Origin of the sequence: Marinospirillum sp. (assembly GCF_035271045.1) — a bacterium.
In the GTDB taxonomy this organism is placed as follows: domain Bacteria; phylum Pseudomonadota; class Gammaproteobacteria; order Pseudomonadales; family Halomonadaceae; genus Marinospirillum.
The window spans coordinates 115,344-230,686 of sequence record NZ_DATESC010000007.1 but is presented as its reverse complement, the minus strand read 5'-3'; the positions used below and the strand labels follow the sequence as shown (position 1 = coordinate 230,686).

112 protein-coding genes and 5 tRNA genes (2 of these 117 cut by a window edge) are annotated in these 115,343 nt (G+C 43.1%); 56 read left to right on the top strand and 61 right to left on the bottom strand.

Features of this window, described 5'->3' with window-relative positions:
* Positions 1-765: the beginning of a DNA topoisomerase IV subunit A gene (parC, locus tag VJY63_RS03775; RefSeq protein ID WP_324048415.1), read on the bottom strand. It extends 1,497 nt beyond the left edge of the window; the window shows 765 of its 2,262 coding nt (coding positions 1-765); it begins with the start codon at positions 763-765; its stop codon lies off the left edge, out of view.
* 224 nt (positions 766-989) lie between these two features.
* Between parC and VJY63_RS03770 the strand changes: the two genes are divergently transcribed.
* Positions 990-2,255, top strand: a complete 1,266-nt coding sequence (locus tag VJY63_RS03770; RefSeq protein ID WP_324048414.1) for a nuclease-related domain-containing protein — start codon at positions 990-992, stop codon at positions 2,253-2,255.
* Positions 2,256-2,379: 124 nt separating this feature from the next.
* Here the strand turns inward: VJY63_RS03770 and parE are convergent, their stop codons facing one another.
* Genes parE through VJY63_RS03725 form a run of 9 tightly spaced genes read right to left on the bottom strand, consistent with a single transcriptional unit; the run spans position 2,380 to position 11,644 of the window.
* The gene (parE, locus tag VJY63_RS03765) at positions 2,380-4,278 is read right to left on the bottom strand and encodes a DNA topoisomerase IV subunit B (RefSeq protein ID WP_324048445.1); all 1,899 of its coding nucleotides are present in this window, start codon (positions 4,276-4,278) and stop codon (positions 2,380-2,382) included.
* A 6-nt stretch (positions 4,279-4,284) separates the two neighbouring features.
* Entirely contained in the window at positions 4,285-4,980 is a 696-nt protein-coding gene (locus VJY63_RS03760) for a paraslipin (protein ID WP_324048413.1), read from the bottom strand.
* Positions 4,977-5,204: an SPFH domain-containing protein gene (locus VJY63_RS03755; protein ID WP_324048412.1), complete on the bottom strand. Its 228-nt coding sequence runs from the start codon at positions 5,202-5,204 to the stop codon at positions 4,977-4,979. The genes VJY63_RS03760 and VJY63_RS03755 overlap by 4 nt, the downstream gene beginning before the upstream one ends.
* 12 nt (positions 5,205-5,216) lie before the next feature.
* The gene (locus tag VJY63_RS03750; RefSeq protein WP_324048411.1) at positions 5,217-5,681 is read right to left on the bottom strand and encodes an NfeD family protein; all 465 of its coding nucleotides are present in this window, start codon (positions 5,679-5,681) and stop codon (positions 5,217-5,219) included.
* A 37-nt stretch (positions 5,682-5,718) separates the two neighbouring features.
* On the bottom strand, positions 5,719-6,936 hold the full coding sequence (locus VJY63_RS03745; RefSeq protein WP_324048410.1) for an NnrS family protein: 1,218 nt from the start codon (positions 6,934-6,936) through the stop codon (positions 5,719-5,721).
* Positions 6,930-7,754, bottom strand: a complete 825-nt coding sequence (locus VJY63_RS03740; RefSeq protein ID WP_324048409.1) for an ABC transporter ATP-binding protein — start codon at positions 7,752-7,754, stop codon at positions 6,930-6,932. The genes VJY63_RS03745 and VJY63_RS03740 overlap by 7 nt, the downstream gene beginning before the upstream one ends.
* Positions 7,751-8,542 (bottom strand): ABC transporter permease, encoded by a 792-nt coding sequence (locus VJY63_RS03735; RefSeq protein WP_324048408.1) that lies wholly within the window; start codon positions 8,540-8,542, stop codon positions 7,751-7,753. The genes VJY63_RS03740 and VJY63_RS03735 overlap by 4 nt, the downstream gene beginning before the upstream one ends.
* Before the next feature lie 13 nt (positions 8,543-8,555).
* Positions 8,556-9,575 (bottom strand): ABC transporter substrate-binding protein, encoded by a 1,020-nt coding sequence (locus VJY63_RS03730; RefSeq protein ID WP_324048407.1) that lies wholly within the window; start codon positions 9,573-9,575, stop codon positions 8,556-8,558.
* Positions 9,575-11,644, bottom strand: coding sequence for a TonB-dependent receptor (locus VJY63_RS03725; RefSeq protein WP_324048406.1), 2,070 nt, complete (start codon positions 11,642-11,644; stop codon positions 9,575-9,577). The genes VJY63_RS03730 and VJY63_RS03725 overlap by 1 nt, the downstream gene beginning before the upstream one ends.
* A gap of 163 nt (positions 11,645-11,807) precedes the next feature.
* Between VJY63_RS03725 and VJY63_RS03720 the strand changes: the two genes are divergently transcribed.
* Positions 11,808-12,977, top strand: a complete 1,170-nt coding sequence (locus tag VJY63_RS03720) for a cytochrome-c peroxidase (protein WP_324048405.1) — start codon at positions 11,808-11,810, stop codon at positions 12,975-12,977.
* Positions 12,978-13,057: 80 nt separating this feature from the next.
* Here VJY63_RS03720 and VJY63_RS03715 read toward each other — a convergent pair whose 3' ends face one another.
* Entirely contained in the window at positions 13,058-14,203 is a 1,146-nt protein-coding gene (locus VJY63_RS03715) for a hypothetical protein (RefSeq protein WP_324048404.1), read from the bottom strand.
* A gap of 44 nt (positions 14,204-14,247) precedes the next feature.
* Positions 14,248-16,275, bottom strand: coding sequence for a TonB-dependent receptor (locus tag VJY63_RS03710; protein ID WP_324048403.1), 2,028 nt, complete (start codon positions 16,273-16,275; stop codon positions 14,248-14,250).
* 264 nt (positions 16,276-16,539) lie between these two features.
* On the opposite strand from VJY63_RS03710, the gene VJY63_RS03705 reads away from it, so the two are divergent.
* From VJY63_RS03705 to VJY63_RS03690, 4 genes are read left to right on the top strand one after another with little or no spacing between them, the layout of a single operon-like run.
* The gene (locus tag VJY63_RS03705; RefSeq protein ID WP_324048402.1) at positions 16,540-17,610 is read left to right on the top strand and encodes a ChuX/HutX family heme-like substrate-binding protein; all 1,071 of its coding nucleotides are present in this window, start codon (positions 16,540-16,542) and stop codon (positions 17,608-17,610) included.
* Between the two features lie 16 nt (positions 17,611-17,626).
* Positions 17,627-18,469, top strand: coding sequence for a heme/hemin ABC transporter substrate-binding protein (locus tag VJY63_RS03700; RefSeq protein WP_324048401.1), 843 nt, complete (start codon positions 17,627-17,629; stop codon positions 18,467-18,469).
* Positions 18,466-19,485: an iron ABC transporter permease gene (locus VJY63_RS03695; RefSeq protein ID WP_324048400.1), complete on the top strand. Its 1,020-nt coding sequence runs from the start codon at positions 18,466-18,468 to the stop codon at positions 19,483-19,485. The genes VJY63_RS03700 and VJY63_RS03695 overlap by 4 nt, the downstream gene beginning before the upstream one ends.
* Positions 19,482-20,276 carry a heme ABC transporter ATP-binding protein gene (locus tag VJY63_RS03690; protein WP_324048399.1) on the top strand — a complete coding sequence of 265 codons (795 nt, stop codon included), beginning with the start codon at positions 19,482-19,484 and terminating at the stop codon, positions 20,274-20,276. The genes VJY63_RS03695 and VJY63_RS03690 overlap by 4 nt, the downstream gene beginning before the upstream one ends.
* A 10-nt stretch (positions 20,277-20,286) precedes the next feature.
* Here VJY63_RS03690 and VJY63_RS03685 read toward each other — a convergent pair whose 3' ends face one another.
* Together VJY63_RS03685 and VJY63_RS03680 are read right to left on the bottom strand one after the other, a co-directional pair.
* Positions 20,287-20,664 (bottom strand): holo-ACP synthase, encoded by a 378-nt coding sequence (locus VJY63_RS03685; protein ID WP_324048398.1) that lies wholly within the window; start codon positions 20,662-20,664, stop codon positions 20,287-20,289.
* Between the two features lie 13 nt (positions 20,665-20,677).
* Complete coding sequence (locus VJY63_RS03680) at positions 20,678-21,163, bottom strand: YajQ family cyclic di-GMP-binding protein (RefSeq protein WP_324048397.1); 486 nt, start codon at positions 21,161-21,163, stop codon at positions 20,678-20,680.
* Positions 21,164-21,317: 154 nt separating this feature from the next.
* On the opposite strand from VJY63_RS03680, the gene rfaH reads away from it, so the two are divergent.
* The gene (gene rfaH / locus VJY63_RS03675; protein ID WP_324048396.1) at positions 21,318-21,806 is read left to right on the top strand and encodes a transcription/translation regulatory transformer protein RfaH; all 489 of its coding nucleotides are present in this window, start codon (positions 21,318-21,320) and stop codon (positions 21,804-21,806) included.
* On the opposite strand, the gene VJY63_RS03670 is transcribed toward rfaH, so the two are convergent.
* The 13 genes from VJY63_RS03670 to rpoE form a co-directional block, all read right to left on the bottom strand.
* A complete protein-coding gene (locus tag VJY63_RS03670; protein WP_324048395.1) occupies positions 21,790-22,701 on the bottom strand; it encodes a 2-dehydropantoate 2-reductase in 912 nt (303 codons plus the stop codon). The two genes, rfaH and VJY63_RS03670, sit on opposite strands and share 17 nt — an antisense overlap.
* 2 nt (positions 22,702-22,703) lie before the next feature.
* Positions 22,704-24,608 (bottom strand): hypothetical protein, encoded by a 1,905-nt coding sequence (locus VJY63_RS03665; protein WP_324048394.1) that lies wholly within the window; start codon positions 24,606-24,608, stop codon positions 22,704-22,706.
* The gene (locus VJY63_RS03660) at positions 24,605-26,002 is read right to left on the bottom strand and encodes an AmpG family muropeptide MFS transporter (protein ID WP_324048393.1); all 1,398 of its coding nucleotides are present in this window, start codon (positions 26,000-26,002) and stop codon (positions 24,605-24,607) included. Before VJY63_RS03660 ends, VJY63_RS03665 begins: the two co-directional genes overlap by 4 nt.
* Positions 25,996-26,736 (bottom strand): pyridoxine 5'-phosphate synthase, encoded by a 741-nt coding sequence (gene pdxJ, locus VJY63_RS03655; RefSeq protein ID WP_324048392.1) that lies wholly within the window; start codon positions 26,734-26,736, stop codon positions 25,996-25,998. The genes VJY63_RS03660 and pdxJ overlap by 7 nt, the downstream gene beginning before the upstream one ends.
* 49 nt (positions 26,737-26,785) lie before the next feature.
* Positions 26,786-27,508, bottom strand: a complete 723-nt coding sequence (gene recO / locus VJY63_RS03650; RefSeq protein ID WP_324048391.1) for a DNA repair protein RecO — start codon at positions 27,506-27,508, stop codon at positions 26,786-26,788.
* A gap of 5 nt (positions 27,509-27,513) precedes the next feature.
* Positions 27,514-28,419, bottom strand: a complete 906-nt coding sequence (era, locus tag VJY63_RS03645; protein WP_324048390.1) for a GTPase Era — start codon at positions 28,417-28,419, stop codon at positions 27,514-27,516.
* Complete coding sequence (rnc, locus tag VJY63_RS03640) at positions 28,416-29,099, bottom strand: ribonuclease III (RefSeq protein ID WP_324048389.1); 684 nt, start codon at positions 29,097-29,099, stop codon at positions 28,416-28,418. The genes era and rnc overlap by 4 nt, the downstream gene beginning before the upstream one ends.
* Before the next feature lie 5 nt (positions 29,100-29,104).
* Positions 29,105-29,944, bottom strand: coding sequence for a signal peptidase I (gene lepB, locus VJY63_RS03635; RefSeq protein ID WP_324048444.1), 840 nt, complete (start codon positions 29,942-29,944; stop codon positions 29,105-29,107).
* A gap of 20 nt (positions 29,945-29,964) precedes the next feature.
* The gene (gene lepA, locus VJY63_RS03630; RefSeq protein WP_324048388.1) at positions 29,965-31,776 is read right to left on the bottom strand and encodes a translation elongation factor 4; all 1,812 of its coding nucleotides are present in this window, start codon (positions 31,774-31,776) and stop codon (positions 29,965-29,967) included.
* Positions 31,777-31,913: 137 nt separating this feature from the next.
* Positions 31,914-33,320 (bottom strand): DegQ family serine endoprotease, encoded by a 1,407-nt coding sequence (locus VJY63_RS03625; protein WP_324048387.1) that lies wholly within the window; start codon positions 33,318-33,320, stop codon positions 31,914-31,916.
* A 3-nt stretch (positions 33,321-33,323) separates the two neighbouring features.
* Positions 33,324-33,785 (bottom strand): SoxR reducing system RseC family protein, encoded by a 462-nt coding sequence (locus VJY63_RS03620; RefSeq protein WP_324048386.1) that lies wholly within the window; start codon positions 33,783-33,785, stop codon positions 33,324-33,326.
* Between the two features lie 19 nt (positions 33,786-33,804).
* The gene (locus VJY63_RS03615; protein ID WP_324048385.1) at positions 33,805-34,455 is read right to left on the bottom strand and encodes a sigma-E factor negative regulatory protein; all 651 of its coding nucleotides are present in this window, start codon (positions 34,453-34,455) and stop codon (positions 33,805-33,807) included.
* A 125-nt stretch (positions 34,456-34,580) separates the two neighbouring features.
* Entirely contained in the window at positions 34,581-35,177 is a 597-nt protein-coding gene (gene rpoE, locus VJY63_RS03610) for an RNA polymerase sigma factor RpoE (RefSeq protein WP_324048384.1), read from the bottom strand.
* 150 nt (positions 35,178-35,327) lie between these two features.
* Here rpoE and nadB point away from each other — a divergent pair, with 150 nt between their 5' ends.
* Positions 35,328-36,968, top strand: a complete 1,641-nt coding sequence (gene nadB, locus VJY63_RS03605) for an L-aspartate oxidase (RefSeq protein ID WP_324048383.1) — start codon at positions 35,328-35,330, stop codon at positions 36,966-36,968.
* A gap of 14 nt (positions 36,969-36,982) precedes the next feature.
* Here the strand turns inward: nadB and VJY63_RS03600 are convergent, their stop codons facing one another.
* Together VJY63_RS03600 and VJY63_RS03595 are read right to left on the bottom strand one after the other, a co-directional pair.
* Entirely contained in the window at positions 36,983-37,381 is a 399-nt protein-coding gene (locus VJY63_RS03600; RefSeq protein ID WP_324048382.1) for a hypothetical protein, read from the bottom strand.
* Positions 37,341-37,652, bottom strand: coding sequence for a succinate dehydrogenase assembly factor 2 (locus VJY63_RS03595; RefSeq protein ID WP_324048381.1), 312 nt, complete (start codon positions 37,650-37,652; stop codon positions 37,341-37,343). Before VJY63_RS03595 ends, VJY63_RS03600 begins: the two co-directional genes overlap by 41 nt.
* Positions 37,653-37,841: 189 nt before the next feature.
* On the opposite strand from VJY63_RS03595, the gene VJY63_RS03590 reads away from it, so the two are divergent.
* The 3 genes from VJY63_RS03590 to lapB are packed head-to-tail and all read left to right on the top strand — an operon-like array spanning position 37,842 to position 39,661.
* Complete coding sequence (locus VJY63_RS03590; protein WP_324048380.1) at positions 37,842-38,123, top strand: integration host factor subunit beta; 282 nt, start codon at positions 37,842-37,844, stop codon at positions 38,121-38,123.
* 24 nt (positions 38,124-38,147) lie between these two features.
* Positions 38,148-38,453 carry a lipopolysaccharide assembly protein LapA domain-containing protein gene (locus tag VJY63_RS03585; RefSeq protein WP_324048379.1) on the top strand — a complete coding sequence of 102 codons (306 nt, stop codon included), beginning with the start codon at positions 38,148-38,150 and terminating at the stop codon, positions 38,451-38,453.
* Between the two features lie 26 nt (positions 38,454-38,479).
* The gene (gene lapB, locus VJY63_RS03580) at positions 38,480-39,661 is read left to right on the top strand and encodes a lipopolysaccharide assembly protein LapB (protein ID WP_324048377.1); all 1,182 of its coding nucleotides are present in this window, start codon (positions 38,480-38,482) and stop codon (positions 39,659-39,661) included.
* Here the strand turns inward: lapB and pyrF are convergent.
* Positions 39,639-40,340, bottom strand: a complete 702-nt coding sequence (gene pyrF / locus VJY63_RS03575) for an orotidine-5'-phosphate decarboxylase (protein ID WP_324048375.1) — start codon at positions 40,338-40,340, stop codon at positions 39,639-39,641. The two genes, lapB and pyrF, sit on opposite strands and share 23 nt — an antisense overlap.
* Positions 40,341-40,499: 159 nt before the next feature.
* On the opposite strand from pyrF, the gene VJY63_RS03570 reads away from it, so the two are divergent.
* Positions 40,500-40,826 (top strand): ComEA family DNA-binding protein, encoded by a 327-nt coding sequence (locus VJY63_RS03570; RefSeq protein ID WP_324048373.1) that lies wholly within the window; start codon positions 40,500-40,502, stop codon positions 40,824-40,826.
* A 72-nt stretch (positions 40,827-40,898) separates the two neighbouring features.
* Here the strand turns inward: VJY63_RS03570 and VJY63_RS03565 are convergent, their stop codons facing one another.
* Positions 40,899-41,660: an SDR family oxidoreductase gene (locus VJY63_RS03565; protein ID WP_324048371.1), complete on the bottom strand. Its 762-nt coding sequence runs from the start codon at positions 41,658-41,660 to the stop codon at positions 40,899-40,901.
* A 247-nt stretch (positions 41,661-41,907) separates the two neighbouring features.
* Between VJY63_RS03565 and VJY63_RS03560 the strand changes: the two genes are divergently transcribed.
* The 3 genes from VJY63_RS03560 (at position 41,908) to groL (ending at position 44,580) form a co-directional block, all read left to right on the top strand.
* Positions 41,908-42,405 (top strand): FxsA family protein, encoded by a 498-nt coding sequence (locus VJY63_RS03560; protein ID WP_324048370.1) that lies wholly within the window; start codon positions 41,908-41,910, stop codon positions 42,403-42,405.
* A gap of 156 nt (positions 42,406-42,561) precedes the next feature.
* A complete protein-coding gene (locus tag VJY63_RS03555; RefSeq protein ID WP_027847802.1) occupies positions 42,562-42,849 on the top strand; it encodes a co-chaperone GroES in 288 nt (95 codons plus the stop codon).
* Between the two features lie 72 nt (positions 42,850-42,921).
* Entirely contained in the window at positions 42,922-44,580 is a 1,659-nt protein-coding gene (gene groL / locus VJY63_RS03550; RefSeq protein WP_324048367.1) for a chaperonin GroEL, read from the top strand.
* 105 nt (positions 44,581-44,685) lie between these two features.
* On the opposite strand, the gene VJY63_RS03545 is transcribed toward groL, so the two are convergent.
* Positions 44,686-45,945 carry a 6-phosphofructokinase gene (locus VJY63_RS03545; protein WP_324048366.1) on the bottom strand — a complete coding sequence of 420 codons (1,260 nt, stop codon included), beginning with the start codon at positions 45,943-45,945 and terminating at the stop codon, positions 44,686-44,688.
* A 148-nt stretch (positions 45,946-46,093) separates the two neighbouring features.
* Here VJY63_RS03545 and mpl point away from each other — a divergent pair, with 148 nt between their 5' ends.
* Positions 46,094-47,476 carry a UDP-N-acetylmuramate:L-alanyl-gamma-D-glutamyl-meso-diaminopimelate ligase gene (gene mpl, locus VJY63_RS03540; protein ID WP_324048364.1) on the top strand — a complete coding sequence of 461 codons (1,383 nt, stop codon included), beginning with the start codon at positions 46,094-46,096 and terminating at the stop codon, positions 47,474-47,476.
* Positions 47,473-48,102, top strand: a complete 630-nt coding sequence (locus VJY63_RS03535; RefSeq protein ID WP_324048363.1) for a flavin prenyltransferase UbiX — start codon at positions 47,473-47,475, stop codon at positions 48,100-48,102. The genes mpl and VJY63_RS03535 overlap by 4 nt, the downstream gene beginning before the upstream one ends.
* A 19-nt stretch (positions 48,103-48,121) precedes the next feature.
* On the opposite strand, the gene VJY63_RS03530 is transcribed toward VJY63_RS03535, so the two are convergent.
* Together VJY63_RS03530 and VJY63_RS03525 are read right to left on the bottom strand one after the other, a co-directional pair.
* Positions 48,122-49,108: a GGDEF domain-containing protein gene (locus tag VJY63_RS03530; protein ID WP_324048361.1), complete on the bottom strand. Its 987-nt coding sequence runs from the start codon at positions 49,106-49,108 to the stop codon at positions 48,122-48,124.
* Complete coding sequence (locus VJY63_RS03525) at positions 49,098-49,841, bottom strand: hypothetical protein (protein ID WP_324048360.1); 744 nt, start codon at positions 49,839-49,841, stop codon at positions 49,098-49,100. The genes VJY63_RS03530 and VJY63_RS03525 overlap by 11 nt, the downstream gene beginning before the upstream one ends.
* Positions 49,842-50,219: 378 nt before the next feature.
* Between VJY63_RS03525 and VJY63_RS03520 the strand changes: the two genes are divergently transcribed.
* The 14 genes from VJY63_RS03520 to VJY63_RS03455 all read left to right on the top strand — a co-directional run bounded on the left by VJY63_RS03520 (position 50,220) and on the right by VJY63_RS03455 (position 62,479).
* Positions 50,220-51,476, top strand: a complete 1,257-nt coding sequence (locus VJY63_RS03520; protein ID WP_324048359.1) for a glutamate-5-semialdehyde dehydrogenase — start codon at positions 50,220-50,222, stop codon at positions 51,474-51,476.
* Positions 51,457-52,128, top strand: coding sequence for a nicotinate-nucleotide adenylyltransferase (gene nadD, locus VJY63_RS03515; protein ID WP_324048358.1), 672 nt, complete (start codon positions 51,457-51,459; stop codon positions 52,126-52,128). Before VJY63_RS03520 ends, nadD begins: the two co-directional genes overlap by 20 nt.
* Before the next feature lie 40 nt (positions 52,129-52,168).
* Positions 52,169-52,534 carry a ribosome silencing factor gene (rsfS, locus tag VJY63_RS03510; protein ID WP_324048357.1) on the top strand — a complete coding sequence of 122 codons (366 nt, stop codon included), beginning with the start codon at positions 52,169-52,171 and terminating at the stop codon, positions 52,532-52,534.
* A gap of 9 nt (positions 52,535-52,543) precedes the next feature.
* Positions 52,544-53,014, top strand: coding sequence for a 23S rRNA (pseudouridine(1915)-N(3))-methyltransferase RlmH (rlmH, locus tag VJY63_RS03505; protein WP_324048356.1), 471 nt, complete (start codon positions 52,544-52,546; stop codon positions 53,012-53,014).
* Between the two features lie 20 nt (positions 53,015-53,034).
* Complete coding sequence (gene mrdA, locus VJY63_RS03500) at positions 53,035-54,912, top strand: penicillin-binding protein 2 (protein ID WP_324048355.1); 1,878 nt, start codon at positions 53,035-53,037, stop codon at positions 54,910-54,912.
* Positions 54,902-56,041, top strand: coding sequence for a rod shape-determining protein RodA (gene rodA, locus VJY63_RS03495; RefSeq protein ID WP_324048354.1), 1,140 nt, complete (start codon positions 54,902-54,904; stop codon positions 56,039-56,041). Before mrdA ends, rodA begins: the two co-directional genes overlap by 11 nt.
* Before the next feature lie 17 nt (positions 56,042-56,058).
* The gene (mltB, locus tag VJY63_RS03490) at positions 56,059-57,042 is read left to right on the top strand and encodes a lytic murein transglycosylase B (RefSeq protein ID WP_324048352.1); all 984 of its coding nucleotides are present in this window, start codon (positions 56,059-56,061) and stop codon (positions 57,040-57,042) included.
* Between the two features lie 3 nt (positions 57,043-57,045).
* Positions 57,046-57,921 carry a septal ring lytic transglycosylase RlpA family protein gene (locus tag VJY63_RS03485; protein WP_324048351.1) on the top strand — a complete coding sequence of 292 codons (876 nt, stop codon included), beginning with the start codon at positions 57,046-57,048 and terminating at the stop codon, positions 57,919-57,921.
* Between the two features lie 60 nt (positions 57,922-57,981).
* Complete coding sequence (locus tag VJY63_RS03480; protein ID WP_324048349.1) at positions 57,982-59,154, top strand: D-alanyl-D-alanine carboxypeptidase family protein; 1,173 nt, start codon at positions 57,982-57,984, stop codon at positions 59,152-59,154.
* Between the two features lie 49 nt (positions 59,155-59,203).
* Positions 59,204-59,491, top strand: coding sequence for an HP0495 family protein (locus VJY63_RS03475; RefSeq protein ID WP_324048347.1), 288 nt, complete (start codon positions 59,204-59,206; stop codon positions 59,489-59,491).
* On the top strand, positions 59,491-60,156 hold the full coding sequence (gene lipB / locus VJY63_RS03470) for a lipoyl(octanoyl) transferase LipB (protein ID WP_324048345.1): 666 nt from the start codon (positions 59,491-59,493) through the stop codon (positions 60,154-60,156). Before VJY63_RS03475 ends, lipB begins: the two co-directional genes overlap by 1 nt.
* The gene (gene lipA / locus VJY63_RS03465; RefSeq protein WP_324048344.1) at positions 60,153-61,118 is read left to right on the top strand and encodes a lipoyl synthase; all 966 of its coding nucleotides are present in this window, start codon (positions 60,153-60,155) and stop codon (positions 61,116-61,118) included. Before lipB ends, lipA begins: the two co-directional genes overlap by 4 nt.
* A gap of 117 nt (positions 61,119-61,235) precedes the next feature.
* Complete coding sequence (locus tag VJY63_RS03460; protein ID WP_324048343.1) at positions 61,236-61,826, top strand: TerD family protein; 591 nt, start codon at positions 61,236-61,238, stop codon at positions 61,824-61,826.
* A 74-nt stretch (positions 61,827-61,900) separates the two neighbouring features.
* Entirely contained in the window at positions 61,901-62,479 is a 579-nt protein-coding gene (locus tag VJY63_RS03455) for a TerD family protein (protein ID WP_324048342.1), read from the top strand.
* A 93-nt stretch (positions 62,480-62,572) separates the two neighbouring features.
* Here the strand turns inward: VJY63_RS03455 and VJY63_RS03450 are convergent.
* From VJY63_RS03450 to rpsU, 4 genes are all read right to left on the bottom strand, one after another.
* A tRNA-Ile gene (locus tag VJY63_RS03450) sits at positions 62,573-62,649 on the bottom strand.
* Positions 62,650-62,726: 77 nt separating this feature from the next.
* Positions 62,727-64,592 (bottom strand): RNA polymerase sigma factor RpoD, encoded by a 1,866-nt coding sequence (gene rpoD, locus VJY63_RS03445; protein ID WP_324048341.1) that lies wholly within the window; start codon positions 64,590-64,592, stop codon positions 62,727-62,729.
* Between the two features lie 137 nt (positions 64,593-64,729).
* Entirely contained in the window at positions 64,730-66,541 is a 1,812-nt protein-coding gene (dnaG, locus tag VJY63_RS03440; protein WP_324048340.1) for a DNA primase, read from the bottom strand.
* Between the two features lie 135 nt (positions 66,542-66,676).
* Entirely contained in the window at positions 66,677-66,892 is a 216-nt protein-coding gene (gene rpsU, locus VJY63_RS03435) for a 30S ribosomal protein S21 (RefSeq protein ID WP_072325212.1), read from the bottom strand.
* A 146-nt stretch (positions 66,893-67,038) separates the two neighbouring features.
* Between rpsU and tsaD the strand changes: the two genes are divergently transcribed.
* The 3 genes from tsaD to folK are packed head-to-tail and all read left to right on the top strand — an operon-like array spanning position 67,039 to position 68,995.
* A complete protein-coding gene (tsaD, locus tag VJY63_RS03430; protein WP_324048339.1) occupies positions 67,039-68,097 on the top strand; it encodes a tRNA (adenosine(37)-N6)-threonylcarbamoyltransferase complex transferase subunit TsaD in 1,059 nt (352 codons plus the stop codon).
* Entirely contained in the window at positions 68,097-68,489 is a 393-nt protein-coding gene (gene folB / locus VJY63_RS03425; RefSeq protein ID WP_324048338.1) for a dihydroneopterin aldolase, read from the top strand. The genes tsaD and folB overlap by 1 nt, the downstream gene beginning before the upstream one ends.
* Positions 68,486-68,995: a 2-amino-4-hydroxy-6-hydroxymethyldihydropteridine diphosphokinase gene (gene folK, locus VJY63_RS03420; RefSeq protein WP_324048337.1), complete on the top strand. Its 510-nt coding sequence runs from the start codon at positions 68,486-68,488 to the stop codon at positions 68,993-68,995. The genes folB and folK overlap by 4 nt, the downstream gene beginning before the upstream one ends.
* Here the strand turns inward: folK and VJY63_RS03415 are convergent.
* Positions 68,982-70,073 carry a polynucleotide adenylyltransferase gene (locus VJY63_RS03415; RefSeq protein ID WP_324048336.1) on the bottom strand — a complete coding sequence of 364 codons (1,092 nt, stop codon included), beginning with the start codon at positions 70,071-70,073 and terminating at the stop codon, positions 68,982-68,984. The genes folK and VJY63_RS03415 overlap by 14 nt on opposite strands.
* 84 nt (positions 70,074-70,157) lie before the next feature.
* Here VJY63_RS03415 and VJY63_RS03410 point away from each other — a divergent pair, with 84 nt between their 5' ends.
* Together VJY63_RS03410 and VJY63_RS03405 are read left to right on the top strand one after the other, a co-directional pair.
* Positions 70,158-70,724 carry an LPP20 family lipoprotein gene (locus VJY63_RS03410; RefSeq protein WP_324048335.1) on the top strand — a complete coding sequence of 189 codons (567 nt, stop codon included), beginning with the start codon at positions 70,158-70,160 and terminating at the stop codon, positions 70,722-70,724.
* Between the two features lie 93 nt (positions 70,725-70,817).
* A complete protein-coding gene (locus VJY63_RS03405; RefSeq protein ID WP_324048334.1) occupies positions 70,818-72,023 on the top strand; it encodes a flagellar assembly protein T N-terminal domain-containing protein in 1,206 nt (401 codons plus the stop codon).
* 32 nt (positions 72,024-72,055) lie between these two features.
* Here VJY63_RS03405 and glpE read toward each other — a convergent pair whose 3' ends face one another.
* From glpE to VJY63_RS03375, 6 genes are read right to left on the bottom strand one after another with little or no spacing between them, the layout of a single operon-like run.
* Positions 72,056-72,370 carry a thiosulfate sulfurtransferase GlpE gene (glpE, locus tag VJY63_RS03400; protein WP_324048333.1) on the bottom strand — a complete coding sequence of 105 codons (315 nt, stop codon included), beginning with the start codon at positions 72,368-72,370 and terminating at the stop codon, positions 72,056-72,058.
* Positions 72,371-72,384: 14 nt separating this feature from the next.
* Entirely contained in the window at positions 72,385-73,212 is an 828-nt protein-coding gene (locus VJY63_RS03395; RefSeq protein ID WP_324048332.1) for a symmetrical bis(5'-nucleosyl)-tetraphosphatase, read from the bottom strand.
* 1 nt (position 73,213) lies between these two features.
* Positions 73,214-74,023 carry a 16S rRNA (adenine(1518)-N(6)/adenine(1519)-N(6))-dimethyltransferase RsmA gene (rsmA, locus tag VJY63_RS03390; RefSeq protein ID WP_324048331.1) on the bottom strand — a complete coding sequence of 270 codons (810 nt, stop codon included), beginning with the start codon at positions 74,021-74,023 and terminating at the stop codon, positions 73,214-73,216.
* Positions 74,024-74,080: 57 nt separating this feature from the next.
* The gene (pdxA, locus tag VJY63_RS03385; RefSeq protein WP_349254591.1) at positions 74,081-75,058 is read right to left on the bottom strand and encodes a 4-hydroxythreonine-4-phosphate dehydrogenase PdxA; all 978 of its coding nucleotides are present in this window, start codon (positions 75,056-75,058) and stop codon (positions 74,081-74,083) included.
* A 5-nt stretch (positions 75,059-75,063) separates the two neighbouring features.
* Complete coding sequence (locus VJY63_RS03380) at positions 75,064-76,347, bottom strand: peptidylprolyl isomerase (RefSeq protein WP_324048330.1); 1,284 nt, start codon at positions 76,345-76,347, stop codon at positions 75,064-75,066.
* 13 nt (positions 76,348-76,360) lie between these two features.
* On the bottom strand, positions 76,361-78,985 hold the full coding sequence (locus tag VJY63_RS03375) for an LPS-assembly protein LptD (RefSeq protein WP_324048328.1): 2,625 nt from the start codon (positions 78,983-78,985) through the stop codon (positions 76,361-76,363).
* 196 nt (positions 78,986-79,181) lie between these two features.
* Here VJY63_RS03375 and VJY63_RS03370 point away from each other — a divergent pair, with 196 nt between their 5' ends.
* From VJY63_RS03370 to djlA, 3 genes are read left to right on the top strand one after another with little or no spacing between them, the layout of a single operon-like run.
* Entirely contained in the window at positions 79,182-80,228 is a 1,047-nt protein-coding gene (locus VJY63_RS03370) for an aminoglycoside phosphotransferase family protein (RefSeq protein WP_324048326.1), read from the top strand.
* Positions 80,221-80,937, top strand: coding sequence for a nucleotidyltransferase family protein (locus VJY63_RS03365; RefSeq protein ID WP_324048325.1), 717 nt, complete (start codon positions 80,221-80,223; stop codon positions 80,935-80,937). The genes VJY63_RS03370 and VJY63_RS03365 overlap by 8 nt, the downstream gene beginning before the upstream one ends.
* Positions 80,938-80,961: 24 nt before the next feature.
* Positions 80,962-81,810 carry a co-chaperone DjlA gene (gene djlA / locus VJY63_RS03360; protein WP_324048323.1) on the top strand — a complete coding sequence of 283 codons (849 nt, stop codon included), beginning with the start codon at positions 80,962-80,964 and terminating at the stop codon, positions 81,808-81,810.
* Here the strand turns inward: djlA and VJY63_RS03355 are convergent.
* Positions 81,805-82,821, bottom strand: coding sequence for a DUF3530 family protein (locus VJY63_RS03355; protein ID WP_324048322.1), 1,017 nt, complete (start codon positions 82,819-82,821; stop codon positions 81,805-81,807). The two genes, djlA and VJY63_RS03355, sit on opposite strands and share 6 nt — an antisense overlap.
* A 159-nt stretch (positions 82,822-82,980) precedes the next feature.
* Here VJY63_RS03355 and rpe point away from each other — a divergent pair, with 159 nt between their 5' ends.
* Both rpe and trpE read left to right on the top strand, forming a co-directional pair.
* On the top strand, positions 82,981-83,679 hold the full coding sequence (gene rpe, locus VJY63_RS03350) for a ribulose-phosphate 3-epimerase (protein WP_324048321.1): 699 nt from the start codon (positions 82,981-82,983) through the stop codon (positions 83,677-83,679).
* A 3-nt stretch (positions 83,680-83,682) separates the two neighbouring features.
* Positions 83,683-85,179, top strand: a complete 1,497-nt coding sequence (gene trpE, locus VJY63_RS03345) for an anthranilate synthase component I (RefSeq protein WP_324048320.1) — start codon at positions 83,683-83,685, stop codon at positions 85,177-85,179.
* Here the strand turns inward: trpE and VJY63_RS03340 are convergent.
* From VJY63_RS03340 to VJY63_RS03300, 9 genes are all read right to left on the bottom strand, one after another.
* Positions 85,176-88,352 carry a translocation/assembly module TamB domain-containing protein gene (locus VJY63_RS03340; RefSeq protein WP_324048319.1) on the bottom strand — a complete coding sequence of 1,059 codons (3,177 nt, stop codon included), beginning with the start codon at positions 88,350-88,352 and terminating at the stop codon, positions 85,176-85,178. The two genes, trpE and VJY63_RS03340, sit on opposite strands and share 4 nt — an antisense overlap.
* 103 nt (positions 88,353-88,455) lie before the next feature.
* On the bottom strand, positions 88,456-90,231 hold the full coding sequence (locus VJY63_RS03335) for an autotransporter assembly complex family protein (protein WP_324048318.1): 1,776 nt from the start codon (positions 90,229-90,231) through the stop codon (positions 88,456-88,458).
* Positions 90,206-91,033: a DUF2797 domain-containing protein gene (locus tag VJY63_RS03330; RefSeq protein WP_324048317.1), complete on the bottom strand. Its 828-nt coding sequence runs from the start codon at positions 91,031-91,033 to the stop codon at positions 90,206-90,208. Before VJY63_RS03330 ends, VJY63_RS03335 begins: the two co-directional genes overlap by 26 nt.
* Positions 91,034-91,051: 18 nt before the next feature.
* On the bottom strand, positions 91,052-91,312 hold the full coding sequence (locus tag VJY63_RS03325; protein ID WP_324048316.1) for a YeaC family protein: 261 nt from the start codon (positions 91,310-91,312) through the stop codon (positions 91,052-91,054).
* A gap of 29 nt (positions 91,313-91,341) precedes the next feature.
* Positions 91,342-92,199, bottom strand: coding sequence for a rhomboid family intramembrane serine protease (locus VJY63_RS03320; RefSeq protein WP_324048315.1), 858 nt, complete (start codon positions 92,197-92,199; stop codon positions 91,342-91,344).
* A 136-nt stretch (positions 92,200-92,335) separates the two neighbouring features.
* On the bottom strand, positions 92,336-93,352 hold the full coding sequence (locus VJY63_RS03315; protein WP_324048314.1) for a metallophosphoesterase: 1,017 nt from the start codon (positions 93,350-93,352) through the stop codon (positions 92,336-92,338).
* A 27-nt stretch (positions 93,353-93,379) separates the two neighbouring features.
* Positions 93,380-94,270, bottom strand: a complete 891-nt coding sequence (locus VJY63_RS03310) for an NAD(+) kinase (protein ID WP_324048312.1) — start codon at positions 94,268-94,270, stop codon at positions 93,380-93,382.
* Positions 94,267-94,770 carry a porin family protein gene (locus VJY63_RS03305; protein ID WP_324048311.1) on the bottom strand — a complete coding sequence of 168 codons (504 nt, stop codon included), beginning with the start codon at positions 94,768-94,770 and terminating at the stop codon, positions 94,267-94,269. The genes VJY63_RS03310 and VJY63_RS03305 overlap by 4 nt, the downstream gene beginning before the upstream one ends.
* 50 nt (positions 94,771-94,820) lie before the next feature.
* A complete protein-coding gene (locus tag VJY63_RS03300; RefSeq protein WP_324048310.1) occupies positions 94,821-95,702 on the bottom strand; it encodes an EamA family transporter in 882 nt (293 codons plus the stop codon).
* Between the two features lie 130 nt (positions 95,703-95,832).
* Between VJY63_RS03300 and VJY63_RS03295 the strand changes: the two genes are divergently transcribed.
* Both VJY63_RS03295 and gshA read left to right on the top strand, forming a co-directional pair.
* The gene (locus VJY63_RS03295; RefSeq protein WP_324048309.1) at positions 95,833-97,254 is read left to right on the top strand and encodes a dihydrolipoyl dehydrogenase; all 1,422 of its coding nucleotides are present in this window, start codon (positions 95,833-95,835) and stop codon (positions 97,252-97,254) included.
* Positions 97,255-97,410: 156 nt separating this feature from the next.
* Positions 97,411-98,973, top strand: coding sequence for a glutamate--cysteine ligase (gene gshA, locus VJY63_RS03290; protein WP_324048308.1), 1,563 nt, complete (start codon positions 97,411-97,413; stop codon positions 98,971-98,973).
* Here gshA and VJY63_RS03285 read toward each other — a convergent pair whose 3' ends face one another.
* From VJY63_RS03285 to VJY63_RS03265, 5 genes are all read right to left on the bottom strand, one after another.
* The gene (locus VJY63_RS03285) at positions 98,974-100,998 is read right to left on the bottom strand and encodes an NADPH-dependent 2,4-dienoyl-CoA reductase (protein WP_324048307.1); all 2,025 of its coding nucleotides are present in this window, start codon (positions 100,996-100,998) and stop codon (positions 98,974-98,976) included. It abuts the gene before it with no gap.
* A 167-nt stretch (positions 100,999-101,165) separates the two neighbouring features.
* Positions 101,166-101,241: transfer RNA gene (locus VJY63_RS03280), tRNA-Val, on the bottom strand.
* Positions 101,242-101,264: 23 nt separating this feature from the next.
* Positions 101,265-101,341 (bottom strand) — tRNA-Asp (locus VJY63_RS03275).
* Positions 101,342-101,380: 39 nt separating this feature from the next.
* Positions 101,381-101,457 (bottom strand) — tRNA-Asp (locus VJY63_RS03270).
* Positions 101,458-101,522: 65 nt separating this feature from the next.
* Positions 101,523-101,598 (bottom strand) — tRNA-Val (locus VJY63_RS03265).
* A gap of 402 nt (positions 101,599-102,000) precedes the next feature.
* Between VJY63_RS03265 and ccoN the strand changes: the two genes are divergently transcribed.
* From ccoN to VJY63_RS03205, 12 genes are all read left to right on the top strand, one after another.
* Positions 102,001-103,422, top strand: coding sequence for a cytochrome-c oxidase, cbb3-type subunit I (ccoN, locus tag VJY63_RS03260; protein WP_324048306.1), 1,422 nt, complete (start codon positions 102,001-102,003; stop codon positions 103,420-103,422).
* 16 nt (positions 103,423-103,438) lie between these two features.
* On the top strand, positions 103,439-104,074 hold the full coding sequence (gene ccoO / locus VJY63_RS03255) for a cytochrome-c oxidase, cbb3-type subunit II (protein WP_324048305.1): 636 nt from the start codon (positions 103,439-103,441) through the stop codon (positions 104,072-104,074).
* Between the two features lie 4 nt (positions 104,075-104,078).
* The gene (locus tag VJY63_RS03250) at positions 104,079-104,276 is read left to right on the top strand and encodes a cbb3-type cytochrome c oxidase subunit 3 (RefSeq protein ID WP_324048304.1); all 198 of its coding nucleotides are present in this window, start codon (positions 104,079-104,081) and stop codon (positions 104,274-104,276) included.
* Positions 104,260-105,267, top strand: a complete 1,008-nt coding sequence (ccoP, locus tag VJY63_RS03245; protein WP_324048442.1) for a cytochrome-c oxidase, cbb3-type subunit III — start codon at positions 104,260-104,262, stop codon at positions 105,265-105,267. The genes VJY63_RS03250 and ccoP overlap by 17 nt, the downstream gene beginning before the upstream one ends.
* Positions 105,268-105,439: 172 nt before the next feature.
* Positions 105,440-106,885 carry a cytochrome c oxidase accessory protein CcoG gene (ccoG, locus tag VJY63_RS03240; protein WP_324048303.1) on the top strand — a complete coding sequence of 482 codons (1,446 nt, stop codon included), beginning with the start codon at positions 105,440-105,442 and terminating at the stop codon, positions 106,883-106,885.
* Positions 106,885-107,391: a FixH family protein gene (locus VJY63_RS03235; protein WP_324048302.1), complete on the top strand. Its 507-nt coding sequence runs from the start codon at positions 106,885-106,887 to the stop codon at positions 107,389-107,391. The genes ccoG and VJY63_RS03235 overlap by 1 nt, the downstream gene beginning before the upstream one ends.
* Before the next feature lie 79 nt (positions 107,392-107,470).
* Positions 107,471-109,945 (top strand): heavy metal translocating P-type ATPase, encoded by a 2,475-nt coding sequence (locus tag VJY63_RS03230; protein ID WP_324048301.1) that lies wholly within the window; start codon positions 107,471-107,473, stop codon positions 109,943-109,945.
* Between the two features lie 10 nt (positions 109,946-109,955).
* Complete coding sequence (gene ccoS / locus VJY63_RS03225; protein WP_324048300.1) at positions 109,956-110,159, top strand: cbb3-type cytochrome oxidase assembly protein CcoS; 204 nt, start codon at positions 109,956-109,958, stop codon at positions 110,157-110,159.
* Entirely contained in the window at positions 110,156-110,836 is a 681-nt protein-coding gene (locus VJY63_RS03220) for a sulfite exporter TauE/SafE family protein (protein WP_324048299.1), read from the top strand. The genes ccoS and VJY63_RS03220 overlap by 4 nt, the downstream gene beginning before the upstream one ends.
* A gap of 32 nt (positions 110,837-110,868) precedes the next feature.
* The gene (gene hemN, locus VJY63_RS03215) at positions 110,869-112,266 is read left to right on the top strand and encodes an oxygen-independent coproporphyrinogen III oxidase (protein WP_324048298.1); all 1,398 of its coding nucleotides are present in this window, start codon (positions 110,869-110,871) and stop codon (positions 112,264-112,266) included.
* Positions 112,267-112,390: 124 nt separating this feature from the next.
* Entirely contained in the window at positions 112,391-113,170 is a 780-nt protein-coding gene (gene fnr / locus VJY63_RS03210; protein ID WP_414674808.1) for a fumarate/nitrate reduction transcriptional regulator Fnr, read from the top strand.
* A 53-nt stretch (positions 113,171-113,223) separates the two neighbouring features.
* The gene (locus VJY63_RS03205) at positions 113,224-113,763 is read left to right on the top strand and encodes a purine phosphoribosyltransferase family protein (RefSeq protein WP_324048296.1); all 540 of its coding nucleotides are present in this window, start codon (positions 113,224-113,226) and stop codon (positions 113,761-113,763) included.
* A gap of 14 nt (positions 113,764-113,777) precedes the next feature.
* On the opposite strand, the gene ttcA is transcribed toward VJY63_RS03205, so the two are convergent.
* The gene (gene ttcA / locus VJY63_RS03200) at positions 113,778-114,638 is read right to left on the bottom strand and encodes a tRNA 2-thiocytidine(32) synthetase TtcA (protein WP_324048295.1); all 861 of its coding nucleotides are present in this window, start codon (positions 114,636-114,638) and stop codon (positions 113,778-113,780) included.
* 137 nt (positions 114,639-114,775) lie between these two features.
* On the opposite strand from ttcA, the gene VJY63_RS03195 reads away from it, so the two are divergent.
* Positions 114,776-115,343, top strand: partial view of a DNA-J related domain-containing protein gene (locus VJY63_RS03195; RefSeq protein WP_324048294.1) — the 5' portion only. The gene runs 32 nt beyond the window's last position; only the first 568 of its 600 coding nucleotides appear in the window; its start codon is at positions 114,776-114,778; the stop codon falls past the right edge of the window.

The window sequence follows — 115,343 nt, the reverse complement described above, 5'->3', positions numbered from 1 at the left end:
TTCTAAATGCCAAGTTGCACGGCTTTTCACTGTGCCACGACCAGTCGAATAAATTTTATGCAGGTCTTCTGTTGAAGTAATAATGTCGGCACCGGTAGGAAAGTCAGGTGCTGGAATGAACTGTATTAAATCACTAATGCTAGCATTGGGGTTTTTCAGTAGATACAAGGTCGCTTGTACCACTTCTGTTACGTTGTGCGGCGGCATATCAGTTGCCATGCCCACCGCAATACCGCTACCACCATTTAATAAAATATGCGGTAAACGTGCAGGCAAAACCTCGGGTTCATCCATTGTGCCATCAAAATTGGGTACCCAATTTACCGTGCCTTGCCCAAGCTCTTTTAGTAGCACCTCTGAAAAACGCGCCAAACGTGATTCGGTGTAACGCATAGCAGCAAATGACTTAGGATCATCGGGGCTACCCCAGTTACCTTGCCCATCAACCAAAGGGTAGCGATAACTAAAATCTTGCGCCATTAACACCATAGCTTCATAACAGGCTGAATCACCATGCGGGTGAAATTTACCTAAAACATCACCCACGGTACGCGCCGATTTTTTATATTTAGCGGTAGCAGAAAGACCTAGCTCACTCATGGCATAAACAATGCGACGTTGCACAGGTTTTAGACCATCGCCTAGATGCGGCAAAGCACGGTCTAAAATGACATACATAGAATAATCTAGGTAAGCTTTTTCAGTGTATTCCCTAAGGCTTTGGCGCTCAAAATTGTCATCAACAAATTCGTTGTAGCTGGTCATTCAGTAACAATCCTTCTATACAAATTGGGCGGCTAGTGTAACCTGAAGCAGGTTAAGCGCAAAATAATTAACTGCATAGATATACAGACTTTTGAGTTTTTTTGAATAGACTGTATTTTTTTAATTGTTTCCTTCTGTTGCAGTGGCTATCGGTCAGCTAAGTCACTGGTTATAATCAAGTCCATATTAGCTAGATTACAATTTGTGGGTCGGGAGATTTAATAATGATTTTAAAAGACTATGTACACCGCCCAGATGCAGATCCTCGCTCTGAAGAAACCTGTGCAGAATCAGCAACGCGCTTACGCAATGCATTTAAAACCAATGAAGATGTATTGTTGTTAAATGATATACGAATGCAATTTGAAGAAGACCGTACCGTTAACGTTGACCATGTTGTTTTGCATAGCTATGGTATTACGCTGATTAATAGCCGTGCAATTTACGGAAAAATTGATGTTAACTATCGAGGTGAGTGGAGTCGCAATGCTAAAGGCCGCGACATTGCGATGCAAAACCCCATTGATCTTTATAAATACATTAGTAAAAACTTACGCGAAAATCTCACCAACAATATTGGTGAATTATTAACACGCACTAAAGGTGCCCAACGTACGTTTGATAATATGCCTATTGATGTGTTATTTATTCAAGCGCTTAAAAGCAGTATTATTGGCACAGGTATTAATCAATCAAATATTATTTTTGTTGAGGCATTAACTCAAAATATTAACCGTACTTTTGTGGCTTATAAAAAGCGTGAATTTCAGATGTATGGTGGCTTAGATACCTTTAAAGTATCTCAACCTGATATGTATGCCATTGCCAACTTTTTAATGGGCAATGAAATAGATCGCAGCAGCTATCCCGACTCTGATGAACACACACCCAGCCAAGTGGCAGTACCAGCAGTTTTGGGTCGCACTGGCATTATTCGCGCACACAGCACCTTGGGTGTAAAAATCATCAAAGGCAAAAACATTAAACCCGGTAGAGAAACACTAGCATTATTAAAAAAGCAGCGTGAAGAACAGCAAGAAATAGCCGCAAGAAAACAACAGCTAGCAAAAGAAGACGAGCTGGCAAAAGAACAAGCGTTAGCAGAACAAATACCAACAAAACCTTTAAACTTAGATAAACCAACATCAGTCACTGATGACGATATCGCCAGTATGTTTGATGACGCGGAACTAGAACCTATGGCAGAACTAGAGGACGCTTTGGTGGAAGAAAAGTTAGCAGAACAAGCCTTAGATGAGTTACCAGAAATAGATGAATTACCAGAAATAGATGAATTACCAGAAATAGACGAACAACTTGAAGCTGAAAACTTGCCTGAACCTGCCAGCTATTCAGCATTAGAAGACTTTACAGCGATTGATGAAGTAACAGAACTTGAAGAACAGCCAGCAATGACTGATGATGATATGGACAGCTTCTTTAACGAAGTAGAAGAACCAGTGATCGAAGAGTTAGAGAAAAAAGCCTAGCCATTTTAAATACGCAACGGCAAACAATTAAGGATAGAAGGTGGCGTTAAACTAAAATCCACCTTCTATCGCTAAGCAGAAAAATGGCTTTATTTGCCTGAATAAAGCCTAAATAAAAACCAACCTAAACCTCGGCTAAATTCCCTTTAGATTCTAGCCAGTTTTTACGATCAGGTGAGCGTTTTTTAGCCAGCAGCATATCCAGCATTTCCATCGCCTGATCGCCGTCTTCCCGCACTAATTGCACTAGGCGACGGGTTTCGGGTGCCATAGTCGTTTCGCGCAGTTGTGAAGGGTTCATTTCACCCAAGCCTTTAAAGCGCTGTAGGTTTATTTTTGCTTTACGGCCACTTAAACGATCAAACACAGCATCTTTTTCACTTTCATCCAAGGCATAAAAAACTTCTTTACCACAATCAATTCGGTACAAAGGTGGCATGGCAACAAAAACATGACCCTTGTTAACCAAAGCTGGAAAATGACGTAGAAACAACGCACAAATTAAGGTGGCGATGTGTAAGCCGTCTGAATCAGCATCCGCTAAGATGCAAATTTTGCCATAGCGCAAGCCGCTTAAATCGGTTGAACCAGGATCCATGCCCACCGCAACAGCAATGTCGTGGACTTCTTGTGAAGCTAGAATTTCTGACGAGTCAACTTCCCACGTATTAAGGATTTTACCCCTTAACGGCAAAATCGCCTGAAAAACTCGGTCTCTTGCTTGTTTAGCCGAGCCACCAGCCGAGTCACCTTCCACCAAAAATAATTCACTGCGGGCGGTATCTGGGCCTGTGCAATCGGCTAGTTTACCGGGCAAAGCAGGCCCTTGAGTAATGCGCTTACGCACGACTTTTTTAGCCGCTTTTAAGCGCTGATTTGTGCGGCTTAGCACCAGTTCAGCAAGGCGTTCAGCCGCTACAGTGTGTTGATTCAGCCATAGCGAAAAAGCATCTTTTACAACACCACTAATAAAAGTAGCGCTTTGGCGTGAAGACAAGCGCTCTTTGGTTTGACCAGAAAACTGGGCATCTTGCATTTTTAACGACAGCACATAACTGCAATCATGCCACAAGTCTTCAGGCGCAAGCTTAACACCTCTGGGCAACAGATTACGGTACTCACAAAAATCACGCAAGGCATCTAATAAACCGCTGCGTAAACCATTAACGTGCGTACCACCTTGCGCGGTAGGAATCAAGTTAACGTAGCTTTCTTGTACCAACTCGCCACCGTCAGGAAACCAAAATACCGCCCAATCGACCGCTTCAGTTTTAGCTTTAAAACTGCCCTGAAAAGGTGTAGCAGGCAGCGTTTCAAAACCTTGGCAAGATTGCTGTAAATAGTCGCTTAAACCCTCGTTATAACACCATTCCAGTTGCAGTTTTTCACCAGTTACCGCATCTTTCTTTTGTTCATTAATAAAAATAACCGTAAGACCTGAACACAGCACCGCTTTAGCACGCAGCAAGTGCGTTAAGCGAGTTGTAGAATAACGGGGACTGTCAAAATAGCTGGCATCAGCCGTAAACCTAACTTCAGTACCTGTGTCTTTTTTAGCACATTTACCGACTTCTTCTAACTCGCTAATTTTTTCGCCATTCGCAAAAGTAATGCGGCTAATTTTACCATCACGACGCACCAGCACTGCCAGTGATTCTGATAAGGCGTTAACCACCGAAACACCCACACCGTGCAAACCACCCGCAAACTCATAATTATCGCTAGAAAACTTACCACCAGCGTGCAGCTGAGTTAGGATTAATTCTACTCCCGAAATGCCATAGTCTGGGTGGATGTCTATGGGCATACCACGGCCATTATCACGCACGCTAAGGGAATTATCGGCATGAAGCGTTACCGTTACCTTATTAGCATGACCCGCCAGCGCCTCGTCAATCGAATTATCAATCACCTCTTGGGCTAGGTGATTGGGGCGTGTGGTATCGGTGTACATACCAGGGCGTTTACGAACCGGATCTAAGCCAGTTAGCACTTCTATTGCACGAGCGTCGTATTGATTCATCATTTTTTATTTCGGATTCTTAATTTTTAACATTTCAGTTAAACCCGCCACAGCACCGCCAATGTTGGCAAGCTCGGCTGGAATAATCATGGTATTGTTGGCTTTAGCTAAGTTACCAAACTCTTTAATGTACTGTTCGGCGATGCGTAGATTCATGGCTTCTTTACCACCTTCTTCTTTAATCGCCAAAGCAATTTTTTGTAAGCCTTCTGCGGTTGCAGTGGCAATTAATTCAATTTCTTTAGCGCGGCCTTCAGCTTCATTAATTTGCTTTTGTTTTTCTGCTTCCGACATATTAATTACTTCTTGTTTCTGACCTTCAGACACGTTAATCATCGACTGGCGTTCGCCTTCTGATTTAGCAATCGCAGCACGGCGCTCACGCTCAGCACGCATTTGCTGTTCTAACGCATCTTTAATGCTGGCCGGTAATTCAATATCAGAAATTTCATAACGCAGCACTTTAATGCCCCAAGGTGCAGCCGCTTCATCTAAAGCCCTGACGACTTCTTCGTTAATTTTAGTGCGTTCTTCAAAGGTTTTATCTAAATCGGTTTGACCTATCACCGAACGCATGGTGGTTTGCGCCAGTTGCGATGCAGCGTAACGGTAATCGTTAATGCCATAACTAGCCTTATGAGCATCAATCACTTGAATATACATTACCCCGTTAATGCCCACTTGAATGTTGTCTTTAGTCACACAAGCACATCCACCACTTCTTCTTTTAGCGTGTGCTGATAGGCTACTTTGTCAATAAAAGGCACTAGAATATGAAAACCCGAATCTAAAGTACGGCTAAATTTACCCAAGCGTTCAATAACAAAATTACTGCGCTGCGGAACAATACGCGCTGTTTTAAACAGAGTAATAACAACAAAAATAGCGATACCAAAAGTTAAAATAACATTGAATTCTAAATCCATAAAAACTCCGTATTACTGTTTATTGGTGGTGTCATTGGGCTTTGTGCTAGCAACATAAAGCGCGATGCTTTCATTATGAGTAATCCACGCGGTGTCGTCTTTAGTTAAGGCTTCGTCGCTATAAGCCGTCCATTGTACGCCATTCAGTTTTACCCGACCTACGCCCTTCTCAAAACTAGCCACGACTTCAACACGTTGACCAATCGCTTGCTGCAAAAAATTTGAGGGCTGGTTTTTTTGAATGGTTTTACCTACAAAAAATGCTTTAAGACGGCGGCGTGCAATTAGCAAACTTAGCAGGCTAATCGCACTAAACGCCAAAAACTGTAGGGTCAGCGCTTCAATCAAACCTAAATAAAGTAAACAGCCAGTGGCTAACGCACCCAAACCAAGAAACACCGCAATAATGCTAGTAGCAACTAATTCAGTAAGTATTAAGAATAAACCTAAAATAATCCACACAAGCGCTGGTGTCATAAAGCCTCTATAAAGGTTTTGAGGGTTGGTGAAGTGTTCATTCTGCCATAGGCAAAGGCTCTTCACACCCTTTGCCACCATCGGGCCTAGGTTTTATAAAGACGGGCGCTAAATAATAAAGCGTCATAGAAAAAGCCAGCAGCCAAGCACTGCCACTGACTAGGTAAAGTAGGTTTAGAGGTAGGTTAACCCAACCTGCTAAGGCTCGACTAAGTGCAGCAATAATAATCAATAAAGTGACAAAATTTACCCAGTTGCGTTCATCTAGTTGGTGTCCACTGTGGGTTCTTCCTGAAATGCACAAAACAGAAAAAACCGATAAACTCATACCGCCTATAGATAATAAATGCCAGCCGCTGCTGGCAGGAATAGGCATACCTAGGTGCTGTAAGCCTAATAAAATATAACCTATAGCCATAAACCAATAAACGGCATAAAACTGCAAAGGCCAACGGTTAAATAATGCTTTACCAACGTGCCAATCATTTAAAACATTAAAGATACTAGCAGCAGCAGCTAAGGCTAACCAGCCATTAACACTGGCTTGTGGCCAAATAAAATGCGTTACTGTGTAAAGTAAAATACAAAATACGGCTAGATTGCGGCGTGGTGGGGTGCTGCGGTATTCATCTGGTAAGTCATTGTCATCTTTATTAGTTGGCAAAGCTTCAATCGCTTCATTGACAATACGCATGGCAATACGGCTAGCGGTAATAACAATTAAAGCCATCATCATACTAATGCCCGCATGTAACCAACGCATAGGGTAAAGCTCTCTTAATACATCGCTATAAAAACCAATACTAATACCTGCCATGCCAGCTAAACCCATCGAAAAAAGCCACTGTCGGCGTAAAGGGTTAGCCAATAATCGAGGTTGTAAATACAGCCATAAACCTAGAGAAAACCCCATATTGGTGATGGCTGCTGGCACAATGCCTAGCCAACCGCTGGCCCAAAAAGTAATTCGACCTAAAACCCAAAGGACTGCTAAGCCAAGAAATACCTCCCGCCGTACATCGGGGGTACGAGTAAATTCTGGCATGGCGGTTAAAATAAAACCGGCTAAAGATGCCATAACAAAACCAAATAGTAATTCATGGGCATGCCAAACAATAATGCCGCTAGCCGTTGCTGGTAGTACCCACCAACCTTGCAAAAAACCTAGCCATAAAAATAGGCTAATTAAGCCACTGGCTAAACTTAATAAAAAAAACGGCCTGAAGGCACATAAACAAACGGGATGGTTTAGCACTTATAGCTCCATTCGCGGGTGGTTAAATCAACTGGACTGGGGCTGGTTGGTGGGGGTAGTTCAAAACTTTCACGCACTATTGGTTGTTGCAATAATTCAGCAGTGGTTTGGTATACCCAAGCATCGTCACGCAGGCTAGTTGGTCTAGTTAGCTTAAAACTAGCTGCAATGCGCCCTGGTTTACTATTCATTAACAGAATGTTGTCACACAGGCGCACGGCTTCCATTAAGTCATGGGTAATCATTAATACTGCTAAGTCGCGTTGCGATTGTTGCTCAAGCAACAGTTGATAGAGCTCCGTTTTTAAACCTATGTCTAAGGCTGAAAAGGGTTCATCCAGTAGTAGTAAATCTGGCTCTAATAGAAGTACTCTTGCCAAGGCAACACGGCTTTGCATTCCACCTGATAATTGATGAGGAAACTTTTCCAGATCACTTGGCTGCAAACCTACTAAGGCTGCCAACTTTAACCCTTTAAGGTTACGGTCCTTTTTATTCCAGCGCCTTGCTTTAAGCCCAAGTGTCATATTGTCTAGGCAGGTTTTCCAAGGTAATAAACGCGGCTGTTGAAACATACTAGCAGTATTTTTAAAGGTATTTTCAATCACGCCATCCTGTAAATCTAATAAACCATTACACAGGTGTAAAAGCGTTGTTTTACCACAACCAGAAGGCCCAACTAAAGCATAAACTTCACCAGCAGAAATAGAGAAAGAAATGTTTTTTAGTACTTGGGTGCGAACAAAATCATGTTCTACATTTTCAACCAGCAAATAACCTTTTTGGCTTACTGGCTTTGTATTAAGTGAACTGCTCATGTTTCGGTTACTCGCCAGCGTTCAACTTGCCGCTTAATGGGTTCAAGAAACAAATACTCTATACCCAGCAATAAAAGCACAATTGCACAAATCCACGCCATGCTTGCTGCGCTGTCTAAATGTGAACGTGCCACTGCCAAAGATGCACCCACACCATCTTGGTTAGCTAATAATTCAGCCATAACGACAATTTTCCACGACATGCCTAAAGCAGCCACCCAAGCAGGAAAAAGATAAGAAAATACATGGGGTAAATACACGTCAAACAACATCATGCGTTTAGGAAGTTGCAGGGTTTGCGCCATTTCATTGAGCTGATTATCAACCGTGCGAGCACCTTGCAAAGCTCCAATAAAAACCATAGGGAAGGTAGCAACAAATACTGTAAATATTGGCGTGCCATCACTTGCCCCAAACCACAACATGGCTAACACTAACCAAGCAATGGGCGGCATACCTAGCAGTACGGTAACCAAAGGCCTAGACATCATAGCAGCGGTTACTGAAACCCCTGCCAATAAACCTAACCCTGTACCCAAGCCTAAAGCCAGCAACAAACCCAACAAAGCCCGTCGCCCTGTAATTAATAGGGCTTCAGGCATGGTTTGGTCATTCCAAAGGTGTTGAAAGCTAGTAAAAGTTTCTAAGGGTTGGGCCAATACTAAAGAGCCATAATGTTCACTAACCAACTGCCAAGCAGCCATAAGTAATAAAAGGCTACAAATTGCACCCCAGCCACTCCATAAGTAACTTGGCAATTCACGAAAAGTGCTACGCAGTAAGTGCATAAAAACCTAATGTTTACTTGGGTTGTTGCCAATAAAAGTCATCGTCGGGCAGCTTACCACCAATGGATGCTGGGTTTTTGGCAAAAAGTTGGTTGAGTAAAAACTCTACTTCAAAACGTGCACTCATCGCTGAAACAGCGTCCATTTGGCTAACTGCCATGGCATCGGCGACTGCTTCAGCATTTAACATAGGCACACGTTTGGCAATCATTTTACCGCAAGCATTGGAATTTTCAGAACACCAAGCTAATGATTTTTTATATTCTTCAGCAATACGTGCGGCTAGCTCTGGATTATTACGTTGCTTTCCAACCAAAGTTATTCCTGCTTGTGCTATACGGCCTTGCCTTTCAAAGCTAAGACCCCAAGCTTTTTGCAAATCTAAACTGCGATGTAATTCAGGGGCAATAATACCAATAGGAAAAGAACCACTTTTACGTAGCGCCATAGAAACGGCTGGCTCAGCTAATAAAGCATGGTCAACACGCCTCATCAGCAAAAGTTGCATAGCATCTAAAGGTGAAGCTACATAGCGTAGTTTTATATCCTTTTTTACATCTATACCAGCACGTTCTGCCAATACACCAAAGATAATGTCTGGCATATCGCCACGAAAAGGCATAGCCACTTCTTTGCCACGAAAGTCTTCAATACTGGTTAGGTTATTATCGCGTGACACCATCCATAATAAGCCCCAGGTGGAAACATTTAATAATTTTACTGGTGCGCCACGGTTATAAAGATTTGCTGCCACATTCACTGGCATGGCTAGTACATCGGTTTCACCATTTAATGCCAACATGCGCAGATGGTCAGGATCACGCCAGCTAACAAATTCTACTTTATCGGCTATATCATCTAATGCGCCCGATTCAACCATGTGAACTAAAGGATTAGCAACCGAAGAAAAAGGCCCTGCCAGTACTAATTTAGGCAGTTTTTCTTGTGCCCTAGCAGTAGTGCTTAAACCTGCCAGTAGCAGACAGGCAAGAATAAGGTGGATAAACAGTGTTGAAAAATAGTTATAGCGCATTAAAAACTCCCGCTAAAGGCCAGAACCACACCACGCCCCGGTGCTTTTAATTCTTGGCCGCTAATGCCATCGGTTAAATGCTCGTGGTATTTTTTATCCATCAAGTTATTTAGTTGTAAGTTGATATGACTTGTTTTTAAGCCAGCCATAGAGCCAAAGCTATAACCTAAGCGTGCATCAAGTGTAACAAACCCCGATGTTTCATTTTCGCTTCCGTTAGTAAATTGAGTGGCAATTCGATCTTGCTTGGCAACTGCACGTACACCTGTGTGCCAGCTAAAACCTTGTTCTGCGGGTTGGCCAACCCCTAGGCGTAATTCATTAGCAGGCATTTGGTGCAAGGGTTCATCGTCTTGTTTGTTAGTGCCGCGCATCCAAGTAAAACCAGCATCAACTAATAGAAAGCTAACTGGTATTTCAAGGTTGCCTTCAAAACCATAAATTTCAACTTTATCTAGGTTTTCAGTCTTCTTAATGGGTAGGCTATTTTGGGGGTGATTTTGCCCAGTAACCCGCCCAGCAATGTAGTCATCCACTTGGGTATAAAAAGTGGCTAGTTGGTAAGCCATTAAACCATCACGCGCTTTTAAACCTAGCTCAATACTCGATGAGCGCTCGGGGTCTAACTGTGGATTACCCGTATGGTAGTAACCATCGCCACGGGCTGAATCTTCAAAGCGTTCACGTAAATCTGCTGCACGGTAAGCTTGTCCAAGATTGGCATAAACATTAACTGTGTTGGTTAGTGGTTGTACTGCACCTAAGGACCAAGACACATTATTGTCTGTGCTTTTTAAGCCGGTTGTTTGTGCAGCAGGCCCAGCGCCTTTCACCTTAGCATCACCCATTACTTGATCATAACGTAAACCAGCAGTTAATAATGTTTCACCAATAGAAAACTCATCTTGTAAAAAGATACCTGCTGAAGTGACTTCACCATCTCTAAAAGGGTCGTTGCGTGTATTGCTATTAAAGGCAGGTGGATTGTTGTCCATATAGCGTGTTGGATTACCGGTCATTTTCCAACCTTCAACACCCACACTTAGCCAATGGCTGTCAGCTAAAACTGTGTTCCACTGGCTACGTAACCCATTGGTTTTAAAAGAAACATCATTGCGCACATAGTCACGATTAAGGTTTTTTGAATTGGCTCGAATTTGACGAAACACTTCTTGGTGATAAATGTCAGTGGATAAAGTGCCACCCGCCAAAGGGGCATCTAAACCTAGGCTATAAAGTTCACGGTGTTGTTGAGGGGAGTGAATAGTAACTGTGCCAAGCGGTGGTGGAACACCAGCACCACCCGGTTGCCCACCCGTGCGTGCCGAACCTGGGTACCAAACATCGTCATCGTCATGGCGCTGCAAATTGGCACGCACCACAAAATCTTCAGCAAACTTATGCTGGTATCTTACTAAGGCACTGGTTGCTTGGTAGCCAGTATTGTCTTCACGACCGTTAGGGCTTTTATAATCACCCACATCACTGCCAGCTAAACCCACCACAAAACCTTGTTTTGCATTGCTACCTTCTAATACCAGAGCGCCGCTGTAACCTTTGTCAACACTGCTGGCTGATGCACCAAAATGCCCACCAAGCTGGGTTTGTTCTGTAAATCTAGGTGAAGGTGTTAGCATATTGACCACACCGCCCATGGCACCACTGCCATAAAGCACTGAATTTGGCCCTTTTATAACTTCAGCTCTATCCAGCAAACCTAAGCCTAGAAATGAAGCCAGTGCACCCTGTGGTTGAGCCGAATTAACTCGAATGCCGTCGACCATGACTACAATGCTTTCTTTTTTCATGCCACGTAATACCGGGTTTTTACCCCAAGCACCGTCACTTTGTACCGCCAAACCTGGCTGACCCACTAATAAATTACCCGCTGGGCCTTGGTCTGTGGCTTGAGGTTTAATAATGCTAATGGCTTGAGGCGTATCAAAACTGTCACTTTCATAACCACGGGCGGTAATGACTTGATCATCAAGTTGCACGGTTTGTGCTTGTAGAGGAAGGCTTAAAGCCGCTAAACAACCTAAGGCAATTTTATTAAAAGGAAAGGACATAACCAAAACTCCAAGGAGTAGCCAATGATGAGAAGGGGAATCAATTGCTTTAAATGTATATTAAATGAAAGTTAGTCGCAACAAGTAATGCTAATCATAATCAAATAGATTAAACTGGTTAGTGGTTTTTAATTTTAATGGATTAATAGAGAAGGCATGAGCGATGTCTAGGCAGTCAAAAGCTTTACCAAGTTTGGTTCTCTTTAGCTTATTGTTGGCAGGTTGTGACTCAAGCAGTAACTCAAAAGAAAAAGGTTCAACGCAAGATGATGCTTTTTTATTGCCCAGTGAAGCCGTTAATACTCCACAAGCTTTAGGCTATTATTTATTTAATGACCCTAATTTATCCCTGAATAGAAGCCAGTCTTGTGCTAGTTGCCACAATGCAAAGCAGGCTTTTATTGATACGCGCCCCAACCCAGCTAAAGGTGCTGTTTCACTGGGTGATGACGGTGTAAGTTTAGGGCAGCGTAATGCACCAGCTTTAACTTATGCCTATTTAACACCTAGTTTTAACTTAAATAGTAATGCTGAAGCTGAAGGTGGTTTTTTTCATGATGGACGCGCTAAAACTTTGCAAGCACAAGCTGGCCAACCATTGCTTAACCCTATAGAAATGAATATGCCGAACAAAGCGGCGGTAATTATTCGATTACAGGAAAAAAGCTTTTATACACAAAGCTTTAAACAGATTTTTGGCGATGAAGTTTTTGCTACGACTGAGCAAGCTTATAACGCTTTAACCAGCAGTTTAGCTAGTTGGCAGAGTGAAGAAAGCTTTGCTAGTTTTGATTCAAAATATGATCGCTGGTTAGCCGGTAGCTATCAGTTAACACCCGCTGAGGAGCGAGGCAAAGATATTTTCTATACTCCTAGTCTATCTAGCTGCATTAACTGCCATACACTTAATAGAAACCTAACAGCGCCTAAAGAAATGTTTACCAACTATCTGTATCGAAATGTGGGCACGCCAGTAAACCTGACTGTACAAGCCTTAACTGGGGTAACAACTAAAGATGCGGGATTAAATAATGGTGCATTTAAAACACCTACCTTACGTAATGTGGCAGTCACCGGGCCTTATATGCACAATGGCGTATTTGCTGAGTTAGACACAGTACTAGAATTTTATAACTTTAGAAGTCGCCCTAATAATTCATCAAACTTAATTAACCCTGAAACTGATAAGCCTTGGGCAGAAACCAGCTTTCCAGAAGCCATTCATTCTACAGAGTTAATGATGCCGGCTTTATCTAAGCAAGATAAACAAGATTTAATTGCTTTCTTAAAGTCTTTAACAGACCAACGTTACGAGCATTTAATTAAGCAATAAAAAATGCGCCTTTTGAATATCTCTATTCTTTGGGCGCATTGTTAGCTAAAGCTGATTTATTCAAATCAAGCGATTAAAAGCTACTTAGCTTTGGCTTCATCGTAACGAATAACCAAGGTTGCTGAAGGGTCTGAGCCACTTTCACCTTTATTACTAATCACCTGCATTTTATAAAAGTTGCTGTTGTCTTCGATTAAATAAGTCGCAAAAGTAGGCCACATATCATGGTTGCCTTCGCCTACGCCGTATTCTAAGGGCCCAAAGTCACCCGGCTTAGTAAATGCACCTTCGGCACCGTCTGCAAAATATTTATAAACCTGTGCGGTGTTGGTTGGGTCGGTTACATCATCAACAGAAGCCACTTGTAAAGCACCATCTTTACCAGCTACGCCGGCTTGCCCTTTACCTGAAGCACCACCGTTGACTTGAATTAAAATATCACGGCCTTGTTTAGAAAACTTCAGTTCCCAATTGCTATTATCTATTGTGGAGACGCTGTTGGTTTCTAAATCCCAATAAGCCGTTTCGCTACTAAAATCTAAATTTGGCGTTTGCATAGCAGCATCAAAACTACTGCCATTCCATTTTTCAATATTCATTTTCATGGTGTACTGGCGAGTTGCAAATTCAGTAAATTTAATTCGCGCATAAGCTTTGCCGTCAGCAGACTTTAAAATCCAGCCATTGGTATCATCAGTATGAACTGTAACTTTACCGCCTGCTGTTGGGTCTGGGTTATAGGTCCACCAGGCATCACTGGAAATTAGTGTTTTTATGCTGTTTTCTATTGGTGTACAACTATCGGTATTATTAATATCAACCTGATTAAAAGCAGCTAACGTATTGTCTTTAGTCAGCTTGCTAAACTCTGCTTCAATTGGTTTGCTGTCTGCATCATAAAGCGTTGTTACTTCATGCGCTAAACAGGCTTTAACACCGTCCTTTAGACTAAAACCTACGTATTTTTCATAAGCAACCTGCCAGTTACCTTCTTCTGTAGTTAATTCACCCGTGGCGAGGTTAAGGCGTGCTTTAGCTTTAGTTGCATCTAGGGTGGCTAAATTTCCTGAACTAGAGGTTGGAGGGGTTGAGCCGCTAGCAGATGAGTCGTTATCATCCGATGAGCTGCTGCAACCTTGCATACCACCTGCAAGCAGTAATAGAGCTAGGCTGATAGCCAGAGGTTTTTTGTTGAATTTGAACGACTGTTGAGTATTACGCTGCATGGTTATTGCCTCATATTAGTTAAGAAAGTGAATCAGTTGGGGAGTTAGTATTTCCAGCCCATGCCTAGGTAGATAAAACGGCCTTCTTCAGGGCGGTTATCTGCTTGGGTGAAATCTTTTTGGGTGTTGGTGGCGTTATTTACACCGCTAAAAATGCGCCAATGGGGGTTAAGCGTGTAGTTAGCTTTTAAATCTAAAACGGTAAAGGCGGGTGTTTTATTGGTATTTTCACTGTCTGTGAACTGTTGGGATTCATACTTGGCTTTGGCTGTAAGCACCAAACCATTCAGTGGCGTTTGCCAATCTAAGCCCAATTTCACTAAATGCTCTGGGCGGCTAGGCAGGTCGTTGCCTGTCATGCGGTCGGTGGCTTCCATCCAGGTGTAGCCCAAATCGAAACTAAAACCTAAACCCAGCGGCGTGTGTAGAACCAGTTCAGCGCCTTGAGTACGGGCTTTTTCAAAGTTTTGGTAGCGAAAAATTTGTAAGTTCTGAATGGCCGACTCAGCTAAATCTTGGTCAGATTCAATTAAGTCAGTAATGTCATTGCGAAATAGGCTCAGTTCTAAACGGGCATTATTAGACGCTTTTAGCCATTCAATGCCTGCCTGATAACTGATAGAGCTTTCAGGTTCTAAATCTGGGTTACCCATCACCTTGTAGCCAAATTGGCTGTGATCAAAAACAAAGTAGCGTTCTTTTAAATTGGCGACACGGTAACCATTGCCTACGCCTAAACGTAGATTAATGCGGTCGCCTGAATCGAAGGTTTTGAAGAATAAACTGTTCATCATGGGTGAAAAGTGAGTGCCTGCGTCTTTGTCGTGATGCACTCGAAAGCCGGGTAAGAGTTCTAAATGTTCACCAATAAACCAGCTGTCTTGCAGGAATAGCTCTTGATTGCTGGCTGTGGCGTTATCGACTTCCACAAGGCGTTCTGTTGTACTACCAGTGCGTTTGTATTGCACTACATCCATAGTCTCTTCTGAAACCTGACCACCAAAAGATAAGTGATGATTACCTAGAGGGTAGTTAATTTGTAGAGTAACTAATTGCTGATCTATATCGGTATCACGCTGCTGATCTACCCATTGGGTGGATGGTTTGTCTTGTGCCGTTTCGCCTTTAAAAGTTTCGGTTAAAGCATTAATCGACCAGTTAAACGCATCTTTTTGGCCTTTTTCTAGTCTTGCGCCTAAATGTAAGGTGGTGGTTTGCTCTTTTTTATCGACCTTTATATTACCAATGCCCGGCGCAAACTCACTTAGCCCGTTGGTTAGGTCTTCTTGGTAAATACGGGGCGAAAGCGTGAATTTAAAATCAGGAGAAAAACGGTATTGCACTTGGCTGGCTAAATTGCGTTTATACCCTTTGAAACCTTCATTGCTGATGCTATTCGGTGTTGCTGTCCAGCCATCTTGGTCACGCACATCACCCATAAGGTTGAAGCTCCAAGCATCATTGTTAAGGGCGATTTGGCCTTTTAAATGCCGCTGCGCTAAAGCGTTACTTTTAAGGTCTTGGTCGCCCCAACTACCGCCACTGGCAGTGACTGATGCTGAAATAGGTTGCGAGTGCTGACGGGTAATAATATTGACCACACCGCCCATAGCCGAAGTGCCGTACATAGCCGAGGCAGCGCCTTTAATAATTTCGATGCGTTCGATATCGGTTACCGCAATTTGGCTGGTGTCTACAGCAGAGCCAGTGCTGGCAGAAACAGGATTACCATCAACTAAAATAAGTACACGGTTAGCATCAATGCCTTGCAGCCATACGCCATAGCCGGTTTTGCCATGAATAGGGCGCAGTTGTAACCCTGGCACATGGGAAAGTGCTTCTTGTAAATCTTTGGCGTGGTTTTTTTCAATATCTGCAGCACTAATCACTTGGGTACGAACAGGAATGTCTACCAAGGCACGTTCGGTACGTGTGCCAGTGACTAAAATATTGTCTAGTCGGCTTACTTTAATTGAGGAGGCACTAGATTCTTGAAGAGATTCTGCTTGCAAGTACGGCGCAGCTAAAACCAGACCTAAGAACGCCAAACGGCTAAAAGTACAGCGGCTCATTAAAAACTCCCTAAGCACAGAATTAAAAAAATTGCTGGCTGGCAGTTCTTTAACGAACGTGGCTGGCTGACCTTGTAAATGATAATCAATACTAATAACTTGTCAACACTTAATGATAATCATTGACATTCGCATCTAGGTTTGAATAGTATAGCCACCAATCAATTGTGCAAGCCACCCAAGGTTTTTCCTTTCCCAAGGCAGCCAGCACGTCAGTTTTTTCTGCAACTATCAGTTTTTTTGTAACTTTATGGAGTGCATACAATGAACATGACGCTGGCAGCTCAAGATGAGCAGGCTATTCTTTTTACTTCTTTACAGCAATTACGTGACTCTAAAACACCTGGGTTTATGGTGGATTGGGCGGCTCTTTTAGAAACAACAGAAGGTGATTTGCAAGCCTGTCGTGTGGGTCGCGAAAATGTCTTTCCCTTAAAAGACATTGTTGCCGTGTTAAAAGCACTGCCTAGTTTGGGGCGTGTTTTAGCACTTACTCGTAACCAAGGTGTGGTAAACGAATACAAAGGTATTTATCCAGAACCCAAACTAGGTGAGGCAGGGCCACAGGCTGCCGGTATTTTTTTAGATATTGGCGGTTTAGACCTGCGTATTTTTATGGGGCATTGGCATTGGGCTTGCGCCATTGAAGATGAAACGCCTAAGGGAAAACGCTTGAGTTTGCAGTTTTTTGACAAGCATGGTGTGGCGGTACACAAGGTGTTTTCTTTAGAAGAAACCAACTTAACGGCTTGGCAGGCTTTGCTAGATGAACAAACCGTTGCCGCTGAAGATTCAGTATTGCCTAAGTTTGTAACAGCAGAGATTGAAGATCATTCAGCTCCATCTAGTGCTAAACAAGTAGCAGAAGAATGGCGACAAATGAAAGATGTGCATCAGTTTTTTAGTTTAATTCGCCGTCACCGAATTACACGTTTTGCTGCGGTGCAGGCTGTACCAGACGATTTAAGCCGCGAAGTTTCTATTGATGCCTTTCAACAGCTAGTCGATGCTACGGCTGTACAGAAAATGGAAATTATGATTTTTGTAGGTAGCCGTGGCTGTGTGCAAATTTATACAGGCAAAACGCAAGGCATTAAGCCGATGCGTGGCTGGTTAAATATCTTTGAAGAAAACTTCACCTTGCACGCCAATCCTGAAACTTTTGCCCATGCTTATGTAACACGTAAGCCCCAGTCTAGCGGTTGGGTAACCAGCTTAGAAGTATTTGATAAATCAGGTACTTTATTACTGCAAATGTATGCAAGGCGTGAAGAAAATGGCCCAGAGCAAGCCGCTTGGACAGAGTTGCTCGCTAACTTGCCTAGCCTAAAATAAAGCAGAGGGATTTGCTATGACTCAACTGTTTGCCCGGCTAGTTGCTGGGCTTGCTTTGCTGTTGCCCTTAACTAGCTTAGCTGACCAGCGCGTGATTAGTTTGGGTGGTGATGTCACAGAAATTGTTTATGCCCTGGGTGCAGGCGATTTATTAGTGGCTAGAGACACCACCAGTATGTTTCCTGAATCGGTTAATGATTTGCCGGATGTGGGTTATTTACGTCAACTTTCTTTAGAGGGGATTTTATCCTTTAAGCCTGATTTAGTGTTGTTAAGTGATGCTGCACGCCCTGCACCTTTAGCAGAAAGGCTTGAAGCCGCTGGCATTAAAGTAGCCCGCATTCCTTATCAGCAAGATTTAGACGGTGTTGATTTAAAAGTGAAAGCCGTGTCTAAAGCACTCAATCTTGAAAAAGAAGCCAAACCCTTATTGGCTGATTTAGCTAAGCAACGTGAACAACTCACTAAGTTGATAGCGTTTAAACAGTTAAACGGTGTGTTTATTTTAAGCCATGCCGGTATGGGTGCGCCGATGGTAGCAGGGCAAGGTTCTAGTGCTGATTCCTTAATGCAGTTGGCGGGTTTGAATAATGCCATTCAGGGTATTACAGGCTATAAACCGATTAGTGCTGAAGGTCTTATTGCGGCTCAGCCCACTACGTTAATTTTAACCGAAGCCGGTTTAACGGCCTTGGGTGGCGAAGCTAAGGTTTGGCAATTGCCCGGTTTACAGCAAACCCCAGCAGCAGAACACAAGCGACTGGTGGTGGTGAATGATTTGGCCTTCCTTGGCTTTGGCCCACGTACAGCGCAGTCAGTGCTAGATTTGCGTACCGCAGTGGAGCAGCTGAGGCAATGAATCGCTTGCTAGCATTAAAACCTGCGCCACGTGCATTACTGTTACTTTTCTTGGTGCTCTTTATTGCCGTTTTACTGGCATCCCAAGCCGGAACGCTAGCCTTGGGCCCTTGGCAATTCATTACTGGCAGTATGAGCAGTTATGATTGGCAGATTTGGACAGCCGTTCGCCTTCCCCGTTTGTTACTAGCCATGTTAGTGGGTAGTGGTTTGGCGCTGGCGGGTGCAGCCATGCAGGGGTTATTTCGTAACCCTTTGGCCGACCCAGGTTTGCTTGGGGTGTCGAGTGGCGCAAGTTTGGCGGTGGGTTTGTGGATTGTCTTTCCACTTGCTGCTTTTTTACCCGACCAATGGACTTGGCAAGGACAAATGTTAATTGCCTGTGTTGGCGGTTGGTTAACCTGTTGGCTGATTTTTCGCTTAGGACAAAATGGGCACGGCAATATGCTGTGGCTATTATTGGCAGGTTTAGCCATTAATACACTGGCAGGTGCATTTAATGGTTTGCTAAGTTATGTGGCTGATGATCAACAGCTTCGCCAAATGAGTTTGTGGGGCATGGGTGGTTTGGGCTTTGTGCGTGGCAGTGAATTGGCTGTGGGTGCTTTGGTGATGCTGCCCGGTTTGTTTTTATTGCTATCGGTGCGTAAACAATTAGATGTTTTACAACTCGGCGATTTAGCCGCCGTAGACAGTGGTTTAGATGCTAAAAAACTACGCCAAAAAGTGGTGCTAGGCACAGCTTTAACGGTGGGTGTCAGTGTGGCTTTAGCTGGCATTATTGGTTTTTTAGGCTTAATGATTCCACATATGTTGCGCATGATTTTGGGGCCGGGACATCGGCTTTTATTGCCTGCCTCTGCTTTGGGTGGTGCTATTTTACTGCTGCTTGCAGATGCTTTGGCAAGAACCCTTGCTGCACCGGCTGAAATCCCTGTTGGCTTGTTAACCAGTTTAATTGGCGGCCCTTATTTTTTATGGATGTTAGCGCGTGGGCGTAACCGAGGTGATGTATGACGCAAAAAACCGCTAAACAGCCAGTGCTTACTGCTAGGGAAATTAGTTTAGGTAAGCCGGATAGCTGGCGCTTACAACCGATGAGCTTAGACCTTTATGACGGCCAGATTCTTGCGGTGTGTGGCCCAAATGGTGCGGGGAAGTCTTCGTTACTTAGCCTACTGACGGGTGAAATTAAAGCAACAAGTGGGCAAGTTATGATGGGCGACCGGCTTTTAAGTGCTTGGTCACCTGCAGAGTTGGCTAGAAATCGTGCACGAATGGAGCAATCTAACCCGTTAAGTTTTGATTTTTTAACAGAAGAGGTGGTGGCGTTAGGGCGTTATGCTTGGGGTGATGACCAAGCCGATTCACCTTTAGTCATTCAGGCAATGCAAGCTGCCGGTGCTTATGAATTGCTGGGGCGTAAAATTACGCGCCTTTCAGGTGGTGAACGCCAACGCGTGCAACTCGCTAGGGTGTTAGCACAAATTTGGGCAGTGCCTAGGGCTTTATTGCTGCTGGACGAACCCATGTCAGCGCAAGATTTAGGACAGCAACAACAAATTTTTAGGCAGTTAAAAACTTTAGTAAAACAGCATAACTGGAGCTTGGTGTGTGTGCTGCATGATTTAAACCTTGCCAGTGTGTTTGCAGACAAGATATTGCTGTTAGATAAAGGCAAGGTGCAAGCTTTGGGGAAACCTGCTGAGGTTTTAGACTTGCAGCGCATTTCAAGTGTCTATAAAGCAGAGTTAACGGCTTATTATCACCCTGAAAATAACCGGCATTTAGTGATGTTGGATGATTAAAGTTGCATACCTAACGCTCCAACACCACAAAAGCCAAAGCCATGTCTTTTTCATCAGTAATAGAAAGGTGAATGGATTTTACGCCTTTTGCAGCCGCTAACTTGTAAGCTTCGCCATTAAGTTCAATGCTAGGCTTGCCCCACTCATCGTTGCTGACTTCTATGTGCTGCCAACTTAAACCATTTCGCAAGCCTGTACCTAACGCTTTAAGCAAGGCTTCTTTTGCCGCAAAACGCTTGGCTAAAAAAGCCGCTGGACTGGCGGCTTGTTGCATAGCCGCCTGCTCATTGGCCGTTAACAAACGGCGCGTTATAGCCACACCGCGTCTTTGTAAAATTGCGGCAAAGCGTTCTATTTTTGCTAAATCAGTACCAATACCTATTAACATTGAGTGTTTAACATTAGTCTCGAAAGTTAATGTATTGCAGCGGCATCTCTAATTCTGTGCCACGCAATAACGCCATCACTTCTTGTAAATCATCACGCTTTTTACCCGTAACGCGCACTTGTTCGCCTTGAATTTGCGCTTGAACTTTTAGTTTGGCATCTTTAATCATTTTAACGATTTTTTTAGCCAACTCAGTTTCAATGCCTTCGCGTAATTTTATCGGCATACGCGCTGTTCTATTCGCCTCTTCAACCTTACCTTCTTCCATACAAGCAGCATCAATGCCTTTACGAATTAATTCAGCCTGTAAGATTTCTACCATTTGCTTAACTTGAAACTCAGCTTCAGCATGAAGAATCACTTCATTTTTGCCAGTGAGTTCAAAACGGGCATTCACGCCTTTAAAATCAAAGCGATTACCGACTAAACGGTTAGCTTGGTCAACAGCATTAGTCACTTGGTGTTTATCTAATTCTGAAACGACATCAAAGGACGGCATAACAACTCCTAATAAAAAAATGAATATAAAGACTAAAATTTATTATGGCGCTAGTATAACCTCACTGGGTTAAAGCTGCTAAAACTGACAAGTGATTTTCTTGCTGCCAGTTAAGCTTGTCGATAAGGATAACGCCCTAAGTTTTGGAGTAACGATGACGAAACGCAGCTGGTATGTAATTCAATGCAAAGCAAAAGAGTCTTTTCGTGCCGCAGAAAATTTACAAAACCAAGGATTTGAAGTGTTTCATCCTTGTATAGCGATTGAAAAGCCGCGTGCAGGTAAATTAAAGCTTGTTGATGAACCTTTGTTTCCCTATTACTTATTTATTCACCTAAACAATGTTACGGATAATTGGCGACCTATACGCTCTACGCGTGGCGTATTAAAGCTAGTTGCCTTTGGTAGTACACCAGTAAAAATAGCTGATAATTTGATTAAACAACTCAAACAGCGTATTCAATCTGCACCAGAACAACAATTCGAAACAGGCGACCAAGTATTGATTGATAAAGGCCCATTAAAAGGTTTAACCGCTATTTTTGCCAGTAAAAACGGCGATGAGCGCGTTATTTTGTTATTAAACTTATTGCAACAGCAGCAACGCATTAAAGTAGATTCTAGTGCTATTCGGCGGCTTTAACCGCGTTATACATGGCTTGGTGCGTAGGTAACGCTAATTTAAGTGAAGTTGCCACTTTTAATAAAGTACCCGTTATATAATCAATTTCAGTTTTCTTGCCTTTATCCAAATCTTGCAGCATGGATGAACGATTAGCAGCGGTCGATATAATAACTTGTTCTATTCGTGATGCCAGCCCACCTTCTGGTTCGGCAATGCCTAATCGCTTAAATACTTGCAACAACTCTAAACACAAGTCGTCAACTTGAGGTTTATAATCACGGCTGGCTAGCGCACCATTTTCGACGTTATGAATGGCGGTTAAAGGATTAATCACTGAATTAATGGCGAGTTTGTGCCACAACACTGGGCGTATAGCATCCACTGACTCAGCCGCTAGCCCAGCAATGGTTAAACGGCTGACCCAATGTGCCACCGCTGTTTTATTAGCACCACTCCAACGCCCTAGTAATGTTTTACCTTTACCCGCATGAACCACTGCGCCTACTTCTTCTAAGTAAGCACCTTCGGTCACACTTGCAGCTAACAAGGTTTGCTGCGGCGTAAGCATTGCCGCTACTTCAGCTTGGCTACCCAAACCATTTTGAAGCATTAAAATTTCTGCATCGTCTGCCAAACACGCTTTCCATTTATTAAGTGCTGCTGTGGCTTGCCCCGCTTTAGTAGCAATAATCAGCTGACTAATTTGTATTTCAGCGTTGGCTTCACTTTTAACACGAACAAAAACCCGCTTAGCCAAAGCCGCTTCACCTTCACGCAAAGTAATGCCTAAACCTAACGCATTAGATTGGCTGGGTTTAACTAATAAAGTCACCGTTTTACCAGTGCGGGCTAAGCGTGAGGCGTAAAGTAAGCCCAAAGACCCGGCACCCAAAACGTAAATCATTTGCTCCATTATTAACTTAACTCCTGCCTTGCTTTAATTAATGCCCGATACCATTCACGCTTAGGTGCAACAACCAGCGGTGGACGTAAGCTTAAAAAACTGACCGGACTGTTTATCGTATTAGTTTCATAGTTAGAAAGCATTTCTAACATTTGTAACCTTGCGCCATAAGCATCAATTAAAAAGTCACGCGCTTCTTCCGTTAAATCGACGCGGTAGTGTTTAACTAAAGCGACAGCCAATCGTTCTGCTGCATGGCTCATATCTTGCTGTACTTCACTGGCCATCGCTGCGCCTAAAGCCGCTTTTTCAGCAGCACTCATATCAGGTTCTAAACCACCTAAATAAGTGGCATTAGTTGCGTTTAAGCCCCGTTGAATTTCTGGACGCGAAAGCTGAATGTGTGGTTCTAAAGCAAGCGCCACTTCAACCGCTAATTGCCGTGCACCTTCTAGGGTTAAAGGCCGTGAACGCCCATCACGGCGCGTAAAAAAGCGCCGTCCACGTTTTTCTAATTGTTCACCTTGCAAATAACCTACTAGGTGCTGACACACCGCAATTTTTTGTTCATCGGCCAATGAAACAACCCGTTCAATAATGCGTAAACCGCTGCGACCCGGCCCAAACCTTAGTTGATTCACTTGATCAAAATGTGAGGTTAAGCTGTTCCAGCTTTCTGATGCATCAATTAAAGCCGCATGAGCGCGGCCTAGCTGCTGATAACCTTGCCGTGAAGCTTTGTACAAAATTAATGATTTAGACAAAACGTCCGCTTTACTGCGTAATTCGGTGGTATTTTCTAAACGTCCTTGGCTGGATAATTCAACTAACGCCAAAACATCCGAAGCGATTTGATCTAAAATTACTTCAATGCGCCCGATTAATTCGTGTGCAGAAGTACCATAGGGTAATTGTTCGTGAATCGCTTCATCGGTTTCTACTAAAAAGCCTGCCAAAGCACGGATACGGTTACTACCACTGGCTTGTGTTATTCGGTAATGGCTGCGTTTTTTTTCTAAATCATCTAAAGCTCTAGCTAATCGCCATTTACCCGAATAACTAAAAATCAGCATCGGTATTTCACGGCCATTGACCAGCTCAAAGGCTAGAATTAGCATTTCCTCAACATCTTGTAGCGTCATTAACAAGAGGTTGTCTTCTTCAATAGCGGCTAATACACGCTCGATAAAAAATTCATCACGCGGCACACCCTTTTCTAGCTGCGGAGCTTCGCCACTAAAACGTTCTCTTAATACGCTAGCCGCTTCTGGTGAGGCTTCGTTAAGCCACTGCAAGGCAGCTTCTATACGCTCACGGTGTTGACGGTTTAAATCTCGCACACGTGAGTACAAACCCGCGCGGCGATAGGTTTCAACACGACCTAAAATTTTTGCTAACTCACTATCGCCGGTTAACTCTTGAGCAGCAAAGGCAACACCATCAGGGGTTAACTCAATGCGGCGCAGCAGTTGTAAAGCCGCTTCACGTTGCCTGACATCTTCTTCGTGGCTACCAACAATTAAATCACGCACGGCTAGAATTAAATCAGCGAGTTTATCAATGGCTTCCGTCACGTCTTGTTGCGCTTGTTCAACAAGGTGGCCGCGTGTCATGTCATAAATCACTTTGGCAAAAAAAGCGATTAAAGCGGATAAAACAGTAAAAGTAAAAAAGTACAACAGGGTTTGAGCTGGTGGAACTTTGCCATAGGCTAGGTAAAAGCCACCTAATAAACCCAGCATAGTTACAGGGCCTGCTGTCCACATAATACCTAAAATGGTGCGCGTCCAGTGAATACGATGCACAACTTGGCTAATACGTTTTATCTGTTCGTTCCCTTCACGCTCTAGCGAAACCCTTGCCCTTAAATTAACTGAGTCATTTTTTTTACGTGGCTGGAATAACTGGCGAATCATGGGTCACTAACTCCATTTTTCTTGAATCCAGCTTCAGAGGTTTGGCTTTCAAAAGTAGGCGGCGGTATAACCGGAAACTTGTAAATTAATACTAATAACAGCGGTAAGCCAACTAAAGCAATAATAGCCGTTAATACAAAAAAAACAGACCAATCACCATCAAGTTTATCAATCATCCAGCCACTTGAAGCCGATAACCAAATTCTAGCTAAATTACCTAGGGATGCTAACAGTGCATATTGGGTGGCAGTGTAAGCGGAGTTGCACAAGCTAGAAAGGTAAGCAACAAAGGCGACAGTGACTAATCCAGTGGTGAAATTATCGGCGATCAAGGCTATAACAAAAATGGCGTACGATTGCCCTGAAGCAGCTAACCAAGCATAGGTAAGGTTGGTCGTGGCAGTGGCCAAGCCAGAAACAAACAATGCTTTTAGCAGTCCCACTCGCGCCACTAAAATTCCGCCCAGCAAAATACCAATAATATTGGCACCAAAGCCATACAGCTTAGAAACGTCTGCAATTTCTAATAAAGAAAAACCGAGTTCTCGGTAAAATACGCCCGACATTCGCCCTAGTAACGCATCACCAAGTTTAAAAATAAAAATAAAGGCAAGTATCCACAGCCAACCTTTACGGCGCGTAAATTCAGCAAAAGGCGCTAATAAACTGACGTAAAACCAACCCATTGCTGCGCGTAAATGCTTGGGCAATGCGTTAAAGCGGTCTAGGTTTGCTAATACACGCGACTCTTCAGCCAAGGTTGCTGCAGAAATAGACGGCTTAGGTTCAGGGCTAAACAACACGGCAACCATACCAATTAAAATACCAGCAGCTAACACACCATAAGCCGTATTCCAGCCAAAATATTCTGCTAGGTATAAACCACCCGCAGCGCCCACTAAAGTACCACCTAAGTGCCAGCCCCAAATGGCTGCAGCAGAGCCAGCACCGTATAAATGCGGCTCTAAAAGTTCAATACGATAAGCATCAATCACTATATCTTGAGTCGCGGACATAAAAGCCACAAACAACACTGCCAAAGCAACCAGCATTAAATTTTGTGCAGGATTAGTCAGCGATAGTAAAAAAATGGCCAACATTAATAGACTTTGGGTAAATAATGCCCAACCACGGCGGCGACCAAAACGGGCCGAAAACCACGGCAAACGTAATCTGTCGACCAAGGGTGCCCATAAAAAATTAAGCGCGTAGGGCGTAGCAGCTAAAGCAAACAAGCCGATTTCAGTGCGGCTAACGCCCAAGTCCCTTAACCAGATAGATAGGTTAGAAAAAACTAAAGGCGCAGGTAAACCACTTGAAAACCCAAGTATTAAAAGGGTTAACATACGCCTATCGCGGTAAGGCGCAAACGTTTGAGTAAATCTGGCTAGCATGAAGCCCTTGTCGCTAACATAATGACTTTCATTGCTTTAATGGCTTCGGCTAAACCCGTAAAAGCAGCACGCGCAATGATGGCATGGCCTATATTTAATTCATTAATGCCGTGAATGGCAGCAATGGCTTGCACGTTATGGTAATGCAAACCGTGGCCAGCATTCACAATTAAGCCTTTACTTAATGCATAAGCAACGCCTTCTTGAATGCGTTTTAGTTCTTTGGCAACCAATTCAGGCGCTTGAGCATCAGCATAAGCACCCGTGTGCAGCTCAATCGCTGGCGCACCGGCTGTAACAGCCGCATCAATTTGCTTGTAATCAGCATCAATAAATAACGACACTTCACTGCCTACTGCGGCTAAACGCTTAATGGCAGCGGTTATTTTTTCTAGCTGACCTGCAACGTCTAAACCACCTTCGGTGGTCAGTTCTTCGCGGCGCTCAGGCACTAAACAAACGTGCTCAGCTTGTAGCTTTTCTGCATAGCTAAGCATCCACTCAGTCACCGCCATTTCAAAGTTCATGGGCGTGTGCAGCACTTGTTTAATTAGTTCAACATCGCGTTCTTGAATATGGCGGCGGTCTTCACGCAGGTGCAAAGTAATGCCATCAGCACCGGCTTGTTCGGCAAGTTGTGCTGCTAATACAGGATCTGGGTAGCGTGTGCCCCTCGCTTGGCGCAGGGTCGCAATGTGGTCAATATTTACGCCAAGCAATAAACGCTGACTCATTTTAAGCTCCATTTTTAAGTTCTACTTTTAAGATTGATTCAAGCAAAAATTATGTCAGGCTAGGCTTTTTCATGTGTAAAAAAAGTTGCCGACTGTGTAAAGGTTTAGAGCCTAGCAAGGGCTGTAACAACTGGCGTGTAAGGGCTTTAGCGATTTGTCGTGTTAGTTTTTCTCGCCAGTCATCGTTTGCTATGGCTAATAAATTTGCACCCCTGTAAATACGGGTATTGGATTCTGCTATACCATGAATAACTAAAAAACCGTGTTCAGGCAGCCAGCGATACAAGCGTTCTTCCACTAGGGCATTACCCTGAGTATCAGTAAAAACAAGGGGATAACCTAAATGATCCAGCAGACTTAACTCAAAGCGTCGTAAAGCTGGTTCACGTTGCTCACTGTTATTTAGTAGTTGTAGCAGCAGTGAATAATCACGAAATAAAGTTGGACAAGCTTGACCTGCTAGCAACAAGCGGCTAAGCAATTCATTGGCATACAGCCCACAAATCAGCGCTTCACCTTGTAACCAGTGGGGCGCTGAAGTGGCTTCTAGGTCAGCCAGTTTTTTTAACTCTTGATGACCTTTAATCCTAACTTGCAAGGGTGTAAAAGGTTGCAGCAAAGCACGGTAACGGCTTTTTTTAGTGCGTACACCACGTACAACCGCATTTAAACGCCCATCTTTTAGTGTTAACAACCAAGCTAAAGCACTCGTTTCTAAATAAGGACGGGAATGCAATAGCCATGCAGGTTGAAAATCACAAGTTGATGACATGGGTATTAATCTAACCCAGTGTAACCTAGGCTTTTTAACGCACGGGCATCGTCTGACCAGTTACTTTTAACTTTAACCCAAAGGTTAAGCATAATTTTGGTTTCAAAAGCTTTTTCCATATCTAAACGGGCATCGCGCCCAATCAGTTTTAATTGATTACCTTTGTCGCCAATAATAATTTTTCGCTGACCTTCTCGCTCGACTAAAATCAAGGCATGAATGTGCAAGATACGGCCTTCTTGCTTGAACTGCTCTATTTCAACAGTCACTGAATAGGGCAACTCTTCACCTAGCTGACGCATGATTTTTTCTCTAACCAGTTCAGAGGCTAGAAAACGCAGGCTACGATCCGTCACTTGGTCTTCTGGGTAAAAGTGCTCGCCTTCAGGTAAACGCTTTTCAATTTCATGCACTAAAGTATTCACTTTTTTACCGCTTAAAGCAGAAATAGGCACAATGGCGGCAAAATCATGTTTTTTGCTAACGTCTTCAATAAAAGGCAGCAGCGTACTTTTATCGTCCAACCAATCCACCTTATTAATCGCTAAAATAACCGGACATTCTAGGTAAGTTAAGCGCTCTAAAACCAACTGATCTTCTGGCATCCATTTAGTACGATCAATTAAAAACACGGCAACATCAACATCACGCAAAGCTTGTTTAGCGGCATCATTCATATAGTGGTTAATGGCTTTATCGCGTGTGCCTTCAGCAACGTGCATACCGGGGGTATCAACGTAAATGGTTTGTACATCATCTTCCGTGTGAATTCCCATAATTTGGTGACGGGTGGTTTGGGGTTTTTTACAGGTAATGCTTATTTTTTGACCTAGAATACGGTTTAGTAACGTTGATTTACCGACATTCGGGCGACCAACAAGGGCAACATAACCACAGCGACTAATACTCATTTAACTTTAACCTCTAATGCCTGCAAAACCTTTTCAGCGGCTTCTTGCTCGGCAAATCGACGACTAGAACCTATGCCTAGGGGTCGATAATCTAATTGTTCAATCACGCATTCAACGGTAAACATTTGTGCGTGGGCTTCGCCTTCAACGTGAATAACATCGTAGATAGGCAAGGGTTTTTGACGCGATTGTAAATATTCTTGCAGCCGCGTTTTTGGATCTTTTTGAGTATCATTTAAGCTCATGGCATCTAAACGCACCGCGAACCAGCTTAAAATGCGCTCTTTAGCAACGTCCATGCCTGCATCAAGGTAAATAGCCCCGATAACGGCTTCAAGTGCATCAGCAAGAATGGATTCGCGTCGCCAACCGCCACTTTTAAGTTCGCCTGATCCAAGGCGCAGGTAATCACCTAGATTAAACTCCCTAGCAACTTCGGCAAGTGTGATGCCTTTTACTTGACGCGCACGTAGGCGTGATAACTGCCCTTCGCGTGCTTGTGTAAAACGCTGATACAGGTCTTCAGCGATAATAAAATTAACAATTGAATCACCTAAAAACTCTAGACGTTCATTGTTATTATTACTAAAGCTGCGGTGAGTTAACGCTAAAATGAGTAGGGCTGGGTCGTTAAACGTATGGCCTATCGCCCTAATTAATGGTTTCAGGTTTTCTTTCACTCAAATTACTCGATTGTGCGGATCGCACTAAATTGTGGCAAGCTCAACAGTTCTGGCCAATGCATCCACACGGCAAAAGCGCGACCCACTAAGTTTTCTTCAGCAACAAAACCCATGACCAGCGGCGCACCACGGTCATTAATATAACCTGGAATAATTAAACAACCGGTTTCATTTTGTGGCTGGGCTTGGCACCAAAAACGGCTATCGTTACTGTGATCACGGTTATCACCCATCACAAAATAATAGCCTTCAGGTACGGTTATTTCTGGAAAATTATAAGTAGGCGTTGGGTAGTTATAAACCGAATAAATCGCTTCACCTAGTTGTTCTTGCCATAACTCTTCTTTAGGTGACTCAACAGTGTTTTTTGCTAACAGTTCACGCTTAACGGCTTGACCATTAATGTGCAAGGTGCTGTTGTGGTAACTGATTTTGTCACCGGCAACACCAACAACGCGCTTAATGTAATTTAAACGTTTATCCAAAGGGTAACGAAAAACAACAACATCGCCAGGCTTGGGATTATTAACGGGAATTATTCGGGTATTAACAACCGGCAAACGCACGCCATAGCTAAATTTATTAACCAGAATAAAATCACCAATTTTCAGCGTAGGCAGCATAGAACCGGATGGAATTTGAAAAGGTTCAAATAAAAACGAACGCAAAACTAAAACCAATGCCAACACTGGAAAAAATGAATTGGCATACTCCACCACAACACCCGGTTTTTTTTGATGGAAGCTATTGGCGACCCGACGTTTTTTAAAGACTAACTTGTCTAACAGCCAAACCAACCCTGTTACCAGGGTTGCTACGACTAGGATAAGTGAGAAATCCAGATGCATAAGTGATTAAGTTCCTAGTTATCAACCTGCAAAACTGCAAGGAAAGCCTCTTGTGGAATTTCCACTCGCCCAACCTGCTTCATCCGTTTTTTACCCGCCTTTTGTTTTTCTAGCAGTTTTTTCTTACGGCTCGCATCACCACCATAACATTTAGCGATGACATTTTTACGCAATGCTTTTACCGTAGAACGCGCAATAATTTGCCCACCTAAAGCGGCTTGAATCGCCACATCAAACATTTGCCGTGGAATCAGCTCTTGCATTTTTTCGACTAGGCTGCGTCCTTTACCAACGGCTAAGTCGCGGTGAACAATTAAAGCTAACGCATCTACTTTTTCGCCATTAATTAACACGTCTAAACGGGCCAGACTAGCAGGTTCAAAACGATTAAAACTGTATTCTAAGGATGCAAATCCCCGTGAAGCAGATTTTAAGCGGTCAAAAAAGTCTAATACCACTTCAGCTAAAGGAATGTCATACACCAACTGCACTTGGTTGCCCAAGTAAAGCATTTCTACTTGATGTCCACGTTTTTCGGTACACAAAGTAATGCACGCACCCACCATATCTTGTGGCGTTAAAATAGTGCAACGCGCAATGGGTTCACGCATTTCAGCAATACCCGCAGGGTCTGGCATATGCGTCGGATTATCAACTTTTAGCACATCACCATTTTTCATAACTACTTCATAACTAACGGTTGGCGCAGTTGTTAATAAATCAAGGTTATATTCTCGCTCTAGGCGTTCTTGCACAATTTCCATGTGCAGCATACCTAAAAAGCCACAACGGAAACCAAAACCTAACGCTTCTGAGCTATCGGGTTCAAAAAATAGCGAAGCATCGTTGAGTGATAGCTTATCTAACGCATCGCGGAACTCTTCAAAATCTTCAGCCGATACTGGAAATAATCCGGCATAAACTTGCGGCGAAACCTTCTTAAAACCAGGTAAACGCGCTACATCAGGCGTTTTAGCGTGTGTAATAGTATCGCCGACTGGCGCACCATGAATTTCTTTAATGCCTGAAACTAAATAACCCACTTCACCGGCTTTTAGGCTGCCAGTTTCAACTCGCTTAGGTGTGAAAATACCTACACCCGTAGCATCCCAAGTTCTACCTGTGGACTTAATTAAAATCTTGTCGCCTTTTTTCAGCGTACCGTTTTTAATACGCAGCAAAGAAACCACGCCTAGGTAGTTATCAAACCAAGAGTCGACAATCAGCGCTTGTAAGGGCGCATCAATATCACCTTCTGGTGGTGGGATTTGCGTTATTAATCGCTCGACCACATCTTGAATGCCTAGGCCGCTTTTAGCCGAACAGCGCACTGCATCGGTGGCATCTATGCCAATAACGTCTTCAATTTCTTGTGCTACACGGTCGGGGTCGGCTTGGGGTAAATCCATCTTATTTAAAATGGGAACCACTTCCAAGCCTTGCTCTATGGCTGTGTAGCAATTAGCAACCGATTGGGCTTCTACGCCCTGACCGGCATCAACCACTAACAAAGCACCTTCACAAGCCGCTAAAGAACGCGAAACTTCATAAGAGAAGTCTACGTGGCCTGGTGTGTCGATAAAGTTAAGCTGATAAGTTTCACCTGCTAAAGAGGTGTAGTTAAGCGTTACACTTTGGGCTTTAATTGTTATGCCACGCTCGCGCTCAAGATCCATTGAATCGAGCACCTGCTGTTTCATTTCTCTGTCGCTTAACCCTTCACAAAATTGAATAAAGCGGTCTGCCAGAGTAGATTTACCATGATCGATGTGGGCGATGATGGAAAAGTTACGAATATGTTTAAGACTATTCACGTTCACCTGCATCGAAATTCAGACAAAAAACATTGAAGGTAGCGCGACCAGGTTAGGCTAGGTCACATACCCGAAAAAAGTGCGCTAAAGTTTACCTGATAAGCGATAGCAAAGAAATGCTAGCAGTCAAGTGCTAGTTATTAATGTGGCTAATCGTTAATGCGTAATGCCACAAATAATGGGCTACCACGTCTAACCAATCGAACCGCTAATGATTGATTAGTAGGCAATGCTTTAACTAGATTGCCAAATTGCATAGGGCTAGTAATTTCTTTACCGGCAATCGACACCAGCACATCACCTTGACGTAAACCTGCAATCGCCGCAGCGCTGTCTGCACTAACTTCGGTGATTTGCACGCCGTTATCAACAAACCAGCGCTCTTTTAAAGCAGTAGGTACAATCTCAACCTTTAAGCCTAATCGGTCAGCAGCGATGGGAGCTGATGTAGCACCACCGATTTGATTACCAACTTGAGGGGCATTGGGACGCTCACCAACAGCAATATTGAGTGTTTTACGTGAACCATTACGCATGACGACAAACCGTCCTTTTTCGCCAGGACGAATACGCCCGACGGTCGGTGGTAAGTCTGACGAGGTATTAATGGTTTTTCCATTGACTTGCAAAATAATATCACCAGCAATTAAGCCACCTTTAGCACCAGGGCCTTCTGGGTCAACGTTAGCCACCAAAGCACCTTGTGGCTTTTCTAGCCCAAAAGATTCTGCCAAATCACGGTTAACATCTTGAATAGCAACGCCTAACCAACCACGACTGACTCGCCCTTGACTTTTTAACTGTTCAGCAACATCAAACGCAACTTGCATGGGAATGGCAAAAGACAAGCCCATAAAGCCACCTGAACGGGTATAAATTTGTGAGTTAATCCCTACCACTTCGCCATTTAGATTAAACAGCGGCCCACCTGAATTACCTGGGTTAATCGCCACATCGGTTTGAATAAAAGGCACATAAGTTTCGTTGGGTAACGAACGTCCTTTCGCGCTGACAATACCGGCGGTTACTGAATAATCAAAACCAAAAGGTGAACCAATTGCCAGCACCCATTCGCCAACTTTTAACTGGTCAGAGTTACCCATTTTTACTACTGGTAAGCCTTTAGCCTTTACTTTTAGTAAAGCAAGGTCGCTGGAAGGATCGCTACCAATCAGCTCAGCAACCAATTCACGCCGATCGTTTAAACGCACCATAATTTCATCAGCATTTTCGATAACGTGATTATTGGTCAAAATATAACCATCTTCAGAAATAATAAATCCCGAACCTAACGATTGTTGATGTTTTTTTGAAGGTTCTTGCTCAAACCCTTCTGGCATTTCACCAAAAAAGTGGCGAAAAATTTCAGGAACTTCTTGTGGAATCCGTGAGGTGCGTTTTTGCACTTGTTGTGTCGTGCTAATGTTGACAACCGCAGGTGCGGCTTTTTCAACCAGTTGCGTAAAATCAGGTAAATTAGCCGCCGACGCCAACAAAGAGCAAGCAAGTAATAAAGTGAAGGATAAAGCTTGAAACGCAGTTTTTTTACTGAGCATAGGTTAGCTCCGATTCTTATTAGGGAAGGGTGAAATGGAAGGGTTTAACTGACGTAAAAGTTTAAATGGGCTGGCAGTAGCCAATCGCCTGGCTAACAATAAACCACCGGCTAAACCCGTTAACGCCATTAAAAAAAGCTTAAAGCCTGCTGTTACACCTAAAAACTCCGCTAACATGGCAGCCGCTAGTAAAGTCAGCAAGGGTAGTAAAAATTGCAACAATGCAGCAACATTTAATTGGCTGGCTTCTAAACCCAGTAACACACGGTCGCCAGGTTGTAACAGCAGCTCGGTTTGTAAAGTAATACTAGGCGTTCGCCGTAACAACCAGCGTGATAATAAACCTTGCCCACAACGACTGGCTAAACGGCACGAACCACAACCTTGGGAAGTACAGGCTTTCACTTCCACTTGACCTTTAGTTGAGTGGGTAAGCACTTCGGCTTCTTGTGTAACCCAAGTCATCTCATGTTTTTCCTAATGATTAACGTGACGAGACAGGGGTAATGCCTTGTTGCTTAGATTGCTGAGCATTTAATAAGGGTGAAAAAGTTTGAATGTTGTTGCTACAAGGTTTGCGTTGCGACATTTCAATAGGCAGGTTAATAATAGCAACACCTGAAAATAGCGGTGATTGGCAATCAGAAGCTACATGACTGGTTTCTATTATCGGCCGAGTCATGGGTGTTACAAATTCTTGCACTGCAAAAGCAGGCGCTGAACCTTCGCTTTCTTGATTGATGTTATAAATTTGTGTGCCGGTAATGACTAACAAAGCAACTGAAGCGGCTAACGCTGCACCACGCCACCATTGACCCGACTCTGGTTTATGACCCGATGCTGGTTTATGCCCCGACTCTTGCGTAAAGTTCGCAGCAGTGCAACTTAAATTTTCATCGTCTATTTGTTGCATAACCGCTGCTGAAATATCAAATTGAGCGGCTTTTGGATGTTTTGTTCCACGCAATTCACTACGTAACACCCCTTGTGCCAAGTGATAGCGACGCCACTTAGCACTTAACTCATCATTAATTTGGGGCGATGCCTGCATAGTATTCAATAAGCGCGGCAGCTCCAAGTCATCACCAGCGCCATCCATAATAGAAGAAAGAGACTGGTGTAGCTTTTCTGTCATGCCAGATACCTCATTAAGAATAAACGATCATGCTTGTGGTTCTATCCTAGACAGCGAGTCATCCATTTGGTTTTATTAAATATTAAAAAAACCTTGTAAATTTTGTGTGTATTTATCAGCCATTGCTAATGCTTAGCATCCACCGATTTCACTAAAGGCGCTATCGCCTTGTCGATAGCTTCACGCGCACGAAAAATTCTTGATCTAACCGTGCCGACCGGACACTGCATAATTTCAGCAATTTCTTCATAGCTTAAACCTTCAAACTCTCGCAAACTAAGCGCTGTTTTTAAATCATCAGGCAGTTGTGCAAGGGTCGCAAAAATGCGCTCTTCTAATTCATCACGCATCAAATTGGCTTCAGGTGAAGCGTTGTCACTCATGCCATCAAAAAAGCTGAAATTTTCTGCATCTTCAATATCAACATCCGTTCCTGGTGGTCGCCGCCCTCTTGAAACCAAGTGATTTTTTGCAGTATTAATGGCAATACGGTATAGCCAAGTATAAAACGCACTTTCAGCCCGAAAATTATTTAATGCACGGTAAGCCTTAACAAAAGCTTCTTGAGCAACGTCTTGCTGTTCGTGGTGATCGTTTACATAGCGTCCTATCAGCGCAATAATTTTGTGTTGATATTTCTTTACCAAAAGATCAAAAGCACGTTTATCGCCCTTTTGAACACGTTCGACCAATCGCTGGTCTGTTTCCCTTGCGCTCGTCATTCAGGAACTCCAAGTCATTACGCAAACCAATCGAAGGATCAAGACTTGCCAGAGAGGTCAAAATCGCTATACCTTAGCACGGCTAAGCTTTCTCAAAAAGCGCTAAAGCGCATTGAACAATAAGCATTTTTAATTAAGGATTTCTACCTTATGCCTGTTTCTCAGCGGTTTGATGTTGTTATTATTGGCAGTGGTGCAGCGGGGATGACTGCAGCACTGCACCTAGCCAATACAAAAAAAGTGGCGCTGCTGAGCAAAGCTGCTCTAAACCAAGGTTCAACCCGTTGGGCACAAGGCGGCATTGCCACGGTTGTTGACCCAGAAGATTCTTTAGAAGCGCACATTGAAGACACGCTTATCGCCGGTGCAGGGCTTTGTCACCACGACACGGTTGAGCTAGTAGTAAACGAAAGCCGCAATAGCATTCAATGGCTTATAGACCAAGGTGTGCCTTTTACACCCGCTGAACATAAGTCAGCATCAAGCGATAACCCTTTGCTGCCTGGCGATGATGCCTCACCCTTGTCTTACCATTTAACCCGTGAAGGTGGGCACAGCTTTCGGCGTATTCTACACGCGGATGATGCAACAGGCTTAGCCATTTCTGAAACCTTAATCACAAGGGTTAAGCAGCACTCCAATATTCATGTTTTTGAAAACCACCTTGCCGTTGATTTAATTACCCGTCATAAGTTAGGTTTAGCTGAACAGGCTTGCGTAGGCGTTTATGTTTTAGATACTAAACAGGCTAAAGTACAAGCGTTTGCTGCCAAAGCAGTGATTTTAGCAACGGGGGGTGCAAGTAAAGTTTACCTGTATACCTCTAACCCTGATGGTAGTTCAGGTGATGGCATTGCAATGGCGTGGCGGGCAGGTTGCTCGGTTGCCAATATGGAGTTTAATCAATTTCACCCCACTTGCCTTTATCACCCCAGCGCTAAAAGTTTTTTAATCAGCGAAGCTTTACGTGGCGAAGGAGCACGGTTAACACTACCCAACGGCGAAGCTTTTATGCACCGTTTTGATGCCCGCTGCGAATTAGCACCCAGAGATGTGGTGGCGCGTGCCATTGACCATGAAATGAAACGCCTTGGCTTAGATCACGTTTGTTTAGACATTTCGCACCAAGATGCAGATTTTATTCGTGGACACTTTCCCACCATTTATCAACGCTGCTTAGAATTAGGCATCGACATAACTAAAGCGCCACTGCCTGTTGTACCTGCTGCCCATTACACCTGTGGCGGCATTGTTACTAATCACCAAGGACAAACCAACATTGCAGGGCTGTATGCCATAGGTGAATGCGCGTTTACTGGCTTACATGGTGCTAACCGTATGGCCAGTAATTCACTGTTGGAATGCGTTGTTTATGGGCGTTTAACGGCTGAAGACTTATTAAGCAAACTGCCTAATCTTAAAGAACCGCCCAAGTTAGACGCTTGGGATGAAAGTCAAGTCACTGATTCTGATGAAGACGTGGTGATTAGCCATAATTGGGATGAGATTCGCCGTTTTATGTGGGATTACGTGGGCATTGTAAGAACGGACAAACGCTTAGAAAGGGCGCAGCACCGTATTAAGCTGTTGCAGTCTGAAATCCATGATTATTATTCTAACTACCGCATTAGCAGTGATTTATTAGAGTTGCGTAACTTGGCAACGGTAGCTGAGTTAATTATTCGCTCAGCACAACTGCGTAAAGAAAGCCGAGGCTTGCATTATACCTTGGATTACCCAACAACGGCGGCTGAAGCGCGTGATACTTTGCTAGTGCCGGATCATTGGTAATGATTGATTTTGGCTTATCGCCAACTGCGTAAAAAATAACGTAGCTGGTGATGTTCTTTAGCGCTTATTGCATCAGGCCATAACAGCCAAGGCCAAACAAACAAGCCTGACCGCTTAAAAACCAAAGCAAAGCGGCTGCTTATTAATAAAGGAGGTTGCACAGTTTGTAACTGCCCCGAAGCAAGCTGCACATAAAGCTGATGATTTTCGATTAAAAAAGCGACAGGCGCTGCACTACCAAACGCTTGCCGCCAACTCCAGCCAGCGTGCAACAAAACAAAAATTATTAGCCCGTTAATTAATGGCTGCGAATAGTCAATAATTACACTTATTAAACCAGCATAACCAAATAGAAAAAAACAGCGCCCAAGCTTAGAGGCCTTTATATTGATCCAAGTTTCCGTGTTCTGCATTATCAATAATTTCTTGAACTATGGCTTGCAACGAAGCATCTTTAGTGGGTTCACGACGCATTAACCAAACAAACAAGTCTTGATCTTCCTCTTTTAAAAGGCGCTTATAGTCATTTTGTAATTGCTCAGAAATTTGGTTAAAGCGCCCGTCTAAAAAAGGCACTAAAAGTAAATCTAGCTCCCACATACCACGGCGACTTTGCCAATAAAGACGATTACGCTCCGTTGTTTCAGGAGTTGATGTGCAAGAAGAAGGGGTTACGTTAGTCATATCAGCCTCAAAATTGACTTGTACCAGAAATTAGCAAACACCCAGTCTAAGCGTAAAGTGACAGTAAACCAAATACTTCTGGCTTATCTTAGTTAAGCAGTTGTTTATAGGCTAATTATTGTGTATTTAGTAAAAGGCAACTATGCTAGTAAAATCAAAAACCTAACACCCAGAGACGGAGTGAAGGGCATGACCAAATCTGAACTTGTAGAACAAATTGCATTGCGTAAAAGTGACCTTAGCCTTAAACAGGTTGAGTTGGCGGTTAAATTGCTGCTTGATTATATGACCGATACCCTAGCAACGGGTGGTCGTGTTGAAATTAGAGGCTTTGGTAGCTTTTCTTTACATTACCGTGAACCACGCAAAGGTCGTAATCCTAAAACAGGTGCTAGCGTGCAGTTAGCAGGTAAATATGTTCCCCATTTTAAACCTGGCAAAGAACTGCGCGAGCAAGTTAATGAAGACTAGGCACGCCTAAAACTAGGGACAAGTATGAAACTCATTAAATCGCTTTTTACCCTAGCATTAATCTTGGCTCTGTTATTACTTGGCATTGGGTTTACGTTGCGTAACCAACAACCCACACCTTTAGATTTACTCTTTATTCAACTACCAGAAAACAGTTTGGCGCTGTGGCTAATTCTTAGCTTGATTACTGGCTTAGTATTGGGTGTTCTACTTATGCTGCCTAAGTTGGCTAGTTACAAAGCAAAATTGATAAGCCATGAACGCCAGCTTAAACAACAAAAAGAAGAGCTGCATAAACTACGCACGCTTACTTTTAAAGCACCTAAATAACATCCTTTACTAACGACAGACTGTTTATGCCACTGGAAATCCTGCTATTTTTGTTACTTTTTTTAGCACTCGCGCTAGGTTGGTGGCTGGGTCGTAAAGAGCGCCGCCGTAAATTACCGCCGCCAGGAACAACCAGTCAGTTAAGCCGTGACTATTTTGTTGGCTTAAATTATCTGTTGAACGAACAACCCGATGCTGCCATAGAAACTTTCATTAAAGCATTAGAGGTTAATTCAGACACGATAGAAACGCACATTGCTTTGGGTAAATTATTTCGCGGTCGTGGCGAATCTGATAAAGCAGTTCGTGTACATCAAAATTTATTTGCTCGCCCTAGCTTAACCAAAGAACAAGCCGCTAGAGTGCAGCTAGAACTTGCCAAAGATTTTATGGCTGCAGGTTTGTTAGACCGTGCAGAAGGTTTGTTAAGTGAGTTAACAGGGCAGAATACTGAAACAGGGCAAGCTAGCCAGTTATTATTAGTCGATTTATATGAGCGCGAGAAAGAATGGCAAAAAGCCATTCATACGATTTCACCGGCTATGCTAAAAGAAAATCTGCCACTAAAAAAAGCCGCCGCTCACTATGCGTGTGAACTAGCCGCTATACAGCTCAGTAAAAATAATTTTGTACCGGCTAAAAAGCTATTAAAGCAAGCCGCTGCTTTTGATGCTGCCTGCATTCGTGCCACACTACTTATGGCACAACTAGAGCTACAAAGTGGTAGTGCTAAAGCAGCCATAAGAATATTACTACGCATACCTGAACAAGACTCAGCCTATATTCCAGTCATGCTACAAACGTTGGTGGATGCTTATAAAGTGCTGAACCAACCTAAAGAATTGGTTAACACCTTAGAAAAAATCTTAGTAGAACATAACTATACTTCAGTGCTAATTCACCTTGCTGAAATACTACGGCAAAAAGGTCGCCACCAAGAAGCATTAGAAAAAGTTGACTATTATATGTTGCGTGAAGGCTCGTTGAAGGGTGTCGATTACTTAATTAACCTTTATTTACATCAAGCGGGGGGTGATGAACGCGCCCACCTACTAACGCTAAAAAACTTAACCCATCAGCTACTGCAACAAAAACCTGAACATCGCTGCGGTAGCTGTGGCTTTGAAAGCAAGCAACTTTATTGGCAATGCCCCAAATGCCGAGAGTGGGGCAGTATCAAGCCTATTATTGGGGTAGAAGGCGAATAATATCCGCTAATGCTTGAGCAGGATTAGCTGCTTGAGTGATTGGACGACCAATAACCAAGTGGGTGCTACCCGCTGCCATTGCCGCTTCTGGGGTCATAATACGCTGCTGGTCATCAAAGCTTGCAGTGGCTGGACGAATACCTGGTGTTACTTTCAAAAAATCTTTACCCAATTCAGCCTGCAGCAGACTGGCTTCTTGCGCGGAACAAACCACACCGTCTAATCCTGCCTCGTTGGTTAATTTTGCCAAACGCAGCACTTGCTCTTCAATCGAACGTTGAATGCCTAATTCTTGAAAATCAGCCTGTGCCATACTGGTTAACACCGTAACGGCAATGAGCTGGGTGTTTAAATTGTTTTTAACAAGATTTTCTTTGGCCGCTTGCATCATACGCAAACCACCGCTGGCGTGTACATTCACCATCCATACGCCCTGTTCTGCTGCGGCTAAAACAGCTTGAGCACAGGTATTGGGAATATCGTGGTATTTCAAATCTAAAAACACATCAAAGCCGCGCTGCTGCAAAGCATTAAGAATACTAGGGCCAGAACGAGTAAATAACTCTTTGCCTACTTTGACACGGCAATGTTTGGCATCTAATTGATCGGCTAGGGCTAAAGCTTGTTCAGCAGAAGAAAAGTCAAGCGCAACAATAATTGGACTCACGAAGATCTCCATAAAAGTTAATTAAAACCACAATACTTGCGTTTTATCAATAAAGAAGGTGTTTTTGCATTGCCACTTGCCTAGCTGAAACCACTTATCGCTTCTAAGCTAAAAGAGTCAGTTCAGCAAAGGCTGGCACCTCAAGTAAAGTCAATTAAAGAGGATTTAAATATGCAAGGAAATTCTATCAAATCTATCTCAGGTTTTTTTGCTTTATTTCTACTGTTAAGTTTTAGCGGTTTAGGACTTGCCAATGAACCCGCAAATTTAGCTAAAATAGAACAACCCACGCTGCAACAGTCTGTTAGCCGTATTAATGTCAATAAAGCCAGTGCTGAGCAATTAAGCACTTTACCCGGCATTGGTCCGTTTAAGGCAAAAGCAATTATTGATGCACGTGAGCAAAAAGGAGGTTTTACTAGCCTAGCAGACTTGCAAATTGTTAAAGGTATTGGCGAGAAAACGACAGCCCGTTTAGAGCATTTAGTTAGTTTTTAATTGAAAAAAAGCCCACTGATTTTTTTAGTGGGCTTTTTGGTAAAGTTTTTATTTAGATAAAACTAAGCAGTACTAGATGCGTAAAGCACCATCACACTCAACAACACGACCAGAAAAATAGTCGTTCTCTACGATGTAGCGCACTGTGTGAGCAATTTCATCAGGCTGACCTAAGCGCTTCAAAGGAATACCAGCAACAATTTTACCTAATACTTCTTCAGGCATAGCTGAAACCATGTCTGTTGCCACAAAGCCAGGTGCAATAGCACCAGTACGAATGCCGTAGCGAGAAAGCTCTTTACCCCAAGCAACGGTCATGGCAACAACACCCGCTTTAGCAGCAGCGTAGTTAGTTTGACCCATATTACCGGCACGAGAAATAGAAGAAATGTTGATGATAACGCCTTTACTACCTAGCTTAATCATTTGCGCCGCTGCTTCACGACCACATAAGAAAACACCAGTAAGGTTAACGTCAATGACTTGCTGCCAGTTAGACAAACTCATTTTACCAGTAACTTCGCCATTTTTAGCTTTAACTAACAAACCATCACGCGTAATACCGGCATTGTTAACCAATACATCCAAGGTGCCAAAGTCTTTGGCAATTTGTGCAAAGGTGCTTTCTACTGCTGTTTCTTCTGCAACGTTGGCTAGGTAATAATGACCTTCACCACCGGCTTCTTTAACTAAGGCAAGGGTTGCTTGCAATTTTTCTTCGTCTAAATCAATGAGTGCTAATTTTGCACCTTGCGCGGCCAAATTTAGAGCCATTGCTTTGCCTAAACCCTGAGCACCACCGGTAATTGCAATCACTGCACCTTTAACTTGCATAGTTCACCTCAATTGTTATAAATAATAGAATTTAAAAGTAGAATTTAACAGACACTTGTGTGTCTTAACCGATACGCTTCTTAGCCAATATAACGCATCATCTCGCACTTGCGAAATAGAAAAAGTAAAAGAAAGTGAAAATAATTGACCAGTGCGTCACTAGCAGCAAAATTTACTACAACACTTGAATAAAGAGATAAGAGTCACCACTTCTTTTATTACAACTGCTCAAAACAAGGCTTAAAAAATGCCCCTACTCTTTCTTTTATTGGTTTGGCCTTTGGCTGAAATTTGGTTAATGATTCAGGTTGGTCAACAGGCTGGCGCTTTTTCTACTGTTTTACTGATTGTTGCTACAGCTGCATTAGGTTTATTATTAGTACAGTTAGAATGGCGGCGCTTACAGTTAGTTATACGTGAGAAAATGCAGCAAGGTGAAACGCCTATTGGTGCTATTTTAGAAACCGCCGCTGTTGGCTTGGCGGGTATTTTATTATTTATTCCAGGCTTTATTTCAGATTTCTTAGGTTTACTGCTGTTGCTGCCTTTTACTCGAAAATTACTTGTTAGTCCCTTAAAAACTAAAAATCAAGGCACTACTTATCAACAACAAAGCAGCGCTTACGGACAACAAAATACTTATCAAGCTAAAAAAAATGACCCTATGCAAAAGCAAAATAACTTGGAAGGTTCTGCGCGTGTACTTGAAGGAGAGTTTCAAAGAAAAGATGAAAAAGAGCCTTGAAATTAATTTCATCATCCCCATTTAGTAGATGTAACAAAATTCCTGCCTGTTCTATGCAGATTAATTGCTAGTGCAGGTAATCCGGATAACCGGAAAAGCAAGTAAAACAAGCAAAATACCTAAACAATACGTTGACCTATCAGGAGACATTCAGCAATGAAAATCCGTCCTTTGCACGATCGTGTAGTCGTTCGTCGTATGGAAGAAGAAACCACCACCCCTGGCGGTATTGTTCTACCAGGCAGTGCTAAAGAAAAGCCCCAGCAAGGTGAAGTTGTTGCTATCGGTGAAGGTCGCTTTGTTGATGGTCAGTTGCGTCCACTGTCAGTTAAGGCTGGTGATAAGGTCATTTTTGGCAGCTACGCTGGCAGCACCATTAAAATTGACGGTGAAGAACTACTGATTCTGAACGAAAGCGAAATTTTCGGTGTGCTAGAAAGCTAGACCTTTCTAAACACCCCTTCTATCCAAGACAGTTATTTAAGAACAACCCTTATTTAAGAACAGGAAAAGAAAATGGCCGCTAAAGATGTACGTTTCGGTGATGACGCTCGTAAGCGCATGGTTACTGGTGTCAATATTCTAGCCGACGCAGTGAAAACCACCCTAGGTCCTAAGGGTCGTAATGTTGTACTCGACAAATCTTACGGTTCACCCATTGTTACTAAAGATGGTGTATCGGTTGCGCGTGAAATCGAACTCAAAGACAAGTTCGAAAACATGGGCGCACAAATGGTTAAAGAAGTAGCGTCTAAAGCATCTGATGAAGCAGGCGACGGTACTACAACCGCAACTGTTTTGGCACAAGCCATTGTCAACGAAGGCTTTAAGGTTGTTACAGCGGGTATGAACCCAATGGACCTTAAGCGCGGTATCGACAAAGCCGTAGCCGTAGCCGTTGAAGAAATTAAAAAGCTTGCTAAGCCTTGCGCAGACACCAAGTCGATTGCCCAAGTCGGTACTATATCTGCAAATGGTGATGCACGCATTGGTGAAATTATTGCCAACGCTATGGAAAAAGTCGGCAAAGAAGGCGTAATTACGGTTGATGAAGGCCGTGGTTTTGAAGATGAGCTAGAAGTGGTTGAAGGTATGCAGTTCGACCGTGGCTACATCTCTCCTTACTTTGTAAACAACCAAGATAATATGTCTGCCGAAATGGAAGACCCCTACATCCTGCTTGTAGACAAAAAAATCTCTAACATCCGTGAGCTATTGCCAGTATTAGAAGCAACTGCAAAAAGCGGTAAGCCTTTGCTAATTATTGCTGAAGATATCGAAGGCGAAGCAATGGCAACGTTAGTTGTTAACAATATGCGCGGCATTGTTAAAGTTGCTGCAGCAAAAGCACCTGGCTTTGGCGACCGTCGTAAGGCAATGCTACAAGACATCGCTATTCTGAGTAATGCTACTGTTATCTCAGAAGAAGTTGGCCTAAACCTAGAAGATGCAACGCTAGAACACCTAGGTACCGCTAAGCGCGCCGTGCTAACCAAAGAATCAACCACCATTATTGATGGTGCGGGTAGCCAAGACGATATCGAATCACGCGTTAAGCAGATTCGTGCGCAAATGGAAGATACAACGTCTGACTACGACCGTGAAAAACTACAAGAGCGCCTAGCTAAACTTGCTGGCGGTGTTGCTGTTATTCGTATCGGTGCTGCTTCTGAAATGGAAATGAAAGAGAAGAAAGCCCGTGTTGAAGATGCTCTGCACTCAACTCGCGCAGCAGTAGAAGAAGGTGTTGTACCTGGTGGCGGTACTGCGTTAATTCGTGTACTTGAAGCCGTTAGAGCCGTTAAAGGCGACAACGAAGACCAAAACCACGGTATTGCAATTGCTCTACGTGCGATGGAAGCACCCCTACGCCAAATCGTTACTAACGCTGGCGAAGAAGCCTCTGTTGTGGTTGCTAAAGTTAAAGAAGGTACTGGCAACTTTGGTTACAACGCACAAACCGGCGTTTACGGTGACCTAGTTGAAATGGGTGTACTTGACCCAGCTAAAGTAACACGTACTGCACTACAATCTGCTGCATCGGTTGGTGGTCTAATGATTACTACCCAGTGCATGGTTGCTGAGCTACCAGAAGAAAAATCTGCTGGTGGTATGGGCGACATGGGTGGCATGGGCGGTATGGGTGGCATGGGTGGCATGGGCGGTATGATGTAATCCGTTTTACCCTTTAGCGTTAATAGTTGTTAAGTTTTAAAACAAAACCCCGATTTTATAATCGGGGTTTTTTATTGCGTCAAAGTTATTTAAGAAATAACCTAGTTAAATATCAAAATCAGCTAGTTTTTTAGCCACTAATTTGTGGTCTAACTGCACATAATCAGGCATACCATCTTTATACGGTGGGTAATCTTCACCTTGAATCAGTGGTAATAGGTAATTACGGCCTAGCTCACTAATACCAAAACCATCTGGCGTAATGTAATCACGCGGCATAAATTTTTCTACATTAGCAATTTCAGACAAGGGCGCTTCACCCACTGCCCATGCATAAGGTGTTTCACTGGTACGAACAATGGTAGACATCACTGAGTTTTTTCCCGCCAAAGCCAGCTTAACAGCAGCCTCACCCACAGCATAAGCTTGCTGAACATCTGTTGCAGAAGCTAGGTGACGTGCGGAACGCTGTAAGTAATCAGCTACTGCCCAGTGGTATTTATAGCCTAAATCTTGTTTAACCATTGCTGCTAAAGAAGGTGCAACACCCCCTAATTGCTTGTGACCAAAAGCATCGGTCGTACCAGCATCAGCAAGAAAGCTACCATCGGAATAGCTTGCGCCTTCTGAAACAACAATAACGCAGTAGCCGTATTTCTTAACACAGTCATCAACACGCGCCATAACGGTAGCGCGATCAAATGGAATTTCTGGGAAAATAATCAGGTGCGGTGCAGCGCCTTCGCCTTCACCAGCTAAACCACCCGCACCTGCAATCCAACCCGCATGGCGACCCATCACTTCAAGAATAAAAACTTTAGTTGAAGTGGCACTCATGGATTCAATATCCATCGCAGCTTCTTTAGTCGATACTGCAATGTACTTAGCAACCGAACCAAAGCCTGGGCAGTTATCAGTAATGGGTAAATCGTTATCAACCGTTTTAGGAATGTGTACTGCTTTTAGTGGATAACCAATAGTTTCAGCCAGCTGAGCAATTTTTAGACACGTATCAGCAGAATCATTACCACCGTTATAAAAGAAATAACCAATATCATGCGCTTTGAATACTTCAATTAAGCGCTCGTATTGAGTCCTATGCGTTTCAACATCTTTAAGCTTATAGCGACAAGAACCAAAAGCACCGCCAGGCGTGTGGCGAAGCGCTGCAACGGTTTCATCAGACAGTGCAGTAGTATCAATGAGTTCTTCCATTAAAGCGCCAAGAATACCGTTACGGCCTGCATAAACAGTGCCAATAGAATCGCTGTGCTTACGCGCAGCTTCAATTACACCGCACGCACTTGCATTGATTACTGCAGTCACACCGCCAGACTGGGCGTAAAAAGCGTTTTGCTTGGACATTGTCAAAAAAGCTCCTGCTTGGTTAATGATAGGATTAAAATTGCGGTTATTCTACCGGATCTAATGCATCTATGCATGATGTCTTGCGCTAGAAGTTGCTGACAATGGTAAACTTTACAACTTTCTATTAAGCAAAATGAGTTGAGCTATGCACCTACACTTTTTAGGCATTTGTGGCACTTTTATGGGATCTTTAGCTATTTTAGCCAGAGAAATGGGGCATAGCGTGAGTGGTTCAGACCAGCAAGTGTACCCACCCATGAGTCATCAACTGCTTGCTGCAGGCATTCATTTACACGAAGGCTTTGATTATAACCCACTAGACTTCAAGCCAGATTTAGTGATTGTTGGTAATGTAATGCGCCGTGGCTTACCTTGCGTTGAAGCGCTGCTAAACTCAACCTTGCCGTATACTTCTGGCCCTCAGTGGCTACACGACCACCTATTGCGTGGGCAAAAAGACAATCAGCAACGCTGGGTTTTAGCCGTTGCAGGAACGCATGGTAAAACAACGACCGCCAGTATGTTGGCTTGGTTATTAGAAGATGCCAATATGTCGCCAGGCTTTTTAATTGGCGGCATACCCACTAACTTTGGCATTCCAGCCCGCTTAGGAAACTCGATTTTCTTTGTAATTGAAGCCGATGAATACGACACCGCTTTTTTTGATAAACGCTCTAAATTTGTGCATTACGCGCCACGCACGCTAGTGCTGAATAACCTTGAGTTTGACCATGCCGATATTTTTCCTGACTTAGCCGCCATTCAAATTCAATTTCATCATTTAATGCGCCTACTTCCCACTAATGGGCGTGCCATTTATCCACAAGCCGATACTGCTTTACAGGCCGTTATTGAAAAAGGCTGTTGGAGCGAAGTTGAAACCTTGGGTAATCGCCAGACTAATCATCAAGCCGATTGGTGGGCAGTTAAAAAAGATGCTGCTGGTGCGTGTTTTGAAGTGTATTTAAAAGGTGAATACCTAGGTGAAGTCAACTGGTCACTCACAGGTGAACACAATATCAACAATGCATTAGCTGCTGTAGCCGCTGCAAGGCACGCGGGTGTTCCAGCCCAACAAGCGGTTAAATCATTAAACCGCTTTTTAAGTGTTAAACGCCGTATGGAATGTTTGGGTAAAGTTTCCGGCATACAAGTTTACGATGATTTTGCCCACCACCCAACCGCCATTGCCACGACCTTAGAAGGTGCGCGCGCCGGTTGTAAAGGCCGTTTAATTGCGGTGATTGAACCCCGATCTAATACCATGCAGCTAGGTACTTTACGCTCAGCTTTGCCTGCCAGTGTTGCATTAGCAGATGACGTATATTGGTATCAATCGCCTAAAATGAGCTGGTCGCCTGCCGAGTTAAACATAGGTTCGTCTTTTACAGCGTTAACCGAACTTAAAGCGGCTTTATTAGCCAAATTAAAACCCGATGATTGGGTGGTGTTAATGAGTAACGGCAGCTTTGGCGGTTTGCATCAAGCGCTAATGGACGATTTAAGAGAAATGGAAACGAAACGATGAATCGAGCACAAGTGAACACAAACCAACAAAAAAGAGTCACCCTAGCCATCACAGGTGCAACGGGTGTGCAATATGGCTTGCGTTTATTGGAATGCTTGTTAGCACAAAACTGTGCTGTGGATTTGATGATTTCTAAAGCAGCACACCTAGTCATCGAAGTTGAAACGAACGAAAAACTGCCTGCTAATGCCGACAAACTTACCGAGCAACTTAATAAACACTACGCAGAATTATCGGGGCAAGTTAAAGCTTATGGGCGTGAAGACTGGTTTGCGCCAGCGGCTTCAGGTTCAGGTGCTGCATCGAGTATGGTTATCTGCCCTTGTTCAGGCGGTACGCTTTCTGCCCTAGCAACGGGGGCTAGCAATAATTTAATTGAACGTGCTGGTGATGTGGTTTTAAAAGAGCGGCGGCAGCTTATTTTAGTGACGCGTGAAATGCCGCTGCACCAAATTCACTTAGAACATATGTTAAAACTGACCCAAATGGGTGCGGTGATTATGCCAGCCAGCCCAGGCTTTTATCACCACCCTAAAAGGATTGAAGATTTAATTGATTTTGTCGTTGCCAGAGTGATGGATCATTTAGGCTTAGATCAGCAACTTGTCACTAAATGGGGTGAATAAAGTAATTGTTAATACCTAATTAATTACTCAAATTATCGTCCACTCGCTCACTCAGTGAGTGGTAACAACTGTTAGCAATACGGGTTTGAAAGTCTACAGTTTGTTCACCGGCTCGCAATTCAAGTGGTGTTATCGTGATATCAAGTGGCCCAATATCACACACTAAGGCCTGTAATAAATTTTGATAAAGCCGAGTTCTTAACACTAAAGAACCATTAATGGTTGTATTGGGCATTAAAATTAAGAGTGTTTGCATATCATAACGGTAAGCCTCATCACCAATACGGCAATTATTTCGACAAACACTACTAACATCTTGAATAAAGCTTTTAGCCAAATTTATACCTAGCTCTTTTTTGATTTCTGGGTATTGGTGCAATTCTACTAACAATAAAGATAAAGGTTTTTTAGTAACCCTAGAGCGACTCACCTCGGCATTCAGGTATTCATTAAAATAGTATTTATTTAAAAGTCCTGTTTCCTTATCAACACCCATCAATTTCTCAAGTTTCTTTATTTCAATCTTACTACGAATGGCATAAATCCAAACTATTAATGTAAATAACAAGAAAAAAGTAGAAAAAACAATATTTTGTTCTATTGGTTGATTGTAAAGCCTTAAATTAAGCCAACCTATTAACAGCAAAATATTAAAAACTAAAGATGCGGAAGTAGGTAAAAGATAAAAAGCCAACAAAGGGTAGCAAAGCCCAACCCAATGCCATTGAGTAATGTCATTAAATACCTTTGGTTGTAATAATAAGAAAATAGCCAACATTACTAACGCTAATACGGCAGCAGGATCATTTTTTAGCTGACTAGACGTTTGCCAACGCCATAATCCTAATGCAAAAAAAATGGGTGTAAAAAGTGTTGGCAGTAAAATGGCTTGATAATAACTTGACAAGTAAAATTGCACAGCTAAAAAAGCCAACCCAATGCCTATAATAAAATAAAAAACTGCTATTAATTGATTATTTTTATAATTAAACTTATCAGTATTCATTTTCTACCTCAAGCTTATTAATATAAGCTTTTAAGTAGTCGACTAAAGGTTGCTGTTCAGTGTCAAGTTGCGAACTAAAACTTAACTTAGGCAGCTGTTTAACTAATTCGTTTTCTCGATAGTTAAGTTCAGCGGTATCAAACAAAGGAATCAATGCTACCAACTGATTGCTCGATAAAGAATACAGTCCTTCATAGGGTGAAAAATAATGCATTATTTCGTTAATGCTACACAGATCAAAAGCATCTGCATTAACAATAAAAATAATGCCTAAAGAGGTTAATTCACGCTGCGCTCTTTTTTGCTCTTTGTATAAATTAATAACAAGTTGATTTTTATTTAATAATTGAGTTTTGACATCACGATTTAACTGTTTTTTTAATCCCTCAGCATAAGCAATATGGGAAAAATAATGCAACAGCGTTAACAAGGTAATTGACCAAAAAACGGTTAAGTAAGCCGCACGAAACACACCATCCAATTGCAACATTAATAAAAAATTAACGGCAACTGAAAAAAACAAGATAAAAAATAGCGCTACTCTAAAAGACAATAAAGATAAAGCGAGTAAGGGATAGGCTAAAAAAAGGCTTAAATGCAACGAATAAATGGGGCTTTCTGCTAACAAAATAAGCAATAAAGAAGCAAGTGTGTAAACCATAAAAACCACTTGACTAAAAATAAGGTAGCTTTTTTTAGGCCAGTTTTGGTCGCTTAAAAGCAATAAGCCCATGACCAAAAAGCCGCTAAAATAAACCAAGGCAATTATAAAGTCACCTTGAAAGCTATACCAACTAAATAGCAATGCAAATAAACCACACGCAAGTAGTTGACACCATGTAAGTGTGCGTATGGACTCGAATAGTCCCATAACTTGGCAAAACCTTAATTAAATAACTTGCGCCGTAAAGCGGCGTACCCGGTCTTTTACGTGTTGTAATAGCCATCTTGACTGACCTAACCATCCCCTGGCAAGGGCATTGTAACTCAATGTTATCCCATTAGGAAATAGGATTGTAACGGAATGCACACTAGGGCTAGGGTAACGCCTTTAGCTTGCGTATAATGTGTATAATTTAAACAGTTTAGTATTAAAAAAGAGCATAAAAAAATGAATATCGCTGAATATATGCAGTCATTAGGCAAGCAAGCAAGAATCGCTTCACGGCAGCTGGCTCAAACAGCAACCGAAGTAAAAAATGCGGCTTTATTAGCCACAGCGGAGGCTTTAGATAATCAACGCGCAGAGCTTTTAGCCGCAAATAATGATGATATGAAAGCCGGTGCTGCGCGTCAGTTAGATGCCGCTTTATTAGACCGTTTAGCGCTGAACGAGGCACGCATTGATGCGATGATAGAAGGTTTACGTCAAGTTGCCGCTTTACCAGACCCTATCGGTGAAGTTACTGATATGAGCTATCGCCCCAGTGGTATTCAAGTCGGTAAAATGCGAGTGCCTTTAGGTGTAATAGGTATTATTTATGAATCACGCCCCAACGTCACTGTTGAAGCAGCCAGCTTATGCTTAAAAGCGGGTAATGCAGCCATTCTACGCGGCGGCTCTGAAGCCATTCGTTCTAACCAAGCCATTGCAAAATGCTTAATGCTAGGCTTAAAAGCAGCAGGCTTACCCGAAACTTCAATACAAGTGGTTGAAACCATCGACCGTGAAGCCGTTGCAGAATTAATTACCCTAAGTGAATACATTGACGTGCTTGTACCACGCGGCGGCAAAGGGTTAATTGAGCGCATTACTGCGGATGCAAAAATCCCCGTTATTAAGCATTTAGACGGCATTTGTCATGTTTACCTTGATCGCTATGCCGATCAAGCAAAGTCATTAGCCATTGCGATTAATGCCAAAACGCACCGTTATGGTACTTGCAACACAATGGAAACATTGTTAATTCACGAATCACAAGCGGCTAACCTATTACCCGCTTTGGCAGAAGCTTATCAAGCAAAAGGGGTTGAATTACGCGGCTGTGCGCGTTCTCGCGTGTTAGTACCTAGTATGCTAGCAGCCATTGACTCTGATTGGACGACAGAATACCTAGCACCTATTTTGGCGATAAAACTGGTTGATTCTTTAGACGAAGCCATGACCCATATTAATACCTATGGATCACATCATACTGATGCCATTGTCACCGAAAACTACACCCGTGCCAGACGTTTTATGGCGGTGGTTGATTCAAGTTCCGTCATGGTCAACGCTTCAACTCGCTTTGCCGATGGTTTTGAATACGGTTTAGGGGCTGAAGTGGGTATTTCTACCGATAAAATTCATGCTAGAGGCCCGGTTGGATTGAATGGTTTAACCTCTCAAAAATATATTGTGCTAGGTGATGGTCAAATACGCAGCTGATGATGCCAAAATGTCCTCTTTAGTGTTAATGTTCGGCGGTACTTTTGATCCTATTCATCATGGGCATCTACGCAGCGCCCTAGAACTGACTCAAGTACTACCCGTTAAGAAGGTGCATCTAGTACCTTGCCAGCGTCCTGCACATAAAGATCAACCTAAAGCGACAGCAGAACAACGTTTAGCCATGCTACGTTTAGCCATTGCCGACGAAAGCTTACTGTTTGCCGATGATTGTGAATTGCGCCGTGCAGGGCCTTCTTGGTCGGTGGATACATTAATAAATTTACGCAAAGATTATGGCAATCAACAACCACTAGCAATGGTGCTAGGTTGGGATGCATTTATTGGCTTACCCAATTGGTCGCGTAATGAACGCTTATTAGAATTAGTGCATTTAATTGTTTTAGAACGCCCAGGACAAATGTATCAAGCAACGGACGAGGTTTTACAGTTACTAGAAAAACATAAATTAACAGCAGACGAAACATTAGCGACCCACCCTGCGGGACGCATTTTTAGGCTAAGTTTACCCAGTACATTTGAAATTTCAGCAACGCATATTCGTAAACTTTTGGCTAACAACTTATCAGCACGCTATTTATTACCCGACACGGTTTTAAATTTTATTAACAAGCAAGGACTTTACCGGTAACTTTTTACCTGTGACCCTGCTGTTTATTTTTGGAGTGAAAATGCACGTCGACGAATTAAAAAAACTCGTGATTAATGCTTTAGAAGACTTAAAAGCACAAAACCTAGTGATATTAGATGTTAAAGGCACCACCAGTGTGACCGACTATATGATTATTGCTAGCGGTACTTCTTCTAGGCAAGTCATGGCGTTAGCGCGTAATGTTCAAGACTTAACTAAAGAACACAATTTAAAGCTTTTAGGCATTGAAGGCTTGGATTCTGGTGAATGGGTACTGGTTGATCTAGGTGACATTCTAGTTCACGTTATGCAACCACAAACGCGTGAGTTTTATGACTTAGAAAAGCTCTGGGGTGAATACGCAACACCGGCTGTTAGCGAACTTGATAAGACAGCTACTTATTAGGCAAAAATCTTGAAAATACGAATTTTAGCTGTTGGACAAAAAATGCCTGCATGGGTAGAACAAGGAGTGACCGAGTATACCAAACGCTTACCCCATGACTTTAAAGTGGAATTTGAAGAAATCCCACTAGGCACTAGGCGTCCAGGCAGTGATTTAAAAAAGGCCATGCAGCAAGAATCGGATGCTGTTTTAGCGCGTTTAAAAAACAGTAAAGAAAAAGTGATTGCCTTAGATGTACTAGGTAAATCATGGAGTAGCGAACAGCTAGCCAAGGTCGCTGAAGATTGGCGCATGGAAGGACGTGACATTGCTTTGCTGATTGGTGGACCTGATGGTCTTTCTGATGCCTGCTTACAATTAGCCGAACAACGTTGGTCACTTTCTGCTTTAACCTTGCCTCACCCTTTGGTTAGAGTGTTGCTTGCAGAGCAGCTTTACCGTGCCTGGACGCTACTTTCTGGTCATCCTTATCACCGCTGAGTAATTGTGTTTGAATAACCATGACTGAATTTAGACGACAAATTAAAGATTCCGAAAAAGAAAACCATATTTTCTTATTTCGTGGACGTTTGCTACTTGTTTTAGTCGTGTTATTAATGCTCATACTTGTTGGGCGTATGGCTTATTTGCAAGTATTTCAATACGACCTCTATACGCTGCGTTCCGAACGTAATCGTATTAGTGTTGAAGCCATACCGCCTACACGTGGTTTGATTTATGACCGTCATGGTCAACTACTAGCTGATAACCTACCCAGCCATAGCCTAACACTCACCCGTGAACTAACTGACGATGTTGAAGCAGTTGTGGCGCAAGTCTGTACACTACTTGAACTGGATGAAACCTGTCAAACTACGTTGGTTGAACGCAGCTTTCAACGCCGCCGCCCATTTGAGCCAGCACTATTAGTCGATCAACTCACCGAAGAACAAATAGCCCGCATCGCAGTTAATCGCCACCTATTACCCGGTATTGATGTTTCAGCACAGCTACTGCGTAACTATCCAAGCGGTGAAGCTTTATCACACGTTTTAGGTTACGTTGGCCGTATTAGCGAAGAAGATATGGTCAACCTAGATAAAAAAGCTTACAGCGGCACTCATTACCTAGGAAAGACGGGGGTAGAGCGCTTTTATGAAGATAATCTACATGGAAAAGTTGGTTATCGTAAAGTTGAAACCAACGCACGAGGTCGCGTTATTAAAGTCGTTGAATCAGAGCACCCTAGCCCAGGCATTGATTTAACTTTACATTTAGATGCCAAATTACAACAATTTATTTATAAAATATTAAATAAACGTAGTGCTGCAGTGGTAGCTATTGAACCTAAGACAGGCGGTATTTTAGCACTGGTTAGCTCACCTGGTTATGACCCTAATGTATTTATTGGTATGTTAGATTCTACCGATTTCCATAGCCTACGCAAAGATCCTCAACTGCCTTTATTTGACCGAGCCAGTCGTGGTCAATACTCACCCGGATCAACCATTAAACCCATGCTGGGTATCGCCGCATTAGACAATTCAGTCATAACACGCGAGTATGAGTTGATGGATAGAGGTTATTATCAACTCCCTAATGATGACCGCTTATACCGTAACTGGAAACGAAACGGGCATGGTATGGTTAACTTAGAGCGTGCCATTGCTGTTTCTAACAATACTTTCTTTTATAATCTGGCTTACAACCTAGGCATTGATGAAATGTCTTCATTTATGCAACGCTTTGGTTTTGGAGAAAGTACCGCGTTAGACGTTAATAATGCACGTAAAGGTTTAATGCCCAGCCGTGAATGGAAAAAAGCCGCTTATAAGCAACCTTGGTTTCCTGGTGAAACACTCAGCACTGGCATAGGACAAGGTTATTGGCTTACAACACCTTTACAGCTAGCAACAGCAACCGCTGTACTTGCTAACAAAGGTCAATGGATAGCACCACGTTTATTAGCCAGTACCGACTCACAATTAAATTTACTGCCTAAAAAAGCCAGTAAAGAAAACATTGAACTTAAAAACCCTGAAGACTGGGATTATATTTTTAATGCTATGACTAATGTCATGCATGGATTTGAAGGAACAGCCCGCGCGTCAGGACAAGGTGCTAACTATAAAATAGCCGGTAAAACAGGCACTTCACAGGTTTACAGCCTAAGCCAAGAAAAAGGAAACAGAAACACCGAAGGTCTATCTGAACACCTTATCGACCACGCTGTTTTTATTGGTTTTGCCCCCGCCGAAAACCCACAAATTGTTTTAGCAATTCTTGTTGAAAACGCCGGTGGCGGCAGTAGAGTGGCGGCACCTTTAGCACGCGAGATTTTTGATTTTTACCTCACTCAAGAGCGCTTATCTTTGAAGGAGAACGACCTTGCCCCGTGATTTCTTATGGAGCTTGCCTGGTGCGTATCGTGATTTACGGCGCAAAGAAAGTTTTTTAACCCGTATCCATATTGATGGCTGGCTATTATTAGGCTTGATTATATTAATGAGCGTAAGTCTGGTTATTCTTTACAGCGCTACGGGCGGCAACTTAAATTCAACGATGGCACAAGCCACACGCTTCAGTGTTGCTATGGTTGCAATGATTGTTGTTGCACAAGTTCCGCCACGTTTTATGCGACGTTGGGCACTGATTGCCTATATTTTTACACTGCTAACATTATTAGCCGTATTAATTTTAGGTATTGATGCCAAAGGAGCTCAACGCTGGATATCCATTGGCTCTTTTAGAATACAGCCCTCTGAATTGATGAAGCTTGCTTTACCACTAATGCTAGCGTCTTATTTATCGCAATGTCATTTACCACCTAACTGGAAAAACTTAACGATTGCTTTTTTGCTAATGGCTATACCCACACTACTTATCGCTGTTCAACCAGACTTAGGTACATCCATTTTAGTAGCAGGTGCTGGGTTAGTTGTATTATTTTTAGCTGGATTAAGCTGGCGTTTAATTATGTCATTTATTGCGTTAGCTTTAGCAGCATTACCTGCTTTATGGATGGTGATGCATGATTATCAAAAGAATCGCGTCAAGACTTTTTTAAACCCTGAAAGTGATCCACTCGGTACAGGTTGGAATATTATTCAATCTAAAACCGCGATAGGGTCAGGTGGCTTATACGGCAAAGGCTGGTTAGAAGGTACACAATCTAGGCTAGAGTTTTTACCCGAAAGGCACACTGATTTTATTATTGCAGTTTTAGCTGAAGAAGCTGGCTTAGTCGGTGTTATCCTACTACTTACTTTATATACACTAATAATTTGGCGCGGAATGTTGATTGCTTTATCTGTCGATGATACTTTCAGCCGCTTATTAGCATCTTCAATTATTTTAACCTTTTTTGTGTATGTATTTGTTAACCTAGGTATGGTGAGTGGTTTGTTGCCTGTAGTCGGCGTACCTTTACCACTGGTTAGCTATGGCGGCACCTCTAGCTTCACGTTAATGATAGGCTTTGGTGTACTTATGTCGATACACACTCACAAAAAAATGATTGTTAAGTAAATTTTCGGGGTAAAAAAATGGTTTTGCGTATTTTAGCTATTGTGTCTTTTTGCTTTCTGCCATTAAGTCAGTTAATAGCAAGCACTTATGATCCTACACAACGTCAAGATGTATCTGATTTTATTGATGAAATGGTGCGCGAAAAAAAGATGGATCGTGAGCATTTACAAAATCTATTTCGTGAAACCAATAAACGCCAAGATATTCTTGATTTAATTGCTCGCCCTGCTGAACGCGTTTTAGTGTGGCATGAATACCAAAAAATATTTATTACCTTGCAACGTATTGACGGCGGCAAAAAGTTTATGACTGACTATGCCGATGCCCTAAAACGTGCCGAGCAACAATACGGTGTACCTGCTGAAATCATTACCGCTATTATTGGTGTAGAAACCTCTTATGGTGGCAATAAAGGTCGTCACCGTGTTATTGATGCCCTAGCAACTTTGTCGTTTGATTACCCACCTAGAGCTAAATTTTTTCGTGGCCAATTGGTTGAGTTTTTAAACCTGACTAAACAAGAAAGCTTAAACCCACGCTTACCTATGGGTTCTTATGCTGGCGCGATGGGCTACCCACAGTTTATTCCTACCAGCTACCGTGATTTTGCCATTGATTTTGATGGCGATGATTTTGCTGATATTTGGACTAATCCTGTTGATGCCATTGGCTCAGTCGCCAACTATTTTGCAGCGCATGGTTGGCTAAAAAACCAACCCGTTATTGAAAAAATAACTAAATTAGATAAAGATTCAGCATTGCCTGAGTTACGAATGAATCGCTTTAATAGACTAACTTTGGCTGATATTAAGGCTGCTGGCGTACAACCCACGAATAAAAACTTAGCCAATAACTTAACGGCAATACCGATGGCTTTTACATTACCCGACAGTGAGTTTTACTTATTAGGAATGCAGAACTTTTATGTTATTACACGCTACAACCACAGCCGCCTCTATGCTTTAGCGGTTCATGAACTTGCTGAGGCCTTGCGGAAATAACCCATGCAAGCTTTACGTACAACACCTTACTTAATAACTTACTTACTTCCTTTGTTTATCTTAACCGGTTGTTCTGTCGGTAAAGGTGGCGGTGTTTACGGCAGCACGACCAATAATGATACTAATAAGTACACGCTGCAAGATAGAATAACTAGCTCTGGACAAGGACGTTACAGCCAAAAAATAGACAGCCTGCCAACTAATCCACCAGATGTTTCAAGAGTGGCAGATGCAGTGCCTAAAACCGAACCACCAAGTCGCGGTGGTAATGCTGCTAGCTATGTAGTGTTTGGACAAACTTACCGCGTTTTAAATTCTAGCCGTGGCTTTACTCAAACAGGCAAAGCTTCTTGGTATGGCAACAAATTTCATGGTCATCTAACTTCTAATGGCGAGGTTTATGATATGTACACCATGAGTGCTGCACATACACGTCTGCCTTTGCCGACCTATGTAAAAGTCACCAACTTAGATAATAATCGCCAAGTTATTGTTAGAATAAATGACCGTGGCCCTTTTGTAGGCAGTCGTATTATTGACCTTTCCTACGCTGCGGCTTATCGCTTAGACATGATTAAAACCGGCACCGCTAACGTTAGCGTTGAAGCCATTGACCCAGTGCAATGGCAAGCGCAACAAAACACTTCAAAAACCAGTGTATTTTTGCAAGTTGCTGCTTTAGGCAATGCACAAGCAGCCGAGCGCTTACAACACCGAGTTAAACAACTGACTCAAGCACCCGTAAGAGTTTTGTCTGAACAAGGTCACCGTCCAATCTACCGTGTTCAGGTTGGTCCTTTACAAGGACGTTCAGTGCAGACAGCGATTCAACAGCTTGAAGCAACCGACCTTGGCAGCCCCTTGATGGTACGCCACTAAAATGGCGATTGGGATTAAAGGTTCTATAAGAAAGGGTTATAAAAAGAGGTTTCATTGTTAATGCTTGTTCTTAGCTTTAAAAAATTATCAGCTTTCTTTAGTGCACTATTATTACTTACTGCACTGCTTATTCAATCTGCACAAGCGCAGGTGATGATTCCAGCCGCACCACAATTATCAGCCACAGCTTGGATTTTAATTGATGCCAACAGCGGCAAGGTAATTACCGAACACAATGCAGATCAGCGCATTCCACCGGCTAGCTTAACCAAAATGATGACCAGCTACTTGCTAGAGTACGAATTAAAGCAAGGCAATGTCGCTTTAGATGACATGGTTAGAATCAGCGTAAAAGCTTGGCGTACACCGGGTTCACGGATGTTTATTCGTGAAGGTACTTACGTTTCGATTAGTGACTTACTTAGAGGCGTCATTATTCAGTCCGGTAACGATGCTTCAGTAGCAGTGGCTGAACACCTAGCTGGCAGCGAAGAAAGCTTTGCCGACATAATGAATCAACACGCCAGCGCTATGGGCATGAAAAATACTCAATTTAGAAATGCCACTGGTCTACCTGAAGATCAGCATTATTCAAGCGCTAGAGACTTGGCTTTATTGTCACAAGTTAAAATTCTTGATTATCCAGAACACTACGCTATTTATTCAGAAAGAGAATTCACCTACAACAACATTACGCAATCTAATCGCAACCGACTGTTGTGGCGCGATAATACAGTTGATGGTCTAAAAACAGGTCACACTGACGATGCGGGCTATTGTTTGGCAGCTTCTGCAGAACGTGAGGGGATGCGTTTAATTTCGGTTGTTATGGGCGCGCGTAGCGATGAAGGCCGCGCACAAGAAAGCCAAAAACTCCTGACTTATGGCTTTAGATACTTTGAAACCACACGCCTTTATAAGCAATATCAAGTTTTAGACACAGCTAAAATTTGGAAAGGTGCCAATAGCAGTGTGCAACTAGGCTTAACAGAAGACCTTTATGCCACACTACCGCGTGGTTATGAATCTAATCTAAAGGCTGATATACAAATTAATCCTAATATTAAAGCGCCTATTAATGCTGGCGAAATACTAGGCAATTTAGTCATAAGCCTAGGTGATGAAGTCATTACTCAAAAACCTTTAGTTGCATTAGAAAATATTGAAAAAGCAGGGTTTTTTAAACGACTTTGGCATAGCCTAGTGATTTTTTTTATTGGTCTTTTTAGTTAATCTAAAAAACGCTATACTTGATTAAATTAGTCAGCTTTATGGTGATACTATGCAAAATGCAACTGCTTGTCCTTTAGATAACCCACCAAAAATTGCGTTTCCTTGTGAATACCCAATTAAAGTAATGGGTCATGCTGCACCTGATTTTAAAGCCTGCATACTTGATGTGTTGATTGAATCAGAAACGCATTTTATACACGAAACAATTACTGTTATCGACAGTAAAAATGGGCGTTATCAGTCCATTCGCATTACCATTCAAGCACAAAGTGAAGATCATTTATCTTCTTTGCATCAATGCTTACGCGCAACAGGGCGAGTACAAATGGTGCTCTAATGCGACTTAAAATCAGGCATCTGGGACAACAGCCTTACTTACCTGTTTGGCAGCAAATGCAGGCTTTCACCAATAAACGTGATGAAACGACTGCAGATGAATTATGGGTAGTAGAACACGATTCAGTGTTTACCCAAGGTCAGGCAGGTAAAGCAGAGCACATTTTAAACCCAGGCGATATTCCCGTCGTTAAAGTTGACCGAGGCGGGCAAGTAACTTGGCATGGTCCTGGTCAGCTGGTTATTTATCTTCTCTTAGATGTGCGCCGTATAAACTATGGCGTGCGTCATTTAGTTAATCTGATTGAAGACAGCCTTGTTGAGTACCTTGCTAGTCTGGGTATTAAAGCCCAAGCCAAAGTAGATGCTCCAGGTGTTTATCTACAAGAAGGCAAGCAAACCGGTGCTAAAATAGCAGCTTTAGGTTTAAAAATTCGCCGTGGCTGTAGCTTCCACGGTTTAAGTTTTAACTTAACCTGCAATTTAAATGCTTTTCAGCGTATCAACCCCTGTGGATATGCGGGTATGCCAGTAGCCCGTTTAGTCGACCTAGTTCCCAACATTAGCTTTATACAAGCGCAAGATGCCTTGCTAGAAATTCTTATTCGCCGTTTAGGGCACACACACATTACACATTGCACCATGCAGGAGCAGGAATTGGTATGACCGCGAACACTCAAAGAAAAGCTGTTATTCAAGGTGAAAAACTACGTGGTGCTGATAAAACTGACCGCATTCCAATAAAGATAATCCCTACAGAAACTTTACCCACCAAACCTGATTGGCTTAGGGTAAGAATGTACATTTCACCTGAAGTAACACGGATTAAAGAAACCCTACGTAAGCACAAGTTAAGCACCGTTTGTGAAGAAGCGTCTTGCCCCAACTTGGGTGAATGTTTTAATGGCGGTACAGCAACCTTTATGATTATGGGTGACATTTGTACCCGCCGCTGCCCTTTTTGTGATGTGGCAACCGGTCGCCCTAATCCACTCAACGCTGATGAACCAAGGGAAATGGCCGAAGCTATTGCTGAAATGAACTTAAAGTATGTAGTCATTACTTCAGTCGATAGGGATGATTTGCGTGATGGCGGTGCAAATCATTTTGCTCAATGCATTAGCGAGTTACGTCAGCGTTTACCCAAGCTAGAAATAGAAGTGCTAGTGCCAGACTTTCGTGGTCGTATGGACGTAGCACTGGATATTTTAGAACAAACGCCACCCGATGTTTTTAATCATAACCTAGAAACTGTTGCTAGCCTGTACCGTAAAGTGCGCCCAGGTGCTGATTATCAATGGTCTTTAACCTTATTGAAACGCTATAAAGAGCGCTGCCCAGACGTTAGAACTAAATCGGGTTTAATGCTAGGCATAGGCGAAACTAATGAGCAGATATTAGAAGTGATGCGTGACTTGCGAGCGCATGACGTTGATATGTTAACGCTAGGTCAATATATGCAGCCATCCAAAAATCACTTAGCAATCGACCGCTGGGTAACGCCTGCTGATTTTGACTGGTTAGGTAAAGAAGCTTATAAAATGGGCTTTAAACACGTTGCTTCTGGCCCTTTAGTGCGCTCTTCTTACCATGCCGATAAGCAAGCGGGTGGCGAAAAGGTTAGCTGATTCATTTAGCTATACTGTAATGTAGGTATTGAAAATTCACATTAAATCGCCAAGAATACAGATAAATGAAACATAACCTAACTGCACATCTAACCCTCTAAAGAGTGGAGCTATACAATGGCAATAACGTTAGCAAAAAAACAAACCCTCTCACTAAGTAAAGAAAGCTTAGGACTGTGTAATGTACGCCTTGGTCTTGGTTGGGATGTGGCTAAACCTACAGGTTTTTTCAGCAAACTAACTGGAGGTGGTGAAATTGATCTTGATGCATCCTGCATCGTGGTTGATTCAAACAATAACCCAGTGGATATTATTTGGTTCCGTCAACTAAAGTCTAAATGTGGCAACATCCAACATTCGGGTGACAATCGTACTGGCGAAGGCGACGGCGATGATGAAAGCATTGCTGTCAACCTTAATGCGTTACCAGCAAACATGACCAGTTTAGTATTCACTGTTAGCAGCTTTACTGGCCAAGACTTTAGCAAAATAAAAAATGCCTACTGTCGCATTGTTAATGCAGATAATAATAAAGAACTGGCACGCATTAACCTAAGCGATCAAGGCAGTCATACTGGATTAATCATGGCTTACTTAAAGCGTGATGGTGCAGGCTGGAACTTTACTGCTGTTGGTGATGTATGCAATGGCCGTACTGCACAAGATTTATCAAGTGAAGCAGTGGGCGCGATTACAGCAGCAATCTAAAATATCTACAAATTATGTATAAGCAATTTGGCATAAAACTTTAACCATTTTACCTAAATATTCGGAGTATTCAGATGGCAGTTTCACTATCTAAAGGTGGTAACGTTTCACTTTCTAAAGAAGCCCCAGGCTTGACTGATGTTGTCGTTGGTCTAGGTTGGGATGCCCGTATTACCGATGGTGCAGAGTTTGACCTTGATACCTCAGTATTTATTGTTGGTGAGAATGGCCAAGTGTTGAATGACGGTAGCTTTGTGTTCTACAACAATAAAGTATCGCCTTGTGGTAACGTTGAACACCAAGGTGATAACCGCACGGGTGAAGGTGAAGATGACGATGAGAAAGTTAACGTCAATTTAACAGGTTTACCTGCTGAAGCTAAAAAACTGGCTTTTGCAGTGACTATACATGATGCAGAAGCGCGTAAGCAGAATTTTGGTCAAGTTAATAAAGCTTACATCCGTGTTCTTAATAAAAAAGACAATGTTGAAATTGCGCGTTTTGACTTGTCTGAAGATGCATCAGTTGAAACCGCTATGGTATTTGGTGAGCTTTACAAACACAACGATGAATGGAAGTTTAAGGCTATCGGTCAAGGCTTTGCAGGTGGTCTTGCGCCACTGGCTAAAACCTACGGTGTTAATATTGGCTAGTTCTAGCCTGTGGTAATCTGTGCATTAAAAGATAAAAACTGATCGATTAGAAACAAAAAAAGCCTCATTGAATGAGGCTTTTTTATGTGTTCGTGGTGGGCCTTGCTGGACTTGAACCAGCGACCGAGCGATTATGAGTCGCGCGCTCTAACCAACTGAGCTAAAGGCCCTTAAAACGGCGTAGATAATACCAGAAAGCCCTGATGAATCAAAGCTTTCTGGTAATTATTTTACCTATTCGCTTTTCCTACTCATCTAGGAAAGAGCGCAATGAATCACAACGTGAAGGGTGGCGTAGCTTACGTAATGCTTTAGCTTCAATTTGACGAATACGCTCACGCGTTACATCAAACTGCTTCCCTACTTCTTCTAGCGTGTGATCTGCATTCATATCTATACCAAAACGCATACGCAGCACTTTAGACTCACGGGCAGTTAAGCCAGACAAAACTGAACGGGTGGCTTCTATCAGCCCTTCTTCAGTTGCTGAATCTATCGGGGATTCTTGGTTAGTATCCTCAATAAAATCACCCAAATGTGAATCTTCATCGTCACCAATCGGCGTTTCCATCGAAATAGGCTCTTTGGCGATTTTAAGTACTTTACGCACTTTGTCTTCGGGCATTTCAAGACGCTCACCCAACTCTTCTGGTGTTGGTTCACGGCCCATTTCTTGCAACATTTGGCGTTGTACACGGTTGATTTTATTAATGGTTTCAATCATGTGTACTGGAATACGAATAGTGCGTGCCTGATCCGCAATAGAGCGAGTTATGGCTTGACGTATCCACCAAGTTGCATAGGTAGAAAACTTATAACCACGGCGGAATTCAAACTTATCCACCGCTTTCATTAGACCAATATTGCCTTCTTGAATCAGATCTAAAAACTGCAAGCCACGGTTGGTATATTTTTTAGCAATCGAAATAACCAGACGCAAGTTAGCTTCTACCATTTCTTTTTTAGCTCGGCGACTTTTCGCTTCACCAATAGAAAGGCGACGGTTAATCTCTTTTAACTCAACAACACTCAGCTTAAATACTTCTTCATGTGCCTTAATACGGCGCTGACAGCGTTGAATATCTAAACTAAAAGTACGAATTTTTTTACCGATCACATCGTCTTTAGCAATGACTTCTTCAAGCCATTTAGTGTTGGTTTCATTACCAGGAAAGCTAGCAATAAAATCAGTGCGAGGCATTTTTGCTTTACCAACGCAGAACTTCATAATTTGTCTTTCTTGATCACGAATGTCAGCAACAGCACCACGCGCTTCGCTAACCACACGCTCGTAGTGTTTGTTCGCTAATTTGAAAGGCGCAAAAAGTTCACCTAATAAATTAAGCTCTGTTTGTGATTTAGCATGACTAAAACCATTTTTAGCAATGGCTTTACGGGCTTTTTCTAGCTGTTCACGCAAAGCAGTGAAGCGAATACGCGACTCTTCAGGATCCGGCCCACTAACAGCCGCTTCTTCATCATCCTCAACTTCACCTTCAACGTCTTCTTCCTCATCATCGTCTTTATCAACGGCGACTTTGGGTGCTAATTTAGGCGGCGGTGTAGGTGCAGGGACAGGTGGCGGTATATTTTCAACAGGATCAATAAAACCTGCAAAAACATCCGTTAAACGGCCATTCTCAGCAGCTGCAACCACATCATAAGCAGCAACAATGCTTTCAACTGTACCCGGCACATAGGCAAGGGCGTGCATAACTTCACGAATACCTTCTTCAATTCGTTTAGCTATAACAATCTCACCTTCACGGGTGAGTAGCTCGACTGCGCCCATTTCGCGCATATACATACGCACTGGGTCAGTGGTGCGACCTGCATCACCTTCGACAGCGGCTAGGGCCGCCACGGCTTCTTCTGCTGCTGACTCGTCGGTTGAATCACCGTCAGTCATCAACAAAGTTTCCATGTCAGGGGCTTCCTCACTTACCGGAATCCCCATGTCATTAATCATGCGAATAATATCTTCGACTTGATCCGGATCTGAAATTTCTTCCGGCAAATGATCGTTAACTTCCGTATAAGTCAGGTAACCCTGCTCTTTACCACGGGCGATCAACTCTTTCAATCGAGATTGCTGCTTGGCTTTCCCGGACATAGAACCCCTATCTCAGCTGTGCAAGAAATATGGATATAAAAAGGCAGGCTATACGTATTACAGCCTGCCCCTTAAATTAGACGCGAAATTATAGCAGTTTCGCGCTCAACCGTCTATTTGTCTTACGACTTATCGCCTTAGGACTTCAGATGCTTTTGTTGCACCAATTGCCAGAGCTCTTGCATCTCTGCCATTGGTAACTGGGTCGTTTCTGGTTGCCCCAGCAAGTCGCTGTAACGCGCTTCAACCTGCTCTTCTGACTGACGGTTTATCAAATAGTGTGAAATCGCCTGTATTTCTTGGGCTGCGGCTTCACGATTTAATTCAAGTGCTAGCCTAGCACGTTGTAAAAATGCTTCTCCTTGGACTGTTCCCGACCAATAAGCCAGCAGTACCTGAGTCGTTATATGCGGACTGTTACGCAGGTATTCAAGTAAACACTGTAAAAGTTGTGCTGATTCGTTGCGTTGTACGTCTATTTTTAAATCATTGGCGACCTGATCGATCAAACTTGGATAACTGACCAGTAAACGCAGCAGTTTTTCTTCAGCGGGCAAAGTTCTGGTCGTTTTTTCAGCCGTTTTTTTTTGCTTTAACGGTTGATAAGCTTGTACAACCGGTGCTGCTGGTACAACATTTTGCGGCTGTAAATCAGCACTTGTCAAACCTGTTAACTGCTGCAAATGGGCAACAATACGCCGTTTAAGCAAGCAATCTGACAAGCTGTGCAGCAAGGGTACAGCTGCTTTTGCCATGCGAGCTTGGTCATCTAATAAACCTAAATCTAAGCCTTGGCGCAAATAATTAATCAGATACTCAGCCAAGGGCATGGCTTGATTAACCCGTTGCTCAAACAGACCCGCACCTTCTTTTCTAACCAACGTGTCTGGGTCTTCACCCGCCGGTAAAAATAAAAACCGTGCATGGCGACCATCGTTAATTAAAGGCAGTAAAGTTTGCATAGCGCGTGCTGCTGCTTTAGTACCCGCAGCATCGCCATCAAAACAAAACACCACCTCATTAACTAAGCGAAAAATTCTTTTTAAATGCTCTTCACTGGTAGCCGTACCCAGCGTAGCAACCGCCCAATGAATGCCTTGCTGTGCCAAAGCAACCACGTCCATATAACCTTCAACTACCAACAGTCTATCTAAACGACCGGATTGTTTTCTAGCTTCATACAAACCATAAAGCTCTTGGCTTTTTTGAAATAACGGTGTTTCTGGTGAGTTTAAGTATTTTGGCTTACTGTCATCTAAAACACGCCCACCAAAGCCTACTGTGTGGCCTTTTATATTACGAATCGGGAAAACAACACGGTGACGAAAACGGTCATAAACCCGTCCGGTATCTTCCTTTTTTACTAATAAGCCCAGCTCAATCTGTAATACTTCACTAAAACCGGCTTGTGTTAAATGATTTTTTAAACCGTCCCAACCTTCAGGTGCAACACCTAAAGCATAGCTAGTCAAGGTTTGTTCACTTAAACCACGTTGATTATGAAAATAATCTAAACCTTGCTTGCCAGCAGCTTGCTGCATCACCTGCTGGTAATATTCTGTTGCTAACTGCATACAACGCTGACGCTGACTCGCTTGCTCTTTTAATTGATGGGCCTGCTGTTCAGAGCGCTGATAACCTTGACGCTCTTCGCGTTGAACTTGCACACCTTGTATTCTAGCAAGTGTCTCAACCGCCTCTACAAACTCTAGGTTGTCGTGCTCCATTAAAAAAGTCAGCGCATTACCGCTGGCACCACAACCAAAGCAATAATAAAATTGCTTATCAGGGTTTACACTAAATGAAGGTGATTTTTCGTTATGAAAAGGACAAAGCGCCGAGTAATTCTTACCTGTTTTTTTTAAAGCTATACGCGCACCAACAACTTCCGCAACATCGCTACGGGCAATTAAATCGTCTATAAATGCCTGTGGAATACGACCAGCCATTGCTGCTGCCTCGGGTATTTTTTTGATTTATATCTATAACAAAAAACGAGCCTTAAATATGATTTAAGACTCGCTTAGGGGATTGCCTTGGTCAAGACAACTCCGACGTTACATTAGCTGCTTTTAGCGGGTGTATTAATACAAACGCTCAAAACGACGTTGTTCACGCTGAAGTTTTTTCTGATGGCGTTTGACCGCTGCTGCTTTCTTACGCTTGCGCTCAGCTGTGGGCTTTTCGTAAAATTCACGACGACGTACATCAGCTAGAACACCAGCTTTTTCGCAAGAACGCTTGAAACGGCGCAAGGCGACGTCAAACGGCTCATTGTCTTTGACTTTAACTGCAGGCATTAAAATCACCGTCCTTAAAGAGGGTTAACTACATAGGTTTTAGGAATACTACAGGCGAAAAATTCTACCCCTTTGTGCAACGCGGTGCAAATGTTTATGTACTTCCTTTATACTAGCCCCCCAAATTTTGAAACGAAGGTTAGGTTATGTTGGTGTTGGGCATTGAAACCTCCTGCGATGAAACAGGCGTAGCGCTTTACGATACAGAACGCGGTTTAATTGCTGATGCTTTGTACAGTCAGGTAGCGTTGCATGAACGCTACGGCGGCGTAGTACCAGAACTCGCCTCGCGCGATCACCTACGCAAACTTACGCCTTTAATTAGGCAAGTTTTTGCAACGTCCGGTTTATCGCTTAAAGACTTGCAAGGCGTGGCTTACACTGCAGGCCCTGGCTTAATCGGTGCATTAATGACCGGCGCTAGCCTGGCACGTAGCTTAGCCTTTGCTTTAGGCATTCCAGCTTTAGGCATTCACCACATGGAAGGTCATTTATTAGCGCCTTTGTTGGATAAAACATTAGATCAAACGCCGCCCGAATTTCCTTTTGTGGCTTTGTTAGTTTCAGGTGGACATACCCAGCTAATTCGTGTTGATGCGATTGGCGAGTATGAGTTACTGGGCGAATCTTTAGATGATGCTGCCGGTGAAGCCTTTGATAAAACCGCCAAAATGATGGGGTTGGGTTATCCGGGTGGGCCACGTTTAGCCAAACTAGCCGAGACCGGCATACAAGGACGCTTTCGTTTTCCTCGCCCCATGACCGATCGCCCCGGTTTAGATTTTAGCTTTAGCGGTTTAAAAACCGCCACACTCACAAAGGTTAATCATTTAAAAGCTGAATCTCTTTTAGAAAATCAGGCATTAGATGAGCAAACTTTGGCAGATGTTGCTTGGGCTTTTCAAGATGCGGTGGTTGATACACTCGTAATTAAATGCAAACGCGCGTTAAAACAAACCGGCCTGAAGCATTTAGTGATTGCGGGTGGCGTGAGTGCCAACCAACATTTACGCGAACAACTAGAAAAAAACTTACACGGTATAGGTGGACAAGTTTTTTATCCTTCTTTGGCTTATTGCACCGATAATGGCGCAATGATTGCTTATGCCGGTGCACAGCGTTTAGCCGCTGGACAAAGTGACGGTGCAACACCTGCTGCTTTGCGTCCTCGCTGGCCACTGACTGAATTACAGGGGCTAAACTAATGCCACAGCAAGATACCATTTTTATAGAGAAGCTAAGTTTTTTAGCCAGCATTGGTGTGTTTGAGTGGGAAAAACAAGTCGAGCAAACATTAGTGCTAGACATAGAACTTAGTACCAATATTCGCCCTGCTGCTGCAACGGACGATTTAAACCTAACCCTTAATTACGCCGCCATTAGTGAGCAGGTTATTCTTTTAGCTCAATCTCAACACCACGATTTAATCGAAACCTTAGCAGAAAAATTGGCGGCAATGCTGCTAGAAAACTTCAATACCCAACAAGTAACCTTAACCTTACGCAAACCTAATGCTGTGCCTGCTGCTGGCAGTGTAGGCATAAAAATCACCCGTCAAAGTGCCAATCAAGTCCATAATAAAGAAGCCATTTTATGAAGCCGGTTTACTGTTGGATAAGCTTGGGTAGCAATTACGAACGCCATCATCAAATTAGCCGTGCGTTACAAGCGTTACAAACAGATTTTGGTGAACTAAGGGTGAGCCGTATTTTTGAAACCCAGCCCGTAGGCATAAAAGTTAAAAGCTGTGCACCTTTTTATAATTTAGTGGCCGGTTTTTATACCAATTTAAAGCCTAGTGAATTAAATGCGCGGCTAAAAAAAATTGAAGGTAATGAAAAATACTTACTGCCTGAAGATCAAAGCATTTATGTACGTGCGTTAGATTTAGACATTATTAACTGGGACAATCTAAGCGGCTTGGTGGATGGTGTGCAACTGCCCTACCCTGATTTGCTAAAACATGACTTTGTACTGTTGCCAATGGCTGAACTAGAACCAAACCAGCGCCCTGCTGGTTATCAGCAAACTTACTTAGAACTGTGGCAAGCACACGCACACACCGATCAAGTTATAAAGCCAGTCGACTTTACTTGGCCTTAGCTAGTTCCTTCAATCTTAATTCTCGAAGTTTTATGCCAACTTCTGGCCCTTTAATGCCGATTTTGACTAATGCTTCAGCACTAATACTTCTTGCTTGTTGTAGCATGGCTTTTAGTTTTTTGGCATGACAAGTGGCTTGCGTTAGCTGCATTAATTCAACCGTTGCGTTAAATAGTTCAGGCTGTCGCCACGCATCAAGGCGATCAAACACGTCCATCGCTGCTGCTACAGTTAATTCTTTTAAAGCCGGTTGATTTTGCAACAACAGCAACGCTTTTAGGTGCTTTTGATAATCTTTGGGTAACATTAAACAAGCAGCGAGTTGTTCAGCAAATTCAGGTGCTGCGCCCCAACCAATTAATGCCAGACGCTGTGGTAGACTCAAAGCTTGAACAGCCGCAGCATCAAGCCATACCAAACACACAGCATTTTCATGCAACTGCTGGGCTAACGGAGGCCAAAGTTTTTCAACCGCCCCAACACGGCTTAATACGTTAAAAAAGACCGAAGGTGTTTGACTGGTTAGCGCTTTTTCAACGTCTATCCACACCCTTTCGCCGGTTAAAAATTCCAATTCACCGCTGCGGGTTAATTGCTGCATTTTAGCTAAGGTATTGGCTTCTACACTAAAACCTAAATGCGCAAAACGGGCAGCAAAACGGGCAGTACGTAAAACCCTAAGTGGGTCTTCACTAAAGGCATCAGACACTGCTCTTAGTAGTTTATTGTTAATGTCTTGCTGCCCTTTGTAAGGATCAATAATATTGCCAGCAGCATCTTTAGCCATCGCATTAATCGTTAAATCACGGCGTAATAAATCTTCTTCTAGCGTAACGTCAGGGCTAGCAATGACCGTAAAACCTTTATAGCCACGACCCTGTTTACGCTCGGTACGTGCTAAAGCATATTCTTCATGGGTTTTAGGGTGTAAAAATACTGGGAAATATTTACCAATCGGTCGAAAACCTTGTTTTTCCATGTACTTAGGTGTTGTTCCTACTACAACCCAGTCACGATCTTTTACAGGTAAACACAATAATTCATCGCGTACAGCGCCACCAACTAGGTATACTTCCATACAGCACCTCAAATAAAGCTAAATTTTTTAGTATTTTTGCCGATAGCAATTTATCAAGATTAGAATAAGGACTTGGGAGTCAACATGCTAAACAAAACGTTTTTAGCTGGCCTAGTTATTTTAGGTCTCACTTTAATAACTGGCTGTGCATCAGATTTTGGTCAGTCATTTAATGAAAGGCAACAACAACCTGTCGTTGTTGGTAATTTCGATCCTGTTATTTTACGTGTTAACGGCAGCGGCACTTACGGTAAAACCGATGCAACCGTTAACCCTAGCCAAGCAGATTTAATGGCACAACGCGCCTCTAAAATGGATGCTTACCGTAACATGGCTGAACGTGTTTATGGCACACGCATTCAAGGTAACACCACCGTACAAAACCTAGCAACACGCGATGATAATATCCGTGGTTACGTTGATAACCTAGTGCGTGGTGCTAAAGTTATTTCCATGCGTGAAATTGGTAGAAACTCTTACGAAACACAAATGGAGCTGGTACTAGAGCCACGTTTTCAACACTGTATGTTAAGAAGCGCTAGCATGGCCGCTGACCCTAATTGCTCACAGTACACAGTACACGGTGAACACCCTAGCCAGCGCCTGCCAGTGACGCACTCTCAGCCTAGATCACGCTACCAGTTAGATTAATGCTAACAGCTCGGTTATCAACCTAACTGGACTATTCGCTCGGGAAGTATCAATCTGATACTTCCCATTTTTGCTTTAACGGACTCTAATTTCATGTATAAAGCCTTCATCATTAGCCTGTTATTGTTCATTGCTTTACCCGCACAGGCTCAGTGGGTAGAAGCCACTGGTGCTTCTGTTATCGATCACCCCGACCTCGTTCATGCGCGTCGTGCTGCTATTCGTGATGCGCTTAGGCAAGCTAGCTTTCAAGGTGCTTTGCAAGTGAATGGTTATCAAGCGATGAGTATGGGCGAGCTGCATACCGACCAGCTATCCATTAATACCCAAAGCAGCATTGCTAAAATGGAAGTGCTGAAAGAAGAAGTTAAAAACGGCATTATGTTTGTTACCGTTAAAGCTTTAGTTGAAAGCAGCGGTAGTTGTGAAGGCGGTAACTATGCCAACGGCTATAAGCGCAGCCTAGCCATTAGTAACTTTTATATGGAACGCCCACAATCAGCTAATATGGGCGCTTTACATAATGCCAATGAGACCCTGCCTAAAGAAATTTTACAACGTATGCAAGGGCAAGAAAAATTGCGCGTTTTTGATGCCACAGGCTTCCAGCTTTATAGTGATGTCAGCACTATTCCAACGTCGGTCAATGACCGTGGCACACTAACTACCGCTGTTGATACTGCAACGCGCATTGGTAGCCAATACGTACTAACTGGCGTGATTCGTAGCATGGATTTATTAAACCCTGAACTGGCTGGTGAACGCGGCGTTATTGAAGGGTTATACGAACGCACCCGCTATAAAGGTGAGCGTTTTGCCCGTGAGTTGCGTGTTGATTTATTTATCCACGACGGGTTTAGTGGCGAACTTGTTACTAGCCGCAGCTATGCAACGCAAGGTAACTGGACTGAAAATCGCACTGAAAAAATTGGCTTTGCCAATGCGCGTTTTTGGCTGACTGATTACGGTCAAAAAGTTGATACGCTAATCGAGCAAATGGTCAGCGACTTAAATGTTCAAGTGGGGTGTCAACCTTTTATGGCACGTATTACACGCACAGACAACAAGCGCTTATACATAGATGCAGGCTCTGATGCAGGATTGCGTCCAGGTGATACCTTGAATGTGTACCGCTTAAATACCTTTTATGACAATACACAGCGGGCTTTTACCGAGCTTATTCCGGTCGATTTAACCCTAAGCCTAGAAAGAGTACAGCCTAATTTTGCTAACGGTAAACTCGTCACCCTGCCAGAAATGGTCAATATCCAACAGGGTGATGTGGTAATCGCTTGGTAGTTAGTCAATAAGACCAAGGAAGGTCTTAACCGTTACTCACAATGCTCTGGATGGCAAACCTTCCAAAACTCATAGCCACCATCTAGGCTATAAACGTCAGTAAAGCCCTGTTCTTTTAAGAACTCAGCGGCACCCTTGCTGCCCATGCCGTGATAACAGCAGACCAAGACCGCCTGATCTTTAGGATTATTATTAATAAAATCTTGTAAATTGCTATTATCTAGCCGTTCCGCTGTTGCAATACGTCCGCTGTCATAGCTTTGTGGATCACGGATATCCACCACTTTAAGCTTACCTGCTTTTAATAACGCACAAGCCTCTTGTCCATTCATTGTTAAACCTGTCATTTCTTGCCCCTAAATTACAAAATAAAATCTTTCTTAACCGCTGCCACCTGAAACTTTTTACGGTCATCCAAACGCATCGCCATTAAGTGATTACCCCACACGCAGCCAGTATCCAGTGCATAAATGTGCTTTACACCAGTGCGACCTTCTAAAGCCGCCCAATGCCCAAAGACAATATTTGCTTCTTTTAATGCTTTACTAGGGTAACTAAACCAAGGTGCATAACCTTTTGGCGCACGGCTGGCTTCATGTTTATTAGTAAAATCAAGTGTGCCATCGGGTTTACAAAAACGCATTCGGGTGAAGTAATTAACAATCGAACGAGAACGCGCGTCACCTTGCAAATAATCATCCCAACACAGCGGCTCGTTGCCAAACAAATTGCCTAAAAAAATTGGCAAGTTTTGAAAACGCAGGTCATGCTCAACTTCAGCCGCCAATGCCTTGGCTTTGCTAAGCTTCCAAATGGGTGGAATGCCCGCGTGGGTCATCACATAGCCAAGGCGTTCATCGTGATGCAACAACGGCTGTTGCCTTAACCAGCTTAATAATTCTGGTGCATCCGGCGCATTAAGCAGCGAGTCTAAAGTGTCAGAACCACGTAGCTTTCGCACCCCAGCAGCAACCGCTAACAGGTGAAAGTCATGGTTACCCAACACCGATTGGCTAGCCTCACCTAAATCTGCCACGTAACGCAACACATCCAACGAACCCTTACCTCGGTTAACCAAATCACCCGCTAACCAAAGGCGGTCACGTTTAGTATTAAAATTAATTTCACCTAACAACTGCTTAAAGCTTTTATAACAGCCTTGAATATCGCCAATTGCATAAGTCGCCATACTAATCCTGCTGCCCGATTAACTCCGCTCGAAAATTAGCCAGTTTTACAAACTCTGCCAAGCTCAATGTTTCTGGGCGGCGTTGTGGGTCTAAATCTAATGCTTCTAGCTGCTCACCACTCACCTGCCCCTTCATATTGTTACGCAGTGTTTTACGACGCTGAGCAAACGCTAAGCGCAACGTATCACCCAACACTTTTTCATTAAGCGCTTGCTGCGTAGGCTGCTGCTTGGGAGTCATACGCACAATCGCAGACTCTACTTTAGGGCGCGGTGTAAAGCATTCCGGCGGCACCAAAAACAACGATTCCACATCGCAAAAATACTGCGCCATCACGCTTAAACGTCCCCATTGCCCTGTACCAGGTTTAGCAGCCAGACGTTCTACCACTTCTTTTTGCAACATAAAGTGCATATCGTGAATTAACCCCTGAAAAGACAGCAGGTGAAAAATTAACGGCGTAGAAATGTTGTAAGGTAAATTACCGACCACACGTAGCTTTTCATCCGTTTTACGCAGCGCAGCAAAATCAAACTTTAAAGCATCAGCTTCGTGAATGGTAAAATCGGGATAATTAAAGAATTTCACCCGTAACATTGGAATTAAATCGCGGTCGAGTTCAATCACATCAAGCTTGCTATTTTCTTCTAATAAAAGCTCGGTAATTGCACCCATACCTGGGCCAATTTCCACCATATGATCTTTACCACTAGGGGCAATCGAACGCACAATTTTGCGAATCATGCCCGTATCTTGTAAAAAATTTTGTCCAAAACGCTTACGCGCTACGTGACCGTTCAGTGAAACCATAAATGTATTCTCAAGTTTTTAACTAAAATTTTAACTATTAATTTATTCATTCAATAGCTAGCAAGTAAAAATAGTCGCATAGTGTAAAGCGGTTATTAAACTGCCAGTATCTGCTACGCCGGTTCCGGCTAAATCCAATGCAGTCCCATGATCGACCGAAGTACGAATAATCGGCAAACCCAGCGTTATATTAGCAGCACGACCAAAACCACGGTGTTTAAGCACTGGCAAACCTTGATCGTGGTACATGGCTAATATCGCATCACCTTGTTGCAATATCTTTTCAGTAAATAAAGTATCCGCAGGCAATGGGCCAATCAGCGTTAATCCTTCAGCGCGTAACTTTTCTAGCGTTGGTTCAATAATGTCTATTTCTTCACGCCCTAAATACCCACCTTCACCCGCATGAGGGTTTAGCCCACACACCAAAATACGTGGCTTTTCATAACCAAAACGGGTTTGTAAATCATGGTGCAAAATACGGGTAATTTGGGTGATGCGCTCTGGTGTTATGGCATCAGCAACTTCACGCAACGGTAAATGCGTTGTCACCAAAGCGACCCGTAACTCTGCCGTTGCCAACAACATTACCACCTGTTCACAGCCGCAGCGCTGCTGTAAAAATTCGGTATGCCCCGTAAAAGGAATACCCGCTTCGTTAATCACACCCTTGTGTACAGGGCCAGTCACGATGCCTTTGGCTTTTTTTTGTAAACACAGGTCAGTCGCTAGTTCCAGCGTTTCCAATACATAAGCGGCATTCGCCGGATTAAGCTGCCCAGCCGTGACAGGAGTACGCAAAGCGACAGGTAGCACTTTAACTTCATTAACAGCACAAGCTTTGGCTAGGTTATCAGCGCTGACTATTTTAATTTTTAAGCTTAAACCCAGCTGCTGAGCACGATTGGCTAACAGCTGCGGATCTGCCACTACCACCCAGTCGGCTGACCAATGTTTAGCCGCTTGCAGAGCAATTAAATCAGGGCCAATGCCTGCTGGTTCGCCGCAGGTTACTAATAAGATAGATGTTTGCATAATGCTTAACTCCTTATTTCTACCCAAGTAGAATCACGAATTTCACGCAACCAGTTTTGTACTTCTTCTTCAAAACGGCGCTCAGCTAATATGCGGCGTACTTGTTGGCGGCGCAGGGTGTCGGTCATATCCGACTTGCGACGTTTTTCCACTTCGATTAAATGCCAACCAAACTGGCTTTTAACAGGTTGCGAAACTTCACCCGCCGCCAGCCCATTCATGGCTGTTTCAAATGCTGGCACCATTTGCCCAGGACTCACCCAACCCAAACTGCCGCCTGATTGCTTGCTGCCGCGATCATCAGAAAGCTCACGTGCTAAAGCTGCCAAACTTTCGCCCTTGGCAATGCGTTGTTTTAGCTGATTAATGGCTGCCAAGGTTGCTTGCTCATCCCGAACAGCATTAGGGGTTAACAACAGGTGACGCGCTTGAGTTTGGTCGATTAAAAACTGCTCACCACCACGGGTTTCTAATAGCTTAATAATATGAAAACCACTGGCACTGCGAATCGGCCCAGCAATACCACCGACTGCCAAATTAGGCACGCGATCAGCAAACAAAGAAGGTAGCGCCAAAGCGGAGCGCCAGCCTAAATCGCCACCACTAAAGGCTTCATCAGCAGCAGAAGTGGCAATGGCTTGCTCTTGAAAATCTGCGCCAGCATCCAGCGTTTGCTTTAAAGCTTCGGCTCGTTGCTGCGCGTGTTTAACTTGTTCTGGGTTGGGGTTATCTGGCACTGAAATTAAAATGTGCCCAACGCGAAACTCCCGACCGTCTTGGCGCATGGACTCAGGCGAGGTTAAATAATTATCCACTTCCTGCTCGCTGACTTGAATACGTTCACCAACACGGCGTTGACGTACTTGTGAAATCAGCATTTCTTGACGTATTTGCTCACGAAATTCAACAAAACTAACCCCATCAGCTTCTATCGCTTGGCTAAACTGACGCAAATTCATGCCATTTTGCTGGGCAATTTTAGCTAACGTTTCATTTAAAGTTTGTTCATCTACCCGCAAACCGCCTTGTTTAGCCAGTTGTAGCTGAAGGGTATCTACGATTAAACGGTCCAACACTTGTTGGCGTAAAATGTCCGCTGCGGGCGGACGAATGCCACGCTCAGCAATTTGTTCATTCGCTTGCTGAATGCGCTGCTGTAACTCACTCGCCATTAACGCTTCTTCGCCAACTACTGCGACTATTTTGTCGATTAAACGCGGCTCTGCCTCTAGTGTGACGCTAAATAGCAGACCAATGATTAGGCTAGTTACATAGGTTTTCTTTAACACTTAAATCTCTCCATTAAGGGCGATCGGTATAACCTTGGACTTCGGTTTCTAGGAGTTGCGGTATAGGCTGACCCACGCCGCCTAAACCTTTAAATACCACATTCACAAAAACACCATAGTCACGTTTTCGAGTGGCAAATTGCTCAGTGTTGCCTTGCTGATAAGCTGGAGAGGTGTCTAAATTGTCTATCCAATCGCGGTACACCAGTTGCAACTGCCAACAGCAGGTGTTGTATTCTATACCCGTTAAACTGTCGAGCTTTTCCGAACGTTTTAAGTCGTGTCCTTGTTTTGCAAAAATGCGCCAATGCTGGTTTAACGCATAAATCATCGACACATAAACCTGCTCTTCAGCCTGCGCTAAATAAGACCAGTTATCTAAATCTGCTTTATCGGGTGAGCGGCCTTTAAAATCCAAATCCTGGTAATTAGACATATAACTGTGACCTAAATTAAATTGGCTATTAGTAAAGCCTGTATAGGTAAAGTAGGTATTAGCGCTGTCAGTTTTTTGAAAATAATCATCCCATAACAGATTAGCATTTAGCTTTAAATCAGTGGTTAAACTAAGGCTAGCTTGTAAAGCTAAGCTAGAAGTCTGACGCACATCCTTATAAGCCCGCTCCTCTCTTGGCAATTGATCGGAACGTATTTTATTACCATTGCCATCAACGGCATCAGAGTGTAAATAGCTGTTATCTAAACGCCGATCTTCAAAATACAAAGCTTTTGCGATACCAAAGCTACCCAATTCACGCCCCGTATCCTGACTGATTAAGCGTTGCGTCAAGCCTAAAGTGACTCTTTTTACATCGCCTACTCGGTCTAAACCCACGGTACGTTCAGCACGAAACAACTGCGCGGCATCTTCGTCGGTAAAACTGCCATCAAAAAAATCCGGTATTTGGTATTGTTCAACAAAAGGTACATAAGCAAAGAAAGCACGTGGTTCTAAGGTTTGCAGCAGTTTTTTATCAAATAGTTGGGCATTTCTTTCTAAGTACAAGCCAGTATCTAGGCTAAACACTGGCACTAGGGCAGAAGGCGCTAGCTCAACGCTGTTACGTATGGCTGGCGTTAGATTAGTGCTGCTGTTATCCCAATAAGGGCTGATGCTGTATTGGTTAAATTTCAATTTAGCTTGTGGGCGTACATAAGCCCAAGGCCAGCGCCATTCAGCGGTTAAACTGGGTGAGATATGCAAGCGCAGTGCATCAGGAACGCCCCATTGGGTAAAATAATAATCATCGCTACTATTTGGCTTTAATGCTAAATCAGCCACTTGATAACCCGTGTATTTAACGCCGCTGCTGGTTTCAAAATCTTTATCAAACAAGCCTTTGAATTGGGTTAAATCCACCAATAATGCACCTTGCCAATGCTCGCCCCAACGGGCAGTTTTACGCACTTCTAACTGAGGCAAGCGGTAATAATCGGTAATGTCTGCCTTGCGCCCTTGGCGTAAATCAAACAACTGGTAAGGTGATTCTGGCGTAGTGTTGCTGGTCACTAACTTTTGATAACCTTGAAAATTTAAACGGGTTTGCCAACCACTGTGGTTATAGTTAAAACTTAACTGCTGTAATAATTCGGTATCAGCAGTAGCAAAACTATTACTGCTGCTGCCACCTAAGTCGTCTAAATAACGGTCATCGCTGACTTGTGAAAAATTTAACTGATAGCTGAAATCAGTATTATTGACATCGGTATTAATAGCACTTTGATGCTTAGCAGAAAAATGCCAGCGGTCGTAATCATCAAAAACTTGATCGCCATTTAACCGCGCATAATAAATTTCACCCACATTGTTTTGAGTTAAATAACGCACTTCACCGCCCAACATAAAACCACGTTTGCTTATTTGGCGTGGGGAAAAAGTCGCATCAACATTAGGCGCGATAGTCCAATAAAAAGGCTGTAAATAATCTAAGCCTTTACTTTTTGACCAAGAAAAGCTGGGCGACAACAAACCAGTATGGCGACGATCATCAATCGGAAACCTTAGCCAAGGCCAATAAAAAATAGGCACGCTTAACACTTCCATTCGCACATTAAACGCATCACCAAAACCTGTTTCACGATTAAGGTTTAAACGACCCGCCACCAAACGCCACGCATTATCATCCGGCGCACAACTGGTCAGTGAAGTATCACGCAATACTACAACGCCGTCAGCACGCTGCTCTAACTGCCAAGCACTGCCACGCAATCGCTGGTCATGCACAACATAATGCGCTTCACTCATTTGTAAGCGCTCTTCTTGCAAGTGGTATTCGCCTTCTGCACCACGCAGTAGCAAACCATTTTGACGTAGGCTTAAATTACCGGTGAGTTGTGTCAGGTTTTGGTCAGCACTCACCTGTACTTTATCTGCAGTTAAATACAAAGGACCTTTACGCAGCCGCACATCACCTTGCAATAACAAACCGCCTGTAGCTGAATACTTTCCTTTAGCTGCATCAACAAATAACCTTGCTTGCTCAACCGTTAAATTCGCTTCAGGTAAATCAAGTTGAGGCGCAGCATAATAACCGTGGCAAACTTCACCCGCAGGTAACGGGGCATACACCTGCCAATCTAATAATTCAGGCGCAAGTGCTTTGGGCGGCGCAGCTTGTACAGCAACAGCGGTCAACATAAAAATGCTCGTTTTTATCAGAGCACAGACTTTTAAGCTGCTAGGTAAACGTATTAACGTCAAGCACTCCTCCTCAACAAGGCGACTAGGTAAAAAACACTAGCCTGCTAAAGACTAAAAAATTGGGTATTATAGCGATAATACTTACTATCACCATCATTAAAACTACCACCAACCCTTAGTAGACACCGATAAAATGGATCGTTCCCAACGCATTAAAGCTTGGCTAAAACCTTGGTTAACCACGCCCAATGGCTCACTGATTACCGTGGCAGGTGATGCTAGCTTTCGTAGCTATTACCGAATTTCTGCGTCACAAAGCACCACTGGCAATAGCTTGATTTTGATGGATGCACCGCCGGACAAAGAAAGTTCGCAAAGTTTTATCCAACTAGCTAAAACTTGGCACGCGCAAGGTATCAAAGTGCCAGCAGTTATCGCCTATGATTTAGTGCTAGGCATAGCGTTATTAGAAGATTTTGGTGACGTGCAGCTAATGCAACGGATCCAAGCCAAATCAACGACCGTGGCTGAAACCGACACCATTTATCGCCAAGCGCTGCAACAGTTAATGGGCATACAAGCACTGCCTACCCATCATTTACCTAAGTATTCGGTTGAATTATTGACCCGTGAATTAGCCTTATTTGATGACTGGTTACTGAAAGATTTGCTTAAATTCACACCAAAAAAATTGCCTGCCAACTGGTCTGCCTTTCAACAACAATTAATCGCTACTGCACTAGCACAACCGCAAGTTACAGTACATCGTGATTACCATTCGCGTAATTTAATGGTATTAGCCAACAACAGTTTAGGCATTATTGATTTTCAAGACGCAGTAGTTGGTCCTTGCACCTACGATGCCGTTTCGCTAATTCGCGATTGCTATCTAAACTGGCCAACTGATAAGCAACAGGCTTGGCTAGCTTATTTCCACCAGCTTTATTGCCAGCAGGCTGAAGCCGTTAGCCTAGCAGAATTTACTCGCTGGTTTGATTGGATGGGGATGCAGCGGCATTTAAAAGCAGCTGGCATTTTTGCACGTTTATGGTTGCGCGATGGTAAGGCCAGTTTTTTACAAGACGTACCGCTAACCTTGCAGCACTTATTACGCGCAACTCAACACTACCCAGAACTGGCCGATATACAAACTTGGCTGGCAGACGTGGTGATTCCGGCTTTTACAGCATTTTTACAGCAACACTCAAAACCCAGTAAGCAAACCGTTCAGCATGATTAAAACCGCAATGATTTTTGCTGCCGGTGAAGGCAAGCGAATGCAACCACTAACCCTACACACACCCAAGCCTTTATTAAAAGTGGCAGGCAAACCATTAATTTTTTGGCACCTAGAGCGTTTAGCCGCGCAAGGCGTTCAACAGGTGGTGATTAACGTTAGTTATTTAGGTCAGCAAATTATGGATGCTGTACAAGACGGTTCGGCTTGGGGTTTAAAAGTGGTTTATTCCGTAGAAGACACACCCTTAGAAACCGGCGGCGGGCTATTAAAAGCACGACCACTGTTGGGCGAAGCACCTTTTTTATTGATAAATGGTGATGTTTGGTGTGCTGAATTACCCAACTTTCCGCCCATTAGTGAAAGTGAAGATGAGCTGATTTTTATGCAACTGGTTGATAATCCTAGCCATCACCCTGAAGGAGATTTTTACTTTGCCAGTGAATCAGGCTTGCTTGCTAATAAGCACAGTCAAGGAATGCTAAGTAAAACCTTTGCCGGTATTAGTCGCATCCACCCAAAAATGTTGGACGAGCAATGGCTAGTAGCGGCTTATGGAAAACAATTTCAACTAGGTGATGCGTTTATTTTATCGCCACTATTACGCTTAATGATTGATAAGCAACGCGCCAAAGCAACAGTCTTTAAAGGAATTTGGGTCGATGTTGGCACACCACAGCGCCTTGCTGATTTAAACGCAAACAGGTTGTAATAATTTAATTAAAGGTTTAATTGCATGAAATCAAAATTAAAAAAGCTGCTAAAGCTACCCCATTTTGCAGGGAAAGCGGTGGGGCTAGTGCTGGGTTTTTTACTGGGTAGTTGGCAAGGCGCAGCATTGGGCATTATTCTTGGGCACAGTTTTGATTTTCATCGCAATAAAATTTTTGCCTTGGTGCGCCGTATCGCCAGTAAAGTCAAATTACCTAAATCAAGGGAATCCGTTTACCGTGAAACCTTGTTTATTTGTTTAGGTTACGTTGCCAAACAAAATGGTCGTATCTCACCACAAGAAATTGCTGCAACTGAAGCGCTGTTTAAACGACTAAACTTAAACACAGTGCAACGTGAAGCCGCCATTGCACAGTTTAACCAAGGTAAAATGGCCACTGATTCCATAGAAGCGCGATTAGAGCAACTACGCAAACGCTTTGCCAATAAAAAACAATACCGCTTAGATTTTATTGACCATCTAATGAATATGGCTTACGCCGGTGGGCCTGCCAGTGATAGCCAACTCAAACTTTTACACTCTTTTTTGCCGCTGTTAAACATAAGCCAAGGTGAGTTCGACCGCTTACACCAGCTAATTCGGGAGCACAAAGGTTATAGCAGTCAACAAACGTACCAACAGTCTAAAATGATTAGCAAGCCTGTGCTGTTGCAAGCTTACAAAACGCTAGGCTTAACCAAAACAGCCAGTCCTGAAGAAATCAAACTAAGCTACCGCAAGCTGATGAGCATTCATCACCCAGATAAACTCATTGCACAAGGTTTAACCGAGCGTGCTTTAGAAAAAGGTAAAGAAAAAGCGCAAGACATTCAACAAGCTTACAGTGTACTAAAAAAATCGCGCGGCTTATAAACTGCGTAACCAGCCTTCAACGCGTTGCGTTAACCAGCGGCTGTCGGTGCCATCACCACTGCTAACTGGTACTTTAACAACCATCTGAGTGGCTAAATTATTGCCTGCCCGCAAATAAGCTAATTTACGTTCGGCGGCTAAATGGGTTTGCAGCACATTTTGTCCGGCATAAATGTCTAAAATAGGACGGTTGCCTAGCTTATTGATTAACGCGGTAAAACTAGCAGAATCAGCGCCAGCAGGTGCCTCCACATAAAGCAAAATTAATGGCGAACGCTTAGCTAAATTGCCTGCAGCTAACCATGACTGTAACCAGTAAACGCTTTCACCTTGTAAAATAAGCACTTGCTGACCTTTATTGCCTAGGTGTTGTAATGCGGCGTTAAGGCGCAATTCAATTAAGGTGCGGTGCGCATTTAAAGCAATACTTGGGTCAAGGACTTCTTTTTCGACCACTGCTTCATCTTCTTCGATGTCATTGTCTAAAAATACAGCATTAGCATTAGATTCAGTTTCTTCAACCGGATTATCTGCCGCTTTTTTAAGGCTTGAATAAGACAACAAAGCACCGGGAGCCAAGGTTCTTTCTGCAATACTTGTACCCTTATAAATAGGTAAAGCAATGGATAGCGTTGTCCAGCCATATTCAGGCAAGACTTCCCTTAACGGTGCAATGCCTTGTGGCCAGTTGGGGTGTTGCCTATCACCAGGCAAGAGTAAAACCTGTCCTTTAGCCTTAGCGCTGAGTGCATTCATTTGCAAAGCAAGAAAAGTTTCTTCTTCAGCCAACGGCAAATTAACCACTTGATTAGCAGGCAGTTCAGCGACTAATGCACTTAGCATTTGCGCCATAGGGTCTGGGTTAGCACGCTCAACTTTGATCTCTTGCTCGTCTTCGTCATCAAAACCAAACGCTGGCTCAGCAGCCAAGGCTATAGGTGTCAACGAAAAGCTAGCAAAGAATAAAGAAACGCATAAAGTTGATATTTTTTTCACTGGATGCTTTTTCACTTGTTATAGTTCCTAATATTGATCTGGGTTGAGTATAAACACCCAGCCAAAGACAACCAAGCGCTGTGAAAGATGTAACAAAGCTGCACAACTAGATTGAATGCCTTAAAATATGCACAGATTCTTTTTTTTAGCTTTTTGATGCGGATAAAAAATACCATGCCTACTAAAAAACCAGATTTTATTATCGCCCCTTCTATTCTTTCTGCTAACTTTGCTTGTTTGGGTGAAGAAGTAGATAAAGTGTTAGCTGCTGGTGCAGATTGGATTCACTTTGACGTGATGGATAACCACTATGTACCCAACTTAACCATTGGGCCTATGGTATGTAAAGCGCTGCGTAATCATGGTGTTACCGCACCGATTGATGTGCATTTAATGGTTAAGCCGGTTGACCGCATGATTGGTGATTTTATTGAAGCCGGTGCGACCAGCATTACATTTCATCCTGAAGCGTCTGAGCACATTGACCGCAGCTTACAAATGATTCGTGACGGTGGTTGTAAAGCCGGTTTGGTCTTCAACCCAGCAACGCCATTAAACTTGATGGATTATGTGGTGGATCGTTTAGATATAATTCTTTTAATGAGCGTTAACCCAGGTTTTGGCGGCCAAAAATTTATTCCACAAACCCTGCAAAAACTGCGTGAAGCACGTGCCAGAATTATTGCCAGCGGCAAACCAATACATTTACAAGTTGATGGTGGTGTGGGCGTGGGCAATATTGCTGAAATTGCAGCCGCCGGTGCCGATGCGTTTGTGGCTGGTTCAGCTATTTTTGGCGCGGCTAAAGCTAGTGACCCTAACCGTTATGATTCAGTGATTAAAGCACTCAGAGATCAACTTCAAGGAATTTAAACCATGACCCCCGAACAATTTACCGCCCTAAGTGCTCAAGGCTATAACCGTATTCCGGTTAGCCGTGAAGTGCTAGCAGATTTAGACACACCGCTTTCTACTTATATGAAATTGGCGCAACAGCCCTATAGCTATTTACTTGAATCGGTGCAAGGTGGTGAAAAATGGGGGCGTTATTCCATTATTGGCCTACCTTCCAACGAACGCCTTGAAGTGCATGGCCATGATTTTAAACTGTTCCGTAACGACCAGTTAATCAGTAGCAAAACCGTTACTGACCCTTTGGCCACCATTGAAGCGTTTCAAGCGCAATATAAAGTAGCGCCCTTGCCTGATTTACCACGTTTTACCGGCGGTTTGGTTGGTTATTTTGGGCATGACACCATTCGTTACATTGAACCACGTTTAAATAATCGTGAAGCAGCAGCACGTATGGCTGACCCGCTGCAAGTACCAGACATTTTGCTGATGGTCTCTGAAGACGTGGTGGTATTTGATAATTTATCAGGCAAACTACTGCTAATTACACACGCCAATCCTGCTGAAGAGCAAGCCCTAGAAAAAGCCCAGCAAAAGTTAGAATTGCTAGAAATTAAGCTACGCACTGCCACATTAAATACCACCAGCCCCGGTACAGGGCGTGCAGCAGTTAAAGAAAGCGACTTTCAATCTGGTTTTACTGAAAGTGCGTTTAAAGCAGCGGTTGATAAAATTAAAGGCTACATTCACGCAGGTGACATTATGCAGTGCGTGGTTTCGCAGCGCATGAGTCTGCCATTTAAAGCCCAATCTTTAGAACTGTATCGTGCTTTACGAATGCTAAACCCATCGCCTTATATGTTTCATCTACACCTAGATACTTTTCAGGTCGTCGGTTCTTCGCCCGAAATTCTTGCTCGCTTAGAAGACGGTGAAGTCACCGTACGCCCCATTGCTGGTACACGCAAACGCGGCGTTACGCCTGAAGAAGATTTGGCATTAGAAAAAGAATTATTGGCAGACCCTAAAGAATTAGCCGAGCACTTGATGCTGATTGATTTAGGGCGTAATGATGTAGGCCGTATAGCACAAACCGGCAGCGTTAAAGTAACGGACAGTATGGGCATTGAGCGCTATTCGCACGTTATGCACATTGTTTCTAATGTGGTGGGTAAACTTCGCCCTGAACTGTCAGCGATTGATGTGTTACGCGCCACTTTTCCTGCCGGTACTTTGTCAGGCGCACCTAAAATTAGAGCCTTAGAAATTTTAGACGAATTAGAACCTGTTAAACGCGGTGTTTATGGCGGTGCAGTCGGTTATTTAAGCTGGTACGGTAATATGGATACCGCCATTGCCATACGCACTGCCGTTATTAAAGATGGACAGCTACACGTTCAAGCCGGTGCCGGTGTAGTGGCGGATTCTGTACCACAAATGGAATGGGAAGAAACCCTGAACAAAGGTAGAGCAGTATTTAAAGCCGTGGCTATGGCAGAACGCGGATTAGATAACCTTTAAAACACTAAGCGCCAAAAAATATCTAAGGAGCTGGCCAAGGAACTGGCCGCTTCAATATACACTTGGCGCGACAATTCATAGCGCACCACAAAGCGTGAAATTTCATCATAAACGCCCACACCATAGCTAACACTTACTTTTTCGCTAATATAACCCGAAGCCACCACGCTGGTGTCACTGCCACTGCCTTCAGCCAGTAGTTGAAAATCTTTTAAACCTACCGACTCACCCAAACGCCCCGTAATGCCCGAAGCTTGTTTTAAACCAAACGAAATCGCCGCTGCATTCAAGCTATTTTCATCTTGTTCAGTTTGTAGTGGGCGGCCTAAGATTAACCAAGACAAGGCTTGCTCATTTGCCATCGGTGGCTCAGAAAAAATTTCTGTTTCAGGACGGTCAGCTCGACCGGTCATGTGAATACCCACCGTAATGTCTTGCACCTCACGCACGGCTTCTATGTCTAAAAATGGTAGGCTAACTGGCCCAGCAAAGTTTAAACGCGCTTTACGCAGTTTTAAATCCTGCCCCCAAGACTGGAAAGTACCCTTCACCAACAGCAGCTCACCACGGGTTTGCATATTATTAGCGACCCTTAAACGGCCTTGAATTTCAGCTTCCAACCCCATAACCTCAAGCTTTAAAGGCGCTTCATTTGGCAAACTGACATTGCCTAACAGTAATTCAAGATCCAAATTCAACGCCGTGTTATTGCCTGTTACCACTTTACGACCAATCACTTGTGCATCACTAGAAGCTTTAATGGCTTGTTTAGGCAGCTGCTGCACGCTAATTAAACCGCTAGGTATTTTAATTTGCCCTGCTAACAAGCCTTTTTTTTGCTGGTAAGTAAATATTAAATCCGGTGTTACTTGTAAACTAGCATAGGGCTCAATTCGAACATTAAAAGCATTACCTTGCAATTGAATACGCGCAGCCAGCTCAGGTAGCCAATGCATTTCGCCGCTAAGCTTTCCTACCCCACCTTCACCAGTTAAAAAATCAGCATTTAGCTCTAAATGCTTACCTTGCAATAATAATTCACCGTCTAATTGCTGCAAACTAACCGGCCAATAAGTATCCGTTGCAACAACTTTTTGCAGTTGTAAATGACCCCAAACTTCGGGTGCTAATAAATGCCCACGAATTTTTCCCTGACCTACTAACTGCCCATCTAATTTATCAATATCAATAAAAGGTGCAAAAAGCTTTAGCTGTAAATGGTTTAACTGATAATGCCCTTTAAGCGCCCGCTGCTGCTGAACCGAATCCGGTTGCAAATCAAGTGTTACAGCAGTATTCAAATAACCAAGCGCCTCGCCATTTAACGTAAAATACATTGTAAGCTTTTGATCTTTTAAACTTAAACCCAAATTTAACAAGTGATAGTTTAACGCTGTCCAAGTAAAAGTTTCGTTAAGCGTATCTTCTAACTTAACCGCTAATTCACCCGGCCCACCATTTAACACTAGGCTAGCTTGCAGTTGTTGGTTACGCCATTGCCCATCAATATCGCCACCAATTTCATCAATCCAGCGCAAGTCTTCTGGCAACCAAGGGGTTAATAACTGCGTACTTAAAGTGGCTAGTTGATAACGCCATTGCACATCGTCTAAGTTTTTTAGCTGCACACCACCATCAAAGCTTAACTCCAATGGCTGATCGTCTAAAATCAAACCACTGATTAGCTTATGTTTACTCAGTAAGCCCACTAGATGCAGCCTTAAATTTTTCAGCAACAGCCGTTCAGCACCTTCATCTAAATCAATAGCCTGACCTTGCTGTAGCTGTTGACTGGTAAAAGCTAGGCTTAAACTGGGGTCTTGGTGGTTTTCTTGACCGTTATAAGTCAAAGCTAAGTCGGTTTTTTCTAGCTGTAGATTGGTATAACGCAAAAACTGCGAAGCTAGATTTAATTGAAAATGACTTTGTGTTAAAGCTTTTTGTAACGCTTCGCTGCTGACAATAGCAGGCATCTCAAAATGGCTATCTAGCTGTAAATCACCAGCTAACAAAGGCTCAACCAAGAGCGCTGCCAATTGTGGCTCAGTAATCAATTTGGGCGAAAAGGTGTGTATCAGACTAATTAAACGGGATGACAAAACGTCCAAATCGGTAATTTTAACGTCTAAGTTTGCTTGCCAACGCTCAAGGTTAAGGTCTAAATCTAACGCTAGCCAATTGGCTTTATCAAGGTAGATGCTTAGGTTTTCAATCTGAAGTTTTTCCCAGCTTAAATTTGCAGCTAAATTTAAAATCAGTGGCTGATTATTTAACTGCTGTTTAGTGTCTAACTTTAAGCGCCAACCTTTAGCTAAATCACCTTGTAAATTTAATGCGCCCTGCTGCAACTGAATAGCATCAGGTAAGCTAGCAAATTTAGGGTGTATTTTATGCAGATCTAAATTTTGCCAATTTAAACTTAATTGAATCGGCGCAGCAGGCTGTAACAGGTTAACCCAACCCTTTAAATGAATATCACTGTGCTTTTCTGCAAAAGAAGCTGAAGCAGTGGTAGCAATCAAACGGGCTTGTAAGTTTAGTTTAGAAAAATCACCGGATAGATTAACTTTAATGGGCGCTTCACTTAATTCACTGGTTAATTTAAGGTTTAAAGGCCAGTTCTTTTCAGTCATTAGCCAACCACTTAAATGCGCTTTAGTGCTTATACCACCCAGTAAAAAAGGACTTTGTACTTGTAAATTTTTTAAATCAATCCGTGTGGCTTGCCAAGTAACCGCCAGTTGTAAATGACTTAACTGCTGCTGGTCATTTAACTTCAGATCACCAATGACCAAATTATTAACCTCTATGCCCTGCAAAAAAGCCAACTCTAATAAATCCAAATGCGGCAACTCAATCGCAGGAAGGTGCAAACTCGCCCAGTCAATAGGCAATGGTGCAGCTTTAGGGGGTGTAGCCGTTTTAATATGCACGGCTGTTAGCTGTAAATCATTGAAACAAACCTTGCGCTCTAACAAGCAACGCGGCTGCCAATCAAATACTAAGCCTTGTATTTTCAGGCTTAAATTTGGGCTTTGCCATTGCACATTTTTGGCTTGCCATTTACCTAATAACTGACCTTGAAAACCACTCAGGGTTAAGCCTGGTACTTGCTGCAACAACCATTGTCCACCCAGTGAAGTAAAAAACAACCAACCAATAATTAAGATCACACTTAATGTAATAAAACTTAAAGCTGAGCTAAACCAAAAAAGGAATAACTGTGTTATACATTTTGTTATAACTAATAGCAGCCGTATCATAGGCTTAACCTAATCATAACTCTGGCCCCATCGAAAAATGCAGCTGCCAGCCACCTTGTAATTCATCTAAGCCTTTAGCAATGTCTAAACGTAAAGCACCCACCGGAGAAATCCAGCGCACCCCAATGCCTAAACCTATTTTTGGTGCTTTTAGTTCATAACGCTTAGACGTAGCATCACCGGCATCAACAAAAGTCGCTAAACGCCAAGTTGGGGTTAAGCTATATTGATATTCAACACTACTCGCTAATAAGTAATGCCCACCTAACGGACGACCGGATTCACTTTTAGGTGCTAGCTCTTGGTAAGGATAACCACGCACACTTTGATCGCCACCAGCAAAAAAGCGCATAGAAACCGGCGTACGAGAAAAGTCTTCCGTGGATAAAAATCCTAGCTGCATTCGTGCCAACAACCGATGACTATCAAAAACAGTGTATAGCCCACGCGCAAAAGCGGTGACTTGTAATAGATTAATATCGGCTAATAATTCTTTACGACCCGCATTCACTTCAAGCTGTAAACGGTAACCCTGTGAAGGGTCAATGCGTTGATTAGTCTTTAAACGCCCATAACTAATACCCGGTAGCGTTAACCAAGTCGAATCTTCATCTTCACCCACTTGGAACTTTTCTTGCCGACCTTTCAACGATAACACCCTATCCCAACCACTGGCTTGACGGTGATGCCATTGAACACCCAAGCTAAAACGCTGACTGGCTTGGTCATCAAAATGTTCATCTTCTATTGCAGTGGTAAAACGTAATTTATCGGTCATAGGTGGCGTTAACGGCAGCTGATACCAAGCACTCACCGCTTTACGAGGTAAAGAAAGTTCACTGTCTACACCACGACTATGACCTTGATTATTTAACCAATACTGCGTCCAACTAGCACTAATTCTTGGGCCTATATCCGTTGAATAACCCAAACCTAAATCTAAGCTGTGTGGTTTACGCATCCGCAACAAAACCTCAACAGGTACGTGTAATTGCGTATCAGCTTGCTGTTCACGAATATCAACCAGCACTTCGTTAAAGTAACCACTAGCTCGCAATTCACGGCTTAGTTCGCTGAGTTGGTCGGCATCAAACCAGTCACCTTGTTTAAAACGGACGAATTTTCTTAATAAAGCGTCGGTTAATTCACCTTGCTGATCAAAATTCACTTCACCAAAACGGTAACGCGGCCCTGATTCAAAATGCAAAACAATGTCTGCAGTGCCAGCTTTAGGGTCAATCGTTAGCGTATTTTGAGTAAATTCAGCTGCAAAATAACCGTAGTTAATGGCTTGCTCTGAAAAATGTTGTTTAGCGCCATCATAAGCAGAATGGCTTAACACTTGCCCTGTTGCTAATTTTTCATCAACAGGTAGGGTAAAACTTAATTGTTCTTGAGCAGGCCCGCTCAGTTTTAAACTCACGGTTTTTAAATGCACTGGTTCACCTAGCGCAAGGTTAACCACTAGCTGAGCAGGATTACCGTCAAGCACTTCTAGGTTAATTTGGTAGCGGTAATAACCTAAAGCTTCTACAGCTTGAATAATTTGCCCGCGTGCATAACGGGCATAGCGGCGCATTTCACTGGCATTGCGCGGCTCTATTTCACCTAAATAAGCATCAATATTTTTACGCACCGCAGCAACATTAGGTTTTAATTGCAACACTAAGGCGGCTGGCTTTTTTTCTGCAGCCAGCGTCTGAATAGAATAAAAGAAGGTTAGTAATAAGAAAAAAAGCAGTAAATAACTTTTCATCAGTTGATTAATGGGCAGAAAAACGCACCTCATAACCGGCATATTTGCGTAGGTTAATCACACCAGTATCCAATAATAAATACTGACCTTTAATGCCTAATAGCTGACCAGTGACTGTTGGTATTTTATCTAAATTAAGCGATTTAACTTTAATTGGGTATTCCAGCACTGGGTATTCAAAAATAACGGGCTGCAAAGCCAGTATTTCAAATTCTAGGTTACTTATTTCTTTAAGCTGCGGCTGATAGTCGGCTAAAACTTGCTGTGCTTCTTGTACTAGATCCAAGTCTTCAACGTCATTTTTTAGCATCCGCTGCCAAGCGGTTTTGTCTTTAATCGTTTGCCTCAAGGTTGTTTCAATTAAACCTGAAGCCAAACGGTTAGTAACTTTTAGCAAAGGTAAAGCAGCAATCGCCCCTTGATCCATCCAGCGCGTTGGGTTATTGGTTTCACGTGTAATGCCCACTTTTAAGCCAGTTGTACTGGCAAGGTAAATTAGGTGCGGTTTAAAACAATGCGCTTCGCCCCACCTAGGTTCACGGCAAGTACCTAAATGGTAATGGCAAGCTTCTGGCTTAATCATGCAAGTATCGCACTGAGCCAGCATTTTAAAACACGGATAGCAATAACCTTGCGAAAAACTTTTATTGGTTTTACGTTCGCAATGAACGCAGTAAATATTGCCGCTGAACTCAAGACTGACTGTTTTTCCTAAACAAGGATTCAAAGCTAGGCTTTGCAAACCACCTACACCGTCGGCTAGCTTTAATTCATAGCTAATGGGCGTGGTGTGTTGAGTAGCCATCTTGCGTAGGCGACCCGTTAAACTAATCATTTTAAGCCCAGCATTTAATTATTCCTGCCCTAAAATACGTACTGGCTGTTCTTTAGCACCGTCTGCAACCGGCTTTTTCTTTTTAGGTTCTATATAACCCACACGCTGATTATCTGGAATATTGCTTTGTGCTTCATAACGCAACACAGCTTCCATGCTAATTTCACGCTGCTCAGGCGTTAATACCAAGCCATTGGGCCAGCGACCAAGTTCAACCCCTTGCTTTAAAGCGGTGTAAATTTCAGGGCTCATTTTTTCGATCATATCTATAAAAGTCATACTGCTTTCCTATTGTCTACTTTCTATTTTTAGATACTGGTTTTTTTAGACGCTTTTTTCTTAAACCAAGGTAAGAGTGCAAAAGCCAATCCTGCTAACAAGCCACCCAAATGTGCTTCATTAGCCATATTCAAACCCAATAAAGAACGCGAAAAATCGGTCATACCTAACAACATCCAGCCCAGCATAAAAATAACCAAACCATTATTAATTGCCAAACCTTGCTGCGGGTGAAGCTTACTCCAAAGCCAAATGTAACCTAAGTAACCATATACAACACCCGATAGGCCGCCAAACTGACTGGAATCATTGATTAAAAACTGTGCTGAATTAGAGATTAAAGCCGTAAACAAAATCAATAAAACAAGTTTAACCTGCCCTTGGTTTCTTTCAATCATTTCACCTAAAATCCAAATCCAGAGCGCATTAAATACTAGATGCATTATGCCAAAATGCAGAAATATAGGCGTAATTAATCGCCACCACTGTCCAGAGGACAAAGTAGTACTCAGCGGCAAACTAACCAATTGATTATCAACAAACTCCATTGGCGTAAAAGAAATCAGCAAAAAAACTATCGCGCCAAAAACCCATTCAAACGCAGCCGTTATTAAACAGGCTAAAAGCAATACCAGCACTGTAACCGGCACTTTTTTAATACGAAAAATCAAAGCGTTAGGATTATTAGTGGCTGGCACCGTGCTGCGACCGGCCTGCCAATCATCTAAGGCTTGTTGAACTAAAGGTAATTGCCCCACGTCCAGCAGCCAAAACACATGATTACCTTGTTCGTCAGGCAAAATACGATGCCCAAGCTTTGCTTTCCACAAGTGGCGTGAAAGCGGCATGGGGTCTTGTTCGGCAGGTAAACTAAGTAGTTTTAACATAAAAAATGGCTCTATAAAAAATGGCGGCGTTTCTTAGTATAAAGAAACCGCCGCCAAAGCAGGACTATCATGAGGAAACTACAAAGATTAAGACGTAGCATCGGCATTTAAGTTCCCGTGTATTTCAAATTTTGTGTTAAATTTTTTGGATATCTTCTGCGGTCATTTCTGCACGCAGTTCTTCTAACGGTGGATATTCATCTTTTTGTACTTCAACCCAAACAAACTTTTCAGCACTTAATCTTGCCTCACCATCAAAACGGTAAGCCACTAAACGGCCATATTTTACAGCACTGTAGTCTAAACAAGCGAGGTTAGAGCGAATCACCGAAGGAAAACCTTGGCACCAATAATGCCCAAAAAATAAAGGCTTATCTTCAGGTGGGTAATAACATAAATGCCGCTGGTCTTGTTCAGAAATTAAAGTTGCTTCAGCTTCAGGACTTAAACGGTCTGGCTGAAAAAGCACATCGCCCCAAGTACGCGGTTGCTCTACCCAATAAGACGTGCGAAAGCGGTCACGAATAAAACCATCGTCACTCTTTTGAGTTTGCCCTTCGGGTAAACGTAACCAAGTACCGCGCGTGCAACGGTCAATGATTTTAAATGCATCAGTGCCGACTATTGCTGAAGCCTGTAAAAATTCGGGGGTCATTTTGCCATCGGGGTATTGCTCAAAAAAACGCGGCATTAAAGCGTTATCCCAACAAGCATGAACCACCCGCAGGGTTTCTAAATCAAGCGCCAGCGGTAACGTCATAAACCAATTCAAAAAATCTTGCCACTCATTCGGCCAAGGTTCGAATTGATCTAGCGTTTCTTGAATAACACGCTGATGCCTTACAGAATGAGAACGTAATGGCTGACCTGCCATGTTCAACGTAGAATAAGCCAAAGCATTGTATTCGTGATTCCCCAGCACCATGTGCGCCGTACCTGCTTCAATCATCGCCCTAACATCGTGCAACGCTTGTCGGACCCTTGGACCTCGGTCAAGAATATCACCCACAAAGATGACTTGCCGTCCAGCCGGGTGTCGCCATGCCTCTAGTTTAAGTGCGCCCGATTGACGTGAATACCCCATAAGTTCTAGTAAACGCCGCAGCGTGTTACCACAACCATGTACATCACCGATCAGGTCAAAACCTTGCATAAACTTTCCATTTAAAATGTTGCTTTATCAATAGTTGCTTTGCTGCGAATTCCAACCCAGCTTGGTACGGCAAATTTCATAAAAATCATGCCCCAACGGGTGAATGAGTTTTAATTTTTGCGGTTTTTTACGGATATAAAGCACATCCCCAGGTTTAGTCACCAAATGCGTTTGTCCATCGCAAGAAACGTGTGGATAGGTTTCATTGCTACCACTGATAAATATTTTTATTTCGCTGCTGCCATCAACCACAATAGGGCGACTAGAAAGAGTGTGCGGAAACATAGGCACTAACACCAACGCATCCAACTTAGGGTGCATAATCGGGCCACCACCGGACAAAGCATAGGCTGTTGAACCCGTTGGTGTGGCAACAATCAGCCCATCAGAACGCTGGTTATAAACAAATTGACCTTCAATATACAAATCAAACTCAATCATCCGTGCTGACTTACCAGGGTGCAAAACCACATCATTCAAGCCATCCGCACTGCCTATCAACTCACCTTCACGGTAAATTTCAGCATCCAGCAGAAAACGCTTTTCTGACGTGTATTTGCCTTCTAATACTGACCCTACTTTTTCTTCAATTTCATCGGGTAAAATATCCGTTAAAAAACCTAATCGACCACGGTTAATACCCAGCACTGGCACGCCAGTTTTAGCCATCGCACGTGCTGCGCCCAGCAGACTGCCATCACCGCCAACAACGATAACTAGATCACAAATTTCAGCCAGCATTTTTAAATCAGCTTCTTGAAAACCATGACCCAACATAATGCCAGCCGTACGTTCTTCAACAATAACGTGATAATTACGTTCAGCCAAAAAGCGCATCAGGCGTTTAAGTGTTTCCACAACTTTATTGCTACCTAAACGCCCAATTAAGCCTATATTACGAAATACAGGTTTTTTCATGGTAATTTATAACCTACGCCTAGAGTAAAACCATCCAGCTGCATATCCGCTGTATCTAAATAAACCATGTATTCCAAATCAATGTAAAAGCGTGGGTTAATTTTAATTTCTGTACCAATACCGTAACCCATTTCAAACTCGCTTTGGCTTCCTTCAGGTGCTTTTAAAGAGGCAGAAGCCAGACCTAACTTGGCATAGGGGCTGAAAAGATCAAAAGGTAAAATAAATTTCCCATAAACGCCAAACAAACGGTCCAACGAAATGCCTGTTGCAGAGTCTTCACCACCAACCGCAAAATGCCCTTCAATACCAACAAAAGTATTCAGCTGTTGACCAAAACGTATTTTTATACCGTCAGCGCTTGAATCATCGGAAGACCAATGATGTAAGCCACCACTCACATAGCTATGAACTTCACTGTAATCATCAGCAGCATATAACTGGCCAGCAGCAGGTAATAATAAACAACCGACTAAAGCAGTGGGTAACCAGCGAACCATTAATACTCTCCTTGGCTTATCTATAAAATCTTTAATGCCCGATTAAACACTTAAAAAGCCTTGATTGCTAGCCTAGGCTTTACCCAACGTTCATTGATTAGCAAAGCTAAAAGAATGATTAACCCACCAGCAATTAATCTAAGCCAATCAACCTCACGGTTCCAGATTAATAAATTAACCAACAAACCAGCCGGTACTAAGGTATTATTCATAATTGCCAAAGTACCCGCATCCACCAGTGTTGCACCTTTATTCCATAAAAAATAACCTACGCCAGAAGCCACTAAACCCAGCCATAACAAGACAATCCATTGCGTAGAACTACTTGGCAAGCGTTGCCAATCACCAAATAACAGCATACCTAGCGCTGCAACCAACAAAGCACCCAGATAAAAATAACCAAACACATCACGGTGGCGCAGGGTTGATACCGCCATTTGTAAATGCGCCATCAAATGCTTGTAAGCCACTTGCGACAAGCCAAAACAAAGATTAGCGGCTTGCACCAATAAAAAGCCCACAAAAAAATCGGTACTAATGTGATTAAAGCGAATAATACCCGCACCTATAACGGCTAAACTCGCTGTTAACAAATACCAAAGCGTAAAACGCCCTTGCAGCAAATCATTGGTCAGCGTGATGTAAATAGGCGTAAAAATAGTAAACAGCACCACCTCTGGCACACTTAAATAACTAAAAGATTGGTACAAACACAGGTACATAACGCCCAATTGAAAACCACCAATCAGCATTAATTGCATGGCTAATTTTAAAGGAATACGCGCAAACTTTAGTAAAGGCACAAACACTAAACTCGCCAGCAGCGTGCGAGTTAACACGGCAAAATAGGCATCAACACTGGCGGATAAATACACCCCGATTAAGCTAAACGAAAAAGCCCATAAAAACGTCACACCCCATAAATAGATCACACTGGTTAACCTTTTTTAATTTTAAAGTTGACCAATTATAGAAAGCCTTGAGCCGAGTAGCTAGCAGCTTCTTATATGCGTTTTTGTTAAACTAATATGAATAAAGTAATTAATTAACCGGAGTTAAACCATGATTTTAGACGTTGATATTGCCATTTTAGGCGCAGGTACAGCGGGTATGAGTGCATTTAATGCCGCCAATAAAGTCACTGACTCAATCGTTATGCTAGAAGGCGGCGCTTACGGTACTACCTGTGCGCGGGTAGGTTGTATGCCCAGCAAACTATTAATTGCAGCGGCAGAAAGCGCCCATCAAATGCAGTTAGCGCCAGCATTTGGAATTCAACTTAATAATGGCTATAAGGTTGATGGCAAGGCAGTTATGCAGCGGGTGAAATCGGAGCGTGACCGTTTTGTAAGCTTTGTATTACAAGATATAGAGCAAATACCTGCTCAGCAGCGCATTGATGAACAAGCTAAGTTTATAGATGCCAACACCTTAGAAACCAGCAGCGGTCAAAAAATTCGAGCGCGTAATATAATTATTGCCACGGGTTCACGCCCGGTGATTCCCACCCAGCTTGAAGCCGCTGGCGACCGCTTAATCGTGAATGATGATGTGTTTGATTGGGACGACTTACCTGAATCTGTAGCCGTTTTTGGTCCGGGTGTTATCGGTTTAGAAATCAGCCAAGCCCTAAGCCGTTTAGGTGTGCGTTTACGTTTATTTGGGCGTGGCGATGGTGTTGGCCCCTTGCAAGACCCAGAAATTAAAGCCTTGGCACTTAAAACTTTTAACCAAGAATTTCCGTTAATGGCTGGTAATAAAGTTAATTCAATTAGCCGCACTGCTGCAGGCGTTGAAATTACTTTCGTTAATAACGAAGGCTACGAAATCACTGAAATATTTGATTATTTATTAGCCGCAACAGGACGTAAAGCCAACCTAGATAAGATTAATATTCAAGCAGCAGGCTTAAAGCTAAACGAACGCCAACAACCAGAATTCAGCCCTGAAACGTCCCAATGCGTTAATGCCGATGGCAGCCCTTCACCTATTTTTATTGCCGGTGATGTAGCCGGTTTTAGACCACTGCTGCATGAAGCCAATGATGAAGGCTTTATCGCCGGTAGCAACGCTGCCCGTTGGCCTGATTTTCAGCCTACACCGCGCCGCACGCCTTTAGCAGTGGTGTTTAGCGAGCCACAAATTGCTTTAGCAGGCGAATCTTTAGCACAAATTAAACAGCGTTTAGGCGATGATGGCGTGGTGGTGGGCAGTATGAACTTCAGCAAACAAGGCCGTGCGCGTGTTATGCAGCAAAACCAAGGCATGATGAAAGTTTACGCCTGTAAAAAAACCGGCCAGCTTTTAGGTACAGAAATTTTTGGCCCAAGAGCCGAGCATCTCGTTCATCTCTTGGCTTGGAGTATTCAACAAAAACTCACCATTAAAGCAATACTTGCTCTACCTTTTTATCATCCTGTAGTAGAAGAAGGCATTAGAACTGCCTTACGCTCAGCAGCAGCGCAATTAAAAAAACAGCCATAATTGGCTATTATTAACCACCTGCTGCAACAAGAAAATCCCGTTATTTTGACTTGTTGCAGCCATTGAAACTAGCTAAGATGCGCCCAATATCTATAGTCCTACTATGGCTATCAACTTTTGCTACCAACTTCTCTAATCATCTAAGGTCAATGCCCTGTGACACTTAACCTAACCGACTATCTAAAAGGCCTACAAAGTGCTGCAAACCAAGGCCTATTTAATGCCATGCGTCGTGGCATTGAAAAAGAAACCCTGCGTACCACGCCAACAGGGAAAATAAGCCAAACCAATCACCCTAAAGCTTTGGGGTCGGCATTAACCCACCCACACATCACCACCGATTATTCTGAAGCCCTATTAGAGTTTATTACGCCCGTTAGCGCCAGCCGTGAAGCCTCCTTAGCGTTTTTATTAGACTTGCACCGCTTTAGCTTGGCACGTTTAGAAGAACACGAGCTGCTTTGGCCAGCCAGTATGCCTTGTGAACTTGAAGGTAACGACAGCGTGCGAATTGCAGAATACGGCACTTCCAACGTCGGTTTTATGAAGCACGTTTATCGCCGTGGTTTAGATACGCGTTACGGGCGCATTATGCAAAGCATTGCCGGTATTCACTACAATGTGTCTTTTCCCGATGAGTTATGGCCTTTATTAGCAGAAATTGAAGGCTTGCCTTTAGAAGCAGCCAATAAAGACTGGCGTTCAGCAAAGTATTTTAGCCTTATTCGTAATTTCCGCCGCCATTCTTGGTTGTTGATGTACCTATTTGGCGCCAGCCCAGCTTTAGATGTGAGTTTTTTAAAGGGTAATAATAAGCACCCTTTAAAGCAATTAGCCGCAGGCACTTGGGGCGAACCCACCGCTACTAGCTTGCGTATGTCGGATTTAGGCTATCAAAATAAGGTACAAGGCACATTAAGCATTTGCTTTAACTCCTTAGATAACTACATTAACACCCTACAAAATGCGATAGATAAACCCTATCCAGACTATGCTGCAATCGGCACTAAGGTTAATGGCGCATACCGTCAATTAAATACCGGCATATTGCAAATAGAAAACGAGTATTACAGTGATATTCGGCCTAAGCGTGTGATGCACAGCGGCCAAAAACCCAATGAAGCCTTGCGTGAAGATGGCGTTGAATACATTGAAGTGCGCTGTTTGGATATCAACCCCTTTTTAGCCGGTGGTATTGATGTAGCGCAGATGTATTTCTTAGATGCTTTCTTGTTGTTCTGCTTGCTTGAACCTAGCCCACAGCTCAATGAAGCTGACTGTAAAAATATCAATGTCAACTTAAAAAAGACCGTTAATTTTGGTCGCAATACCAAGCAGCTTATTAATGACCAGCCTTTACAGCAGCAAGCCAGTGAATTACTTCAGCGTTTACAGCCCGTTTGCCAGCTATTAGATAGCAGCACTGAAACAACGCCTTTTTGCGATGCACTTAAGCAGCAACAAGCCAAGGTAGACGATATTAGTCTAACGCCTTCGGCACAAATGCTTAAGCTAGTCGAAGAGTGTGACGGTTATGTGCCAGCAGTGTTAAAGCTTGCCAAAGCACAGCGTGAACAGCTGCTTGCCAGCCCTATTAATAAGGCAAGAGAAACTTTGTTTATGGAACTTAGCAGTAGCTCAATTAAACAGCAACAAGCAATAGAAGCTGCAGATAGCATCGACTTCGATACTTATCTACAGCAGTATTTTGCTAGCTAGCTACAAACTAATTGCTAGTTTATAACCTTGTTCAATGGCTCGCCGAGCATCTAGCTCGGCGGCTAATTCTGCACCACCAATCAAATGAACCTTCTTACCGGCTGCTTCTAGTTCGGTAAATAGCTGCTTGACTGATTCCTGCCCTGTGCATAAAACCACGTTATCTACCACTAAACATTGCGTTTCACCGGCTACTTTAAGATGCAGGCCTTGGTCGTCAACGCCTAGGTATTCACAGCCAGTCATCATTTCAACCTGATAGGTTTTTAACGAGGCGCGGTGAATCCAACCGGTTGTTTTACCCAAACCCTTGCCAGGCTTACTGGTTTTACGCTGTAAAAGGTAAACTTTTCGCTCGGGCGTTGGCGGTTTGGGCGTAACTAAACCACCGGCTTGCTTAACGTCTAAATCGACACCCCACTCTTGCATAAACTCTGCGGTAGTCTGGCCTTGATCCCCTGCCGGCGATTGCACTAATAACTCAGACACATCAAAACCTATGCCACCTGCACCTAACACAGCGACTTTTTTACCGATAGCCGTAGGATTTTGAATCGCTTCTACATAGGTTTTAACTTTAGGATGATTAACCCCAGCCAACTCCGGCATTCTAGGGATAACACCCGTTGCAACGACAACTTCATCAAAATCAGCTAGTAATTCAGGCGTAGCAGGTGTGTTTAGCTTTAAAGTAACGTCAGTTTTGGCGAGTAAATGCGTAAAATAACGCAGTGTTTCATTAAACTCTTCTTTACCAGGAATTTTTCTGGCTAAATTAAACTGCCCACCAATAACGGCAGCCGTTTCAAATAAAGTAACGTGATGCCCACGCTTTGCTGCTTGTGTTGCACAAGATAAACCTGCCATACCCGCGCCGACTACCGCGATTTTTTTAGGCTGCTGCGTCGGTAAAGATTGCATCAGCGTTTCATGGCAAGCACGTGGATTCACTAAACAAGAAGTCAGTTTGCCGACAAAAATTTGATCTAAACAAGCCTGGTTACAGGCAATGCAAGTATTAATCAAATCACTTTGCCCTGCTGCTGCCTTAGACACCCATTCTGGATCGGCTAAAAACGGACGCGCCATAGAAACCATATCAGCATGACCGGCTGCTAAAACGTCTTCAGCCGTTTCTGGCATATTAATGCGGTTAGTCGTAATTAACGGAATCGAGACTTCTTTTTTCATCCGCTGCGTCACTTGCGTAAAAGCCGCGCGTGGCACGCTAGTCGCAATGGTCGGTACACGTGCCTCATGCCAACCAATACCCGTATTAATTAAAGTTGCACCAGCCGCTTCTATCGCCTTAGCTAACTGCACTATTTCTTGCCAACTGCTACCTTCTTCAACTAAATCCAACATCGACAAACGAAAAATAATAATAAAGGCTTCACCTACAGCTTCTCGTACCCGGCGCACCGACTCAATCGCAAAACGAATTCGGTTTTCATAGCGACCGCCCCACTCATCTTGACGTTGGTTAGTCCTAAGAGAAATAAATTGATTAATGAGATAACCTTCACTGCCCATGACTTCAACACCATCGTAACCAGCCACTTTTGCAAGTTTAGCGCTGTTAACATAATCAATTAGCTGCTGTTCAATTTCTTCAGTGGTTAGTTCATGTGGTGTAAAAGGGTTAATCGGTGCTTTAATTGCTGAAGGTGCCACTAATTTATTAGAATAAGCATAACGACCCGTATGCAGAATCTGCATACAAATTTTACCACCCGCGTGATGTACTGCTTCAGTAACAATACGATGTTCGGCTGCTTCTTCCGGCGTGGTCATCATGGCAGAACCTTGAAAAACCACACCCTGCTCATTAGGCGCTATGCCGCCGGTAACAATTAAAGCCACGCCAGCAGCGGCACGTTCTGCATAAAAAGCAGCAAGGCGTTCAAAACCACCCTTAGTCTCTTCTAGGTTAGTGTGCATAGAACCCATTAAAATACGGTTCTTGAGGGTAGTGAAACCTAAATCTAAAGGTTGAAAAATATGCGGGTAGGTTGAATTACTCACGGCAAGCTCCTAATTAACTTTTTTATTATGGATGCCCTAGTTTTGTTAAGTCCTAGCAAACTGTCAAGCGTTCGTTTTAAACACCAAATTTAATAAATGACAAAAACAAAAAAACCGCAGCAGATTGCGGCGGTTATTTGTATGTCTAACTAAAAACTTAATCTTAATGGTGGGCGGTACTGGGTTCGAACCAGTGACCCCCAGCTTGTAAGGCTGGTGCTCTCCCAACTGAGCTAACCGCCCATTTTAATTAAGTCATTAGGAAATGGCGGACCGAACGGGACTCGAACCCGTGACCTCCGACGTGACAGGCCGGCATTCTAACCAGCTGAACTACCGGTCCACATAGTTTCCTAAATCAATTAAAGCTTTGTTTGTTAAGTGGCGGACCGAACGGGACTCGAACCCGTGACCTCCGACGTGACAGGCCGGCATTCTAACCAGCTGAACTACCGGTCCACATAAATAACAGACAAACTTCATCATAAGGTTTCTATTTATTACACTATTCGAGTAGTAATAAATGGTGGGCGGTACTGGGTTCGAACCAGTGACCCCCAGCTTGTAAGGCTGGTGCTCTCCCAACTGAGCTAACCGCCCTTCCTGATGACGAAGCGAATTCTACCGTTTTATAATGCCGTGTCAAACGTTTTTTTAGTTTATTTTAAGAATTTGTGAAAATAGTTAAAAATCTCACTTAACGCTGTATTAATCGCACGGCATATTTGCCAAATAAAAAAAGCCGTCAATAGCACCTAATACCTTCGTCTAAGCGGCTTTTTGTCGCAGATCTGCAAGCTGCTGTTTTATAAAGAATTAATTGAAAAGCAATATTTTATTACTATAAAAATACAAACTAATAGACACACTTAGGTTCAGGTCATACAGTGGCTGCGCTAGAATGAACAAGATCCATTGACTTGTATCATGGCTGGGAAAACCCAGCTCCTCGAAACTTGGCGCTGGATTCCTCCAAACTAACTGCTGTAATGGGAACCTGACATGAGCACAGCAATAGAACACTCTACCTATAATTATAAGGTGGTTCGGCAATTTGCCATAATGACCGTAGTCTGGGGCATCGTCGGTATGCTTGTCGGCGTCTGGATAGCGGCTCAATTGGCATGGCCACTTTTGAACTTTGACCTTCCTTGGACAAGCTTCGGACGTTTACGTCCGCTTCACACTAATGCAGTAATTTTTGCATTTGGTGGTTCAGCGTTATTTGCAACATCCTACTATGTTGTTCAGCGCACCTGTCAAGTACGTTTAATTTCAGACAAACTAGCCGCTTTCACCTTTTGGGGTTGGCAACTGGTTATCGTATTAGCAGCCATTACTTTGCCTTTAGGTTTAACGCAAAGCAAAGAGTACGCTGAGCTAATTTGGCCGATTGACGTACTGATCGCCATAGTTTGGGTAAGTTATGCAGCCGTCTTTATCGGGACTATCTATAAGCGCAAAACCTCACACATTTATGTGGCTAACTGGTTTTTTGCTGCCTTTATCTTAACCGTTGCGGTATTGCACATTGTTAACAGTATGCAAATTCCTACTAGCCTTACTCACTCTTACTCTATCTATTCAGGTGCTACTGATGCGATGGTGCAGTGGTGGTACGGTCACAATGCTGTAGGTTTCTTCTTAACAGCAGGCTTCTTGGGCATGATGTACTACTTCGTACCTAAACAAGCAGAGCGTCCTGTTTACTCTTACCGCTTGTCAATCGTGCATTTCTGGGCGCTTATCTGTGTTTATATGTGGGCTGGTCCTCACCACCTTCACTACACAGCGCTTCCAGACTGGGCACAATCCATAGCAATGGTTATGTCTTTAATTCTACTAGCACCTTCTTGGGGCGGTATGATTAACGGTATGATGACGCTATCAGGTGCATGGCATAAGCTACGTACTGACCCTATCCTACGTTTCCTAGTGGTATCTTTGTCTTTCTATGGTATGTCTACCTTTGAAGGCCCAATGATGTCCATTAAAACCGTTAACGCCTTGTCTCACTACACTGACTGGACCATTGGTCACGTACACGCGGGTGCTTTAGGTTGGGTTGCAATGATTACTGTTGGCTCTATTTATCACATGATACCTAAACTATTTGGCAGAAAAGATATGCACTCCGTTGATTTAATTAACGTGCATTTCTGGCTATCTACCGTTGGTACGGTTCTCTACATTACTTCTATGTGGGTAAACGGCATCATGCAAGGTCTAATGTGGCGTGCAGTTAATGCTGACGGTACTTTGATGTACACCTTCATTGAATCAGTTGAAGCAAGTCATCCTGGCTTTATCGTTCGCTGGTTAGGTGGTGTTCTGTGGCTAGCGGGTATGCTGATTATGGCTTACAACGTCTACATGACTGTGTCTGATAAGACTTCTAAGAAAGTCGCGGCACAAACAGCCTAATGAAGGGGTTAGCTGAATGAAACACGAAATAGTAGAAAAGAACGTTGGCTTGATGATGGTTCTTATCTTGGTCGTAATCAGTTTTGGTGGTCTTGTTGAGATTACCCCACTGTTTTTCCAAGAAGCAACCACTAAACCAGTTGAAGGCTTAAAACCACTCAATGCGTTGCAGCTTGAAGGTCGTGATGTTTATGTGCGCGAAGGTTGCTACACCTGTCACTCACAAATGATTCGTCCTTTCCGTGCTGAAACTGAACGTTATGGTCACTACTCGGTAGCGGGTGAGTTCGTTTACGATCACCCTTTCCAGTGGGGCTCTAAGCGTACCGGTCCAGACTTAGCACGTGTGGGTGGTCGTTACAGTGATGACTGGCATTATGCTCACCTTTACAACCCGCGGGATGTAGTGCCTGAATCAATTATGCCTACTTACGGTTGGATGAATAACGCCAAAGTTGATGGTAGCAAAACAGCCACCAAAATGGAGCGTTTAAGAATGGTGGGCGTGCCTTATACCGATGAGGACATCGCTGGTGCTCAACAGTCTATTAATGGCAAGCAAGAAGGAAACAACCTAGTTGCTTACTCAGAAATGGACGCACTTGTTGCTTACTTACAACAATTGGGCACTGTCCTAAAAGACGCAAGGTAAGGTTATGGATATCAACGTTTTTCGTGGCCTAATGTCAGCCGTTCTACTATTAGCCTTTATTGGTGTCATTGTTTGGGCCTATAGTAAAAACCAAAAGAAATCTTTTGACGAGGCAGCTAACCTGCCTTTTGCTGACGATGCCACAGACGCAAAACCTAACCAAGACGCAAGCTCATCACTGGAGAATAAAAAACATGTTTAGCCAAGACATGAGCGGTTTCTGGAGCCTGTGGATTACGGTAATCACCCTTGGTGTGATTGCTTTCTGCTGGTGGCTTCTTAATGGAAACCGCACAACCGATAAAGCCCCGATGGCTAATGGTGAAGTTGAAACCACTGGTCACGCCGCTGATGGTATCGAAGAATATGACAATCCACTGCCTCGTTGGTGGTTTCTTATGTTCGTCAGCACCATTGTTTTTGGTCTTTGCTACCTAGCGCTTTACCCTGGCTTAGGTAACTTTAAAGGCGTATTAGGCTGGACTTCAGTTGGTCAATGGAATGACGAAATAGCACACGCTGAAGAATTTTATGCGCCTATTTTTGATCAATACGCTCAGCATGACATTCAAACCCTAGCCAATGACCCTGAAGCAATGCAAGTTGCTAATCGTCTATTCCAAAACAACTGTGCCGTTTGTCATGGTTCTTCTGGTCGTGGCGGCTATGGCTTTCCTAACCTAACCAACAATAGCTGGTTGTATGGTGGTGACGCTGAAACCATTCGTCATACCATCATTAATGGCCGTAATGGTTTAATGCCTGCTTGGATTGATATGTTAGGTGATGAAGGTGTAGACACCATGTCTAACTATGTTTTAAGCCTTTCAGGTTTAGATCATAATGTAGCCAAAGCACAAGAAGCAGCACCTATGTTCCAAGCTATCTGCTCTTCTTGTCACGGTGTTGACGGTAAAGGCAGTGCAGCAATGGGCATAGATAGCATAGGCGCACCTAACTTAACCGCTAACACCTGGTTGTACCTACAACCCGGTCAAAGTGTTTATGATTCAGTTAGCTACACCCTACGCCACGGTCGTAATGGTTTAATGCCTGCACAAGCAACCTACCTAGACTATGGTGTTGAAATACCGGCAAATGTTAATGCGCTTTCTACACAAGAAAAAGCAGCACTAATGCCAAAACTTCATCTAGTAACGGCTTATATTTATAGCCTAAACCAAGGTAAGTAAGTACTAACATTAGGGAATGCGGCAGGCTGCCGCATTCCCTTTTGCTTTTTACTAGCGGATAGTAGCTCAAGTATAAAAATAGCATCTTTAATAAGAAAACCTCCATTTATGTTAAGTAAATCAAAGGTTTCACCGCTTACCGTAAAGCTAACTCCAGCCTGGTGATGATTGAATGACTGATAAAATTCCTACCCAAGATATAACGCCTGTTGATGCAGGTAAAAAGCGCAAATCTCCAACCAATAACAATTCAGCAGATGAGCTTTATGCTCGACGTAAACACATTTATGTGAAACGAGTTCAGGGTTTGTTTCAAAAACTACGTGCATCTGCAAGCTGGGTTTTATTAGCCGGTTTTTTTCTAGCGTCTTTTATGACCTATGAAGGTCGGCAAGCCCTTCTTTTCGATTTACCCAATCGCCAATTTCATTTTTTTGGTACAACTATTTTCCCACATGACTTTATGTTGTTGGCATGGCTACTGATTATTTTAGCCTTTGTACTTTTTTTTGTTACTAATTTTGCAGGCCGTGTTTGGTGTGGTTATAGCTGCCCACAGTTTGTTTGGACTTGGATCTTTATTTTTGTTGAAGACAAACTAGAAGGCAGCCCTAACCAACGTAAAAAACTAGATAAAGCCCCGTGGTCAGCCAATAAACTACTACGCAAAGGCGGTAAACACCTTATTTGGTTAATGATTGCTGTCGTAACAGGCATTGCCTTCTTAGGTTACTTTTCACCAATCCGCGAGCTTATTCCCCGTGTATTCACCCTAGACTTAGGGCCGTGGGAAGGTTTTTGGATGGGGTTTTTTATATTTTTTACTTATTTATTTGCTGGTTGGCTGCGTGAACAAGTGTGTATTTATATGTGTCCTTACGCACGCTTTCAAGCAGTCATGTTTGATAAAGACACTTTAATTGTTTCTTATGATGAAGCCCGTGGCGAACCTCGTGGTAGTCGCAAAAAATCAGCTGACCCTAAAGCACTAAACCTAGGCTCATGTATCGACTGTGATCTTTGTGTACAAGTCTGCCCAGTGGGTATTGATATTCGCAACGGTCTACAATACGAATGCATCAGTTGTGCTGCTTGTATTGATGCTTGCGATCAGGTTATGGATAAGATGAATTATCCGCGCGGTTTAATTAGCTACACCACTGAAGAACGCTTGGCGGGTCGTACCACTAAATTTTTACGCCCACGCTTAATCGGTTACTTTATTGTGCTAATGGCGATGTCAATTGCATTTATTATTGCAGTCAGTGGTCGTGTACCGCTAGAGCTTGAAGTATTACGTGACCGTAACCAGTTATTCCGCATGACCAACACAGGTCAGGTTGAAAACAGCTACTTAATCCGTATTGCTAACATGGATCAAAAACCGCATACCTACGCGTTAAGTTTACGCGATGCCAAAGGAATCAAGCTGGATGCAGTTCCCATATTTAGTCTGGCTGGTGGTGAGGTTCGTCAGTTCCCTATTCAGTTATTGGGTGATCTTACGCAACTTCCACAACTTCCTGCGGTCGATATAAAAGTTCACCTTGTATCACAAGATGACTCCAGCATCCAACGTACACGCGATTCTCGCTTCATTATAAGGCAGGCCCGTTAATGAGCAGTAATTTAAACGATCAACAACCTTGGTACAAAAACAGCATGGTTTGGCTGGCATTTTCGCCAGCCATTGCTGGCGTTTTCACCGGCTTAACGCTGCTAGTCGTAGGTTCTATCAATTACGATGGCACAGTCCACGAAGACTATTACAAGCAAGGCCGCATTATCAATCAAGCTTTTGATAAAGATCGATTAGCCCAAGCTAAAAATCTTCAAGCCGACTTAACTTTTGGCCAAGATAAACTCGAACTAGCATTAACCGGAAAGCTAGAAACTTATCCCGATCAACTGCTTGTGTTAATGGAAAACCCAACCCGCTCTTCTTTGGATTTTTCAGTTCCAGTGCAACATTTAGGTTCTGGTCGCTACCTTGGCAACCTACCACAAAAAATAGCGTATGATTGGGACGTAAAACTTTACGGGCCGCAACAGGAATGGCGACTTTATGGTCGTGGGCATTTCCCTTTGCAGCAACCCCTAAGCCTCTTGCCCAGCAAGCGCTAAATTCTAGCCAGTAAGCAGCTAGCTAACTAAATCAAGTTTAATTAGCTAGTCGCTTATCGGCTGTTTGGAATGAATCACCATGTCACAGGAATCCTGTTTTCACTGCGGTGAACCTGTTCCCAGCAATAGCCGCTTTAGCGTCACCGTTAACGATAAAACAGAGCAACTTTGCTGCCCAGGTTGCGAAGCAGTAGCCAATGCCATTGTTTTTGGTGGCTTAGAAAGTTACTACAAATTTCGTACCGAACTCCCACCACGTCCTGAATTAAGCGAAACTGAACTTGCTGAGCTGCAAGTTTATGATGCACCAGAGCTTTTACAAGAATTTGTTCACCGTAATGAAAGTGGCATAGCTGAAGCAACGCTAGCCATTGATGGTATCACTTGTGCTGCTTGTGCTTGGCTAATTGAAAACCAAATTAATAGCCTAGAAGGTGTTGAATACACCGGCGTTAATTTAAGCGCACAAAGAGCCACGCTGCGCTGGGACATGAACAAACTTCCTTTTAGTAAACTTTTAGCTGAATTCAAATCCATCGGTTATAGCGCTCAACCTTGGCAAGCCAATGAACAGCAACAAAAGTTAGAAAAAGAACAAAAAACCGCTATACGCCGGTTAATTGTTGCTGCCATAGGTTCTATGCAAGCAATGATGTTTGGTATTTCTTTAGAAGCCGGTGTGCTTGCTAACTTTATGGAACCTGAGCTTCTTATACTGTTTCAATGGCTGTCTTTTTTTGTGACTACACCCGTAGTGGTCTATTCCGCTTGGCCTTTCTTTAAAAGTGCTTTAAATGAGCTAAAAAATCGCCGTCTTAATATGGACGTACCCGTTTCACTAGCCATAGGTTTGGGCTATACCGCCAGTGTTTGGGCATTATTAACCGGAACAGGCGAACTACACTTTTATGCCATCGCCATGTTTAGCTTTTTTCTTTTATTTGGTCGCTACATAGAAATGCGTACTCGCCACCGTATTGGTAATGCGGGTAATGCGCTACAAGATTTAATCCCTCAAGCGGCGATTTTATTGGATGAAAATCAACAAGAAGTTTATTTACCCAGCCGCAATCTTAAAGTGGGCGATCTAATTCTAGTCAAACCTGGGCATACTTTGCCAATTGATGGCGTTATTGTTAGCGGCCATTCCAGCGTAAACCAAGCCACTATGACGGGTGAGTATTTACCCGTTGCCTGCTACCCAGGCCATCAAGTTTTAGCAGGCACGCAAAACATTGATAGTCCTTTAACCGTGCGTGTTGAAAAAACTGGACAGGATGTGCGCCTTGCCAGCATTTCACGCCTTAGCGAACGTGCTTTAGCTGAAAAACCCCGTATAGCAAGCCTTGCTAACAAAGTTTCTAGCTATTTTGTAGGGGCATTGCTAATTATTTCAGTAGTCGTGTTTACCGTTTGGTTAGGCATAGATTCTTCGCGTGCGTTTTGGGTATTAGTAGCTTTATTAGTTGTCACCTGCCCCTGCGCTTTGGCATTAGCAACGCCTACAGCACTGGCGGTGGCTAACTCAACCTTGGCAAGGCAAGGCGTATTAATCACCCGTGGTCATGTATTAGAAGGTTTAGCCAAAGCCGACCACATTATTTTTGATAAAACGGGCACTTTAACCGAAGGGCGCTTAGAGCTTAAATCAGTCCACTGGCTAGCCGCAAAAGATGACCCACGCCAAACTCAGATTAAACGCTATGCAGCAGCGCTAGAAGCGCAATCAGAACACCCTATTGCGCGTGCTTTTGCAGAAATGCGTGACCCTGATTTAACCGCAGAAGCCATTCAAGCTTTCACAGGAAAAGGTTTAAGTGGCAAAATTACTGGGCAGGAATACCGTTTAGGCCGTGCCGATTTTGCTTGGACTCAAGAAGTTTTAACCCCACCTAAACAAGAAGGTCAATGGCTGTTGTTTGCTGATAACCAAGCACCGCTGTGCTGGTTTCGGTTAAGCGATCAACTGCGCCCCGACACTAAAACCATGCTGAAAGCACTACAAACAATGGGTATTACCTTTGAGCTGCTGTCAGGCGATCAGGAAGGTTCAGTACAAAGTATCGCTAATGAACTCGGCATAACGCACTACACAGCCAGCGCTACGCCTGAACGAAAATTAGAAAAACTGCGCGAACTACAAAAGCAGGGCAAACAAATCATTATGGTGGGTGATGGTGTCAACGACGTGCCAGTATTGGCAGGAGCGCAAGTTTCAATCGCTATGGGCGATGCTACTGACCTAGCAAAAACCAGTGCCGACACACTACTGCTTTCTAGCCACTTAATTAAAATCCCTCAAGCCATTCAAAAAGCACGCATGACCAACCGAATCATAAAGCAAAACTTAATGCTATCTTTGGTCTATAACCTAATTGCTTTACCCGCTGCCAGTATGGGTTTAGTACCACCGTGGTTAGCAGCAGTAGGCATGACCAGTAGCTCATTACTGGTGGTTTTAAATGCTTTACGTTTACGCGACAAAGCCAATGAACAACGCCTGAGCGAACAAAAACAGCAAGTAAAAACTCAGCAATCAACTAAAAATACTTGAGAAAAAACCCATGAATATATTATTTTTGCTGATTCCGCTCTCGCTGGTGCTGCTTAGCCTAGCCATTTGGGCTTTCTTTTGGGCGGTTAAAAACAACCAATTTGAAGACCTTGAAGGACCCGCCTATTCAATACTATTTGATGACGATGAACCCAAGCACAACGAAACTAAGGCTGATAAATCCTGCGATCCAAGCGATCCAAGTAAACAATGACTGAATTACTCACCACTGGCTTAATTACAGCTTTTATCGCTGGCTTATTAGGGGGTGGTCACTGCATTGGTATGTGTGGTGGTATTGTGAGTGCATTAACGTTTGCTTTACCGCCCAGTCGCCGCCACCCGTTACGCATTGCTGTATTAATGCTGACCTACAACTTAGGGCGCATAACCAGCTATGTATTAGCAGGAATAATAATCGGTGGCTTAGGTCAGCTGCTGATTGGTGAAATTAAAGCCATTACCCAAATGCTAAGCTGGTTAGCCGTATTAATGCTGGTGCTGATGGCTTTTTATGTCGGCCAATGGTGGACAGGACTAACCCGTGTTGAAGCGTTAGGCAAATACCTATGGCGCTACCTAGAACCGCTGGGACGCAAGCTAATGCCGGTACAAAACCCAGTACAAGCCTTACTAATTGGCTTAATTTGGGGATGGTTGCCCTGCGGATTAGTTTATTCCATGCTGCTGTTAGCGCTAAGCAGCGGCAGTAGTTTAAATGGTGGTTTATTAATGCTGGCATTTGGATTAGGTACGTTACCCACCTTGCTAGCAACAGGTGCAGCGGCTAGGCAACTGACTGCATTATTGCGCCAGCGTTTATGGCGACAAATGTCGGCCTTATTACTCTTAGGTTTTGCCGGTTGGTTGGCTTGGCCTTTAATCAGTTAATCCATGTCTAATCAATCAATAGAGGCGTAACCATGAGCCAAGCAAACCTTAAAAATTTTGAATGGAATTCCAAGCTAGTTGACCGCTACAATCTAGCTGGCCCTCGTTACACTTCTTATCCTACCGCACCGCAGTTTCACGAAGATTTTAAGTCCAACCAATTTATTCAAGCCTTGACTAACAGCAATGCCACTGCTGCACCTTTATCGCTGTATTTTCACATTCCTTTTTGTGCAAAAATTTGTTTTTACTGTGGCTGCAACAAAATTGCCACCCGCGATACAGGCCGTTGCGAACCTTATTTAGAACACCTTATTAAAGAAATGGACTTGGTTGCCAAACACCTAGATACCAGTCGCCAAGTTAACCAACTGCATTGGGGCGGTGGTACACCTACTTTTTTATCTCACGAACAAATGCGCGAGTTAATGCTAGAAACGCGTAAGCGCTTTAATTTACGCGATGATGACTTAGGTGATTATTCGATTGAAATTGATCCACGAGAAATACAGTCAGATACCCTAGCCCTGCTTAGAGAAATTGGCTTTAATCGCGTTAGCTTTGGCTTACAAGATTTAAACCCTAAAGTGCAAGAAGCCGTCAACCGCATACAACCTAGAGAAATGACCGAAGGGGCTATTATTCAAGCGCGTGAGCTAGGCTTTCGTTCGCTTAATTTAGATTTAATCTATGGTCTACCGCATCAAACACCAGCATCGTTTACTGCAACACTAGAAGAAGTCATAGAAATTAACCCAGACCGCTTATCAATTTTTAATTACGCCCATATGCCAGAACGTTTTAAGCCACAACGCAGAATTAATGCAGCCGATTTGCCCAGCCCAGAACAAAAACTGCAAATGCTTGAGCAAAGCATTACGCGCCTAGTGGAAGCAGGCTATGTATTTATTGGTATGGATCACTTTGCCAAACCTGAAGATAGCCTTGCTATAGCGCAGCAAGAAAGCCGTTTACACCGCAATTTTCAAGGCTACACCACCCATTCTGAGTGCGACTTAATTGCTATGGGTACGTCTTCCATTAGCCAAATCGGTTCTACTTACGCACAAAATGATTACGACACCCAAAGCTATGAAAGCAAAATTGCCCAAGGGCATTTTTCAACCATTAAAGGTATGACTCTGAGCAGCGATGACCTAATTCGCCGTGCCGCTATTAATCAGCTTATTTGTCATTTTCACTTAGATGGTAATGCCTTTGGTAAAAGGTACAGCATCAATTTTGCTGAATACTTTGCTAAAGAGCGAGTTGGCTTAAAACAACATCAAGCGGATGGATTACTTAATATCGAAAATAATGTGCTGAAAATCACACCAGCAGGACGCTTACTGATTCGCAGCATCTGCATGGTTTTTGATGCTTATTTAGATCAAAATTTAATTGGTAAAGCTTTTTCAAGAATTATCTAATTGATCATGCCTTAACATTAAGTCTTAGGTCTATAAGAAAGCACCCTAGCTTAATTGCCTTGTTATCTTACTCATGGTAAAACTACTTGAGTTAAGTCAAGTTTTTAATTAGGAGGGTAGGGTGATTAACAGCCGATTACAAAAAAAAGGAAGTTGTCAGAACTTAAATAAAGAAACACGTTGCATGACCTGTAGTTTAAGTTCGCTCTGCCTGCCTTTATCGCTAAATTTAGAAGATATTGACCAGTTAGATAGCATTATAAAACGCCGTCAACCTTTAAAAAAAGGTGAACACTTGTTTCGTCAAGGCAATGCATTTGAATCGGTGTATGCAGTTAGATCAGGTAGCTTAAAAAACTACATTATGACCAATGATGGCGATGAACAAATTACTAATTTTCATTTACCCAGCGAGTTGGTAGGATTAGATGGTATTGATTGTATTGCCTACCCAGTGTCGGCAAAAGCGTTAGAAACAACAACCGTGTGCGAAATTCCTTATTCGCGCTTACAAGCGCTTTCTAATCAACTACCCGACTTACGTCGACAAATTTTTAGTTGTATGAGCAAAGAATTACGCGAAGACAAACAAATGATGCTGCTGCTATCTAAAAAGAATGCCGAACAAAGAGTGGCTACCTTTCTAGCCAACTTATCAGCGCGTTTTAAACGCCGTGGCTACTCGCCTTATACCTTTCGTTTACCCATGTCACGTAACGAAATAGGCAATTACTTAGGTTTAGCGGTTGAAACTGTTAGCCGTGTTTTTACCCGTTTTCAAAGCACTCAAATGATTGCAGTCAATGGAAAAGAAGTTCATATTACAGATAGACAACAATTATTAGAAGTTGCTGATTTAAACGACTATGATATAGAAATAGGCAATAAAGTTCTTGCCCAATAGCTGCATAGATACTGAACTATAATGGACTTACTTATAAAAAGAGGGCCTTGGTAATGCTTGATGAATTTTCACTTAAACAGCTAATTGAAACACATAAAGACTTCCCTAAAAAAGGAGCTAATACGCGTGATTTTTCAGCGCTATTAAATGAAACTGGCGCTTTACACTTTATTACCAGTGAGTTAGCCCAACGTTACCTGAACACTAAAATCAATCGTATTGTTGCACTTAAAGGCCGTGGCACTATGTTTGCTGCTGTGTTGGCTTATCGCCTTAACTTACCCTTAGTATTAATTAGAGACTTTGGTGAAGAACCTGGTGAAGTGCTATTTGAACGCGCACCCAGCACCAAAGGTGATAGAACATTAGAAATGCGCCAAGGTATGCTTAATGAAGGCGATCAGGTTCTTTTGTTTGATGATATTCTTGCTAGCGGTAGCAGCTTAATTGCGGCAACAACTTTAATACGCCGTCAAAAAGCCGAAGTGCATGAAATTGCAACATTAATAAACCTTCCCGACAGCGGTGGTAGCGAGCGACTTTTAGAGTTAGGTATAAGCGCTTACTCTATTATGGCTTTTGAAAATGAGTAACCATCAGTAAAGCGTTAAACTTCTACAGCCAGCGCATTGATGAGTTGAATTCTATCCATCAAAGCACTGGCTCTTTCTTCTTCTAAACCAGCAAAATCAAACACTTTAGTATCAGCTAATTGTGAAGGTGCAACATTTTGCAACGCATTGGCTATCGTTTCTAAACGCGCAGGAAACTGTTTTTCCCAATCGGCTAACATACCTTTAATCACTTGGCGTTGTAAGTTTTCTTGCGAACCACACAAATTACAAGGAATAATCGGAAAATCCATGTGTTCAGCAAAGGTAATAATGTCTTTTTCACGACTATAAGCCAACGGACGAATCACAATGTTCTTTTTATCGTCTGACAATAATTTGGGTGGCATCGACTTTAAACTACCACCAAAAAATAAATTCAAAAATAACGTTTCTAACATATCGTCTTTGTGATGACCTAAAGCTATTTTAGTCGCACCAATTTTTTCAGCAAAACCATATAAAGTACCACGACGCAAGCGTGAACAAAGCCCGCAAGTTGTTTTACCTTCAGGAATTTTCTCTTTAACAATGCTGTAGGTATCTTTTTCAACAATGTGGTAGGGAACACCAACCTGTTCTAAATAAGCAGGTAAAATATGCTCAGGAAAGCCGGGTTGTTTTTGATCTAAATTAACAGCAACCAACTCAAAATTAATAGGCGCACTTTTTTGCAATTGCATTAAAATATGCAAAAGCGCAAAAGAGTCTTTACCACCAGAAAGGCAGACCATAACCTTGTCACCTTCCTGTATCATGTTAAAGTTGGCAATCGCTTGACCCATTTCACGGCGTAAGCGTTTTTGTAATTTATTAAACTCTAATCGGGCCTTAGGAAGTAAATCTTGTGTAGTCATTACCAATCACCTAATAATCAAAACACGCAAGTTAACCAAAGTCTCCTACAATGTAAATGGGCTAAAACATTTTCTATCCTGTCTAGTCCTGCTAACATCCCCCAAATAGAAAAAAGATATTTAAGGCCAGCTAACTGATGACTGTGTTACAGGAAACTAGACTTTTTGAAGACCTAATTGAAGTTTTACGCGCTTTTCCAGAAGGCATTAATGAGCATACTCTACTAAAAGCGCTAGACGAAAAAGGAACTATAAATTTAGAAGCAGATACCTTTAGCAATAATGTGAAACTCTTTCGTACCCACTTTTTGCTTTACAATGCGCTTTACCAGTTAAGAGACGAATTATGGCAAACCTGTAAAGGGCACTTAGACATTACAGCGGTGCGCTTATGTCTACAAACTTACAACCCAGCTAGTCCAGCACTACAGCAGCATGATCCTATGCGTGACTATTACCTTGATATGGATATGTTAGAAAAAACCACGCAGCAAGACATAGAAACGGCCTTAAATAGCTTTTGGAAACGTTTACATGAAGAGTCCATCTTCAGTGGTGGTGGTTTAAAGGCTAAAGCCCTTAAAACCCTTGGCTTGTCCGAAGGTGTTTCCACTAAAGAAATTAAACTTAGCTACCGTAGACTTGCCATGCTGCACCATCCAGACCGAGGCGGTGATGCTGAACAACTACAAATCATTAATGAAG

Coding starts and splice junctions, on each gene's coding strand:
- VJY63_RS03770 (WP_324048414.1), top strand. CDS start 990: ATGATTTTAAAAGACTATGTACACCGCCCAGATGCAGATCCTCGCTCT.
- parE (WP_324048445.1), bottom strand. CDS start 4,278: ATGAATCAATACGACGCTCGTGCAATAGAAGTGCTAACTGGCTTAGAT.
- VJY63_RS03755 (WP_324048412.1), bottom strand. CDS start 5,204: ATGGATTTAGAATTCAATGTTATTTTAACTTTTGGTATCGCTATTTTT.
- VJY63_RS03750 (WP_324048411.1), bottom strand. CDS start 5,681: ATGACACCAGCGCTTGTGTGGATTATTTTAGGTTTATTCTTAATACTT.
- VJY63_RS03740 (WP_324048409.1), bottom strand. CDS start 7,754: ATGAGCAGTTCACTTAATACAAAGCCAGTAAGCCAAAAAGGTTATTTG.
- VJY63_RS03735 (WP_324048408.1), bottom strand. CDS start 8,542: ATGCACTTACTGCGTAGCACTTTTCGTGAATTGCCAAGTTACTTATGG.
- VJY63_RS03730 (WP_324048407.1), bottom strand. CDS start 9,575: ATGCGCTATAACTATTTTTCAACACTGTTTATCCACCTTATTCTTGCC.
- VJY63_RS03725 (WP_324048406.1), bottom strand. CDS start 11,644: ATGTCCTTTCCTTTTAATAAAATTGCCTTAGGTTGTTTAGCGGCTTTA.
- VJY63_RS03720 (WP_324048405.1), top strand. CDS start 11,808: ATGTCTAGGCAGTCAAAAGCTTTACCAAGTTTGGTTCTCTTTAGCTTA.
- VJY63_RS03715 (WP_324048404.1), bottom strand. CDS start 14,203: ATGCAGCGTAATACTCAACAGTCGTTCAAATTCAACAAAAAACCTCTG.
- VJY63_RS03710 (WP_324048403.1), bottom strand. CDS start 16,275: ATGAGCCGCTGTACTTTTAGCCGTTTGGCGTTCTTAGGTCTGGTTTTA.
- VJY63_RS03705 (WP_324048402.1), top strand. CDS start 16,540: ATGAACATGACGCTGGCAGCTCAAGATGAGCAGGCTATTCTTTTTACT.
- VJY63_RS03700 (WP_324048401.1), top strand. CDS start 17,627: ATGACTCAACTGTTTGCCCGGCTAGTTGCTGGGCTTGCTTTGCTGTTG.
- VJY63_RS03695 (WP_324048400.1), top strand. CDS start 18,466: ATGAATCGCTTGCTAGCATTAAAACCTGCGCCACGTGCATTACTGTTA.
- VJY63_RS03690 (WP_324048399.1), top strand. CDS start 19,482: ATGACGCAAAAAACCGCTAAACAGCCAGTGCTTACTGCTAGGGAAATT.
- VJY63_RS03685 (WP_324048398.1), bottom strand. CDS start 20,664: ATGTTAATAGGTATTGGTACTGATTTAGCAAAAATAGAACGCTTTGCC.
- VJY63_RS03680 (WP_324048397.1), bottom strand. CDS start 21,163: ATGCCGTCCTTTGATGTCGTTTCAGAATTAGATAAACACCAAGTGACT.
- rfaH (WP_324048396.1), top strand. CDS start 21,318: ATGACGAAACGCAGCTGGTATGTAATTCAATGCAAAGCAAAAGAGTCT.
- VJY63_RS03670 (WP_324048395.1), bottom strand. CDS start 22,701: ATGGAGCAAATGATTTACGTTTTGGGTGCCGGGTCTTTGGGCTTACTT.
- VJY63_RS03665 (WP_324048394.1), bottom strand. CDS start 24,608: ATGATTCGCCAGTTATTCCAGCCACGTAAAAAAAATGACTCAGTTAAT.
- VJY63_RS03660 (WP_324048393.1), bottom strand. CDS start 26,002: ATGCTAGCCAGATTTACTCAAACGTTTGCGCCTTACCGCGATAGGCGT.
- pdxJ (WP_324048392.1), bottom strand. CDS start 26,736: ATGAGTCAGCGTTTATTGCTTGGCGTAAATATTGACCACATTGCGACC.
- recO (WP_324048391.1), bottom strand. CDS start 27,508: ATGTCATCAACTTGTGATTTTCAACCTGCATGGCTATTGCATTCCCGT.
- era (WP_324048390.1), bottom strand. CDS start 28,419: ATGAGTATTAGTCGCTGTGGTTATGTTGCCCTTGTTGGTCGCCCGAAT.
- lepA (WP_324048388.1), bottom strand. CDS start 31,776: ATGCAGGTGAACGTGAATAGTCTTAAACATATTCGTAACTTTTCCATC.
- VJY63_RS03625 (WP_324048387.1), bottom strand. CDS start 33,320: ATGCTCAGTAAAAAAACTGCGTTTCAAGCTTTATCCTTCACTTTATTA.
- VJY63_RS03620 (WP_324048386.1), bottom strand. CDS start 33,785: ATGACTTGGGTTACACAAGAAGCCGAAGTGCTTACCCACTCAACTAAA.
- VJY63_RS03615 (WP_324048385.1), bottom strand. CDS start 34,455: ATGACAGAAAAGCTACACCAGTCTCTTTCTTCTATTATGGATGGCGCT.
- rpoE (WP_324048384.1), bottom strand. CDS start 35,177: ATGACGAGCGCAAGGGAAACAGACCAGCGATTGGTCGAACGTGTTCAA.
- nadB (WP_324048383.1), top strand. CDS start 35,328: ATGCCTGTTTCTCAGCGGTTTGATGTTGTTATTATTGGCAGTGGTGCA.
- VJY63_RS03600 (WP_324048382.1), bottom strand. CDS start 37,381: ATGCAGAACACGGAAACTTGGATCAATATAAAGGCCTCTAAGCTTGGG.
- VJY63_RS03595 (WP_324048381.1), bottom strand. CDS start 37,652: ATGACTAACGTAACCCCTTCTTCTTGCACATCAACTCCTGAAACAACG.
- VJY63_RS03590 (WP_324048380.1), top strand. CDS start 37,842: ATGACCAAATCTGAACTTGTAGAACAAATTGCATTGCGTAAAAGTGAC.
- VJY63_RS03585 (WP_324048379.1), top strand. CDS start 38,148: ATGAAACTCATTAAATCGCTTTTTACCCTAGCATTAATCTTGGCTCTG.
- lapB (WP_324048377.1), top strand. CDS start 38,480: ATGCCACTGGAAATCCTGCTATTTTTGTTACTTTTTTTAGCACTCGCG.
- pyrF (WP_324048375.1), bottom strand. CDS start 40,340: ATGGAGATCTTCGTGAGTCCAATTATTGTTGCGCTTGACTTTTCTTCT.
- VJY63_RS03570 (WP_324048373.1), top strand. CDS start 40,500: ATGCAAGGAAATTCTATCAAATCTATCTCAGGTTTTTTTGCTTTATTT.
- VJY63_RS03565 (WP_324048371.1), bottom strand. CDS start 41,660: ATGCAAGTTAAAGGTGCAGTGATTGCAATTACCGGTGGTGCTCAGGGT.
- VJY63_RS03560 (WP_324048370.1), top strand. CDS start 41,908: ATGCCCCTACTCTTTCTTTTATTGGTTTGGCCTTTGGCTGAAATTTGG.
- VJY63_RS03555 (WP_027847802.1), top strand. CDS start 42,562: ATGAAAATCCGTCCTTTGCACGATCGTGTAGTCGTTCGTCGTATGGAA.
- groL (WP_324048367.1), top strand. CDS start 42,922: ATGGCCGCTAAAGATGTACGTTTCGGTGATGACGCTCGTAAGCGCATG.
- VJY63_RS03545 (WP_324048366.1), bottom strand. CDS start 45,945: ATGTCCAAGCAAAACGCTTTTTACGCCCAGTCTGGCGGTGTGACTGCA.
- mpl (WP_324048364.1), top strand. CDS start 46,094: ATGCACCTACACTTTTTAGGCATTTGTGGCACTTTTATGGGATCTTTA.
- VJY63_RS03535 (WP_324048363.1), top strand. CDS start 47,473: ATGAATCGAGCACAAGTGAACACAAACCAACAAAAAAGAGTCACCCTA.
- VJY63_RS03530 (WP_324048361.1), bottom strand. CDS start 49,108: ATGAATACTGATAAGTTTAATTATAAAAATAATCAATTAATAGCAGTT.
- VJY63_RS03525 (WP_324048360.1), bottom strand. CDS start 49,841: ATGGGCTTATTGCTTTTAAGCGACCAAAACTGGCCTAAAAAAAGCTAC.
- VJY63_RS03520 (WP_324048359.1), top strand. CDS start 50,220: ATGAATATCGCTGAATATATGCAGTCATTAGGCAAGCAAGCAAGAATC.
- nadD (WP_324048358.1), top strand. CDS start 51,457: ATGGTCAAATACGCAGCTGATGATGCCAAAATGTCCTCTTTAGTGTTA.
- rsfS (WP_324048357.1), top strand. CDS start 52,169: ATGCACGTCGACGAATTAAAAAAACTCGTGATTAATGCTTTAGAAGAC.
- mrdA (WP_324048355.1), top strand. CDS start 53,035: ATGACTGAATTTAGACGACAAATTAAAGATTCCGAAAAAGAAAACCAT.
- mltB (WP_324048352.1), top strand. CDS start 56,059: ATGGTTTTGCGTATTTTAGCTATTGTGTCTTTTTGCTTTCTGCCATTA.
- VJY63_RS03485 (WP_324048351.1), top strand. CDS start 57,046: ATGCAAGCTTTACGTACAACACCTTACTTAATAACTTACTTACTTCCT.
- VJY63_RS03480 (WP_324048349.1), top strand. CDS start 57,982: ATGCTTGTTCTTAGCTTTAAAAAATTATCAGCTTTCTTTAGTGCACTA.
- VJY63_RS03475 (WP_324048347.1), top strand. CDS start 59,204: ATGCAAAATGCAACTGCTTGTCCTTTAGATAACCCACCAAAAATTGCG.
- lipB (WP_324048345.1), top strand. CDS start 59,491: ATGCGACTTAAAATCAGGCATCTGGGACAACAGCCTTACTTACCTGTT.
- lipA (WP_324048344.1), top strand. CDS start 60,153: ATGACCGCGAACACTCAAAGAAAAGCTGTTATTCAAGGTGAAAAACTA.
- VJY63_RS03460 (WP_324048343.1), top strand. CDS start 61,236: ATGGCAATAACGTTAGCAAAAAAACAAACCCTCTCACTAAGTAAAGAA.
- VJY63_RS03455 (WP_324048342.1), top strand. CDS start 61,901: ATGGCAGTTTCACTATCTAAAGGTGGTAACGTTTCACTTTCTAAAGAA.
- rpoD (WP_324048341.1), bottom strand. CDS start 64,592: ATGTCCGGGAAAGCCAAGCAGCAATCTCGATTGAAAGAGTTGATCGCC.
- dnaG (WP_324048340.1), bottom strand. CDS start 66,541: ATGGCTGGTCGTATTCCACAGGCATTTATAGACGATTTAATTGCCCGT.
- rpsU (WP_072325212.1), bottom strand. CDS start 66,892: ATGCCTGCAGTTAAAGTCAAAGACAATGAGCCGTTTGACGTCGCCTTG.
- tsaD (WP_324048339.1), top strand. CDS start 67,039: ATGTTGGTGTTGGGCATTGAAACCTCCTGCGATGAAACAGGCGTAGCG.
- folB (WP_324048338.1), top strand. CDS start 68,097: ATGCCACAGCAAGATACCATTTTTATAGAGAAGCTAAGTTTTTTAGCC.
- folK (WP_324048337.1), top strand. CDS start 68,486: ATGAAGCCGGTTTACTGTTGGATAAGCTTGGGTAGCAATTACGAACGC.
- VJY63_RS03415 (WP_324048336.1), bottom strand. CDS start 70,073: ATGGAAGTATACCTAGTTGGTGGCGCTGTACGCGATGAATTATTGTGT.
- VJY63_RS03410 (WP_324048335.1), top strand. CDS start 70,158: ATGCTAAACAAAACGTTTTTAGCTGGCCTAGTTATTTTAGGTCTCACT.
- VJY63_RS03405 (WP_324048334.1), top strand. CDS start 70,818: ATGTATAAAGCCTTCATCATTAGCCTGTTATTGTTCATTGCTTTACCC.
- glpE (WP_324048333.1), bottom strand. CDS start 72,370: ATGACAGGTTTAACAATGAATGGACAAGAGGCTTGTGCGTTATTAAAA.
- VJY63_RS03395 (WP_324048332.1), bottom strand. CDS start 73,212: ATGGCGACTTATGCAATTGGCGATATTCAAGGCTGTTATAAAAGCTTT.
- rsmA (WP_324048331.1), bottom strand. CDS start 74,023: ATGGTTTCACTGAACGGTCACGTAGCGCGTAAGCGTTTTGGACAAAAT.
- pdxA (WP_349254591.1), bottom strand. CDS start 75,058: ATGCAAACATCTATCTTATTAGTAACCTGCGGCGAACCAGCAGGCATT.
- VJY63_RS03375 (WP_324048328.1), bottom strand. CDS start 78,985: ATGTTGACCGCTGTTGCTGTACAAGCTGCGCCGCCCAAAGCACTTGCG.
- VJY63_RS03370 (WP_324048326.1), top strand. CDS start 79,182: ATGGATCGTTCCCAACGCATTAAAGCTTGGCTAAAACCTTGGTTAACC.
- VJY63_RS03365 (WP_324048325.1), top strand. CDS start 80,221: ATGATTAAAACCGCAATGATTTTTGCTGCCGGTGAAGGCAAGCGAATG.
- djlA (WP_324048323.1), top strand. CDS start 80,962: ATGAAATCAAAATTAAAAAAGCTGCTAAAGCTACCCCATTTTGCAGGG.
- rpe (WP_324048321.1), top strand. CDS start 82,981: ATGCCTACTAAAAAACCAGATTTTATTATCGCCCCTTCTATTCTTTCT.
- trpE (WP_324048320.1), top strand. CDS start 83,683: ATGACCCCCGAACAATTTACCGCCCTAAGTGCTCAAGGCTATAACCGT.
- VJY63_RS03335 (WP_324048318.1), bottom strand. CDS start 90,231: ATGAGGTGCGTTTTTCTGCCCATTAATCAACTGATGAAAAGTTATTTA.
- VJY63_RS03330 (WP_324048317.1), bottom strand. CDS start 91,033: ATGATTAGTTTAACGGGTCGCCTACGCAAGATGGCTACTCAACACACC.
- VJY63_RS03325 (WP_324048316.1), bottom strand. CDS start 91,312: ATGACTTTTATAGATATGATCGAAAAAATGAGCCCTGAAATTTACACC.
- VJY63_RS03320 (WP_324048315.1), bottom strand. CDS start 92,199: ATGTTAAAACTACTTAGTTTACCTGCCGAACAAGACCCCATGCCGCTT.
- VJY63_RS03315 (WP_324048314.1), bottom strand. CDS start 93,352: ATGCAAGGTTTTGACCTGATCGGTGATGTACATGGTTGTGGTAACACG.
- VJY63_RS03310 (WP_324048312.1), bottom strand. CDS start 94,270: ATGAAAAAACCTGTATTTCGTAATATAGGCTTAATTGGGCGTTTAGGT.
- VJY63_RS03305 (WP_324048311.1), bottom strand. CDS start 94,770: ATGGTTCGCTGGTTACCCACTGCTTTAGTCGGTTGTTTATTATTACCT.
- VJY63_RS03295 (WP_324048309.1), top strand. CDS start 95,833: ATGATTTTAGACGTTGATATTGCCATTTTAGGCGCAGGTACAGCGGGT.
- ccoN (WP_324048306.1), top strand. CDS start 102,001: ATGAGCACAGCAATAGAACACTCTACCTATAATTATAAGGTGGTTCGG.
- ccoO (WP_324048305.1), top strand. CDS start 103,439: ATGAAACACGAAATAGTAGAAAAGAACGTTGGCTTGATGATGGTTCTT.
- VJY63_RS03250 (WP_324048304.1), top strand. CDS start 104,079: ATGGATATCAACGTTTTTCGTGGCCTAATGTCAGCCGTTCTACTATTA.
- ccoG (WP_324048303.1), top strand. CDS start 105,440: ATGACTGATAAAATTCCTACCCAAGATATAACGCCTGTTGATGCAGGT.
- VJY63_RS03235 (WP_324048302.1), top strand. CDS start 106,885: ATGAGCAGTAATTTAAACGATCAACAACCTTGGTACAAAAACAGCATG.
- VJY63_RS03230 (WP_324048301.1), top strand. CDS start 107,471: ATGTCACAGGAATCCTGTTTTCACTGCGGTGAACCTGTTCCCAGCAAT.
- ccoS (WP_324048300.1), top strand. CDS start 109,956: ATGAATATATTATTTTTGCTGATTCCGCTCTCGCTGGTGCTGCTTAGC.
- VJY63_RS03220 (WP_324048299.1), top strand. CDS start 110,156: ATGACTGAATTACTCACCACTGGCTTAATTACAGCTTTTATCGCTGGC.
- hemN (WP_324048298.1), top strand. CDS start 110,869: ATGAGCCAAGCAAACCTTAAAAATTTTGAATGGAATTCCAAGCTAGTT.
- VJY63_RS03205 (WP_324048296.1), top strand. CDS start 113,224: ATGCTTGATGAATTTTCACTTAAACAGCTAATTGAAACACATAAAGAC.
- ttcA (WP_324048295.1), bottom strand. CDS start 114,638: ATGACTACACAAGATTTACTTCCTAAGGCCCGATTAGAGTTTAATAAA.